Here is a 110,495-nt window from a genome sequence, read left to right on the forward strand (position 1 = left end):
CCATAGATAAAAACAAAAAAGCGGAGCAGTAAATGAAGCTTTCTCCAATCACCGCAGCGGTGCTTAGCGTGCTTGCGGTAGGGTCAGTGCATGCCGAATTCAGCCTAACCAAGCTTGAAGAAGTGGTGGTGAGTGCCAATAAAGTAGAACAGCCGCTGTCAAAAGTCGCCGGCTCAATATCAGCGATTGACGGTGAAACCATTGAAAAACAAGGCGCGACAGAACTGTATGATGTATTGAGTCATGAACCCGGAATCAGTGTTACGGGTGGCGCTGGTCGGCCACAAAACATCACGATTCGAGGGATGACGGGCAACCGCATTGCGATCATTCAAGATGGCGTCGCCGCATCGGACGGCTATGGTGCCAATGACATTAACGATAAGGTAGGCCGCAATACTTTCGCCTTAGACAACATAAAAAGCATTGAGGTTGTGAAAGGGGCAGGGTCTACCATTCATGGTTCGGGCGCGATCGGCGGCGTTGTGGTTGTCACCACAAAATCGCCGGCGGATTATTTGCAAGGACGTGATTTCTATATTGATGCCTCTGGCTCCTACACAGGGATCAGCAATCAATATAAGAGCAGTAGCACGCTAGCGGTGCGCAATGGAAATGGTGAAAGCTTGGTGACCATTTCATATTGGCAAGGTGAAGAGACACGCAACTTTAACCAAGATCTCTATAACCGAGATATTGAAGGATTCAGTGCATCGTTAGTTCACGATCACATGGTCAATGATTCGCTGTTACTCAGTGCAAAATTTAACGCCTATAAAGATGAAAACATCCGCAAAGAAGGCATTGCTTCCATTCAACGCGATGACAAATGGGAAAGCAAAGAATTTTTTGAACAGGAACAGCACCAAACCTTATCGGCATCATTGGGGGTGCAATTAGATACCCTTTCTTTCTGGGCAGACCATGTGGACGCCAAGCTTTACTGGCGTGATAGTCAAAGTGATACTCAAACCAATCGCTTATTGACCAAAGAACATGCCTTTTTCGACACCCTTGAATTTCGTCGTGAGAGACGCGATGAAAGTTTTTCTGATCAGTTGATAGGGCTATCGGTTGATTTAGAAAAAGCAGCACGAGTCCACAACATCGAACACCAATTTATTTACGGTGCAGTGCTTAATACCAATCGTTATGAACGCCCTCGTCACGTGGATACCAAGGATTCCAATGGGGAAACCTACGAAAATATTATTCCGTTTGCACCGGCGAAGGCCTATGGTTTGGGCGTCTATTTGCAAGATAGATTCAGCCTTAACCAGTGGACATTTAGCGCTGGTTTACGTTTTGATTTGAATAACCTTACTCCTCAGTCAGAGCAACCTATTGCTGGTTTTGCTGTTAGTGAAATTCAAACCAGTGAATGGTCACCGAGCGCATCCGTAGCTTACCAGTGGACGCCATCATTCAACAGTTACCTCAGTTACAACCACGGCTACCGCGCTCCGACCTATGACAAAGCCTACGGTGCGGCAGACCACAGCTTTGTTCCACTGACGCCGTTTTTTATCGCGCCGAACATGAATTTACAGGCTGAAACCAGTGATAGTTTTGAGTTGGGTTCAAAATACGATAATGGCCAATCTCAAGCTTATGTCGCGGTTTTTTACTCTCTCTTTGACAATTTCATGAACACTAAAGACGTGGGATTTGATAGCGATAGAGGCGCTTGGATCAAGCAGTACCAAAATATTAATGGCGTCGAAACGTATGGCGTGGAGTTCACCTTCGCTCATCAACTGAATCAACAATGGTCAACCACGTTCAAAGCGGGTTATGTGGATGGCAAAGATGATCAAGATGAATACGTTCGTACCATCACGCCGTGGGAAGGAAATGGACAACTAAATTACCAGCAGCAAGATTGGGATGCCTACGCACGTTGGAACTGGGCGAGTTCGATGGACCGAGCACCAGCATGCTCTGATGATATAGGCCGTAAAGCGCAATGCGCGCAAACGTCGGCATGGTCTACGGTCGATCTTGGCGTGAGTTATCAAGTGATGCGTGACCTTGATGTGAGTCTCAACATCATGAACCTATTCGACCGTGAATACGTTCGTTACCAAGACGTCGCAGGTGTAAGTCAAAGTCAAACTCTCTATTCCACTGAGCCCGGGCGTTACTTTACCGCTACGGCTAAATACGTGTTTTAGGAGCTAGAGATGAAAAAAATTATCGTTCTGAGCACCTTGCTATGCTTGAGCCATTCCGCCCTTGCGGGGGAGTGGGACTATCCACTGGCGAAAACGACCATTGCAACGAAAGAGTCGGCTGAGCTGTATTTGAGCTCGCTTTATCCTGATGTTGGGACACTGAAGTTTCGTTATCAAACCGAGAGTTTACTGGGAAATCATTACAACTTTGATGTATGGCAGAACGGCCAATACCAACCGCAAAAAGCGTTAGTGCTCTCGACTGATCAGTCCGGCGTAGTGACGCGTGTGTTCAAAAGTTTGCACAATACGGTCGAGCGAGATGGCGTTGCATTAGTAGCGGCAGAGCTCGAATCGCCCCGCCGATTGGTGGCGAATGGACCGCCTTCGCTCTCATCGGGAGATGTGCAGAGCATCAATGTGCAACTTTTTGACCCCGATTTAAGAACCATGGATCAATTGCCTGCGCCAGATTCGGCGTGGAATGACCTTGCTGATTACCCAAACCAGCCGCACTACCAAAGTGTGAATGTCGAGATGTTGCAAAGTGCAGGTAAATATTACTTAGCCAATGAACGAGTACGACAAGTTGATGCCACCGCCATACAGCAACAAGATGATGCCAAGCAGTGGGTTGATAGCGGTGTTGGCTTACTTAGCGCTGAAGACGTGGCGCAATGGAACTCAGATGCTGAAATTCTCTCCATGGAGATGCTTGATGATCGCTTTGTACAGCTGATGGCTTTTTACCATCTTGATCAATCGATTGATTATACCAAACAGCTCGGTTTTTCCCTGTTTAGTGAGCCCGTGAGGTTTGATGCGAGAGGTTTATCTAGCAACAACTCTTCTTATTATGTTGGCCCGAAAGCGGTGTTGTTTGGTGTTGGGGGCTCGCCCGATGCATTAGATGCCGACGTGGTTACCCATGAACTTGGGCATGGAATTCATTATCAAATCGTTCCCGATTGGGCTTATGGACATTCGGGCGCGATTGGTGAAGGCTTTGGTGACTATTGGGCGGGTTCGCACAGTTTTCGCCGCCAGTATACACAAGGAAAAGCGTTCGAAATTGACACCGTGTTTAATTGGGATGGCTATTTTGGTTCTCGTATTTCGACACGCAGTTTGTGGAATCAGCGGGCAAAATATTTTGCATCCGCAGAGTATCGAGCGCATGAAAGTGTTGCAGGTGAGTTGGGTGATGAATTGTGGTCTACCCCTTTATTTCAAGCGCTGAAACAGGCCGTGAATGAGTACGGTCAAGAAGCGTTTTCTGAATTTGACCGTATTGTTCTTGAATCAATGTACGGCTTAGGTCGTGGTCTAAAAATGCATGATTTGAGTGAAAGCATGCTGTATACCGCCAAACAGCTGTACCCGCATCGCGCTTATGATGCGATGCTATTACAGCAATTTAAGCAACATAACTTAGTCCAAGAACCCTTCAAATTCCTGTTGGAACGTCGATTTGTGATGCCAACGGATCCGCTGAACGTGCACATTCAGGCCACGGATCGCCAAGCAAGTTTACAAACGGTAGCCACTTTGCAAGGTGAAACCGTTACTTTCGCTAGCGAAAAATTCCAGCAGCAGCAATGGAGCATCGCGCTGCCAACCACCTACACCTGCGGAGTCAAACAGACTCTACAACTTGAATCGAGTTATCAATATCAACCGTACCTTGCGATGCAATCTGACAAGCAAACTTTATCGTTTATCGTGGGTAAGCCACAGCTTGCAACGCCGCCAGTAGCGATACATTCAGTATTGAAAGACGCCAGTATTGACAGTACAGACACGGTTACGTCCGGATTTAAGAGCTATGGCTTGACGATCGATGTTGGCAACGCATTGATTGATGAAGATTTTGTGGTTCGCCTGCAGTTATCGCACCCAGAGCTACAAGAGCTGCGCGTTACCTTAATTTCACCCGCAGGGACACGCGTCGAATTACTCAACCAAGCACCATCGGCCATCAATGGTTTTGATGACTATTGGGTGCTGGCACATGATGCCATATTGGGCTCTTTACAAGGCGAAGCCTTAAGCGGCTACTGGCGTTTGGAAGTAGTTGACTACAACCCGGGAAATTCCGGCACCTTGATTGAATGGGGGGTAGGTCGCCTAGCGGGCTATCAATGCCCTCAACCTGTGACCAACGCACTTTCACCTGAAACAGGTGGCGGTTCGACTTCACTGCTCTTATTACTTCCTCTCGCGGCATTCGCCATAAGACGACGTAATTTGTTGGCTATTTTTTCACTTAAACTGAAGAACACATAACTATGCACTTAAGACTTTCAACACTTTCGCTGGCACTTTTACTGGCTGGTTGTGGTGGCGGTGGAAGTGGAGATGTAGCCAATACATCTTTACCCAGCCATAAAATTAGCGGGCAAATTCAAGCGCAAAACGTCGCACTTGATGCCACTGTCTGCATTGATTCTAACCAAAACTTTGCCTGTGATGTGGGCGAAATCAGCACGCAAGCCGATAGCCAAGGGCGCTACACCCTCACGAGTGACAGCACTCAAATCTACCGTTTTCCTATTGTGGCTGACGTTTCTACTGGCATTAGTGTCATGACGAGAAGTCGCCAAACCAGCCAATCATCGATCCTGATTGCGCCGGCGCTGGGCAAAAGCAGTGGCAATATCCTCAACGGTGTGAGTTCTATTTTTGCCGGCATTATGCTGGATGGAAATACGGAGAAAGAAGCGAATCGCTTGCTTGCCGAGCAGCTTTTGCAATTAGGCGTTGAAGTGAATGGTGATATTTCACAAAACTTTAGCCACACAGCATTGGCAATATTGGATGCCAATGCTGTCGTGTTGCTCCAAAAAGCGAAAGCAAGTGAACGAATTGATTTGCTGGCAACGCTTGGGCAAACCATGGCAAAAAATACACCACTGATTGCCTCTGAGATCGTTTCTGGCGAAAAGATGACCGAATATGCTAATACATTGATGGCGCAAGTATCGGAAGAGCGACCTCTGCAAGACACGGGCATTATTCAGTTCTATTCCGATCAAGGTGCACAAGCGCGGGCTGATGCTGATTATCCCGGTCAAGATGCTGAATATGGCCTAGATATTACCGCCAAAAATGGCGTGACGGGTAAGAGCTTTGCGTTCATCAAATTAGATGCGGCTGGCAATGAACTTGAGGCAGAAGCGAGCGATTGGTCATGCGTTAAAGATGTTTACAGTGGACTTATTTGGGAAGTGAAGTCAGAAGATGCCGCGTCTTTGAACTATAAAGAACGGTTGTTTGCATTAGAAATTGCCGACAAGTTTATCCCTTTTGCAAAAGATGTGACGGCTGCTTCCTGTCAGGTGGCAGGTGATACTATTTGCACTACGCAAGATTACATCAATCGTATCAATCAAGATAAATTGTGTGGGTTACAAACGTGGCGTTTACCGACCAACAGCGAGCAATACATGATGCTCGATTTAGGCGAATTGGGTGACGATGCGGTTGGTTTCAACCGGGACTATTTCCCGCATCAGCCGCAGAACACCGAATTTTTTGATGGGCATACGTGGACTTCTGGCATTGCTTATCTCAATACCTCTCAATTTCAAAGCGATGGTTCGATGCAATATCTTTACACGGCGCTGTCTGGTGCAACCAAAGGGGAACGTAGCCCAATTGAACTCTACTCCAGCAGTACGGCGGCGGACAATGACCCGTCTTATGTCTCGCCGATTCGAGTTGTTGCAACCAAGGAGAACAACCAATGAAATCTCATTTAATCGCGGCTTCTTGCTTGATCTTTTCTGCTGTCGGCGTCGCCCAAGAGTGTTCTCCTGATATGACGAAAAGCGCACCCAACACGCGCTATGTCTACAGCGAGCAGGGGACGATCAAAGATAAGCTCACTGGCTTAACGTGGATGCGTTGCCAAGTTGGTAAAACATGGAACGCCGCTACGGAGCAGTGTGATGGCGAAGCGACCGGGTTTCGTTGGCAAAGTGCTTTGCAAGAAGTGGCGGCTATCAACCATCCTCAAAGCCGACACGCATTGCACCAATTTGCCAGCCAAGCCGAATGGCGATTGCCGAATATTAAAGAGTTAGTGTCATTGACTGAAATGGCGTGTTTTGGCCCAGCGATGAATAGCAGAGCATTTGCCCAAGGCTTTAAGTATGAAACAGGCAATATCTTGTCGTATTTATGGAGCCAATCACCCCATCTAGCGAGTGGTCAGGTGTGGTCTTTTGATTCCGTCAATGGCGAAATTTACCACTACGCACCGAATTTTGAATTTGGTGTTTTGCTGGTGGCTGAAGAATAATTGTTATGAAATGACGCCACTTACGCTGTCAGGGAAACGATCAGTCATGTTGACATGACTGATCGGTGTTTTGTTTCACTTCAACAGCACCTAAGATTTGATCCATAGTTGTTGAGATAGGGCAGATGGAGAATTCAAACAGCTTCCAAATAAGGAAGCTGTTTGAATAAGTAAACAGGCTGTTTACTCGGTTAGTTCAAGAAAATAGCCAGCTGTGATAGCGCTCCAGCGCGAAGCACACCATCGGCCGCGTCTTGTGGTGCGAGAAAGGTTGTGTGTGTACCACTGTCCATTTTCACGAAGACCTTAGAGGTGTCAGTGATTACATCAGAGGGTACTGCGTTGGCTAATCCCAATAGTGTTGCCAGGGGTTCGGTACCTGCACGTGTATTTGTGACATTGTTAGGTACACTCTCGTCTCCCGCCACTTGCAATAAATAAGTAGGGATTGTCGCGGTTCCACCACTGATTAGGTAACTTGCGTTTGTGTATGGATCCATAGTATCGAGCAAGGTTTGAGTCGCGTAGGTAAATTGATCCAACTGACTTTGCAGTGCCGCTTTGTCTGAGGCAGAGGCTGTGTTTTCAAACGTGGTGTAGCAAACTTTCTCTGTTAACCCTGGACAGTATTGGTCGGCGAATGCTTTGTATTTGGGGCTCGCACTTAAGGCGAGATTATGTTTAATGAGTGGGCCATAGTTTGCTGAACCCATTAACAAGTTACCGATTTGACCACCTGAGTTTGCAATGGCCATTCCAGAGAATTTATACAGCGCATCACCACTAGCATCACCGATAGTGCGGTTCGCGTTCGCGACAGCGCTTAAGCCGACGATTCCTCCCAATGAGTGGCCTAGGAATTTTGGTGGTGTCATCGCGGTATTGGCTGCGGTTGCTAATTGAGAACCAACAAACAACCCTGCACTTTGTGAGTAAGTAATGGCCGCACGCAGCCCCATGATATCTAAGATACTCTGACGCGTGTTGTCACGAGCGACGGCCAAGTTGTTCAAATTGAGGTACGCTAGAATATCGGCATTAGCTGAGCGCTGTGCATCTAAACTGCGAGCACCATGCAGCGGTTGATCAATGGCAATCACGGCGATACCAGCATTGGCTAAATGTGCTGCTGTGAAGTACGCATCTTCTTTAACAGAAGTTATACCGTGTTGGTAAATCACGATCGGCCAGTTTGTTCCCGCGTTAGGAGTAAACAGTAAAAAATCAACATCTTCTAAGGATTTCACCTTAGGTACAGGGCTATAGCGTGTAATGATGCGCTGAGGATCGAGTGGGCTGCCATCAGACTTTGTGAGGGTCAAGCCCACCAGTTTAAGCTGTTCACTTGGGCTGGTTGCTAGTTGAGTCACGTCGATATTGTTAGCAATGAGCTGATTGGCGATGGTGGCTTTTTCATTGTCATCTGCCAAAGCATTTTTAATCAAGGCTAAACTTGGCATTGCTGATTCAAACGGCTGTGAGTTCCAGTTGCTTCCTTTCTCTAAATAATAAGGGAGCTTAACCGTTCCAGTCGTGACATTAACGTGATAACTGCTGGTTGTGTATTCATTTTCAATAAACGCTTTAGCGGTTGTTTTTTCTGCGCCAATGTAAGTTTGAAAATTTGCATCGTTATTAAGTGCGGTTACAAAATCGGTTGTAGCACCAAAGCTCATGGTATAAGCGGCGCTCAAATTAAGGTTATTTGGGTTTGCACCTTGCTTCCAAATATTACCAATATCTGTCGTTGCAAGGCCTGCTGCGGTAGCGCCTTTCACACTGTAAAGTGTCTGACCAACAGATTGAGTACTAAACCACGTTGAATAAATAATCTTGGTTTGATCCACCCCTGCCAAAGCGAAAATGCTTTCTACGCCTTGGGTCACTTTTTGTAGTGCCCCTAGCTTATCATCGGTATAGATTTTCACTTTGGACTTCAATGCGGCGTAGCTGCTGGATGTGCCTGCAATATTGCCATTTACATCCGTAATCTCATCTGTCACGGCTAAAATATATTCACTGGCAGGGTTGAGCGCTTTGTTTGGCACGATCGCAATTTTATCGCTGCTGGCACTGGCGATGGCAGCAAAGTCGGTGTTCAATGTCAGCACGTTTTTAACCGTTGGGCTGCCAATCATACTGTCGGTCAGTTCAATTAAATAAATACCGTTAGAGATAAGACCGTCAGCCAATCCTACGCCTTCAAAGTCTAAAAACAGTGGCATTGATGTTGACCAACCATCCATGGTACCCATAGCGGCGACTGGATTGGTTAAGGCGTCATCACCCTTGGTTGGAATTTCTAACGTGCCGTCTTTGGCATTCATGAGTGCAAAAGAGGGTAGTGGTACGTTTGCGTTTGCGCCGCTGAGCGTGAATTTTATGCTGGTGTCGCGTTTTAACGCGTCTTGAATGTAGGCTTCGTAAGTGGGTGTTGTGCTTGCTCCCGAACTGTTCGTTTCATCACCACAACCGATTAACCATAACGCAGAGCAGAGCAGCGATATTTTGAATGTTGTTTTAAGCATGACTTATCCCTGAGTTTAGTTGAATGTGTAGTTAAGTTGAATAGCGCTAAGGTAAGCAGTCCCTTGTGATTCAAACGTCAATGTTTCATTGAGTTTGTTGGTTTCGGTAAACGTGCCGCTTTTACTTTTCACCAGTGCAAAACCCGCATCAATGGATAGCGAGTCGCTGATCACGTAGCTCACGCCCGCTGAATACCAATAACGGTCGCTATCTGGAATACTCAATGTGGCTTCGCCAGCTTGTTCATCAAAAGCAAAACCGACGCGTAGTGTCCAAGTCGAGTTTAATTGATAAGTTGAACCCAATGACCAACGGCCACTGTCTTCATACTTTTCAGACTTATAAAAACACTCTCCGTTGGTACATTGTGATGACGTTGCCTTTAACTCTTTGAATGAACTCCAGTCGGTACGTTGGTACCCGTAATGCAACGCCATGCTATCCGTGAGTTGGTGAAATGCGGAAATTTCCCACATCGCAGGTAGCGTGATTTTTAAACGTCCTTCAACAACAGCGTTTGTTGCAACACCTGAGCTATAGCTTGAAAACTCACCATCATCAAAATCCAGATCAACAGCAGAGCGGTAAGCAAAACCGACACGGTGGTTTGGGTTGAATTCATATAAGCTGCCGATGTTCCAGCCCAAAGCCACGGTTTCTCCAGTCATTCCGACTAGGTTGTCAGAGGCAGAGCCACCAGTAAATACGGCTAAAGCACCTTTATGTCGTGTCAGTTTTGCTTCGGCATAGACGAGGTTAACACCCGCAGCGAGACTAAGCTGTTCGCTAACACGGTAGGCAATGTTCGGGTTTAAATTGACAGAAAGAAGAGAAGTATCGCCTGCAAGATCGCCTGCATAAATATCATTAGGGTAGTCTGTAGCGACGCCGTAAGTGGTGAATATTCCCATCCCCCAAGCCCATTTTTCATTGATTGGACTGACGTAGTAAGCCGCGGGAACGACTTGCAATGGTGCAACATCGTTCATTTTCTGTTGGTTTTTCACATCATATACATCAACCTCTGGGTCAACGATGGACAGTGCACCAGAAAACTGCGTCGTATCAAACCGTGTCATGGCTGCGGGGTTGTGTGCAATCACACTCGCGTTATCGGCCACCGCTCCTTCACCAGAGAAAGCACGTCCTAGCCCTGAGGCTGAATGCTCTGCCACTTGGAAGCCTGCAGAGTGAACATTAAACGCTGTCAATATTGATAGCGCGAGTAGCGTGCGGGGTTTGATGATCATTCTCGACCTCCTAAGGCCTTGTTATCGTAATGGCATTGCAATGCGAGATGTTAATTTTGTGTTGTTGATATGTCAAAGAAAATGATGTCTTTATTTCAATTAGCGGCGAATGATAGTGTGTAAGTATTTGTAAATCAAATGAAAAGTTGGTGGTTTTGGTATGACCAGTAGAGTTGTGCTTATTTGGCAGGGTAATTGGTTTAGCTTGTGCTAAAGTTGATTTTTATGCTTCAACACGTTCATAATATTGATGTTTTGGTGGGTGAGTTTAAATTATTTGACCAAAAAAATGGTGAAGAAACAGAGGCAGTCACTATGGTGTGTGCAACTACCTCTGTGGTGGGTTTAACGGCCAACAAAAGCAATAACGACACGGTCATTATTTAACGTTCTAGAGAACAGATAGGCATTTTGCTGTTCAATCTCATGATGAATACCTGCGCCAATGGCAGGGTGCGATTGACGAAATTGGCCTAGCGTTTGCCAATGCTTCAGTAGCGCTTGTCGCTCTTCATCCAGTGACCACACCATGTCAGAACGCGTGCCTTGGTGAAAATCATCGGCGTAAGGGCCAACTTGACGTGCGACTTCATCACCGTAGTAAATTTGCACCGCACCCGGTGCGAGAAGCAATGCATTGGCGGCATTACGCTGCATTTCAAAGGAGTTAAAACGGCTAAAAAACAGCTCGGTATCGTGAGAAGAGAGGTAGCTCACGGGGGTAAAATCTGGGTATTTCGCTAGCGTTTGCGCGTAGTCGCGGTACACCATCGCCATTTGGCTTAAGCAGGCTGCGCCTTTATCGACTCTTTTTTGCATATCAAAGTTGATCAGTGCATCAAAGCCATCATCAAAATAGGGGCTGCGGTAAGCTGAATGGCCCCATACTTCGCCCATCATCCAAAAGGGTTGCCCTTGCTGCCCGTTTTGCTCGCGCCAAGCTTCTAAACTGCGTGATGCCTCGCTTTTTAAGCGTCGCCATACCTCGCCTTCCACATGTTTTACGGTGTCGACGCGGTAACCATCAATACCAAAGCGTTTAACCCAATCGGTTTGCCACTCAATTAAGTAATCGGCAACGCTATACTGCTCGTGCGCTACCACGCGAGTGCCAGGGTTATTAAGTAGCCACTGCGGCGGCGTCACCGCTTGTGTTGATTCAGTGCGGAAATCCGGTAAGCCGGCCAGCGTCATCGTGATATCGCTAGATCCGGGTTTCTGGTAGCCGGGCAACCCAGCGCGAACCCAATCCTTGCCCCACCACTGCGACCAGTTGGCGCTTTGATAATCAATGGATTGATTGTAGCTGTGCCAGTTTTCTTCAGCTTTCGGCATCCAATCAACCCATTTTTGCGGTAAATTTTGGGGATTAACCACCTCAATCTGATCAAATTGCAGGTCAGCCAAGGTGGCGTAGCCGGAATGGTTGAGCACCGCATCGAGCAAGATTTTTATGCCTCGTTTATGCGCTTCAGTGACCAGCGTTTTGAGATCCTCCTCATCACCAAAATTTTGATCGATCTTGGTAAAATCACGCGTCCAGTAACCGTGATAGGCATAAAAAGGGAACGAGCCACTGTCACCACCGCCGACAAAACCGTGCACCTGCTCCACAATCGGCGAAAGCCAAATCGCGTCGGTGCCTAAGCTTTTGATGTAATCGAGTTTGGCAATCACACCTTTTAGGTCGCCACCGTGGAAAGTACCCACTTCTTCTTTGCCATCTTTTTTACGGCCATAGCTATTGTCGTTACTTGGGTCACCATTGTTGAATCTGTCCACCATCACAAAGTAAATAGTGGCATTGCGGTAGGTAAAGGGTTCGCTGGCGGCATCCGTTGTGGGGGCAAGCAGCACCAATCCACCACTGGTTGGTGACGGCATTAAGGTGACTTGGCTATTTTTCACGCTGAGGATTTGGCCGGTAAATGTCTCTTTTAGTCGTGTGCCATCGGGGAACGTATTGTCCAGTTGTAAGGTCACTTCGCCGCCTTGGTAGTGCTCGCACGAAACACTCGGTATCGGCCGTTTAAATTTGCTAGTAGTGGATTTTTTGGCTTGGCGGACAAAGGTTAAGGTCTGCTGCTCGCCGTCATAAGCGAAGGCGTAATCGCCAGTGAAACGTATCGTCAGCGGCAGTTCGGTTTCTTGTCCACAATTGAGGGCGATGGGCGCGTTGAATTTGATGCTCTGCTGAGCTGGCGCGCTGCACTGGCCCTCAATCCCTGACACTTTTATTGTGTAGCTTTCTTTGGCCAAGGGAATGACTAAAGGCGTTTTCGCATCCAGCGGAAAGTCGCGGCTAGTCGTGGTGGTCGAAATGGTCAGATTGGGCGCGGCAAACACAACAGGCGCGGCAGCGCAAAGTGCGAGTGTTAACGTTGAGAATTTCATGCTCTATCCTTGGCCTTCATGGGTTAGGGTGATTTGTTTTTGCATTATCGTCAGTCGCTGTAGGGCGAGATGCTTCATCGCTAACAATAAAAGCAGAGAGAGAAGTTGACATCATTCTTGTGCCTAAGCCTTAAGAATTTGGCGTTGATCACAAAGCATGGCTTGGGGGCGTAGAAGCGATGAATTTTCCAGCGATATAAATTGTCAACGTGTAGTGAATCTCACAACTTCGGCGCGTAATCTTAACTTATTCGGTAGATTCATTGAGCCGTCATCGAAACCTGCTTAGGATGACGGCAATTAAGTCAAAGGAGACAACCAATGGTTGCTAAAGTAACAATCGCGCCGCAAGGGCCAGATTTTTCAGAGCTAGTACAAGGTTACTGGCGTTTGGCAGATTGGGGCATGACGCCACAACAGCGTTTAACGTTTTTAAAACAGCACATTGAATTGGGCATTAGCACGGTTGACCATGCGGATATTTACGGTAACTACCAGTGCGAGAAACTGTTTGGTGAAGCCTTAGCGCTGGAGCCCGCGCTGCGCGAGCAGATCCAAATCGTCACTAAGTGCGACATCAATTTGTGTGGCGCAAAAACGCCGCAGCGTAAGATAAACCACTACGATACCAGTTCTGCGCATATCTATCAGTCGGTCAATAATTCACTGGAACGACTCGGTGTGAGCGAAATCGATCTGCTGCTGATCCACCGCCCAGATGCCTTGATGGATGCCGATGAAGTCGCCGAAGCGTTTTCTGAACTGCGCAAAGTGGGCAAAGTGAAGCACTTTGGTGTGTCGAACTTTAGCCCGCGCCAGTTTGAACTGCTGCAATCTCGCCTAGGTAAACCGTTAGTGACCAACCAAGTGGAGATGAACCCGCTCAATTTCGATGTGGTGCACGATGGCACTTTGGATCATTTGCAAACGCAGCGCATTCGCCCAATGGCTTGGTCTTGTTTAGCTGGTGGCGAGATTTTTAACGGCCAGACTGAACAAGCCCAACGCGTGCGCAGTGAGCTAGAAGCGATCGCCCAAGAAATCGGCGCAGACAGTATTGATCAGGTTATTTACGCTTGGGTACTGCGTCTGCCTTCTAAGCCGCTGCCGATTATTGGCTCTGGTAAAATTGACCGCGTCAAAGCGGCAATTGCTGCGCTTGATTTAGAGCTGACCCGCGAGCAGTGGTATCGGGTTTGGGTCGCCGCCAAAGGGCATGGCGTGCCATAGAGCGGATGTTTTTTGGAACAGGTGCTTTTTAGAACAGATGCTTTTGAAAACAGATGTTTTTGCCCCGCGATACGCTTTTCGTATTGCTATTATTTCAGTATTACGATTAGGTTTTAATCTCACTCTCCCAACCAGCCCTCAGTGGCTGGTTTTTTTGTCTACTTCCCATTCACGTCATCCAGCCTGCCATTAACGCTGCATAATCCCCCTTTATCGCAAAGTGGCGCATCTGGCCTATTTGCTGCGTAATCTGTCGTCATCAAGCAAATTTCATCACCAACGAATGAAAGGGACCATCATGATGACGACATTTTCTTATTCACGCTCACTTCGCAACCTGCTACTCAGTGTCGGGTTGCTGCTAAGCATCACGGCTGTTCAAGCTAATCCAAGCGACGCTTTAATTATGCAGTACAACCAAGCGGCCGAAGGCGACAGTGACAAAGTGGAGCTTGTGCTTCACCAACTAGAGCAGTTGATTAAACAGCAAGGGGCCAAACCGCTCAGCTTAGCTTATCTGGGCAGTGCACAAACCCTGCAAGCGCGTGATGCATTCATGCCTTGGAATAAGATGAGATACGTCGAAGAAGGCTTGGCCACCATAGACAAAGGCCTGACTTTACTCAGCAATCACCCGCAGCCGCTTGCTGAACAAGAGCGCGTCATGGGGCTGCCGGATAGCTATTTAACGCGCGCGGTTTCGGCCGCGACTTACACCTCACTGCCCGATATGTTCAACCATTTTGAGCGTGGTTATGATTTGTATCTCGACCTTCTTGTTGAACCCGAATTAACTGCACAACCTTTTGCCGCCACCGCATGGGTTTATCGATACGCCATTCAAGCCGCCCTTCGTGCCAACGACATTCCTCAAGCAGAGCAATGGCTTGCTCAGATGCAAACTCATCAGAAGCAAGGTAATCAAGTTGACAACCAGCCAGCGGAGCATCCGCAAATAATCCAAGCCAAGGCTTTGATTACAAATGCGTTGATTGAAAACGGATTGACTGAAAAAACGCATGAATTGAAAAGCGAATGAGGGAGGGCAACAAAATGCTACGATTTGAACAGATCAGTAAAACCTATCAATTAGGCATGCAGCCGCTGCTGGCGTTGAGCGCGGTGAATGGCGAAGTCAAACAAGGTGAAATGCTAGCGCTGTGCGGCCCGTCAGGTTCGGGAAAAAGCACTTTGCTCAATATCTTGGGTCTGCTTGATCAAGATTACCAGGGTGACATTGAACTGGCGGGTTACCCTTACCCAACCGAGCCAAGAGAGGCGGCGGCGCTGCGGCGCAAAAAATTAGGCTTCGTTTTCCAAAAATTCAACTTAGTTCCGGTGATGACAGCGGCGGAAAATATTGCTTACCCATTGATGCTAAATGGCTACAGCCTGCGCGATCAGCGTACTTTAACGCGCACTATGCTAGCCAAAGTGGGGTTAGAAACGCTGGCTCACCACCGGCCGGATCACCTTTCAGGCGGTCAGCAACAGCGCGTAGCCATTGCGCGCGCGCTGATCCATAACCCTGAAATGGTGATTGCCGACGAACCGACCGCCAGTTTAGACAGCCATACCGCCAATGTGGTGATCGACATCATGAAAAGTCTTGGACACGAAATGGGTACCACTTTTATTGTGGCTACGCACGACGCGCGCATGGCCAACCGCTGCGACCGAACCTTGCAGCTTGTGGATGGCAAAGTGATTCAGGAGGCGATGAAATGGGCAAGCTGATTTCTATGGAATGGCGTATGGCGGCGCTGAACTTACTGCGTAATCGCCGCCGCAGCCTGCTTTCGGTATTGATCATTGCCATTGCTGTTTTCGCATTGACCAGCGCCGGAGGATTTGGCCTTTACACTTACCAAGCACTGCGCGAATCCACTGCGCGCGACACCGGGCATTTAACGCTCAGCCAACCGGGCTTTTTTGAGCAAGATGAAGAGTCACCACTGGCTAATGGGATTGCCGACAGTGCGTTGATTGTTGAGCGATTAATCGACGATAAGCGGATACGAGGCATCCAGCAACGCATTGAGTTTAGCGGGTTGGTCTCTAACGGTAGCAAATCGACCATTTTTGTCGGTTCCGGCGTTAACCATAAAGAGTTTGATATGAAAGGGCCATTTTTGGACGTTCGCCAAGGCAAAACCTTGTCCAACATTGACTCCCCTCGATTTGATGCGAGTGAGCCGGAAGTGATGCTGGCGGTGGATCTCGCCAAAAACTTAAACGTGTCGATTGGCGACTGGGTTACGTTACTGACCAGTACCGCTGATGGCGCGCTCAACGCGGTTGATTTCAAAGTGCACGGCATCTATTCCACGGGTGTGCCTGAATTGGATAAACGCCAATTGTATCTGCACATTCAATCGGCCTCTGAGCTGTTAGCTTCGAATAAAGTGAGCACCTTATCGCTGTTTTTGTTTAGTACCGAACAGACAGAAACCATGCGGCATTGGGTTGAAAACAAACTGTCATTAATAAGCCTTCGCCAAGCGATTCAAGTGACGCCTTGGCAGCAGCGCGCGTTTTTTTATCAAAAAGTAAAAGATCTTTACGATCGCATCTTCGGCATCATGGGGTTGGTGATGGGGTTGGTGGTTTTCGTCGCGCTATTTAACACCTTAACCATGTCGGTCACGGAGAGAACCCGGGAAATCGGAACGCTGTCGGCGCTTGGCACTTACCCAAATGAAATCGTCGCCAGCTTCATACGCGAAGCCGTACTGCTAGCCATTTTAGGTACGCTGGTGGGTGCGGCGCTCAATGCCCTAACAAGCGTGTTATTGATGGTAGTCGATGTGCAAATGCCACCGCCACCGGGACGCACGGAAGGGTATCCTTTGCATATTTATTTTTCATGGGAATTGGTTCTGCTGAGTGCGTTTGGCGTACTGAGCATTTGTATTGCAGCGGCTTGGTTGTCGGCACGCAAAGGAGTCAACAAGCCAATCACGGAGGCACTGGCTTATGTATAAATGGATGATGTTATTACTGATCACGCTTAGCGGTGGCTACTCGGCCGCTGGCTGGGCGGCGCTGGATGCTGGGCAAATGACCAAAAACGCCGACCAATATCGCCTTGGTTACAGCGCGGCTAAAGTCGTCTCTTTGGTGTCGCTTTATGAACGTGGTGAGCTCGATAAAACGCGTCAATATCACGTGTATACCAAAGCCAATCGCGACTCGTTAGTGGTGTTCAAATCCTCCGTTGAAGCGGGGCAAAAAATGCTGATGCTCGATGAAAACTACTGGTTGTTGATGCCAAAAAGCCGCCGCCCTATTCGTATTACGCCAATGCAAAAACTGCTTGGTGAGGCTTCGGTGGGCGATATTTCAACACTGACGTGGAGCGAGGATTACCAAAGTCAATTGATGGGTGAAGAGCAGATAGAAACACCCAATGGTCAACCTTACCTGACGCATAAGTTGTCATTACTGGCTGTCACAGAAGGGGCGAACTACCAGCAAATTATCTTATGGTTGGATAAAGAGAACGATTTCCCAATCAAAGCTTCTTTGTATTTACGTTCTGGGAAACTGGCCAAGCAGGCTTGGTTTCGCGCTGGTGAAAAAGAGGGACGAATGCGCGTAACCAGTATGACGCTGCTTGATCAAATTCAACCGACCAAAAAAACGGTGGTTGAGTATCAACACATCGAGCCCATGGAGCTAGATGAAAAATATTACAACCCCGCCTATCTGACTCGTGACAGTCTATCGGAGTTATGAGATGAAGCGTGTTGCGTTCGCTTTTTTCACTAGCGTATTGAGCTTAGCTGCGCGGGCAGAAGCCCCCAGTTTTGATTGGGATTGGGTAATGAGCGCATCCACCATGGCGCATCGCGACAGCCTTTTTTTTCCTAGTAATCAAGCGCGCGATACGCAGCAGATTGAGGCGTTATTGGATGTAGAAATGAGGTGGCATGGCTGGTTGGGTCTAGTGGCTATCAAACAAAACGCCTTGTGGAGTAGCGATGCACAGCAGCACGCCGACAGCGAGTTCATTCTACAAGAACTGTTTTGGCAAGGCAGCCTAGTGCTGGCTGATGTGCCGTTTGAGCTGACACTAGGAAAAATGCGCTTGGATTGGGGAGTGGGCTACGGTTATCGTCCGCTTGATCTCTTTCAGCCTTATCGCCGCAATCCGGTCGGTATTCAGGTAGAAGAGGGGGCCGGAATGCTCTCTGCTTCTTATTATGATCAGCAAGGTGAATGGACGCTTTTTTATACAGATTCCTCTTGGACAGAGCAGCAAGGCAGCGAGTTACAACAAATGACCGAACAACAAGGGGCGGGCGTAAGGCGTTATCAGTTGATGGGCAATGCCGAATGGCAGGCGATTGCTTACTATGATGACGTTCGACGCGGCGTGCTGGGTAGCTCGTTTGTTACTGTGCTCACTGACGCATGGGAAGTGCATGCGTCAGCGCTCTATCAGCGTCATTATTTGGCGTACCAACAGCCCAGCGCGTTGGCTCAAGCAGTTTACTCTCAACAACAAGAGATTGAATCGCGCATGGCTCTTGAATCACGAACTCAAGGCTATCAGGCACTGGTAGGGTTCAACTGGTCGGGAAGTGATGGGCAAAGCGTCATTGCAGAATATTGGTTCGACAGTCGCAGTTGGGGAAAAGAGCAGTGGCAACAAGCGCAGACCAACGCGGATTCGGTTCGTTATCAGCATAATCAAGCGTTAGGTTGGTCTTACGCACAAGGCTATAACCACGTGAATCTCGTGCAGCATAATGTGATGTTGCATGCTTCGTTAGATAGCCAAGCTTGGCGTCATTGGCTGTGGAGTCAGAGTATTGAATGGTTGCAAGGCTTAGTGCCGACACTTGATGTGCTGATTGCACCGCAAGATGGCGGCGTGATCGCTACCCAATGGCTCAATTACTCAGTGTACGATTCGGGTACAGCCTCTATCGAAATCGAACTGGCCGCACGTTTTATGACTGGGCCTGCTGACTCTACATATGCAAACTTACCAGATAAGCATATGATTCTATTAAATATGAAAGGGAAATTCTAATGTGCGAGAAAGTTGAGATTCGAAATCTTGCCAAAAGCTTGTTATTTACTTCGCTGTTTTGTGTGGTGATCGCCTTTACCACTCAGGCCATTTGGCCCAGTGACATCACGTTGCACTTAGCAATAAGCTTTGGCTACGGTTACAGCGCTGTGGCTATTGCTCACTTATTGAGTCGCTTCGCACCGCAGTTGTCCGCACGCTTAGTGAACGTTTTTTCGCTCACGGGGTCGATGATTTTCGGTACGTTACACGCTTATTTATGGCTTAGTAAATACGCGCACTTTAGTCATTTTTCAGCAATGAAACCAGTGATTTTTCTCGGTTTCGTTTTTACTGGCGTTTGCTTTTTCTACTTCTACGCACATGAACAAAAGCTGGTTGCTGAAAAAGCGCTAGAAGCCTCCAAACGGCGTCAATCTGAACAAGAGAAAGCCTTGATTTTGAGCCAGTTGCAGCAGTTACAAAGTCAAATTGAACCCCATTTCTTATTTAATACGCTTGCCAATATCAGCGTGTTGATTGGCTCTGAGCCTTATAAAGCGCAAATGATGCTCGAAAAACTAACCGACTTATTGCGTGGGTCGCTGCGTAGTAACCGCAATCGCACCACAACGCTACGTGAAGAGTTACATTTAGTCGATGCGTATTTGGGTATTCAAAAAATTCGTTTAGGTGATCGGCTGGATTATGAGATTGCAATGCCTGGCGCAGCGGATGACATTCCTTTGCCGCCGATGCTGTTACAACCTTTGGTTGAGAATGCTGTTAGCCATGGTATTGAGCCTAAAGCCGCGGGGGGAAAAGTGACCATCAAAAGTGAAATTTATGACGAGTGGTTTGAAGTCAGTGTCTGTGACAGTGGCATTGGATTACAGCCGAGTGCTCTTTCAGCAGGACATGGTATTGCGTTGGATAATATTCGCCAGCGCTTAAGCGGCCTATTCGCTGATGATGCGTGTCTCACTATCGCCCAAAATCATGATGCTGGCGTGACGGCAACGATTAGAATAAAGCGGCTATTGTTGGACCAACTACAAGGAAGTGCCACATGAGTACTGTCTCTGCGACCGCTATTATTGCTGATGATGAACCGTTATTGCGGCATCATTTAAACCGTGCATTAGGAGAAGTGTGGCCAGAGCTCGATATTGTCGCGCAAGCCGAAAATGGACGTGTGGCATTGTCCATGATTGAGCAGCATCAGCCTGAGGTGGCCTTTATTGATATTCGAATGCCAGAAATGGATGGTATGTCGCTCGCTAGGCAATTGGCTGGTTTGGCAAAGCCACCACTGATTGTATTTATCACCGCCTATGATGAGTATGCCATTCAAGCTTTTGAAGCCAATGCGGTGGATTATTTATTGAAACCGCTTTCTGAAGCGCGTTTAGTGCAGTGCTGTACTAAGTTGCAGCTAAGATTAGCCGAGCATTCTTCTGAGCGACAATTACCTGATTTGCAAACCCTTTTACAGCAGATACAGCATATAAGCCAACAGGCATCGCCGTCGTTTTTAAGCTGGTTAAAAGTTCAAAAAGGTGAAGATATTCACCTGATTTCGGTGGCGGATATGTTGTACGCTAAAGCCGAAGACAAATATTTATCCATATACGTAAAGAGTGATTCTGGAGTGCAGGAGTTCTTACTGCGCAGTTCATTGAAAGAGTTGCTGCAACAGCTTGACCCGAATCAGTTTTGGCAAATCCACCGTTCAACGGCAGTGAATGTTGCCAAGATAGATAAAGTGAAAAAAGAGTTCACGGGTAAAATGTACGTCTTGATTGGTCATGATAAGTTACCCGTCAGCCGTGCGCTGCAAGCTCAATTTAAGTCGTAACTGAATTTAAACCGCCGTTCGATTGATCGCGTGATTAGCGGTGTGCGATCTGCTTGGCGGACAGGGTGAATCGGAAGAAAGCATCCACAGACATAGGTTCAGAATAATAAAAACCTTGGATGTAACGTACACCCAACAGCTCTAATTCTCTCACCTGATCTTGGTTCTCAACGCCCTCAGCAATCAGCCGCATGTTCAATTGCTTTGCTAGTTTAATCATCGACACTAACACCGAAGTAATGGCTGAATTTTGATGCAAGCTTTTAATAAACACTTGATCAATTTTGAGAGTATGGAAGTCATGTTGGTGGATAAAATTTAAGCCTGAGTAGCCGGTACCAAAATCGTCAATGGCGATTTTAAAGCCTAGCTGTTTCAGTCGCTGTAAGTTTTCCATGGCTAACTTCAACTCGTCCACGTTGAAATGGTTGTCCTCGGTGATCTCCAACAGAAGTCGTGGAACAATGGCTGGGTGTTTTGCCGCGTAGCGTTTCATGTAATCCATAAAGTAATTATCAATGATCAATAACCGGCTGACGTTGATGCTGATGTATTGATCGTGCAACGCATGTTTGTGCTGCTCCACACATTCTGTCACCAATTTCAACACACGGTAGGTGATTTGGTGAATCACGCCAATACGCTCTGACAACGGGATAAAAATGGTGGGTGAAATATAGCCTTGAGAGGGTTCATTCCAGCGCAGTAGCGCTTCGCTACCAACAATTCTATTCTCGGTAATGTCGACGATCGGTTGTAAATAGAGTTCCAACTGATGGTTTGATATTGCCTCTCTCAAAGAGACTTCTAAGGTATTTCGGCTGAGGTGATAGTTGTAATAAGCAAGATAAATCAAAGAGATAATACTTGCTGTAAGCAAGGCAAGCCATAAGTTATCGAGAAAATGGTAAGCATAAGATCCGTTATTTAAGTAGATCTGAATTGAGAGTGGGTAATGCTCGGATTTAAAGAGAAAGCTAGTATGAGCAGAATCGATCTCTTCCTGATCACTGCGAATACTTTGGCTTAACACATTGACCTGATAGCCGTAGTGCCATTTGGCAAGTTTAGGAGCGACTAGGTTCATAAACTGTTCTGGAGGCATCAGTGCATTGAGGCCGCTCATATCTGGCTGTGAAGAATAGACAAAAAATGTTTGCTCTTTACTGCGAGATTTGGTTAATGAAATGGTCGTATTCGTTGGAGATTGTTTAAGCCTGTCAAGAATATGTTTGTACAAATGAATGGTGGTATGGCCTTCATTACTGGTGCAAAAAATAGTCCCGTGAGCGTTGTACATGCCCACTTCTTTGACCATTTTCGAGCGAAATACATAGCTCCTCAGAGCAATGATGTCTTCTCTTTGGCAGTGCTTTGAAATGTTTTTACTTAACTGGTTCAGTTCATCCGACGTTTGATTGATGTGATGTTCCAGTTGTGTAATGGCTTGTTCACCGAAACGGGTTGCCAGCCGATTAGTGTCGTAAAAGTTTTTAATTATCGCCAAAGCGAACACAAAAAAGAAAATACCCAAAATAGGTGCGAATGTGCTTACCTTTGTCGACAGTATTCCTTTTGCTATGCTAAATGTGCTCGGTGAACTGTCATTATTGTGCATTACAGACAGTGCTCATAGGTTATTACCAGTAAAAATCAGTATTGCTTTGATGTTGATTACTATAAGTAATTAATCCCTAAACGTAACCTAAGTAACTGTCTCAAAAATGAGATGATGTGCAGTAATCTGCTTGTCAATCTCTTTGCTAAACGTCTCTAATTTCATATTTTTCTTAATATACAAGCCGATAGGTTTTCTTATGTGGCGTTTCGCTAGCCAGACTCTGTTTTGACGCTAGTGATGCTTTAACGCACAATTATGCTCAGTGATGTAATTTACATAAATATAAATTTGCATAATCAATTGCGACTAAAATAACAGTTGTCTATTGCTCGTTTTCTGAATCGATTTGCTAAAGAAGTATCTGGGGGCTCTATGGATTTACATGTGGTTGTTCAACCTGCGTTAGTACAAGAAGTGGTTGGTGATGTTATCGCAGCAGATGCCAAAGGTAATGCGCGTAAAGTAAGCGCGGGTGATCAATTAAATAAAGATGAAATCTTAATCACAGTGAATCATTCGTCGGTGACGATACTGTTTAATGGCCAAGCTACCGTAGTCGATCAGAATTGTATTACTTGTTTTAGCAATGCGTCACCAGATTCTGAGAGCTCAGTTGACTTAGTTCAATTTCCGATTGAAGGCGAGATCAACGCTGATCTGAGCTTATTAGACGAGGTGAGTTTTGACGCAGATAATATTGCCGCTATCCAACAAGCCATTTTAGATGGCCAAGACCCGACCCAAATACTTGAAGCAACCGCCGCCGGAGCCGGTGGTGAAGGCTCTGCAAATGCTGGGTTCATCACCATTGATTACAATTTTGCAGAAGTATTGGCGAGTACGTTTTTCGAAACTGCAGGGCGTGATGCTCAGCAATCATTGACTGAAACGAATTTGAGTCCGTTGCGTTTTACCGCTGGGGGTGAATCATTATCAGCGGCATTAGTTGAAGGTTCGCTCTCACTAAATTCGTATCCACAATCAGTGACGGCAAATGTTTTAATTGCGGCGGGAGATCTGCCACTGGATGCCGCCTCTTTTGTCCCTGAATCCCTTTCATTAGTTGCGCTATTGTCAGAGCTGAATAGCGATATTACTTCGGCTGGGCGATCAGTAAGCTTTCGTTACGATGCTACGGCTAACCATATTGTCGGTGAACTTGACGGCAGTGAAGTGCTACGGATTGATTTAGTGGCGACGTCTGTCGGTAAAGACATCAACTTAGAGATAGTGACGACCATTAGTCAACCGATTGACCATGTTCCCTCCGTGGGAGGTGGCTTAGTTTCTTTTGCTAATGATCAAATTGCGATTCAATTCGATGTAACCGGTTCTGATGTGGGTGGAAATCCTATTCGCTCGCCGATTTCTATCGCAATCAGTATTGGTGATGGTAATAACCCTGTTATATCCGATGAACCGTCGACGTCCGTTTATGAGGATAATTTGGTAAATATCGGTTCGGATGCCAGTGCTTCACAGACGATTACCGTTTCAGGACAGTTTGATACTCAATTGGGTTCTGATCAAATTGAAAGTTATCAGTTGGATTTAAGTGCTAATCCGTTGGCGGGGTTAACCTCGGCTGGTGTCGCGGTGCAATTGGCCTCTTCCTCGTCATTGAACGGGGTTTATACCTATCAGGCGAGCGCCAATGGCCAGCCTATTTTTGAGTTGATATTAAACCCAGACGGTCGTTACCAGTTTACGTTACAAGGCGCGCTGGATCATCCAGTCAATAGTGATGAGTTATTACTCAACCTTTCGGTATTGGCAACCGATTATGATGGTGATAGCTCTGAAAGTGTGCGTTTACCAATCAACATTATTGACGATAAACCTGAAATCATTGGTGTGGATGCGCTCAGCGTTGACGAAGACGATTTAGCGTCAGGCTCAGACAGTAGCAAAGAGCCGTTGTTCGCCGAAGGCTATTTCACCACCACTCAAGGGGCCGATACGGTAGTGAGTTATCAGCTTGATACCAGCATCAACCCCATCGCTGGGTTAACCTCGCAAGGTGAAAGTGTGGTATTAGGCGCGGCGACAGTTGACGCCAACGGTAACTACCTCTATCAAGCAAGTACTACCCCAAGCGGTCAGACGGTATTTAGCTTAGTGCTTAACGCAGATGGCAGTTATCGTTTTACCTTACAAGGGCCAATTGACCATGCGCAGGGGAGCGATGAGCTACTGGTGAATTTCAAGGTGGTTGCAACTGACTATGATGGCGACAGCGCCAACATTCTGCTGCCTGTCACCATTCATGATGATCAGCCAATCATCGCGAGCGTGCAAGCGCTCAGCGTTGACGAAGACGATTTAGCGTCAGGCTCAGACAGCAGCAAAGAGCCGTTGTTTGCAGAGGGAGTTTTTACTACTCAAAGCGCGGATAAGGTGGTGAGCTATCAGTTGGATACCAGCAGTAACCCGCTTGCAGGCCTAACTTCGCAAGGTGAAGCGGTGAGTTTGGGCGCGGCGACAATCGATGCCGACGGCAACTACCACTACCAAGCTAGCGCTGCACCGAGCGGCAATGCGGTGTTTAGTTTGGTGCTCAATGCGGATGGTAGCTATCGTTTTACCCTGCAAGGTCCGATTGACCATTCGCAGGGGAGCGATGAGCTGTTGGTAAATTTCAAGGTAGTGACAACCGATTATGATGGCGACAGCGCCAACATTCTGCTGCCCGTCACCATCCATGATGATCAGCCAATCATCAGCGGCGTGCAAGCGCTCAGCGTTGACGAAGACGATTTAACGTCAGGCTCAGACAGTAGCAAAGAGCCGCTGTTCGCTGAGGGAATGTTTACCACTCAAAGCGCCGATAAGGTGGTGAGCTATCAGTTGGATACTAGCAGTAACCCGCTTGCGGGCTTAACCTCGCAAGGCGAAGCGGTGATCTTGGGCGCGGCGACAATCGATGCCAATGGTAACTACCACTACCAAGCTAGCACCACACCCAGTGGCAATGCGGTGTTTAGCTTAGTGCTCAATGCGGATGGCAGTTACCGTTTTACTTTGCAAGGTCCGATTGATCACGCCGCAGGCAGCGATGAGCGACTGGTGAATTTCAAAGTGGTGGCGACGGACTATGATGGCGACGCCTCTGACATTCTACTGCCTGTCACTATTGTGGATGACAAGCCAACGATTGTCGGCATTCGCACTGGTAGCGAACAGAGCGTGGATGAAGATGACTTAGCCACGATCGGTTCTGATCGTTCAGACAGCACCGTTATTGCTGGGCACTTTGATGTGATTGACGGGGCCGATGGTATTGTCAGTTATCAAGTGTCTGATCTCACCACGCCTGTCGAGAATTTAACGTCTGGTGGTCAAGAGATAGAGATCATCCAAATTTCAAGCAGTAATGGTGTCACTGTTTATGAGGCGGTGATTAAGAATACGATGGACGTGGTTTTTCGTCTCACGTTAAATGGCTCGGCCGATAGTTACCAATTTGAACTGCTTAAAGCCATCGACCACCCTACTGCTGCTGGCGAAAATCTCTTTATTTTAGATCTTCCGATTACTGCAACTGATAGAGATGGCGATGTTTCAGCCTCAGTGAGTTTGCCAATATCGATTGTTGATGATATTCCAACTTTGCATGATAAAAGCATCACTAGTGTTGAAAATACGGCGATAAAAACAGTCAATTTATTTAGCCAAGACAACAATACCTCACCGGATACTCAAGGGGCTGATCACGCCGTTATCACTAAATTTGTGGCCGTTGATGAAGCGGGTCGTGATATTCAATTTAGGGATGGCAATGGTGCAAGCTTAGCTAATGAAATTGAACTTAACGGCGTCACAAAAACGGTCACGGTTGTCGAAATAAAAAATGGTGTTGAGCGTGATTTAGGCACACTGACGATTACGCCTAACGGTAACGCGACATTTAAACCAGTTGCTAGCCTTGAACATGGTGATGATCCGACCATTTCATTTACTGTCGATGTCACTGCGCAAGACTTTGATGGCGATGTCTCAACCGAACAGTTGAACATCAATATTCTTGATAGAAATGCCACTATCACAGTTGCTAATGTTATTGGCGCTGAAGACGCTGGACGCGATGGTGTCACTATTTTGTTTAACGACCCCAATCAAATCACTAATAGCCAAGATAACCAATCCGGCTTAAATACTTCACCGCTTAAAGTGGATTTGCAGATCAATCTTTATGATTTGGATCGCAATGAATCGATTGGTGATGTAAAAATCACGGCCAGCAACGCGCATGGCGATTTTTACTATCTCAATAGTTCGGATGTTTATGTCAAATTAGAGCTAGTCAGTGGACGATTTGTTTTGCCCGCAGATGCGGTGGAGCAAAGCTTAACAGGCAGTGTTGCTAAGATTGAAAACTTGTATTTTGTGCCTGACCGTCACTATGCCAGCGCTAACGGTGGCTTCCAACTCAATATTACTGTGCAGGTTTTGAATAATGGCCTGCATGATCATAATGTGAACGGGAAATTGCGCATTGAGGTGGAAAGTGTTGCCGATATTGCGACTTGGAACTCAAGCAGCCAATTTCATTATGATGCAGTAGAGGATAGTGACAATATTACTCTCGATGTTTTAGCGCAGACACAAGATAACAGCACCCCCGAAACAATCCTGTATGAGATCCGTTTTACTCAAGGTGAAGGTGAGGCGCAGCTAGTTTATGCCGATGGTACGCCGGTTGTAATGAGCTCGGATGCTTCAGGTCACTATTATCTTGTTAGCGCGAGTAACATTAACCAAGTACAAGTTGACCCCAATGATAATTTCAGTGGTCAGATCAAACTTGATATTACAGCGATCACGACCGAGCAAAATAACGCTCACGTTGGTAAAGAGAGCGCCCGATCAGAAACGAAAGAAATCGTGATAGATGTTAGCCCTGTTGCCGATATGGGTAGCTTCTCTGTCAATCGAATCAATGTTTTTGAAGATAATGCCGCTACGCAAAATACCGTTGACCCCACCACAGATCACGATCCCTTGTTATTAAGTGAAGTCATTACGATGGCGGGATCCGTTGATTCTGATGGTTCAGAAACACTCTATGTGCGTCTTTCTGATTTTTCAGAAACAGGTGTCACACTGATTTGGTTGGGAGCCGGAGCCAGCGAAATATCACAAATAACCGATGCCAATGGTCATACTTATTATGAAGTTCCTGAACAATATCTTGACCAAGTTGAAGTGCTACCCCCGTTGCATAGTAACGCTGATTTTACCTTCTCTGTTGAAGGGATTATTAAAGATGTGGTCAATCTTTCTACGGGTGCGGTGGCAGATGAAATATCGTTAGGTGTTAAGACGGTTAATGTTTCAGTTAAGGGCGTAGCAGATATTCCAACCATTGATTTTCACTCAAACAGTACTAACACTTGGAATGAATTTAGTGAAAATGGTCTGCAAGTGATTGAAACGACGATTGATGAAAATCAATCCGTTGGCTTTGGCTTTAGTGTGTTATCCGGTGAGCTTGCGGATAATCCAGCGGACAGCTCTGAGTCGATCACCGTTTTGCTGTCGAACATTCCAGATGGTGTCAAACTGTATGATAGTGTTGGTAGCGTGATTAACTTGGTATTTGTTGGTTACGATACTGCGCAACAACCTATTTATCAGGCGAATCTAACTTCAGCGCAGGTTGATTCAGGTATTCGAGTTGAGCCATCTCATTCATCGACCGAAAACATCAACATCAAAATGACCACCATCGTTACTGAAAATGATGGACATACGCGTCAAATTGAGTCGGAAATTCGCATTAAAGTGGTACCGGTGATTGATGTTGTTGACAACTATCAATCACACTCGCTTGGTAACGAGGACAGCCGCATTAATATTCATTGGCAGCCAGAAGAGGAACAACATCTTGATGCTGATGAATATTTTGCCTCTGTTACACTTTCTGGCTTCCCTGCTGGTAGTACTATTTACGTCGATGGTGTTGTCACGGCCTTAGACAGCGACGGCAAGCTCATTTTGACCCCCGCACTGGGACAGAGCGATCAAGATTTCTCAGCGCAAGTGCTGACAACTGGTTACGTTCAAGTTCAGCCACCAGAACACTCCAGTACTGATTTTACCTTGAGCACTGAGATTGTGGTTAAAGAGCAAGACAACGAATACGTCGATGCAATCAATTCTGGTGAAGGTATTGCTTCGAAAGTCATTCACGGCTCTGTTGATATCACGGTAAGGCCGATAGTTGAGGCTGATGGACAACTGCGTGTTGAAGAAAACGGCGTAGTCACAAATAAAGCTGTCGCAGATGCCTCTGGTGCGATCTATTTTACTATTAATGATGCGGCCGGCGGCGAGCCTGATGCGAACGTTATACGCTTTGATAATGCAGACACTCAATCGACAGAAGGTTACCAATCATTAGAAGTGGTCGACCAACTGGTGGTGCGTTTTAGCAATATTACGCCACAGGTACTTGATCAACTACTGATTACTGGTGCAATTAATAATGGGGATGGTTCATGGACCATTGTTGATGAGCAGAATTTCAGTGTAAAAGCACCGAATGGCCTGACATTGAGTAGTGGTAACGATCCTGATGGTGATGGTTATAACGACATCACTGTGACCATTTTTGCCCAAGTGTATGACCAAGGGGAAGATAGCTCTGAAGCCAAAGTGGTTCGACAAGTGCAATCAGAGATCACCTTGCAATTTCCGCTCACTGCGACGGGCAACAACACGGTAGCGGCTGACATTACTTTAGCTGGCAATGCGGATGATATTGTATTAGGCATCGAAGATAACGCCATTAATTTAGGTCAGCAAATCCAAGATAAATTGATGGTGAGTGCCTCAGGTTTTGATGGTGTAGAAGATGAGCTCAGTATTGTCATCGCGCAAAGTGTATTGCCAGTTGGCGCAAGTTTATCTGGTGGTCATTTTGATTTCGTTGATGGCTTATATGTGTACAAAGGTACCGTGAATACCGATGGCTCGATTTCAGGGTTAGAAAATCTGCATCTGCATCTGCCCGAAGATTACGCTGGCGACTTTAATTTGCCGATCACTTTTGTGACGACAGACACGGCTTCTGGTGACGAAAAAACCCTCAGTACGCAAATCCCGGTGGCAGTTTCTCCGGTGGCCGATGTTCCCGGAACGCATCAACCGCAAGATGATAACATTAACCCTAAAGCGACATTGACTGTGGAAGGTTCGCTTGGGTTAGATGCAAATCATCAGCCGACTTCAAGCTCGTCCGACGTTCCGACCAATGACGGCATAGGGTATGAAGATGGTATTATTCATCTTTCGCTCGACATTGACCTTGCTGATATTCGCAATAGCGCCACGGAAGGGCAAGAGGTGCTGAGCGAAGTCACCTTAACCCTGCAAGGAACCAATATCGGAACCTTTGTTGATGCGCAAGGCCATGATCTCGGTACCAGTATCACTTTTAGTCAGTCTCAGCTACCTGCGGCATTAGACAATGTTTATTTCAAACCCGCACCCAATTATCCGACTGGCGATGATGATAATACCGTCAACATTACTGTGGCGGGGAAAGTGACCGATATCACGCAATTTGATGATACCAATGCCAATGCGTTGGGTGTGGCTAATACTGATGCTGATAAGCCATTTACCACACAAGTAAGTTTTGATGTGACGCCAGTGGTAGACGACGTCATTATTTCCAGTGGTGGCAGCAGTGATATTGAAGTGCATGGATTGGAAGATGAGTGGATTGTCCTTTCTAAACCGGGTTCTGAATTTACCGTTGATCTGACCGATACAGATGGCTCTGAGGTATTTGTGTCGATCAAGCTTACTGGGGTGCCGACGGATTTTGTCGTGAGTTCTCTCTCTTCTGACTATACCGTGAAAAATAATGGTGGTGGTGAGTGGAGCATTCAGATTAACAATCCAGCACAAACCTCGATCAATTTATCCGATATTGCGATGAAACCGGCGAAGAACTTTAGTGGCGAAGTGGAAATCGGCATCAAGGTCTTTACCCAAGAATCCTTGCTTGGTGTGCCTGTAGAGCATAACGGCAGCTTTAGATTGGATATTACGCCCGTTGGGGATGTGGTGGATGCTGAACCAGTGACTAACGGCGCTGGCGATGAAGGCGTTGACATTGAAATTGATATCAACGCGCAAATTATCGATAAAGCCGATTCGATTGCAGCCGGTGCTAACCATAGTGAAAACTCGCCAGAAACGTTGCGAATTGAAGTTTCCGGGGTGCCAGATGGAGCAAGTATTGCATTGCCTGATGGCACGCTGGGGACTTACATCGGTGGTGGCGTATGGCTGTTGAATGCCGATGCGCAAAGCTTAGATAAACTGATTTTTAATTCTGGTGATTGGCATAAGGACACTTGGGCGGGAGATCTGACGATTAAAGTACAGTCGGTTGATACAGGGCTGGACGGTACTGAACATTTGGGACCTGCGCGTGAGTTTACTGTTTCAGTTGATGTTCAGGCGGTCAATGATGCGCCCACCATTGATACTGCTACGGTCACCACAACGATTGATGAAGAGGCGGGGCAAAAAGTTACCGGCTTGAGTGTGAGTGATGTTGATTACGCTGGATCACATACCAACGACATCATGACGGTAACTTTGAGCGTGAGCGAAGGTTTGCTCAGTGCCGTGATTCCCGCGTTAAGTTCTGTCACGCAGAGCACCAATTTGGCTGGAGAACTTGTCCTACAAGGCACGTTATCGGATATCAACGCACTACTCAATAGCAGCGATCCCGCCAGTGGTGTTTTTGTTGATGCCACCGCGATTGGCAGTGACCATATTGATCTGACAATTAAGGCCAATGATGGTGGTGTTTATGCCGACAATGTTTCTGGTATGGCGTTAGAAGAGACAGAAACCGTCAGTATTGCGGTGACGCCCAAAGCCAATACGCCGATATTAACCCTTGATCCGAGCTTTAATTATATGAAGCAGACGTATGTTAGCCAAAGTATCAGCGCTCAAGGTATTGCATTGCTGGGGTTAATCGCGGCATTAACGGATAGCCATGAAGTGTTGTCATTGGAGATCGACAGTCTGCCAAGTGGCGCAACGCTTTCCAGTAGCTCGGGCAGCGTGACTGAGCAAAACGGAGTGTGGATTGTTTCCGCTGATGCTATCGACGGATTACAGGTTAGCGGGCTCGATTTAGGGCAACACACTCTGTCGGTAGCGGCTATCTCAACAGAAACGGATGGTAGCCGTGCAGCCTCTGCATCAATTGATATTGCGATTGAAGTATTGCCTGACGGTAGCACGATTGATCAATCAACGAACGGGGATGATGCGCAATTGCTCGCCGGTAATGTTGGAGCGCAGTTGCTAGGAGGCAGTGGTCATGATCACCTTGAAGGTGGCGATGGTGATGACTCCTTAGTGGGTGGTGGCGGAAATGATACCTTGATTGGCGGGCTTGGTGTCGACATCTTAACCGGGGGAAGTGGCGCTGACATATTTAAATGGACGCCCGATACTGTTGATGAGCAAACCGACACTATCACTGATTTCAACGCTGGTGAAGGTGATGTGATAGATCTCACTGATGTTGTGGCCGATTTACATTTGCCCATGGATCAACTGCTCGCTTCATTACAGGCTTCTAACCAGATAGAAGCGAAAGTAATAGCCAACACGACGGATGTGGAATTGGATATCATAACAGACAATAACGTACATCAAACCATTGTGGTGCAAGATCTTGCCAGCCAATTCAATTTTGATGGCATGGCGTCGATTGACATTGTTGGTTTCTTATTGGACAACAACATTATCAAGCATGACGTTTAAATAAAGAAAAGGGCAGTTAAATAAAGAAAAAGTGCACCCAACGGCTTCAGGCTCAGTTGGGTGCACTTTTATTTAGCAGCAAACACATATTTAGCAGTAAACACACCCCCGCACTGATCAGTCTGGGGTGTGTTTTATAGTGGGTTAACCAATGACGATTTGGCTCAGCACATAACCTAAACAGCACGCACTTACGACGCCAATTAAACCGACGGACATGAACGAGTGGTTGAAGTAGTACTTACCGATTTTGGTGGTGCCTGTGGTATCAAAGTTGACCGTCGCAATGTCTGACGGATAGTTCGGAATAAAAAAGTAGCCGTACAATGCAGGCATTAAGCCCACCAGTAGCGCAGGTTCTAAACCTAGCCCGAGGCCTACAGGTAACATCATCACCGCTACTGCGGCTTGTGAGTTCACCACAACAGAAACAATGAATAGTGCAAGCGCGAAGGTCCAGTGATGGTCGGTAACCATTTCAACAATGCCTGATTTAAACTGCGGCATCGCATATTGGAAATAGGTATCCGACATCCAAGCAATACCGAAGATCGCAATCGCCGCCACCATACCCGATTTGAATACCACGCCGTTTGGTACATCACGTGGGTCGGTTTTGGTTGCCAGTAAAATGATACCGCCAAAGCAGAGCATCATCATCTGGATAACCACCGCCATACTGATCGGTTTACTGCCTTCAACAATAGTGCGTGTTTCTGGCACCATCGCTAGCACGACTATGGTTAATATCGCACCAATGAAAATCAACACAGAATTACGCGCTGCCGCGGGTAACGTTTCATTCAGCGTTGTCGCGGTTGTGTTTAGGATTTTCTCTTTCCACACCGGATCTTGCAGACGTTCTTGATACTCAGGATCATCATCTAGTTCTTTCCCGCGGCGCAAGCTGTACAAAGACATCAACAGCGTACCGAATAAGGTCGCAGGTACAGTGACCAGCAAAATAGAGAGCAAGGTGATCTCGTGTTGAATATTCGACAATTGAGCAAGGTAGTAGACAACGGCCGCTGAGATTGGGGAAGCGGTAATCGCGATTTGCGAAGCAACAGAAGACGCAGCCATTGGACGTTCAGGACGGATCCCATTTTTCAATGCCACATCGCCAATGATCGGCATGATGGAATACACCGCATGGCCAGTACCCAGCATAAACGTCATTGCGTAAGTGACGAACGGTGCAATTAAAGTGACATTTTTCGGGTTCTTACGCAGTAAACGTTCTGCCACTTGCAGCATGTATTTCAATCCGCCAGCCGCTTCGAGTATTGAAGCACAGGTGACAACGGCAAGAATGATCAACATGACGGTGATCGGTGGTGATGTGGGTGGCATTTTGAAGACAAAAACTTCAATGACCAAGCCAATACCAGAAACCACACCAAGGCCAATACCACCGTAGCGTGAGCCTATATAGAGCATTAATAGCAGGAATAAAAATTCCAAATACAACATATCTGTTTCCTATCCAAAGGTGTTAATGAAAATATTGTCTAACGTAACGTTAAAAAAAGATGAAACCTTGTTCACACAACCATTTAGCCTATAAATGAAACGACATTAATCAGAGGTTGCTCACGTATTTTATTCAATAAGTAATCAATATGAATAAACAAATGTAACTATTTTGTTGTGCTACAGGGGGGCTGGCGTTAATGATGAAGCTTATTTTCTCGCCGCGTAGGCTATTTGCCGATCGCCAACCCTAATTTAAGATAGCACAAAGGGTACTTAGCTATTGGCCTTTGGGGGTTGGAATGAAATGCATATGAGAAAACTCATCGTCCATTTGGTAGTGCGTAAACCCAAATCGCTGATACAAAGCACCGACGGGGCTACCTTGCAAATAACAGAGCTTACATGGGTATTGAGTCAGATTAGCTTGGTTGACGACCAGTTGTAACACTTGGCTACCCACCCCTCTATTTTGAAAATCTGGCAGAATAAAAAAGCGCGAGAAATAGAGATTTTCATGCTTGCTCTGCAGTAAATAAGTGCCTATTGGTTGGCCATCGGCGCAGATGATGGTTGGTAGACCAGAGTGCCATTCTTGGCGATGCAGTACTTGTTGCAACTCTTCATCCCAGCCAAATATCGCCGTAATACCATCCATTTCTGCGACTTTTTTTAGATCAAAAGCAAATTGATAATCGCTGTCACTTGCGGGGCGAAAGGTTACCTTCATACGCTTATCTTTTTGTTTAATAATACGTTGCTTACCAAGATATCAATCGTCGGCGTATTCATGTGCAATTGAGATAAAACGTTCTTCTATCGCCAAGAAAGCATCAATGACTTCTGGGTCAAAGTGGCGTCCTTTTCCTTCTAAAAGAATGGTTTTTGCATTGTCATGAGGCATTGCTTCTTTATAGATACGCCGGCAAATCAGTGCATCATATACATCAGCAACAGCCATTAAGCGTGCACTGAGAGGGATAGCATCACCTCGTAAGCCCTGAGGATAGCCAGAACCATCCCATTTCTCATGGTGTCCATAGGCGATCTCTTTCGCCATATCGATAAGGTCATTTTTCGCGCCTGACATCTTTTCCGCTTTTTCTAGCGCACGTAGACCTAAGCTGGCATGGCCTTTCATGATCTCAAACTCATCACTGTCCAGTTTTCCTGGTTTTAATAGTATGTTGTCGGCGATGCCCACTTTACCAATATCGTGTAAAGGGGCAGCTTTAAAGTAGGTATTAATAACATTCGGCGTTAGCTTTTGTTGATATTTTGGCAGCTTAGCCAGTTGCTCGGCTAACGCTTTGACGTAATGTTGTGTTCGCAGGATATGGTTACCAGTATCTGGGTCTCTGGTTTCAGCGAGACTGGCGAGAGCATACACGACCGCGTCTTGCATTTTATCCAATTCATTTGAACGTTTGATCACCTCTTTTTCCAAGTAGCCATTTTGGTTCTTCAGTATGTCTTTTGAGATCTTGTTTTGCAGGTGAGTATCTACTCTGGCTCTTAGCAACGGTACGCTTACGGGTTTGTATACATAGTCAACCGCACCTAACTCAAAGCCTAGTTTTTGATCTTCAGGGTTATCTTTTGCGGTCAGAAAAATCACAGGGATGTCTTGGGTGTTAGGGTTTGCCATGATCTTTTGTATGACTTCAAAACCTGACATTTCCGGCATAACAATATCGAGCAACACTAGGTCAATAGAAAACTTGTCTAAGATACTGAGCGCCATCGGGCCTGATTTAGCGGCCTTGACATGATATCGGTTAGCCAACCCCTGTGACATAAATGCAAGGTTATCTGGCGAATCATCGACGATTAACACGGTACAATTGTCCAAGTTTTCGATGGGCATGAGTCTTTCCTAATAAAAAATAGCAATTGAGCGGCGAAGGTTGGGTTTAAGTCTAAACTTATCAATAACTATAGCTAATCTCAGCGTTAGTAGAGTGAGAAAATTATTAAGAAGGCGCTTCACATGCGATCCATCCGAACTTTATTCACCGTCTTATTTATTGCTATGGGATTATGTTCCATTGCGATGTTTAGTATCACAGACAAAGTAGCCGCTCTGAGAACGGAGAGCCGACAACTGAACGACGAACTTTACCGTTTCTATCGTCTGTCACAAGAGTTGAAGCAGAGCTCAGATCACTTAACCAAATTTGCCCGGGCCTACGCTTCGACGGGCGATGAAAAGTGGCTCAACCTTTTTAATTATGTACTGAGCGTCAGAAATGGTTCGGTGCCTTTACCGAAAGGGAATGAGTACGAATTTTGGGATGTCGTTGCACAAAACAAACTACTTGCCCGTTCACTGGGTGGCGCACCAGACAACCCTTCGTTACTCGATAGAATGCGTCTTTCGGGCATTGAATCGGTGGAGTTTTTGGAGCTCAAAAATGCGCTTACTTTGTCTGATTCACTGGTGTCACTCGAAAGAGAAGCCTTCATGGCCATCAAAGGATGGAAAAAGAATAGCCAAGGCGAATTTGTCGACACAGGTGAGCCGGATTTGGAATTGGCTCGGGCTATTCTCTATGGTGACCAATACTTCGCGGAAAAGGCGAAAATTATGCAGGCGATTGGTTCTGCGCATCAATCGATCATGCAACGCATGGAGCAAAACATTCAACGTGCCGATAGCGAAGCGCTGCGTTATGAATGGATAAACTTGGCGTTAGTATTAACCTTACTCAGCGTGATCATCGCCTCCTTTGTTCTGCTGTGGCGTCTTTACATCAATCCGTTAAGTCAGCTACTCAAAACGGTTGTGACTCAAGTCAAACGGGAAGATTACGCTTTTACGATCACTCAAACCGCCTATGCAGAGCTGCAACATTTTATCGACAGTTTGAATGTGGTGTTTCATCATATCGCTGAGCAGCTTAGCCAAAATACTTTACTTAAAGATTTCAATATCATCCTGCGCAAAAACGATTCTACGGACCGTTTGTGTAATGAAGTTACGCAATTCTTACTGCATCAATTTCCTTTGGAAATGGTTGGCATGTACATCTATCAAGAGGGCGTATTAAAACGAGTGGCTGGGGTGGGTTATGGTGAGCATTCGGCCAGAGAATACACCGATCCATCATCGACGCAGCTTAGCGTCTTGCTCAGCGGTCAGCCCTATGCGATGAAAGCACTCGATGGCAACTGTCACATTGAATTTAACGGTGGCAAGTTAGTCATTAACGAAGTGTATTATTTGCCGCTGCACGTCAATCAGCATCCTGTCGCTTTACTAGAGCTGGGTACTATCGGGTCGTTGTCGAGTTTGCAATTTCAGTGGTTATCGCAAATGTTGGATGACTTATCGGTCAGTATTCAATTGAGCCAAAACATTGAAATTCAGCGACGAGCCGAGCAGAAAGTACTCGAACAATCTCAACTGAATCAAGAGATCCTCGATGCGACGCCGAACCCCATGTATTGCTTGTCGGCCTCGGGTACGTATCTCACCATTAACGCTAAGTTTATGGATTTAGTTGGCCTGTCGGCCGAGCAAATTATCGGTAAATCGCCGCAAGATATCTTTCAAAATGAAACGGCGACCATTTTTGCCCAAGTACATAAAAGGCTTGGAGAGGAGCAGTCTTCGCAAGATTACGAATTGTCTCTCTATGACGCTTCGCACCACAAAAGAGAGATGTTGGTATACGAAGCTTCTTTCCAAAATAATCGTGGTGAAGTTTCTGGAATTGTCGGAATTTTGCTTGATTTAACCGATCGCAAGCAGATGGAAGAGCAATTAAGAGAAGCTAAAGAGACCGCGGATGCCATGAGCCAAGCCAAAGGCGATTTCCTCGCGAACATGAGCCACGAGATCCGTACACCAATGAATGCCATTTTGGGCATGGCCCATCTAGCGCTCAATACCGAGCTCAATCCTACGCAACAAAAATACATTTCACGGATTAATGAATCGGCGAAAAACTTACTTGGCATCATTAACGACATTTTGGATTTTTCCAAAATAGAGGCGGGCAAGCTGAATGTTGAGCACATTGATTTTAGCCTTGATGAGGTATTGGATAACCTCACCACCTTAATTTCGCTAAAAGCCCAAGAGAAAAACATCGAGTTTTTATTAGATATCGACCCACATATTCCAGTGGGCTTGGTGGGCGACCCGCTGCGTTTGGGGCAAGTTCTCGTTAACTTATGTGGCAATGCGGTGAAATTTACCGAACAAGGGGAGATCATCGTTTCGGCGCGAGTCGTGGGGCAAAACGACGCCAACGTGACCTTGAAGTTTACCGTTTCTGATACAGGTATTGGCATTGCTGAATCTAATGTAGCCACTCTATTCTCTGCATTTTCTCAAGCTGATAATAGCATTACTCGCCAATATGGAGGCACGGGCTTGGGGCTTAGTATCAGTAAACAGTTAGTCGGATTGATGGGTGGCGACATTCAAGTTCGCAGTGAAGAAGGGTCAGGATCCACCTTTGAATTCACGGTTGAGTGTGGGCTGCAAGAAGCCAAAATGCGCGATATCGCTAAGCCACTCAGCGCTCTAGCAGGCAAACGTGCGTTGGTAGTCGATGATAATGACTCGGCGCGCAATATTTTAATGACATTGCTCAATGCGATGCATTTTGAAGCGAAGTCAGTCAGTAACGGTTTTGAGGCGCTCGATGAAATTCGCAATACGCATTTTGATATGCTGTTTATTGATTGGAATATGCCGGGTATGAATGGCATAGAGTTGCTGCAGAGAATGAAACCATTGGGTGTTTTTGATAACACCAAACGATTCCTCGTCACGGCTTACGGCCGAGAAATCTCCTTGGTGGGAGAAAACAGTAAATTAGTCGATGCCTTGATTGTGAAACCTGTGAACCCATCAAATCTCCTTGACGCCATTATGGACAGCTACGGCATCGAGCAATTAAGGCAGAGCCATGAGTATCTTGATCATGATACAAGGCCAACATTTATTGGGCAAAAAGTGCTTTTGGTAGAAGATAACGAAGTGAACCAAGAGGTGGCTTTCGGCCTGTTAGAAAGTACTCAATTGAGCATTGTCCTTGCTAATAATGGACAAGAAGCTTTGACGAAATTGCAGCAAGAAGCTTTTGATTTAGTGCTGATGGATATGCAGATGCCCATTATGGATGGTATCAGTGCGACGAAAGAGATCCGCCAGCATGAGGAGTGGAAAACGCTACCAATTGTTGCAATGACCGCCAATGCGATGTCTTCAGATGTCGAGCATTGTTTAAATGCAGGTATGAATGATCATGTGGCGAAACCAATTGATGTACAGCGCTTGTACCACGTACTACGCAAATATTTAAAGGCGGATGAAACCACGCCAGTACCCTCAACGGTATTACCGAATCAAGTGAAACCGAGCACTGGCTACCCAGAATTGACGGGTATTGATGTGGAGCAAGCGATTTTCCGAATTGGTGGCAATGCGCAGCGATACTTTGAAATATTGGATCACTTCCTTGCCAGCCAGCAGCAAGAAATAGCCGCATTCCCCAAATTGATTGATAAGGGGCAGTGGGAAGAGGCAGAGCGAGTGATGCACACCCTAAAAGGTTCAGCGGCTAATCTAGGGATTGAGCCTATTGCGCAGCTAGCCAACGAGATGGAAGGGGTAGTGCAGCGACATACGAAACCCGCCATTCAAGATCTCAACACGGTATCAAAGTTGATGTCTACTTTGTTGGATGAGCTAAGGGATTGGGAGCAGACACAATTACATCCGCAGCAAGAGCACCGTGATATTGCGTTGCTCTACCAACAATTAGTGCAATGTGTTGAAAACTACGATGCTGATGCGATTCATATGATCCACCAAATTAAACAATGCAATTTATGGTCTGACGAGCAAAGGAAAAGTTTGATGCATGCGATTGAAGATTTTGATTTTGAAGCGGCTAAAGAGGTATTGGCTCAGTTGCCAGTACCGACTGAAAAATAAGTTGAAGCATGATAGTACTTAAAGTTGACGCAATAATTGTGGCGTAAAATTCGACATTTTGGCCATTCTCATCCTATGCTAAAAGCAATAATAATGAATAAACAGAAATAATTTCGTTGATAAATGAAGAAGGATACTTTTATGAATATCAACAACACCATGAAGCTCGTGTTTGCTGTCATCGGTATTGGTATTGTCATTAGTGTTGTGACGGTATTACAGCTCAATGGGCTGATGCAACAAGTTGATAATATGGCTCAAGTTCGTTATCAATCTTACCAAGCGGCCGATGAGCTTCGTCAAAGCTCTGATGATCTAACTCGGTTGGGCCGAACTTATGTGGTCAGTGGCGATGAAAAGTATGAAAAAATGTACATGGATATTCTTGATATTCGTAATGGTAAGAAACCTCGCCCGCAGAACTACCACACGATATATTGGGACCTTGTGCTGCAATATGGACAAAAACCTAAAGCAGACGGTAAAAATATCTCTCTCAACCAAATGATGACGGATCTTGGTTTTACTCCGCAAGAGTTTAGTTTGCTCAAAGAAGCTCAAGCTAATTCCGATGGCTTAGTGAACATGGAAGTCAAAGCGATGAATGCTGTTAAGGGGCTTTACCCTGATAGCAATGGCAACTACACCGTTAGAAAAGAGCCAGACCGTAATATGGCGATTTCTCTCTTACACAGTAATGAATACCATCAAGAGAAAGCCAAAATCATGGCTCCGATCGATAAGTTCTTTATTGAATTAGAAAATCGAACCAATAAACAATTCATGGATGCGGCGCAGAAAGTAAAAAGTACGGTATTGATTGGTAATATCTCCTTAATTAGCGTTTTTGTTATTGCCATTATTGGGTATGCCATTGTTAACCGAAAAGTAGTGAAGCCGATTGATACCATGGCTAAATTGCTACAACAAGTAGACAAAAATTCTGATTTGACTTTGCGAGTTGACGATAACAGTCACAACGAACTGAGTATAATCGGCGGCACCATTAATAAGGTGCTTGGTAGTTATGCCACAACCATTAGCAAAATAAACCAGGTAAACCACACCATTTCGGCCATCTCTGAAACGATAAGCGATGTCACCAAACAAAACGTCAAAGTGGCGAATCAGCAAAATCAAGAACTTGAAATGGCGGCGACGGCGATGGAAGAGATGACATCGGCGCTCTCTAGCGTGGCGGAAAGCACCACCATGGCAGAAGAGTATGCGGGCAGCGCGGAAAAAGAAGCCAGTACCAGTAAACAGGTCTTTGATAAAACGACCCATGAATTCGGTGAATTAGAGGGTGAATTTACCAAAACATCCGAGATCATCCAGCAACTTGCGAATGAGTCTAATAACGTTGGTAATGTGCTTGATGTGATTAAAGCGATTGCTGAACAAACCAACCTACTGGCGTTGAACGCGGCGATAGAGGCTGCTCGTGCGGGTGAGCAAGGTCGCGGTTTTGCGGTGGTAGCGGATGAAGTACGCTCACTTGCCCAACGAACTCAACAATCGACGGGTGAGATCGAGAGCATGATTTCGATGCTGCAAGAGAAAGCAGAACAATCGACCAAAACGATCCGGGTGAGTGCTGATAAAATGCAGTCAACGCGCTCTAATATGTCGGTGGCGAACGAAGCGCTTGGTACCATCCAAGGATCGGCGATTGAGATCCATAAATTGAATACGTCGATATCGGCTGCGACAGAAGAGCAATTGGCTGTGAGCGACGAAATTTCCAGCAATCTCAGTAACATTAAAGCCCTTTCGGGTGATATGAACGTTGCCATCAATCAACTCGGGCCTGTCGTTGTTGATTTGCAACGTAATGTCGATGAGTTAAATAGCGCGATTAAGCACATCCGCACTTAAATTTAATATCCTCTCCTTGCTATTTTTTAGGCTCTCTATACTGAGAGCCTTTTATTTCGGCAAAATTTTTTATTTGCAGAATGATGCCCACTTAAGTGGGCACGGCAATACCGCAAGGTAAGCGATAAGTTAAAGCTCTTGCTTCGGCTGACTTTTTCTTGCCAAACGTTGCCAAGGTAAAGAGAGCAAAATGAAGATAGTCAGAGCATACAGCATTGACCAGCCTAAGCAGATAAATACCGCAGTGCAGAGGATCAACGAAATCGCCGCCAACAGTTTGTTGATGCCACTGAGCAATTTATAAGCGGCGAACATCGCTAACAGATAAACTAAGACAAAGATTCCATTCGCAAGTTTTAGGAAAAATTCCAGATTAAGACCAGACCATTCACCAAGCAGGCAAGAAGCCATTAATACAACTCCAACAGCAATGGTTGCATTGGCTGGGACGCCGCGGATTGAAATTCTGGCGATTGCGCTTTCTGGTCGATATTGCCTTGCTTGTGCCCACACCATGCGAGATAAGCTTTGCGTGTATAAATTGATGCTCGCAAAGCATGCAAAAAAGCCGATAAGGCTTATCACCGTTGCCAAACTGCTACCAAAAATTTGTTCGCTAAGCCAAGGAATGGAGGTGCTATCAAATTCTGCGCTGCCATACGCACCAAATTTAAGGATGACCACCGAGCATGCCCAATAGGTGATTCCAGCCACAAAGCAGCCGACAATGATCGCGATTGGAAAATCGCGCTGTGGGTTTTTAAACTCTTCTCCCATATGAGCGAACGCTTCAATCCCGACGAAACACCAGAACATCACTCCGAGTGCGGCGCCAATCGGCCAAATACTGTCCGTGCTGAGTGCGGGCATGGTTAAATCTGCAGCACCAACATTGCCTATCCAGAAAAAAGCACCAACTAATACGAAAATGCTCAGCGCAATAACGGTTTGTAACTGCCCGGAAGATTTGGTGCCCGCCAAATTGACCGCAATCAGCAACAGTACGGTTAATACTTGCGCCATCATCGCCGAGTTCAGTGGCGCAGGGAGGAGTTGTTGAGCAAAGCCTGCCGCCAATGCGACAGCGGCCGGAACGCCGACAGGGATCACGCTGACAAAAAGCCAAGCAACCGAGTGTTCCAACTTAGCGTTAAAAGCTTGGCGGACAAAGTAGGCGGTTCCGCCGGCGTTAGGGTAACGCTTACCCAGAGCGGCAAACGTCAGTGCAACCGGGCAAATCGCCACAAACAGCAGTAGCCATGCCCACAGTGAGAGCTCACCTGCAATACCAGCGGCAATCGCTGGGATCATAAATAACCCTGTTCCCATTAAAGTGGTGGAAAGTTGTCCAATACCAGACAGCAAGGTGATCTCTTGTTTTAACTTATTCACGGCTTCCGTTACCAAATATCGTTCTGGCGGTTAGCATACGCTGAAGCGAAATAATATGCATCTATCTCAGTTTGCCTATGCCCATTGGGTGCAACGGCTAACCTGCAAGATCAGGCCGTTTGGGCAGCGCCACATTCAGGTAGCGTTATGCGAGTCATTTCGTTATCGTCATTACCTTAAATCACCGAAACAACAGCGAGAAATCCATGACATTCACCGTTTGGTTATCACTATTTACCATTTGTATTTTAGGCGCGATGTCGCCAGGGCCAAGCCTAGCTATGGTGGCCAAACACAGCCTCGCTGGTGGGCGTAAAAATGGGTTTGCAACGGCGTGGGCGCACGCATTTGGTATTGGTGTCTATGCCTTCATTACCTTAATTGGCTTAGCGGTTGTACTGCATCAATCCCCCTTACTGTTTAAGACAGTAGGCTATGCAGGCGCGTTGTATTTGGCCTATTTGGGTATCAATGCATTACGTTCCAAAGGGGGCGTGGCGGCTAAATTAGAATCGGGTGAGACGGTCAGTGTGTGGCAGTCGGCTAAAGAGGGATTATTGATTTCTCTGCTTAGTCCTAAAATTGCGTTATTTTTCATCGCGTTATTCAGTCAATTTGTCGCCATCGGCAACGAACTGAGCAGCAAAGCCATTATTGTGTTAACACCATTTTTAGTGGACGGGCTTTGGTATACGTTCATCACCTTAATTCTTTCTAGCCCAATATTACTCGATAAACTGCGCGCGCGTGCCGTATTGATTGACCGTTTGTCGGGCGTAGTACTGATTGCGCTTGCCATCCGCGTCGTCATGACTCTTTAGCTAATACCAAAAAAGTGGGAGGAAATGCCTCCCGCTTCTAATGAGTTTTGCCGTGCCAATGAAAGAGCGCGAATAGAGTTGTTCATCGATAGTGTGCTTGAGTTTTTTCTTCATATTCACCTTCAATAACGTAGCCGCTTTTTGGTGTAAAGGTGTGGCGCTTGAGCTGCTTTTCTATACGTTTGCCAGTGATGATCGCCGCAATAGCGAGAGGGATTGCGAGCAGCAAACTCAGCATCAACGCGAAAAACCCTACAACCAGCGCAAATGTAGTCACAATAAATCTATTCATAATCTGTACCTCTTTCTGAATTGAAGCTAGGTTAACGCAGCCAAGATGAATCCAACATGAATGTTGCGTCTCCATTTTTTTGGAGTTGCATGGACCTTCCACAATATTGGGACGCTGGCAGACAGTTCAAACTTGAGTCATTTTGACATTTTGGTGTCTTTGTTCGTTATCTTTTTGGTAGTCAAATTGACATTATCGTTGTGTGGTTTTTTATTTATTCTTTTTAAAAACAAGTGGTTATATGTTGGCATGTATTATGCCCTAAAGGCTTCGGATAATAAGCGTGATCGACACGCCTCAAATAACTGGAGCTAAAATAATGTTCTGTATTCAATGTGAACAAACCATTCAAACCCCTGTGGCAAAAGGTTGTGCCTACTCTCAAGGCATGTGCGGTAAAACGGCTGAAGTTTCAGACTTACAAGATGTACTAGTGTATTCATTACAGGGCGTCTCTTTTTGGGCCAATTTAGGTCGAGCGTGTGGTGTGATCGATCAAGAAATTGACCAATGGGCTCCCAGAGCCTTCTTTGCCACGTTAACCAATGTCAATTTCGATCCTGAACGTATCCTTGAACTCGTTCAAGATTCCACGCAGTACCGCCAGCGTTTGGAAGAGAACGTGAGAGCTGCTGCGGTATTAGTCGGATTTGAATTGCCTGAGCTCTCTGCTGCTGCCAAATTTGAATTACCACAGACCAAAGAGGCGCTGTTGGCCTTTGCACCGATAGCAGCCGTTAACCGTGGGCGTGAAAGCTTGCATGAAGATTTGATTGGCTTGCGTTTGCTTTGTTTATATGGGTTAAAGGGTGCGGCGGCTTACTTAGAACACGCTCGCGTTTTAGGCCAAAGTGATCAAGCCGTGTACGCTGAATACCACCAAATTATGGCTTGGCTTGGCACTGATCCAACTGACCTACAAGCGTTACTCGATACGGCAATGCAAATTGGTATGGTCAATTACCGCATTATGGAGATGTTAGATATGGGTGAAACCGAAACCTTTGGTCACCCTGAACCTACGAGCGTCAATGTGAAAACGGTAGCGGGTAAGTGCATCTTGGTTTCAGGCCATGACTTGCATGATCTGGAAAAAATTCTGCAACAGACTCAGGGCAAAGGCATTAATGTCTATACCAATGGTGAGATGTTGCCTGCTCACGCTTACCCGCAGCTAAAGAAATATCCGCACCTTGTGGGCAACTATGGTAGTGCTTGGCAAAATCAGCAAAAAGAATTTGCTAACTTCCCCGGTGCAATCGTGATGACATCAAACTGCTTGCTCAACCCGAATGTGGGGCAGTATGCCGACCGCCTATTTACCCGCAGTACTGTCGGCTGGCCGGGTGTGGCACACGTTGAAGGTGACGATTTCAGTGAAGTGATCGAGTGCGCGTTAGCCCAGCCCGGTTTTAAACACGATGAAATAGAGCAACATATTACGGTTGGTTTTGGTCGTAATGCATTGATGGCGGCCGCGCCAGCCGTGATTGAACAAGTCAAACAAGGCCACATCAAACACTTCTTCCTTGTGGGAGGTTGTGATAGTGATAAATCTGAACGCAGTTACTACACTGATTTCACGGCGCAAGTGCCGGAAGATAGCCTCATTTTAACGTTGGCGTGTGGCAAATTCCGCTTCAATAAAAATCAGTTTGGTGACATCAATGGCATACCGCGTCTATTAGATGTTGGCCAATGTAACGATGCGTATTCAGCGATTCAACTGGCACTCGCACTGGCCAGTGAGTTTGATTGCGGTGTGAATGATCTCCCACTGACATTGGTTCTTTCTTGGTTTGAACAAAAGGCGATCGTTATCCTACTGACGCTACTCGCATTGGGTGTGAAAGGAATTTATACCGGCCCAACCGCACCAGCATTCCTCACCGAAAACTTGATGAAGATTTTGCAACAAGAGTTCGATCTGCGTGGGATTACTACTGCTGAGAATGATTTAAAAACAATTTTGGCTGCGTAATCGTCAGCATTAGGCTCTGCGTGTTCAGAGCCTAATGCCGCTTAAGATGTTTGAATAAAGCATGATTTGAAAAAAGTATTATATTATATGAGGGATGGGTATGTCAGCTTGGGCTTACCAAGATGTGCTTGAACTAACTTGCCGCCGAAAATGGGCAGAAACTGAGGAAAGCGTCAGTTTTGAACTGGCCTCGAAAGAAGAGAACGCCTTTCATTTTAAACCGGGTCAATTTGCAACTTTAGGCTTTGAATTACCAGAAGGCGTGGCGTTTCGTGCTTACTCCATCAGTTCAATACCACAGCAAAACTTTCTGCGCTTTACGGTTAAACGAGTAGTAGGCGGAAAGGTTTCAAACCATATTGTCGATGCATTGAGTGTTGGCGATACGGTCTCGGTGCTACAACCGCAGGGTGCATTTAACAGTGTAGATTGCGCGCCGAAACGAAAAGTGACACTGATCAGTGCGGGTTGTGGTGTTACCCCTGTGATGGCTATGGCGCAACAATGGCTGCGACAAGGCGACATTGAGATCGATTTTATTCATGTCGCCAAAAGTGTTTCCGACACCATTTATTACGCAGAGCTGCAACAACTGGCACAATGTTATCCGCAGTTTCATTTAAAACTTCTGCTCAAAGAGGCGACGGGCAGCTCGCATCAACAAGGGCGGTTGACTCAGGCTTGGTTAGTCCGATTGTGCCCTGATATTGCCGAGCGCAGTGTGTATCTGTGCGGTCCCGTTGGTTTTATGCAAGATGTTAAAAGCTACCTACAACGGCTGAATTTTGATATGGCACACTTCTTTGAAGAGAGTTTTACGCCATCAGTGTATGAAAGCGAAGTGAGCCACCACAAACAAGAGAGCTCAGATCAAGACGAGATTGAGCCTCAGGAGGTGACAGTCAGCACGCCAGCGTTTGCATCATCCGTGACCGTGAAAAAGGGCAGTTTACTGCTCGATGCGTTAGAGAAAGGTAATGTACCAGTGATTGCGGCTTGCCGAAGTGGGATATGCGGATCGTGCAAATGCAAAGTGAAGGTGGGTATAGTCGAGCGTTTGAGCACCGAAACATTAAGCGCACAAGAGATTGAACAAGGCTATGCCTTAGCGTGTTCAAGCACATTAGTTTCGGACGTTGAAATCTCATTGAACTGATCACTTCATAAAAAAGCCGCCTTATATCAAAAGGCGGCAAGCAGGGGGGGGGGTGAGATAAACACTCACTATTATTATGTTGTGGAGATAAAAACAATATTAATCCGTTTACTGGGCGGTAGTTGGGAAAGTTCGGTAACGAACGCCCATCATCTGCTCCATACAATGTACAACTTGGCCGCTGTAGCCAAATTCATTGTCATACCAAATGTAGAGCACGCAGCGGTTGTCTTGAGCGATCGTCGCTGCGCCATCAACCACACCAGCATGGCGAGAGCCAACCAAATCACTGGAGACAATTTCTGTTGAGTCGGTGTAATCAATCTGCGCTGAAAGTGGCGAGCTAAGCGCCATTTCACGTAGATATGCGTTGAGATCTTGCTTATTCACTGCATTGGCTAAGTTGAGGTTAGCTACGGCCATCGACACGTTTGGCGTGGGGACACGAATTGCATTACCGGTTAACTTACCAGCGAGTTCAGGTAACGCTTTGGCAACTGCCTTGGCTGCACCCGTTGAGGTTAACACCATGTTGAGCGATGCGCTGCGGCCACGTCGTTCACCTGAATGGAAATTGTCGATAAGGTTTTGGTCATTGGTAAAAGAGTGCACCGTTTCGATATGACCAGAAAGTACACCATATTGATCATGAATCGCTTTCAATACCGGTGTGATAGCGTTGGTGGTGCAACTGGCGGCTGAGATAATGGTGTCTTCGGGCTGAATATCAGCGTGGTTTACGCCGAACACGATATTTTTAATCTCACCTTTGCCGGGTGCTGTCAGCAGCACCTTGCTTGCCCCTTGACAATTCAAGTGTTGACTAAGCCCTTCGCTATCACGCCAAACACCGGTATTGTCGACCACTAACGCGTTATGAATACCATAGTGTGAATAATCAACCTCTTGTGGCTTATTGGCGTAGATGATTTGGATATAATTGCCGTTGGCAATAATGGCCTTGCGAGCCTCATCGATGATGATGCTGCCGTTAAACTGGCCATGAACTGAGTCACGGCGTAGCAAGCTTGCCCGTTTTTCTAAATCTCCTGCTTTACCCCCACGAACGACAATCGCTCGCAAGCGCAGTGGATAGCCCGGGCCACTTTTTTCTATCAAAAGACGAGTCAGCAAGCGACCAATACGACCAAAACCGTACAGCACCACATCCTTAGGCTCACTGAGTGTTTCACCATTCAACGCACCATTAAGCGCCGTTAGCAGGTAATCCTCAAAGCCATGTTCATCATCATGTTGTTGCCAAAATTGATGAGCAAGTTGGCCAATGTCGATACGACATGGCGACAGAGCAAGCGTGGTCAGTTTTTGTAAAATCGGCATCGTTTGCTGGGTTGAAAGCGCCTCACCTGTGTAGCGACGAACAACACGATGTGCCTTGATGATATCAATGGTGGTGGCGTTGATGAGTGTTTTTCCAAACAAAACCACTTCAACACCTTGTTGGCGATAAAGCTGACCGATGAGGGGAGACATAGATTCAGCAATCGTTTGGCTGGCTTGCCAGTCTGAGAGATGTTTCTCTGGGCTCATATTGACTTGGGACCTTTCACGTTATGTTAAGCAGTAATGTTCACAGTGTAGGGCTGGTGAACGCGTATCTTGCACGGTCATCTGTGCTGAGATACAAGTCGATGTTTATTGTTGTTTTTATGTGGCCGGATTGTAAATGTGGAATGGTTATTCTGCTAGCAAAAATAATGACGACATTTTTTACTAAAAACTAGGTAAAAATCAGCGTATTGAGTGGTTTTTGGCGGTGGTTAGAGATGTTGACAAATTCTAAAGTCGCGACTTATTTTGTGATGATAATGGTCTACTTCAAATATTTGATGTGGAATGGTTTTTCTTTTTCATAAAAATGAGATTAGATTCAAATTGTTATCTTAAAATGTGGTGAGTTTTCGGTTAATTCACCATCACGCTTATTGGATGAATCGTGACGCGGAATGCTTTCGTTACTGCGCTGGTTTTATCTTAATAAGAGCGCAGACGCATAAAATAACGTCTACTATTTAACCATTGGCTAGGATGTATTACTTCCAAGGATGATAACAATGGTAATACTTACCCACTTCTCAATTAAGGCACGCTTGTTCTTACTCTGCCTCATTCCAACACTGGTTATTCTGGCTGTGGCATGGCGTCTATTCCTCCCATTTGAAAGCCGTTTAGACACATACCATGTGTTGAACCAAAAGATTGGAGCAATCAATCAGGTCACCACCAGTTCAGCCCTTTTTTATACCTTGCTCAGTGCGAAGTTGCGCAGCGAAAATAGCGAAGACTCTCGGCCGCAGCTCAAGCAGGAGCTAGCTGAATCGCTGGATAAAATTGTGCTGGATACAGGTTCTACAAATAGTCATTTTGGGAGTAAAAGCAACCGTACATTGATAGAAAACCGTGTGCTTGACCTTCACCATTTGTTGGATGAGTTGCCGTCGGCCTCACAAAGCGAGACCCTAGAATTAGGCCGCCAAGTATTTAATCTTTTGTATGAAGTGATGGCCGAGCTGCAAAAAACCAACAGTTTTCTTGCGCCTGTTGATATTCATACCTTGGATCTGGTGTATAGCGACCTGCATTGGTTTGCATTTTGGGTGCAAAAAGAGGCGTGGTTAATCAAAGAATTAACCATGGATCAAGAGGTGTTTCAATCTCGACAAACAGAATACTTTCAAGCTGTTGAGCGCCAGCAACAATACTTCGAACGTATCATTGATAACGGTGCTCAACTCGAACAACTGATGCTGTCGTTTACGCAACCTGAATTTCTCCAAGCCGCTTTGATTCGCGAAAAAATCGTTAGTAATGAAGCCGATCCTCAAGCATTAGCTTCTTATGTCAAAAATGTGGAAGAGCGTTACTTGGCGATAGATAAACTGGTGCAAAGTGTCAACCAACACTTATCGGCTCAACTGAATGTGCGTCTCCAGCAAGAAAAAATGGGTATGTTAAGTATATCGGCATCGCTGTTAGCCGTGTTGGCGCTGCTGTTTGTGCTAGGAGCAAGTACCTCATCTCGCATCTCGTCAAAGCTCAAGCGGATTATCAATACCATGAGTCGATTGCGTGAAAAGCAGAACGGCATTGAACAGATCCCGATTGATGGCAAAGATGAGTTTTCCCGCTTTACGATCAATCTCAATCATATTATTGAGAAACAGCAACAGTACGAGAGTGCTTTGGTGGAAACAAAGGAAGCGGCAATTGCCGCTAATCGAGCCAAAAGCGCGTTCTTAGCCAATATGTCGCATGAGATCCGAACGCCTCTTAATGGCATTATCGGTATGACTGAAATATTGTCACGCAGCGAGTTTACGGGGAATGAGCGTGAAATCCTGGCCGATATTGATACCTCTTCGCAAGCGTTGCTGATCTTGATTAACGATATTCTCGATTTATCTAAAATTGAATCAGGCAACTTGGAGCTTGCTCCGCATCGCTTTGAACTCGCTGAATTGGTATACGACACGGTGAACTTGGTGAACGCGAAAGCGTTGAGCCAGCATATCGAGCTTAATATTTATCTCGACCCTGCATTACCTCGTTTTATCATCGCGGATGAATATCGTCTGAAGCAGGTCTTGATGAACTTGTTGTCCAATGCGGTGAAATTTACCAAAGATGGTTATGTCAACACGGGTTTAACCTTAGAAACGGGCGATATAACCTCGATACGTTTTGCTGTATCCGATACGGGAAGTGGTATCGATAAAGAGATGTTGAACACGATTTTTGATCCATTTATTCAAGAAGATAGCAGTATTACCCGTCGTTTTGGTGGGACTGGGTTAGGGTTGGCTATCTGCCGTCAATTAGTCGATCTGATGCAGGGTGACATTCATGTACAGTCCACTAAAGGCTTAGGTAGCTGCTTTGAATTTGTCGTCCCGATTGAGGTTGCCGAAGACCAGCCGCAAGTTGAGCCTCTTGCCATGCAGGCGTTGTTAATTACCAATATGTCTAACTACTCATCCGCTATTCGGCGTGAATGCGTTCAATGGGGAATTCAACTCAATGAAGCGCGTGATGTTGAACAAGCAGTCAAGAGTGGGCTTAGCGCCGTATGTATTTTATATTGCCAAAGCTTAAGCCACAGCGTGCAATCTGATCTCATTGCGCTACGTGAGCATTTTTCCAGTGCAAAAATAGTGGTTCTGCAGCATCACTTGTTCGTCAACAAAGACGCAATTCATCTTGCGCAGGCAAGTATCACGTTGCCTTTTTTAGGGGCGCGTTTTGAACGTGCCCTCAAAGCATTAGTGGCCGATACAGAAACGCTTTTAACGCCAGTCGAGGAGAGTCAGTTAGACTACTTAGAGTGCAATCATAAGCGTATTTTGATCGTTGAAGACAATTTGATGAACCAAAAAATCGCCAGCTTCTTCCTTGAAAAAGCAGGGATTGGTTATGTGGTGGCCAACAACGGGCAAGAAGCGGTAGATGCCATCACCCAAGGGGGACATTTTGCTGCGGTGTTAATGGACTGCATGATGCCAGTGATGGATGGCTTAACCGCGACGAAGAAAATCCGCGAATGGGAAAAAGAGCAAGGCGTTGAAAAATTACCCATTATCGCCTTAACCGCCAGCGTTTTGGAGGAGGATATTAAAAGCTGCTTTGACGCGGGCATGGATGCGTATTTGCCCAAACCTTATAAATCCAAGCAACTTTTTGATATTTTTAGCGATCTGCAAGTGGCGAACTCTTGAGAAGATAGCCTAATCGCTATTTTTATCGATTTTCGAAATTTAAATTAATTGACCTTACCCCTAGGGCAAGCTTTAGTCTGTGAGAGTTTTCAGTCAGATAGTGATATTGGATATGCAACTTTCGCTGCATACAATTTGGGTTTCCATGTTGGTGATGATGACGCTGCTTGCTTCAAGCTTAGTGTCTAGCGCACCTTTAATGGCGATCACAATGTCACCGACTTCGGCTGTATCCCATTCAGTGACTGACGATGCAAACCCGCCGCAACACTGCTCAAATATGAACGCTGCGCACCATGATTCCGATGCAAGTGACATGACTTCATCAGCGATGAGTAACGATTGTATCGATCACAGCGACCAAGGTGTTGATTCCTGTTGTAGCGTCATGTGCATGACCACGTTAGCTTTCTTTATCACTGAACACCAACCCTTCACACCTCACGCGGTTTTATTGTTGATCAATGCAGAAGCAACGCGTGGCATTGTGATGGTCGCCCGCTCACTTTACCGTCCCCCTATCGTTTAATTTCCTTTTCATTACGCCTATGGCGTGTTTGTGCGGCCTTTAACTAGGTTAGTGACTCTCTGTTGCATCTCAACCTTTTGCGATGCATGAAAGATGGAATTTTATTGTGAACCTTAAACTCTCTGTGATCGCTTGGTCGATCAGTATAGTGGGCGTTTTGTCATTCCCCTTGATGGTGAATGCAGCCCCACAAGCCGCGATGGCTCAGCCAGATTCGCATGCAAAACAATTAGCTCAGCTGATTGACGCTGCATTAGCGAATGATGCCGTCCGCAAGCAATATTTTGCTCAATCTCAAGCAATACAAGAAACTGGAATGGCCAGTTCAACCCTGATGGATCCTAAGATCAAAGTTGGCTTTGGTGGTTTGCCCATTGATAGTTTTAAGTTTGATGAAGATCCTATGACTAACATTTCTGTGGGCTTAATGCAGCAGTTTGAACGGGGTTCAAGCTTGGCATTACAAGCGAAAAAAGCAAAGCAACAAGCCACTGGCGTTGCGCTTCAGGTTAATTTACGTGAGTTGGAAGTGGCAAACAGCATGACTCAATTATGGTTAGAGTTAGGCTACCAACAACGCGCTGAACGTATCGTGCGGGCAAACCAAACCTTAATGCGTGAGCTGGCTGGTTTTATTGAAACGAACTATTCATTAGGTAAAAGCGAAGCGCAAGATCTGCTGCAAGCGCAGTTACAAGTTTCCAAGTTGGACGAAAAATTACAAGCCAATCAACAAATGCAGCAACGCATTGTGTCGCAATTATCCGAATGGTTAGGTAGCGCTTGGTTGGTTGAACAGCCTATGTTAGCCGCTGAAGAGTCAGTGAACTGGTCCCGTTTAGATGCGCAATTGGTTACGGTTAACGACAGTACCACTCACTACGCTTTGTTGGTCACTCACCCGATGGTCGGCATGGCAGAAGCGGCAATTCACACCAACCAAACGCAAGTCGAAATAGCACAAACGGCCTATCAACCTCAGTTTGGTTTGGAAGTGATGTACGCCTATCGCCAAGCAAACAGCATGCAAGGCGGACCCGCAGCCGATATGGTCAGTGCTTATCTCACCATGGATATCCCGCTGTTTACGGGGAACCGCCAAGATAGAAACCACGCTGCGGCGCAATATCAAGTGGGCGCGGCTAAATCACAGCGTGATGTTCTATTGGCGCAGATGAACGCCAAAGTGAATGCCTTATTGGTTGATAAAATGAACCTCGAACAGCGTTTATCGCGCTATCAAACCACCTTATTAACGCAAGCGAAAGCCCGCACTCAAGCGGTTGAGAGAGGCTATGAAAACAATACTTCCCAGTTTAATGATGTCGTCAGTGCCGCCAGCGATGAACTAGCGCTGCAATTAGAGCAAGTACGCCTAATGACCGATTTAAATCTAACCAAAAGTAACCTCGCTTATCTATTAAATGGGTTCGATTTTCAAGTTATTGCCCCTTCGCTTACGTCTGTAGAAAAGTAGGAGAACTCAATGAAATCATTAAACATAGCCGTACTTTCCTTAGCGATAGGTGGATTACTGGGGTTTAGCATCAATCAATACCTGTCTGGTCATTATATGGAGACAATGAACTCAACCAATGCGATGTCTGAACCGCTGTACTGGGTTGCGCCGATGGACCCAAACTATAAACGTGATAAACCGGGTAAGTCACCGATGGGGATGGACCTCATCCCTGTGTACACCGAATCGCCGACGCAAGCACAAGAGAAGAGTGGCACGGTGACCATCAGTGCTGCGGTCGAAAATAACTTGGGTGTGAAAACGGAACCCGTGGTGTTTACGCAGTTATCTCCACGTATTGAGACAGTGGGCTACATTGCATTTGATGACAGTTTATTGTGGCAAACGAACGTTCGCGTTGCCGGTTGGGTTGAAAAACTGAACATTAATGCGGTTGGAGAGCAGGTTCGTAAAGGCGATGTCTTATTTACGCTCTACTCACCGGAGCTGGTTAAAGCGCAGGAGGAGCTGTTAAATGCTCATCGAGCCAGCCGTGAAAGTTTACTGAAAGGCGCAACCGAGCGTTTGGTTTCACTGGGGGTTGATCGTGCACAGATCAGACAGATTATCGCTCGAGGCAAAGCCACTCAATCGATAGAGGTCAAAGCCATTGCTGATGGGGTGATTGCGAGTTTGAATATTCGCGAAGGGGGTTACTTATCGCCAGCGCAAGCGGTGATAAGCGCAGGTCCTTTAAACGAAGTGTGGGTTGATGCTGAGGTATTCGAGCGCCAAGCACATTGGATTACGTCGGGTAGTTTAGCGTCAATGACACTGGATGCTATTCCCGGCAAGGAGTGGCAAGGGAAGATAGATTACGTCTATCCCATTTTGGATCCGAAAACCCGAACGCTGCGTATGCGTTTGAAATTTCTCAATCCGAAGGGGGAGTTGAAGCCTAACATGTTCGCCAACATCGCTTTGCAGCCCGTATCGCAACAAGCGGTGCTCACCATTCCTAAATCAGCAGTCATTCATTCGGGCGGCATGACGCGAGTCGTACTTGCTGAAGGAAATGGCAAATACCGTTCAGCAAGGGTTGAAGTTGGCCGCGAAGCAGGCGAGCGCCTTGAAGTTTTACAAGGGTTAACGGAGCAAGACACGGTCGTCACGTCGGCACATTTTCTGTTGGATTCAGAGTCGAGTCAAAGTGCTGATTTATCACGTATTAATGGAGTGAAAGCTGCCAATGAAGCTTGGTTAACGGGAGACATCAGTACGCTTATGGCTGATTTCGGGATGCTCACACTTAACTATAAACCGGTAAGCAAATGGGGCTGGCAAGCGGGGCAGATGAACTTCACGGTTGAGGAGGAGTTTGATCTCAGCTTATTTGCTGAAGGGCAAAGGGTTCGATTTCTAGTGGCAAAGCAGGGTGACGAATATGTACTAAAAGCACTGGAAGCGAGTGAGCAGGCAAGTAGTGAGACGAACATTACCGCCGCAGAAACGTTAGGAGGTCAACAATGATTGGTGCGATTATTCGTTGGTCGATCAATAACCGTTTTTTGGTGTTGGTGGCGGCTCTGTTTCTCACTTTGGGCGGACTTTACAGTGTAAAGAACACACCTGTTGATGCTTTACCGGATCTCTCAGATGTGCAAGTGATCATCAAAACCAGCTATCCCGGCCAAGCGCCGCAGGTAGTGGAAGATCAGGTCACTTACCCGCTCACAACGGCGATGCTTGCCGTTCCGGGGGCAGAAACGGTCCGTGGCTATTCATTCTTCGGTGATTCCTACGTCTACATCATCTTTGATGATAAAACCGATATGTATTGGGCTCGCTCGCGGGTATTGGAATATCTAAGTCAAGTGACGCCAAAACTGCCACCCAATGCCAAACCAACCTTGGGGCCGGATGCGACAGGGGTTGGCTGGATCTACAGTTATGTACTGCAAGATAAAACCGGCCAACACGATCTTGCGCAGCTACGCAGTTTGCAAGATTGGTTTTTGAAGTACGAGCTGCAAACGGTGAATGGTGTCTCCGAAGTGGCTACCGTTGGCGGCATGGTTAAGCAGTATCAAGTGCAAATTGATCCGGCAAAGCTACGCGCTTATAACCTGACTTTGCAACAAATCAATGCGGCGATCCAAAATGGTAACCAGGAGTCGGGAGCGTCAGTGATTGAGGTTGCGGAAGCCGAACACATGGTACGCACCAGCGGCTATCTGACTAGCATTGATGACATTAAAGCGCTACCACTGAAAGTGACCGATAAAGGAACGCCATTATTGTTGGGTGATGTGGCGGATATTAACCTTGGCCCACAAATGCGTCGTGGTATTTCTGAATTTAACGGTGAAGGAGAAGCGGTTGGAGGTGTGATCGTGATGCGTTTTGGCGAAAATGCTAGCCAAGTGATTGATGACGTCAAATCGAAATTGACTGATCTTCAACGCAGTTTACCGGAAGGTGTCGAAATTGTTGCCACTTATGATCGTTCAACCTTGATCAATCAAGCCGTTGAAAACCTTTGGCATAAGCTAGCAGAAGAGTTCATTGTCGTTGCGGTCGTGTGTGCGCTGTTTTTATTCCATATCCGCTCATCACTAGTGATTGCTTTGAGTTTGCCCGTGGGCATTCTATCGGCGTTTATTGTGATGCACTGGCAAGGTATCAATGCCAACATCATGTCACTTGGGGGGATCGCCATTGCTATCGGTGCTATGGTCGACGGGGCGATTGTGATGATCGAAAATGTGCATAAACATATTGAACGCACCCCACTGACCGACAAAAATCGCTGGCAGGTGATTGGTAAAGCCGCTGAAGAAGTCGGTGCGCCACTATTTTTCTCACTACTTATCATTACGTTAAGTTTTGTGCCCGTCTTCGCACTCGAAGGCCAAGAAGGCAAGATGTTCTCGCCATTGGCGTTCACTAAAACCTATGCCATGGCCGCTGCGGCAGGTTTAGCGATCACGCTCGTCCCTGTTCTTATGGGCTATTTTGTGCGTGGCAATATTATTTCCGAGCACAAAAATCCTATCAATAAAGGGCTTGTAGCACTTTATCGTCCACTACTCAACCTGAGTTTGCGTTATCCCAAAAGCATGATTGTATTGGCTTTGGCATTAATGGCTTCCGCTTATTACCCAATGAGCAAATTAGGCAGTGAGTTTATTCCGCCATTAGATGAAGGCGATCTCATGTACATGCCGACAACCTATCCGGGGATCTCGATTGGTAAGGCGCGTGAGCTATTGCAGCAAACCAATAAACTCATCAAAACCGTACCAGAGGTCAAAACCGTGTGGGGCAAAATGGGGCGTGCAGAAACCGCAACCGATCCCGCGCCCTTAACCATGATTGAAACGGTGATCCAACTTAAACCTCGCGATCAATGGCGTGAAGGCGTAACCACAGAATCGCTACGTAAGGAATTTGACAGCTTAGTGCAATTTCCGGGGTTAACCAACGCGTGGGTGATGCCAATCAAAACACGCATCGATATGTTAGCTACAGGGATCAAAACGCCGATTGGTATCAAGATAGCGGGTCCCGATCTCAAACAGATTGAAACCATCGGTGCGCAACTTGAACCTATCCTTAACCGCGTTCAAGGCACGGCATCGGTTTATGCTGAACGTGTGGCTGGTGGACGTTATGTAACGATAGACATCAATCGGTTACAAGCGGCGCGCTATGGGCTAAGCATTAAAGATGTGCAACAAGTGGTTTCAACCGCAGTGGGGGGCATGAATGTAGGGGAAACCATTGAGGGGTTAGAGCGTTACCCGATCAATGTACGTTACCCGCAAGATTACCGTGATTCGGTAGTGAAGCTGCAAAACTTACCTTTGGTGACTCAAAACGGTGCACGTTTGGCCTTGGCCGATGTGGCTGATATTCGCTACGAAGACGGCCCGCCGATGATCAAAACCGAAAACGCACGGCCAAATGGCTGGGTCTTTGTCGATATTGATGGACGCGATCTCGGTTCATATGTGGCAGAGGCGCAACAAGCGGTAGCGGAGCAATTACAGCTGCCAGCGGGATATTCTCTCGTATGGTCTGGTCAATATGAATACATGGAGCGAGCAAAAGCACGCTTAAGTGTTGTCGCACCGATCACGATCGCAATCATTATGTTGCTACTCTATTTCAGTTTCCGGCGAATCGGAGAAGTGTTGATCATTATGGCGACATTACCGCTGGCGATGGTGGGTGGCGTGTGGTTGATGCACTACCTTGGCTACAACTTTTCAATCGCCGTGGGGGTGGGCTTTATTGCACTTTCAGGTGTTGCGGTAGAAATTGGTGTGATCATGCTGGTTTATTTAAACCAAGCTTGGCACTACAAAAAAATTGATGCGCAAGAAAATGGTGCGGTCATTGACAGCCAAGATCTCATCAATGCTATTGGCGAAGGAGCAGGGCAGCGCGTGCGCCCAGTCATGATGACGGTACTGACAGTTATTATTGGCCTGATCCCGATTATGTATGGCACGGGAACTGGTTCGGAGGTAATGCAGCGCATTGCCGCCCCCATGATTGGAGGCATGGCTTCAGCACTATTGCTCACATTATTGGTTCTACCTGCGGTATTCAAGTTATGGAAAAACCGTGAAATCGCAACACTCAAATAGCGTGCAGCTGGCAAAGTAAAAGCTAAGCACTAATCGGAAAATAAAGAGTAACTGAATGAATTTAAGGAAAATCAAAATGAAAAAAACACTAATCACACTTTCACTGGCGTTGTTCACTTCTTCTGTCATGGCTGAAATGGATCATAGCAAAATGGATCATGGCAGCATGGTGATGAAGCAAACAGACACGATGAACATGGCGATGGATGACATGTCAGAAGTCGGCATGCCTGCTAAAGGAGCAAAACCCGATAAAGTGGTGCATGTTTTACTCTCGGATGACATGAAAATCACCTTCAAAAAAGAGGTCAACATCGAACCGAATGACGTGGTGCAATTTGTTGTCATGAACACGGGCAAAATTGACCACGAATTTTCGATTGGTTCAGCCGCCGAGCAGCTAAAACACCGAGAAATGATGCGCCAAATGGGCAATCATAAACACGATGGCGGCAGTACCGTCACCGTGGCACCGGGTAAAGCGAAACAACTGTTATGGCACTTCCATGGTGATAATAATGTTGAGTTCGCCTGCAATATACCCGGCCATGCTGAAGCTGGGATGATTAAGAAAATTCAGCTGTAAGCCTGTAAGCCACCTTGTTGATTGCGACAAGGTGATCACGGACAAACAGTACTAGCTCGTTTTTGTAACTGGAAGCCAACGTTTGTTGATTCCAGTTCAAGTGTTTGTTCTTTGATTTGTTTTAATAAGCGCTCAGCGGCCAAAAGACCAAGCTGTTCATAATTGACATGAGCGGCACTAATGGCTGGAAAAGCATACTGACAAAGAGATGATCCATCCAAACAGATGATGGCCATTTCCGTAGGAACTTTAATCAGCCTACGCTGACACTCGAATAATACTCCCAGAGCTATTTCTTCGTGGCTACATACCACAGCATCAAGCGTTGGGTCCCTTAATAACAATTTAGAAATTCCTTCCTTACCTAAGTGTGCAGAGGGAGCTTCATGAGTTGTTAGAAAGTGATCAGGTGCTTGGTAGTTATCAATTAATGCGCTTTGCCAACCCCGCAGTTCATTTCTTAGAACGGAGTGGTGGCTACGTGCTCCAATAAACCCTATATTTTGATATCTATTTTCAATGAGATGTTGAGTACATTGTTTGCCAACCTTGTAGTAATCAACGCCGACATTCAGATACGTTGATGATTCATTCAACTCAGCAATTTCAATGACGGGAATGTTAGCGCGTTGAAGAAGTTGGTGACTTTTTGAACTGTGCTCACTCCCGAATAGCACAACAGCTGCTGGTTGACTTTCCAAGAAAGTGGCTAATAGTTTCTCTTCATTATCAATGGAATAATCACTATAACCGAGCAATAACTGGTATCCCTGACGGTTAAGCGAATGTTGGAAATTGGGTAAAAACACAGCGCAAGATTTTTCAATTAGCGATGGGATGATTAATGCTATTGAATAGTTTTCGCCAGATGCTAAAGCGCCAGCTGCTTTATTTGGGATATAACCTAGTTCTTCAACAACAAATTCTATTTTTTCTCTTAGTTTGCTAGAAACAAGCTCAGGTGTTCTTAATGCTCTTGATACCGTCATTGTGCCAACACCCGCCTTAGCTGCGACATCGGCAATGGTAACCTTTCCCGTGCTTCTACGTTTTCGCGATTCGCTCATATTTATCTTCATGTTATTAATAAGTTAGCGATGTGATTTTAACACACACACTCGGGCGTGTTGATATTACCGTATAACTATTGTTGCACCGATACATGAAATACTATGATTTCAATAAATGATAGCGCTATCACAAATCAAACCAACACATAAAGATAGCGCTACCATTTGTGATTTCGATCTGGTTTTCTATTTGGATAGACAGATAAATTGATGCTACCTATTCATATCAAGAACCTAAAAAATGTTACGTGAACTATTAACCGAAGACGTTATTCGAGTGCATAAATCGGCTGACGACTGGCAAGATGCAATTCGCAAAGCATGTCAACCATTGATTGAAAATAAGGCCATTAATCCAAGTTATGTTGAAGCTATATTTCGGTCACATAGGGAGCTCGGTCCTTATTATGTTGTTGGACCTGGAATGGCGATGCCTCATGCTCGACCTGAAGATGGGGTTAATCGTTTAGCATTTGGCCTAACGGTAATTCAAGATGGAGTTAACTTTAATTCGGATGGCAATGATCCTGTAAAAATGCTGGTTACTTTGGCTGCGACAGATAGTAATAGTCACGTAGATGCAATATCTAAATTGGCCGAATTATTTATGAATGAAGAAGACGTAGAATATATCTGCTCAGCCAAATCTGTTGAAGATATTCTGCGTGTTATCCAAGACTATTAATAGTAAAAACACGATAAATAATAGTAAAAATACAATAAAGCAGAGGGTGAATATAATGAAAATTATGGTAGTTTGCGGCCACGGCCTAGGTACAAGTTTGATGATGGAAATAAGCATCAAAAATATAGTGAAAGATCTAAATGTTGACGCTGAAATCGACCACATAGATTTAGGTTCCGCAAAGGGGACCGTTTGCGACATCTTTATTGGTACAAATGATATAACAGACCAACTAAAATCACTGGGTGTTGAGCCTAAGATTGTGAGTTTGGATAATATGGTCGATAAAAAAGCAATGAAAGAACGTTTGTCAGCGGCTCTTCAAGAACTTGGTGTGTTGTAGGAGGCACTATGGAATTCTTTAATTTTTTAATGAATGACGTGCTTTCTGAGCCAGCAATGTTAGTTGGCTTGATCGCATTAATAGGTTTGATCGCACAGAAAAAACCATTGACGGAATGCATTAAAGGTACCGTGAAAACTATTTTGGGCTTCATTATTCTTGGAGCTGGTGCGGGGCTAGTTGTTGGTTCGCTAGGAGATTTTGCGACCATATTTCAGCATGCTTTTGGCATTACTGGTGTCGTTCCAAATAATGAAGCCATCGTGTCTATTGCTCAAAAGTCATTTGGTAAAGAAATGGCGATGATCATGTTTTTCGCGATGCTGGTAAATATATTGATTGCACGCCTTACACCATGGAAATTTATATTCTTAACAGGGCACCACACTTTATTTATGTCGATGATGGTGGCTGCAATTTTGTCATCAAGCGGTATGTCCGGTATTCCATTGATTGCCCTAGGTTCCATTGTCGTTGGTAGTGTTATGGTGTTTTTCCCAGCAATTGCACATCGATATATGCGTCAAGTTACAGGTTCTGACGATGTTGCTATTGGTCACTTCTCTACACTTTCTTATGTATTAGCTGGTTTTATTGGTAGTAAATTTGGTAATAAAGAACATTCTACGGAAGATATGAATGTTCCTAAAAGTTTACTATTTTTACGTGATACACCCGTTGCGATCTCATTTACTATGGGCATCATCTTTATGGTGACCTGTCTATTTGCTGGTGGGGAATTTGTGCGTGAAGTGAGCGGTGGAAAACATTGGTTTATGTTTGCGCTGATGCAATCTATTACGTTTGCGGGGGGTGTGTATGTCATCTTACAAGGTGTACGTATGGTTATTGCTGAAATTGTTCCTGCGTTTAAAGGTATTTCAGACAAACTAGTTCCTAATGCTAAACCAGCATTAGATTGTCCTGTGGTATTCCCCTATGCCCCAAATGCTGTCTTGGTCGGCTTTCTATCTAGTTTTCTTGCTGGCTTATTAGGTATGTTCTTACTCTACATTATGGGTTTGACAGTGATTATTCCTGGGGTTGTTCCACACTTCTTTGTTGGTGCTGCCGCAGGGGTATTTGGTAATGCCACAGGTGGGCGTCGTGGTGCTATTTTGGGCGCATTTGCGCAAGGTTTATTGATCACGTTCTTACCTGTATTTTTAATGCCAGTGCTTGGAAACCTAGGTTTTGCTAACACAACGTTTAGTGATGCTGATTTTGGCGCAGTTGGTATTTTACTCGGCCTGATTGTTCGTTAATACTCCCAAACAAAAACCGCCCTTCCAATTTGGCAGGGCGGTTTTTTTGATCATTGATTAATTATTTCAAATCACTGAGCGGTAGCCAGTTTACTTTAACACCCGCTTGTAAAAACATATCTTGGCTGACTTTGATCTTATCACCCCAACGGGATAAAAAGTCTTCTGTTTGCTCTGGGCAGTGTACTGCGGAAATCCCAGTTTGAATGATTTTTGCTGCACAGTTTGGGCAAGGAAAATGTGTCACATAAATTTCGCAACCATCCAAATCACGCTTGGCGAATAGGATGGCATTTTCCTCAGCATGCAGTGTTTTGAGGTATTTCATATCACGATCATCGGTGCCTGCACTGTCTGAAATACCATGCGGGTAACCGTTAAATCCAACCGAAACGATGCGATTTTGCTTAGTGATCACTGCGCCGACTTGCGTGGAGGGATCTTTACTCCAAGAGCCAACAAGTTCTGCCATTTGGTAAAAGCGCTGTGCCCATTTCGAAATCATGTGTTGTTCCTCTGACGATTTTCTTGCATTTCCTCAGTAGCGAGGGAGATATGTGATTAAGATCGACATTAATATCCTAGTTTTCTCACACTTAGTCTAGAGCAATTCTCATTTCTAAACAGAATTCAGCCGTGCCAATCAGTATTAGAGTGAGAGCTCTATCTCATTTCGTGCGGGTATCTTAGCTGCGGTGATAGGCAATTATAGGATTAAGTTTGTGAGAGATCTCTCACACGTATCGTGAGACTTTAACGTTTCGCTATGCAATAAAAAGAGATTGAATTTCTGTAATTATTTGAATTTAAATGATAATTTTCATTCGGTGTCTTTCTGGTAGAGAAAAAACAACAGGTGGGGGATTGCTGAAAAAAGTGAAATCCGTAATCTGAAGTTGTCAGCAGGAAGCGGACACGGAACAGGAAAGACCCAAGGATAGGTCATCTTCAGGACGAAGATTCGATAATTCAGGAAGAATGATCGGCAAGGATAGCGAAGGACATTAGCTGGATGCTGAATAACTAGGATGGTTATCAAGGAAAGTTAATGGACGGTGCAAAGGAAAAGTGCACACATCTGTCGGGACGACGGAGTTAAGGACACCGCTAGGAAGGCGATGAAAGGGAATGTGCTGAGGGAATCAGCAGACTATCAAGGAATTGATGCAGGGAGCACTTATCAGTAGCTGGATTGCTGCGAGTAAGAACTGGAACCCCACTAAGCGAGAGCTTAGTGGGGTTTTCTTTATTTTGGTTACCTGAAAATAATGGCCACCTGAAAATAATAAGTGGTGAGGTTAACATTGCTTCCTGCGGAGTAACTCCAGATAATAGGTGAAAATAATGAAAGGATATGATGATGATTCGCTTAGCTGTTATTGGAACCAACTGGATTACTGACCAATTTATTGAAGGGGCATTAAAAACGGGGGAATTTCAGCTAGTAGCGGTTTATTCCCGTTCGCTGGACAGGGCGAAACAATTTGCCGAAAAATACGATGCTCCTGCTTTGTTTACTGACCTTAAGAGCCTAGGTGAGAGTGACAATGTGGATGCCGTGTACATCGCCAGCCCGAATGTACTGCATGGTCCACAGTCGATTCAAATGATGCAAGCGGGCAAACATGTTATCTGTGAGAAGCCGCTGGCTTCTGATTTCTCATTAGCACAGCAGATGTATCAAGTTGCCAAACAGCATGGCGTAGTATTATTCGAGGCCTTTATAACCCCACATTTGCCCAATTTTTCCGTTCTCAAACAAGAGCTATCGCAGATTGGCGCTATCCGTAAAGTGGTGCTCAGCTACTGCCAGTATTCCTCTCGTTACCCTAAATATCTTAAGGGTGAGATGCCCAATACCTTTTTGCCCGAGTTCTCCAATGGTTCGATCATGGATATTGGTTATTACTGTTTGGGCTCAGCCATTGAACTGTTTGGTGAGCCTAAATCGGTACAAGCCCAAGCGCATTTACTGGAGACGGGGGTTGATGGTAACGGCAGTGTGATCTTAGGATATGACGGTTTTGATGTGCTATTAATGCATTCAAAAACCAGTGACTCCTATTTGCCGAGCGAAATTCAAGGTGAAGAGGCCGCACTGCACGTTGAGATGATCTCTACCTGCAACCGCATCACGAGAATTAACCGTGGTGGTCAAACCCAAGATCTGAGTATTGAGCAACACGCCAACCGCATGTTCTACGAAGCACACAAATTTGCAGATCAGATACAGAACAAGAGAATAGATGAGCAATGCAAATTACGCTCACTCACCGTTTCCAAATTATTGACAGAAATACGCCGCCAAACGGGCGTGATTTTTCCAACCGATAACCTGTAGTTTCATCGCACAGAGAAGAGAGCAAAAATAATGCAAGCTGAAGTAAAGTGGGTCGAAAATTTCAAGTTCTTGGGCCAATCCCAATCTGGTCATTCGGTGGTGATGGATGGCAGTGGTGGTGCAACCGCGCCTAGCCCGATGGAGATGGTTCTTATGGCCGCGGGAGGTTGTAGCTCTGTGGATGTGGTTGATGGCTTAAAATCGGCCAATCAACAGGTCACTGCATGTAACGCCAAATTGACGGCTGAGCGCCGTGAAACCGCACCGCGGATTTTTACGCTAGTCAATATCCATTTCGACGTATCAGGCGTTGATCTTGACCCTAGTGTCGTTGAAAAAGTGACGACCGATTCATTAGAAAAGTACTGTTCTGTCTGCTTAATGTTAGGCAATGGTGTCACAATGACTCACAGTTGGGCGATTGTTTAAGCCAGTCAATCAATAAAACTAGGAAAAAGCAATATGCTCTGATCTTGCCTTTTCCTGTGCGTTACAGGTTGGTTGAAATTAAAGAGGAAAGTGAAACAGTGAGCTTTTCTCTTTTTTCTTTTGTTTATCCAAGTAGTCTAAATAAACTAGATGCATAAGGAGGAACGGCTCATGACCGAAATGGAAAAAATGATGAATGGTATGGTGTTTGACGGTGCAGACCCAGAAATGGAAGCCATTCGTAGCAAAGCAGGACATTTACTGTTGCAGATCAACCAATGCGCCGATGCTACAGCCCGCCATCAATTGCAAACTCAGCTATATCGTCAAATTGGCCAACAAAGTGTGGTGCAGCCTCCTTTCTATTGTGAATTCGGTGAAACAATTTCCATTGGTGATGAAACCTTTATCAACATGAATGTCACTATGCTTGATGGCGCTAAAATCACGATTGGTAATCATGTTTTGATTGGCCCTAACACCCAGTTTTATACACCAGCGCATGCTTTGGATTATCGCAGCCGCCGCTTGTGGGAAACATTTTGTAAGCCGATTACGGTTGAAGATGACGTATGGATTGGTGGCAACGTTGTTATTAATCAAGGAGTCACGATTGGTGCCCGTTCGGTTGTCGCGGCAAATTCAGTGGTCAATCAGGATGTGCCAGCTGATAGCCTAGTCGGAGGCACACCAGCGAGAGTGCTCCGTTCATTAAAAGAAATGAATGGAACATCTGACCTGCATAGTTCAGTTAAGGAAGGGCATCATTGAAGCAGCATAAATATACACTATTTGGTGTTGCGGCTATCTTGCTGTGGAGCTGTCTCATGGGGCTAATCAGAACGGTCACCGAGCAATTTAGCCCAATTGGTGGGGCGGCGCTGATTTACACTGTGAGCTCAGTATTTCTGATGCTTGTCATGGGTGTGCCTAAATTCAAACACTTTTCTCTGCGTTATGTTCTGATCGGTGGCGCGCTTTTTGTGAGCTACGAAATCTGCTTAGCATTAGCGTTAGGTATGGCCAATGATCGCCATCAAGCGCTCGAGATGGCGGTGATTAACTATTTGTGGCCAGCCTTGACGGTGTTGTTTGCGGTATTTCTCAGCCGTAAACCCGTCCATATTCTTGTGTATCCAAGCGTTGCGCTCGCATTTGTCGGGGTTGCTTGGACCATTACTGGTGATAGTGGGTTTTCGGTGATGCAAATATCAGCCAATATTGCGACTAATCCCTTAACCTATAGCATGGCGTTTGGCGGGGCGATTATTTGGGCTGTTTATTGCAATATCACCAAACAATTAGCCAATGGACAAAATGCCATTATCCTGTTCTTTATGGCTACTGCTATCGCCCTCTGGATTAAGTATTTTCTTAGCAGCGAAAGCACTTTAGTGTTTACCGTTCCAGCAACCTTGAATTTAGCGTTAACGGGTGTGGTGATGGGCAGCGGTTATGCACTTTGGAATGTGGCAATCTTGCGTGGCAATATGGTTCTATTGGCGACTCTTTCTTATTTCACGCCAGTGATTTCAACCTTGCTTTCATCGCTAATCTTAGGTGTAGCGCTTGGGCTAAGCTTTTGGCAAGGTGTGATTATGGTAACGATGGGTTCTTTAATTTGTTGGTGGGCGACCAGAGAACGTCAATCGACGGTGCAAGAGAAAATGCCAATAGCCTGACCTGACATCGCAACAGCTTTGCTATGTATAAAAAAAGCCCTCTCGGGAACGAGAGGGCTTTTTCCGTTTAATTGAGACTGATTAACGAGCTACGTTCATGGTTAATTGCAGTACGAATGGCAGCTTTGATAAACGCTTATGTAGCGAGCGACGAGTACTTTCGATATCTTCAAGTGCAATCATTTCATTCTCATCAGGACGAATGTCGACATTGACCCACAGCTCATGACCGACTTTAGTCACCGCAGTTAACTCAATATCTTGCTCTGATTCTTCACCTACGGCAATGACACCTTGATCCACGGTTTTACAAATCTCTTTGCTTGGTGACATCATCAACAATTCACGTGTTGCCGATTTAAGCATGTCATAAGGCACTTTGATAAAGTAAAACGACATTAATAGCATCATGATTGGGTCTGCATAGACGGCATATTTTGCCCAAGGAGATAAGGTCATCAACCAAGCGGCAATGAAACCGACCGTTACCGCGACGCTTAATAGCGTGTCCATTTGCCACTGTTTTACTTCAGCGTCAATCAAACCAGAAGAGTAACGTTTACTCTTGTTGACCATGAACCACCACGCAATCGCACAACCAATCACGTTCACTGTGCCAAAAACAGTTGCGATAGAAGCATCCACTTCTCGACCACCGCTAAACAATGCCATGACAGCCGAGTACAACGAATAACTCACGACTAACAAAATAACGCTGGCTTTGATAGCAATAACCGCAGGTTCTAGCACCGCGCGTCCAAAGGGAAAAGTCGAGTCAGAAGGTTTACGAATGTAGCGTGACGCCACCAGCGACAATAATGTTAACAGCAAACTAACCAGTGAATACACACCGTCAAACACGATAACCAGTGAACCGACAAGCATACCAACCACAAGTCCGCCACCAGCAAAGCCAGAAGCTAAAAGGGCCGAAATCGTCAAAATGCGATTTTCATTATTTCTTGTTCGAGCACACATAAAAGACTACCTGTTGAAAACATGCTGTTATTTTGGCTTAAAGCACGGTTTTGACAATCTCTAAGTGCATTGGTCGTTGGCTTGAATATTGGGGGTTAAGTTTATTTTTAATTAAAACAACTAGTTATGTTGTTATTTGTCTGTCAGGATAATTGACGCTGACTGTCTTCGCTTTAGATTGTTTGAAATGTGGGCATCTTGAAAGCTAAACAACGGAAATTAAAAATCAAACAAATAGTCACGCAACTTATCGGCTAACCAGTTCATGCCAGGGTGTTCGGCCATGCCCGTGGCCGTAAACATGCAGTAATCTTCTTGAGTGAGACCGTAGGTGTGCTTAATCACCGTTAGTTTTTGTTCACGTAGGAAGTGGCGAATTAAAGGTTCTGGCAATACGCCCCATGCATTCTCAGTCAAGATGGTATTGAGCATGTAATCGAAACTGGAGAAGCCAATGTAGCGACGAGAGAAAGGTTGTAATTCGGGGTTATCTTTTTCGTTTAAATAGACCATCACGGCTTGCATTGCTCTGCGCAGTTCTTCGTCGGTGACTCGCGAAATTTTAGTTAGCGGGTGGTCACTTTTGCACACCGACATCATCCGGATTTTACCCAAAGGTTGATAAGTGATCCGCGGGTCATTGATCCTTTCGTAATCGACGCCAAAAGCAAAATCGACTTGATGGGTGGCAATCAAGTTGGCTAAGTCGCCGCTTGAAGCCAATACAAGGTTAAACGAGGTCGCGGGAAAACGATTATTCAGCTGGTGTGCAAAATCTTGCCACAAGGCATCAGGAAGAGAATCATCACGGGCAATCCACATCTCGGCGTTGAAGCCCCGTGATATTTGCGTACAGGTGTGTTTTATTCGCGCAATGGTCACCAAAACACTTTCACAATCTTTATAAATTGCTTTCCCCGCTTCAGATAAAGTCAGGTTGTTGCCGGTGCGCACAAAAAGAGCGGTATCGAGCTCTTTCTCCAACGCTTTAATCGCCATACTGAGTTTGGTTCGGTTACATTCTAATTGTCGCGCCGCTTCGGAGACTGAGCCCGTGTCCGCGACAGAGAAAAATGCTTCAATTTGAGAAAGGTTCATAACGTTCTCTAAGGCACAATAATGGGTTGATCATAAACAATTTTAGTACCACTGCCTATCTGATGTTCTTCTACCAACTGACGGTTTTCTCGCCAATCAAAGCCAGTTCATCATTTCTTAGTCAAGATTGAGCTGTAACTCTATGAACGTAACACAGTTTTGGTTTATTCTTGGGAAAATTTCCCCAATACAAGAAGTAACACGGAGGCCATGATGGCGAACGAATGGGATGAGTGTGCGGCTCAGTGGGAGCAGGACGAATCCACAACGCTTTTTGCTCAAAATGTGTTTCAGCAATTGCAGAAACGGGTCACTCTCGAAGGTAAACATGTTCTTGATTTCGGGTGTGGTACGGGTTTGCTGAGCCAAATGATGTCTCGCCATGCCAGAGATATTGTCGCGCTCGATGGCTCTGAGGCCATGATTGAAGAGTTGGATAAAAAAGAGTTGGTCAACGTTGAACCCGTGGTGGATTTTCTGACCCGTGGTCTAGTCGCGCAACATCCGGCCTTTCGCAAACAATTCGATCTTGTTGTGGCGTCATCTGTGTGCGCGTTTGTGCCGAATCTTAATGAAGTATTTACCATCATTCATTCTCTATTAGATGAGCATGGCGTTTTTATTCATTGGGACTGGTTGGTTGAAGAAGATGATCCTGACTATGGTCTTAGCCAAAACCAAATTGAGACACAACTGAAAAGCGCAGGTTTTAGCCAAGTGGAAACCGCAGTTGCGTTCGAGATTAAAAATTCAAAAGGTCTAGCGCCAGTAGTGATGGGCATTGGTAGGAAATAACATCATAAAGTCGATGGTTTTCCAGATTGAGAATGGCTTATTTACATTATTTCACTGTTCCATAATGATCAACTTGCGTAAGCTCTAGCTTGTTGATAAGTGTCATGATAGTCACTCCACAGAAGACTATAAGGCATTGATCACGAATAATTCTGTTTGTTGACTGATAACTCATGGCTAGGGTTAAGCAAAAATAAAAGCACATCAGAAGATAAATAAAGAAGGCCAGCGCAAAATAGTGCTGGCCTTCTTTATTTTAAGCATTGAGCTAAATTTTCAATGTTGATTCACAAACATCAGTGTGGTTTTTTGAGCTGATCACACAACCATTTCAAAGCTTGGTCGTTCATACTGGGCTTGTTCCACACTAAGCTGTAAGCCACTTTCCCATAATTGAAAGGTAACGGTTTGATGAGCAACTCCCTAGCTTGCATCGCTTGTTCCGCCCAGCGTTTGGAGCAAGTAAAGAGTGAGTCAGTATGCTTGCATAAGATGGCGGCCGCACCAAAGTCAGCAACAACAACCGGAACATGACGAGCTCGATGAGATTGAGCCAAACTCTGTTCAAAAAAAGGTTCAGCCAGCTCTTTATCCATAATGCCGATATGCGATTGAGCAAGGTAGTGATCGATAGTGAGTACTTCATTGGCTAAAGCATGATCACTACGCATTAAGCAGACCATTTCATCGTGAGCAATCACTTCCCACACGAGTTCTTTATCTCGCGTTGGGGGTTGGCTGATATCGTGTGGCAAAATGACGAAATCAATCAGCCCGCTTTGCAGGGCGTCGAAGCCATAGTGATCTTTCGAGTAGATAGTAAAGGAAGCTTGCGGTGCATGATTTTTTATTACGTTTGTCAAAATAGGAGCAAACAACTCAAAGGCACTTTCTCGCATCGCAAGGCGGTATTTCCCCTGATAATGTTGAGGTTCGAAATTTGAGTGATGCAGCAATCCATTCATGCTAGAGAGGATTGAATGGACAGTGGGGCCCATTTGTAGCGCGAAAGGGGTAGGTATCAAATGTGTACCGTCACGATAAAATAGTTCATCTTCCAAGAGAATGCGCAATTGCGACAAGTTTTTACTGATGCTTGAAGGGCTAATGCAGAGCTGGGCCGCTGTTTGCGTGACGCTGCGGGTACTGAGCATGACGTGTAGCGCTGTTAGGTGTTTTAAACTGATTCTTGAAAGGTGAATATAATCCATAAATAAAGGCGGTTCCTCCAAACTTTTTCAAAAGCATATCACTGACATACTGACAAATTACACGAAAAGATGCGGGTTATTTGACAAGCTGCCGAAATATTTACCGCTGTGCCTACATCAACTTCCATCGCCTTTATTTCAAGAATAATGTTTATGTAAACAGCGCGTGGATTTCTTCTAATACATGAGGATTGGCAATTGCACCTAAGTTTTTGACTGTCTCGCCATGCAGTACTTGCTTCACCGCGAGTTCTACTAGTTTTCCTGATTTGGTGCGCGGGACATCACTGATGGAATGGATCTGCGCAGGAACATGACGAGGGGAGCAGTTTTCTCTTAGGCGCTGTTTGATGGTGTTCACCAGTAGGGTGTTGAGTTCGCAATGTGGAGCCAGTTGTACAAAAAGGATGATCTGCTCATCATTATCGATTTTCTGACCCACTGCGACCGAATCTTGTATTTCAGGCAAGCTATTCACTTGCTGATAAATTTCCGCCGTGCCGATACGCACGCCTCCGGGATTTAAGGTGGTGTCACTGCGCCCATAAAAACGTATTCCCCCATTGTCGGTCCACTCAACTTCATCACCGTGGTGCCATACACCAGAGAACTTGCTCCAATACGCATTGTGATAACGTTGGCCATCGTCATGCCAAAACCCGATGGGTTGATTAGGGAAACTGTTGCAGCAGACTAACTCTCCCCGTTGTTGTATCACGGGTTGGCCAAGGTCGTTAAATACGGCGACATCAAGTCCTAAGCCTGCGCCTTGGCATTCTCCTCGATACACCGGCGATATGGGGTTGCCAAGCACGAAGCAGCCACAAATATCGGTTCCACCCGAGATAGAGGCGAGGTGTAAGTCCGCTTTTATGTTGGCGTATACATAATCAAACTGTTTTGGGTACAAAACCGAACCTGTTGAACATAATGTTTTCAGTGAGGAGAGAGGGTAGTAATCGCTCGGTGAATACGCGGTTTTTTGCAGTGCCTCTAAATATTTGGCCGATGTACCGAACAAAGTGATGTTGGCTTCTTCTGCCAAATCCCACAATACACCCGGTTGCGGATACATTGGGCTACCATCATAAATAACTAACGTAGCACCGCTAGCGAGCGCCGAAACATGCCAGTTCCACATCATCCACCCACAAGTGGTGTAATAAAACACACGATCGCCCGGTTGAATATCACAGTGTAATTGATGCTCTTTGAGATGATTTAAAATCGTACCGCCAACCGAATGGGCGATGCATTTGGGTTTACCTGTCGTACCTGATGAGTACAAGATAAACAGTGGGTCATTGAAGCCAATGCGTTCATAGCGTAGCCCACGTGGAAGGTAACTTGCGAGAATCGCATTCCAATCAGAAAAAGCGTCGTTAAAATCAGCCGTGAGTGAGCGTTGCTGTAAATATTCGATCTGACAAATGTTGTGTAGGCTCGAAATAGCATCGGCAATCTGACCATTTTTTTCTTCCATGAGATGGGTTTTGCCATTAAACGTATACCCATTGCAGCAGAATAAAATTTTGGGTTGTACTTGGCCGAAACGTTCTACTACGCTGTCGACACCGAAATCAGGAGAGGTTGATGTCCAAACGGCTCCTAAGCTAGTAGTCGCTAACATAGCCACTAAAGTTTCGGTCATATAGGGTAAGTAACCGGCGACAACATCACCTTTTTCAACTCCATTTTGTTTTAACCACTGCTGGATAATAGAAACCTGATCACTGAGTTGCTGCCATGTTAGCTTCTTGTTTTGCCCATTTTCATTTTTAAACCAAACGGCAATGCCTTCCGGTTGTTGAAACGCATAAGAGAGCAGATTTTCCGCGTAGTTCAATTGTGCTTGGGGAAACCAAATTGTGTCTCTGGCGGCGGTGAAGTCGTCCCATCTCGCAATCCCCTCACCGTAAATGCAGTTACCACGAAAGCCGATCACATCGCAAAATTGCCACACTTCTAACCAAAATTGTTTTCTCTCGGCAACGGACCAGAGATGCAGTTGTGAGTAGCTTTCTATCGCCTCACCTTGCATATTAATGTGCTCAATAAACTGGTTTAAATTGGACGCTTTGATGCGGTCTTGGCTAGGGACCCAAAGCGGTGTGTGCGGCGTCAAATTTTCTTCAAACATAATCGCGTTCCCTACAACCACTACAAGTGGGTATATATCCGTTTATTTTCTGATCTGTTGGCACTGTTTAGTGTTGTCGGCGAACGCCGTAAAGTCAAACGGGTTGGCCATAATCATATCCATGATATCTAAGTAAAAAAACCATAAATGTAAAATATTTGTTACGCGTGAGCGTCGTCAGATGTCGAGCCTAAGATTGGCAGACTTTTCACGAGGCGATAGGCTTAATGTAATCGGTTTGTTAAAAGGTTGTGGTATGACGCAGTATCATTCTAAGCCATTAAATAGCAAAGGTTTCATTGACTGGAGTAACGAAGAGGATCGGATTTGGTATGATCTGATCGCACGTCAAGAGACCGTCGTTGAGCAGCGAGCATGCCAAGCCTATTTGGATGGGTTAGCGATGCTGCAACTCTCTAAAGATCAGGTTCCTCAGTTGCCCGATATCAACCGTATTTTGCAACGTGAAACCGGATGGCAAGTCGAGCCGGTGCCCGCTTTAATTAATTTCGATCGATTTTTCGCCTTATTGGCAGAGAAAAAATTTCCAGTTGCCACGTTTTTGCGTAGCCGTGAAGAGTTTGACTATTTGCAAGAACCGGATTTTTTTCATGAGATTTTTGGTCATTGCGCGATGCTTACTCATCCTGATTTTGCATCATTTACTCAGGTTTACGGCAAGCTTGGGGCTAACGCGAGCCCAAAACAGAGAGCTTATTTGGCGCGGCTCTATTGGTTTACGGTCGAATTTGGTTTAGTGCAAGAAAGTGACGGTGTAAAAATCTATGGCGGAGGTATTTTATCCTCTCCCGCTGAAACCGTGTATAGCCTTGATAATCAAACGGCCATACGTGAAAAATTTGACATCCAACAAGTGCTGAGAACGCCATATCGTATTGATATCATGCAACCCATTTACTATGTGTTGGATGATCTACGAGATCTGTACCATTTGAGCCAAGAAAATCTTGTACAGCAGGTAGAAAGTGCCATGCAGGCAGGCTTGTTGGCCCCCTTATTTCAACCCAAGGAAGAGACCCATGCTTGAAGAATTACGTTGTGAAGCTTGTAGCCTTGATGCGCTAGCATTATCGATCCCCGAGCAGCAGCAACTACTCACTGAACTTGAGGGGTGGTCTATTGTTGTACGTGATGGCATCCCCCAGTTGGAAAAAGTGTATGTGTTCAAAAACTTCAAGTTGGCGTGGGCATTTTCTAACCAAGTTGCTCAATTAGCTGAAGCGGAATTCCACCACCCCAGTTTGTTATTAGAGTGGGGCAAAGTGACCGTGACTTGGTGGAGCCATTCCATCAAAGGATTGCACAAAAACGATTTTATCTGCGCCGCAAAATGTGATGGATTAATCGATTAAAACCAATACTATCAATGTGTTAGTTTTAGATCTCGACCTGGTGGTTATTTTCCCTTCGTTGTGCACTTGAAGCTGCAGCAGTGCTGGCTACGTTTGCTCAACCCAGCATAGAGTTTACTTGTGCTCATGGGGATGAGCTCACTTACCGCCTACCTGCAACTTCAACAAGTTGTTTGGATGTATCCGGTCGTTTTTCTACGCAAAAGCCAAACCGTGACCTACACTTTGAAAAGCTCATAATACAAATTTCATATAAACCCAGTGGCTGGGGGCGACGATGGCTTTACAAAAAGTTGTTCATTTCTATGCGTAGGGTTTGACTATGAAAATATCAACGAAAATCATTGCGGCATGTACTATCTTGTGTTCAGTTGGCGTGGTAATCAGCGGTGGTTTTGTTGGGTGGCGAGCATCAGAGCTCTCAAGCCAAGCACTTTATGACCGAGCCGCAAATCAACTTACCTCCGTACGCGAAATCAAAAAGAGTGAAATAACTAACTATTTCAAACAGATCCGTCTGCAAATTGAGACCTTGTCTTCCGAGGTATCGACTCAAGAAGCAATGGATTCTTTTACTCGTTCGTTCTCTCGTTATCCTGCCCACCGTATAACGCCCCAAGATATGGATGCGCTAGAACGGTATTATCGTGATCAGTTTGGTCGTACTTACCGTCAGGAAAACAATGGCAGTCAGCCAAATGAACTTGGTGCATTTGCACAGCTTTCAGAGCAGGGAAAAGCACTGCAGGCTCGCTACATCGGCGTAAACCCTAACGAGCTTGGATCCAAACATCACTTGGATTTTGATTCATTGGGCAGCAGCTATGATGAAGCTCACCGGCGTTATCACGCCTCATTTAGGCGATTTTTAGAAGCGTTTGGCTATTACGATATTTTCCTTGTCGATTTGTCAGGCAACGTGGTTTATACCGTGTTTAAAGAACTGGATTTTGCGACCAATTTATCAACTGGCGCATATCAAAATTCGGGGCTAGGCCATGCATTTGCTAAGGCAAAAAACTTGCAAGAGGGGCAATCCTACCTCGAAGATTTTGCACCTTATTATCCTTCCTATGAGGCAGCGGCTTCGTTTATTTCGGCCCCAATTTTCAAAGAACAGCAGCGGGTAGGCACGCTGATCTTTCAGATGCCGATCGATGTGATCAACAACATCATGACATTTGGCGGTAGCTGGGCTGATGCGGGGCTCGGTAAAAGTGGAGAAACTTACCTTGTGGGGCAAGATGGTTTATTGCGCAGTCAATCACGGTTTTTATTAGAAGATCCTGAGCAATACTTTCAAACCTTAACTGATATTGGTGTTGAGCCAGCCACCATTGATCAAATCAAAACCAAGGGTTCGGCCATTGGGCGTCAACGCATCAAGACCGATGCGGTACGACAGGCATTGGCGGGTGGACAAGGCCTAGAAACCATCAAAGACTATCGTAATGTTGAAGTACTTTCGGCTTACGCACCTCTGGATGTTTTAGGACAAAAATGGGCTATATTAACTGAAATCGATCAATCTGAGGCGTTGCAAGATGTCTCGACTTTAGAGCGTTCAGTATTGCAGACGGTGTTTATTAGTATTGCTGTTCTTGTGGTGCTTTCACTCTTTATTTCTTACATCGTGGGAAGTGGTATATCCAAACCTATCCGCAGTGCGTCGTTAGAGCTGCATCGGATTAATCAGGAGAATGATTTAACCGCGCGTTTAAGTGAAAAGGGTAAAGATGAAATGGCGGAAGTTGCGGTTGCCTTTAACCAGCTATTTAGCAGCTTACAGAAAACCATTGAGCAGTTTGCGCGGGCGACGGAGTCACTCAACGGCAGCACTCATCGTATGTCTTCCAATATGGAGAGCACGCGAGGCGCTGTTGCCGAGCAGAGTATGAGAACAGAATCGGTCGCGGCGGCGGTAAATCAAATGAGTGCTTCAATTGGCGAGGTAGCGCAGTTTGCTAGCCGAGCTGCCGATTATGTGAAATCAGCTAATGATACAGGGTCACAAAGTGTCGACGTCGGGGAAGCGTTGGGAAATGAAATCAGTTTGTTGAGCGATGAGATGAAGATGGCGGTGGAAGCTATTGAGCGGCTCCATAGTGAAAGTAATTCTATTGCTGAAGTGCTTGATGTTATCCAAGGTATCGCCGAGCAGACCAACTTACTGGCCCTTAATGCGGCGATTGAAGCAGCACGTGCTGGCGAGCAGGGTCGTGGTTTTGCGGTCGTTGCCGATGAAGTGCGATCATTAGCAGGGCGCACGCAGACTTCTACTGAAGAGATCCGTAAAAAAATCGATTCGCTACAACATGAAATAAACAGTGTGTCGCAGGGAATTGAAAAGGCCAATAAAACCGTGGTGAAAGGGGTTGAAACCTGCCATTTGAATACGGATATGCTTGCTCAAATCATGTCAATGTTAACCGAACTGAATGACATGAATGTGCAAATTGCTGCCGCGACAGAAGAGCAAAAATCAGTAACGGATGAAATCAGCAGTAGCATTACTTCGATTGCCGATGCTTCACTGTCGGTTTCTGGACAAGTGAATGATGTTGATGGAGTGCTTACCGACCTTTCTGGGCAAGCAGAGACACTAAATAGTGAGATTGCTCAGTTCAAATATAAGGCGTAACACTAAGACATTTCCTACTTAATCAGCAACTGTGTTGGTTACATTCGCTCCAAGCATAGAGTTATACTCGGTTTAACTATGCTTGGAGCGTTGAAGGCTCTGTCTCGTTGACCAAGTTATTGATCCAACGTTTGGAATAGATCCGTTGTGTTGTAAGGATAATTTTGACGGCCTCTTCAAGCATAATAACCATCATAACCCAATGCAAAGGCCAGCCAAGAACCAACCCTGTGTAATAAGCCAACGGAATGCCAATCGCCCATTGGCCAAATAAGTCAATGAAAATACTGTAGTTAATATCGCCGCCACTTTTTAACACGCCACCGATACCGACCATATTAAATACCCGTAGTACCATCCCAAACGCCATTACTAAGCAAACATTCACGGCCATTTGTGTATCATGCAGTGGACTTTTTTCGATCAAAGCGTAAATCCAAGGTTCAGCCAAAAAGCAGAACAATGCCAGCAGCAACGCCAGCCCGCAGCTAGTAAGTACATACCACCAAGAAGTCTGCGCGGCACGTTCGTAACGCTGTGCACCAATTTCATGTCCAAGCAAGATAGAGGCGGCCACGGCAAATCCAAGAAAGGCGGAAATGAGTACACTTTCAATGGGGGAAAGCAGTGAGATAATCGCAAGTTCAGAAACGCCCAACTGGCCGACAATAACGTTGTAAATCAAAATGCCAGCCGCCCATGCTGAATCGTGAATAATCATTGGCCTTGCGACTTTAAAATAGCGCTGTCTATGGTGTTTCATTTTTGCTTGCTGCCAGTTTTCGCGATTGGGCAATAGATGAGCGTAATGTCGCTTTACTTGCCAAAAAAGAAGCATGGTTTGACAGCCGCGTGAGATGCTTGTGCCAATCGCTGCACCCACAACCCCCAATTCTGGAAAGCCGAACAGGCCAAAGATGAGTAAAGCGTTTAAGACAGCGTTAATAATGATGGCCAGAATACTTACTTGAGTTGGCAACTTTGCCACGCCGACAGAACGTAGTGCGCTCTCTAGTGGCACTACTAATGCGGTACAAAATAAGCTAAGTGCTGTGATCCATAAATAATCCGTGGCTAGTGTGACGTATTGAGCATCATTGGCCACTAAAGAAACAACAGACTGAGGTATCCACAAATAGAGCAGCATAAAGGGGAGTGTAAACAGCAGAGCCACTATCCAAGATTGAGCCAATGTCCGTTTTATGCCCTCGATGTTACCTGCACCAAAATATTGCGAAGCTAACACGCTTACTGCACCGCTAGCACCAACAATAACGATGAGATTAAAGAAAAATATTCGGTTGCCAACACCAACGGCCGCCGTAGCGGATTCACCTAATTGGCTGACCATAAAAATATCTACTACACCTAACAGTGAAAACAGCATTGACTGGAGGGATACTGGTACACCAATATCGATCAATTTGCGCCAAAATTGACGGTCTAGCTGATGAAAGGGAGTCATAAACATGGTGCATTACCTCATTTTGATATGCGGCAAGTGTAAATCGAATCGTAATTTTTGTATTCTCTCAATACCTCTATAACTTTTGCCAAACTCTCATATGTCAGACAAGCAAGAACGGTATTCCATCTCAGATAAAACACATCAAGAATTTATTGACCAAAGTCGCGTCTTAGCATTGGAGCAAAGCGGCATTGTGCAATGCGGAATTGCAACCTGCCGCGAAATGTTTTCTGTTTATCGGAAAAATCAGAGCGTGCATATGCTGTTATACACGGTGAAGGGAAAAGGTTGGCTAACGAGTGGAACTGACCGTTACTTACTGGAACCGAGCTCATTAATTGTGGTACCAGCGGGTGTCGAAAATGGTTTTGGAATTGAAGAAGAAGAGTGGCAAGTGGTGTGGATCTTTCTTGCACCACAGCGTCATTGGAAAAACACCGTAAAAGAAGAAATACATTACACATTAACGCCTATCGCTGCGGTCATGTATGCGAGTATTCAAGCGCTACTGCGAACCTTAATATTGCCTGCTGAGCTTGGTGAGCAGGTCGGGCAACGCATTGTTGAACAGATAGAAATCATTCTCCGAGCACCGATTGAACTACCGCTCTCGCGTACTTCGTTGCGTTTAAATCGCGTCTTTCAGCGAGTCCAGAGCCAGCTGCATAAAGATTGGACAATAGAAAATCTCGCCGCATTATTTCCTTGCTCGCAAGCTCATTTACATCGTTTATGTCAGCAGCACTTTGGCCACAGTCCTAAAGCCCACTTAACGCGAATGCGTATGGAGTACGCCGCTCGTTTGCTTGTTTCTACCGACTGGCCAATCCAACATGTCGGTGACATTGTCGGCTATCCTAACCCAGCAAACTTTAGTACTCGTTTTAAGGTATGGAGCCATTGCACACCACGAGAATTTCGTAAAAAACGAAATGATTAATTCCACGGCATTGGTAAATGGCACTCTTCATTCATAAACTTTTTTATCTACTAAACGCGATGAAATTATTGCACCTCGAGCACGGCTTATGAAGGTGATTGAAATATCAATATCATTGAGTATATGGCTTGTAAAAATCAATTTATTCATCACATTAATTAGATTCTAACCACCAACAAAACGGTTATGTGCTAAACCTATAAGAGTAGGAATATTGTCAATATAGAGAGATAAGCGATGGATCTGTTTGCGGATTTTCGACAAGAGGCTCAACCAAAGAGCCAGGAGAGTCATGAACTTAGTGTTGAAAATAAACCATGGCGAGTACTGCTAGTCGATGATGATGAGCAGATGCACCAGATCACTCGTTTAGCGCTAAGAGGGTTTTCATTTCAAGGACGGCCACTAGAGCTACTGTCTGCTATGTCTGGTCTTGAAGCCAGAGAAGTGCTGAATACTCAGCCCGATATAGCTTTAGCGCTCGTTGATGTAGTTATGGAGACGGAACACGCGGGGTTAGATTTAGTTAGGCATATCCGTGAAGAGTGTAAGAATAGAATTATTCGTTTGGTATTACGTACCGGGCAAGCAGGGCAAGCCCCCGAAGATACGGTCATCCAAGAGTATGAAATTGATGACTATAAAGAGAAAACAGAACTTACCACACAAAAACTCAGAACCCTGCTCTATTCGATGTTGCGATCTTATCGGGATCTTTGTTTGATAGAAGAGCAAAAAGAGGGGCTTAAACGCGTGATTGAAGCCTCAGCGAAGGTACAAAATACCACAACCTTACAAACCTATGCTGAATCGGTACTGAGCCAGCTCACTTCTTTACTTAAACTCCATGCATCGGCATTTTATTGTATCGTTCAGCCTAAATCTGAAGGCGAAGGTTCGTGTGCTTTAACGTTGGCGGCTATTGGAGGATTTGTCGATTTTTATTCTGACTGTGATTTTTCGCGCTTACCTTCGGAAGTGGCTAAGCGCTGCCAGCTTGCACTGCAAAGCAAAATGTCTCATAGCTACGATGATGCCTCTGTACTTTATATGACAGACAGTCGTGGTGTAGAAAATTTACTCTATATTAATTTGCTTGAGCGCTTATCTGAAAATGACGAACGTTTGCTTGAAATCTATATGTATAACATAGGGTTAACTTTTGAAAACTTAAATTTACAGCTTGATTTACGCGAAACATCGAGGGAGCTTGTTTATAACTTAGCCAATGCCGTCGAAGCCAGAAGCAAAGAAACAGGGGCTCACGTACAGCGGGTTTCTCTGATCTGTGAAAAATTAGCCACATTAATGACCTTACCTGAGCAGGATATTTATATGATTAAAAATGCGTCACCCCTACATGATGTAGGTAAAGTGGCGATCCCTGACAGTATTCTTCATAAACCAGGGAAATTGGACGCTCAAGAATGGGCGATCATGCAAAAACACGTTGAATACGGTGTTGATATCTTAAGTCGTTCAAAACGCAGTTTAATTATCAAAGCGAAAGAGATTGCCGGTTCTCACCATGAAAAATGGGATGGAAGCGGTTACCCAAACCAATTAGCCGGTGAAGGCATTCCTATCAGTGGCAGAATCACAGCATTAGCTGATGTGTTTGATGCTCTTGGTTCTAAACGCAGTTATAAAGATGCTTGGCCGGAAGAGACAATCAAACAAGAAATTGTCGCGCAAAAAGGAAAACATTTTGATCCGATGTTGGTCGATCTGATGCTGGCGCATTGGGATGATTTCATCACTATTCGTGAACAGTATCCTGATTAAGTTTATTTACTTATTAACTATAGGTGTTGTTATGAGTGTTTTAATGGATTGCAATCGATTTTTTATATATGCATCATTTATTTTCTTTCCTATTTTATTTTCTATTAATGCAGAAGAAAAAGAACAATCTAGGAATGAAATTATTGCCCATTTGGGTGAAATTCCTGGGTTGATTAATGCTGATGGTACTGGGCCTTTTGTTGATTTAGTACGACGTATTGATGTAATTGATCCTAATGTAAATATTATTATTCATGTTTATCCACTCCATCGTGCTATCTATGGTGTTGTGAATGGTCAAGCTGATTTTGCTTTGCCAGCGGTTAGAGTGGATGATCAGGATGACAAACTGGCTTACCGGTTTAGTAGTCGTTCTTTTGGTTTAGTCGCCTCTGTTCTTTACACTAATAAGGATAAACCATTTAGCGTCGATCAGCTTTGGACGAACCCTAATCATTATATAATCGAAGCATTTCCTGATGATATGCCTTTTCCAGTGATGCGTTCTAATAGTATCAATACATCATTACTTAAACTATCTTCTGGTCGTATTGATGGATTTGTTTGGGCACAAGAAGAAGCCGACATTGCTCTAAGAAGTCTAAACCTGACAAATATTTATCGCCAGTATTTTTATGACCATGAGGATGTGTTTATCATTCCCAAAGGGCCTAAAGGTGATTGGATTGATGATTATTTAACAAGAATGATTGATAAACTTAAAGAGAGTGGTGAGTTGCAAATACTCTATGATTCTATTCACCTTCCTTACGATGATTGGCAACCTTGACCCTTTTACTTTCTATCCATTATTACTGCACATTTATTGCAGCATCATTATTAACAAGTTCAAGGGCCTTAGGCAGGGTAAAAACGTAATGAACACCTTGGCCAACATTAGAATTAAAATCTAGTTTTCCTTGTAGTTTTTGAGTCGCTAGATTAAAGACAAGATTCAAACCAAGCCCTGATCCGCCACGGCCTCTTTTGCTGGTAAAAAAGGGTTCAAAGATTTTATGGTGCAGTTTTGGTTCGACGCCACAGCCATTATCTTTATATTCTAAGAGAATATTCTGCCCTTCTTGTCGGAATGTAATGATTATTATCGGATTTTTCTCCTCACTGAAAGCGTGGTTAACGCTATTCATGACTAAGTTCGAGACAATTTGAGTGAGGACGCCAGGTAAGCTATTCATTGTGAGCCCGACATCTCCCTCTAGTTGTGGGATGACTGGAATTTTCCTAGTTTCCGGATGTAGGCTAGCAATCAACGCGCTTAATACTTGGTGGACCGAGAATTGACTGCGACTCTCAGATACCTGATCGACCGCTGTTTGTTTAAAGTCTCGGATCAGTTTGGCAGCACGATTTAAGTTGCTCTCAAGCATAGTGTTGGTTTCATTCATTCTCTGCATCAATTCAGAAAACTGCTGGCTTGTAAGCGTTTGATTGGCGAAGGCGGTATTTAGCTCTTGTGTGACCTCAATGATTACCGAACTTGCGGTCACCGCGATGCCTAATGGCGTATTGACTTCATGCGCGACCCCCGCGACTAAACCACCTAAAGCCGCTAATTTCTCAGATTCAATCAACTGTGTTTGCGTGGCTTTTAATTCTTCTATGCTATTTTCCAAATCACGAGTTCGCTCTGTGACTTGACGCTCTAAGTTTTGGTTGAGTTTTTGTAGTTCAAGCTGAACCAGTTTTAGCTCGGTGATATTAATGGCTGTGCCCCGTAACCCGAGAAACATATCCTCCTCATACCGTGCTACCGCTTGAAACATCAAATAATGCTTACAATCATTGATGATAATCGTCTCTTCACACATTGAAAACGAGCAGTGTTTAGTAATGGATTGGAGTAATTTCTTCATATCTCTCAGTGAGTCAATCTCTGAAAGTAGTGGCTTGCTATTTTCACTGATCTCTAAAGCTTGACGCATGGGTTCGGAAGTGTAAATCAACCTATCAGAACTATCCGTCTCCCATAACCAGTCGGATGAGACGTCCGTAAAATCGGCTAATCGTTCTTGTTCAAGTTTTATATTACTGTACAACGTAGTTACATTTCCGGTAATTTTATTAGTCTCATCGGCCAGCCAAGTGAGTTCATCGTTATGCCCCATAATCCATTTCTTATGGGGAAGTTTTAGTGGTTTTGGTGGATGGCGAGGGTTGTATTTGCGTAAGTATTGAGCAATGGCGAAGACTCGTCGGTTTACGCTCTCATGGAAAATCATCAAAATAGCGTAACAAATAAAGGCAGTCTTAATCGAGTTCACAACCAATATCAGTAGAAACTGCTTGATTAAGTAGTTGTAGATTTCTTGGGCATTAGACTCAACGTAGAGCTCACCAATCTGCTCTTTGGCTTGCGTTTTTGGGTTGATATAAAGCATGGGATAACGGTGTGCGACTAATTGCCCCGTCACTTTTTCTCCGGCACTGAATTGATAACCGCCAGACGTGATTTCCAAATAATCAATTTTAGGCAAATTGACTAAGCTATCTAAGCGCTGTTGAAGTGCTACCAGATCATAATTCCATAAAGAAGCGGCAAGCAGTTCGGCATGAACGAATTCTATTTCGTGATGACGTTGAGCCACATCATCGAACTCTCTGTCATAGTCGAAATACGTTTGTGCTAACGTTGTCATCAGGGTGACAGCGCCACTCAAGATGATGAGGAAAAAAATGATCCTGCGACCAATACGACTCGATAGTGGGTTATCAATGCTTTCATTAAATGTTCGGCTTTTGTTCATCCTGCTTCTCATTTTTTTGAGTGATAATTTGAGTATAGATGCCACATGGGAAGTGTGAATGACATCTTATTGACTACACTTAAAAAATAGTCGAGTCATTGGCGGCAGTTCATGCGTTGGGTATGGATATGGATATGGATATTGTGTGTGATAAGTGCGCCCGTGATGGCGGGAAACGTACTTTTAATAGAGAGCTACGAGCAAGGTTATGAATGGGACGCTAGCTATGTATCCGCCCTTAAGCAGTCGTTAACGCCTGTGCATGAACTGCATACCTTTGAGATGGACACCAAACGTGTACCAGCGAGCCGTTATTCACAAATCGCCGAACAAGCCTTTAGCCAATATCAGCAACTGAAACCACAGGTGGTGGTTTTAGGTGACGACAATGCGTTGGTTTATATGCTGCCGAAACTCTACAACGAGCCAATCTCAATCGTGTTTCTGGGGATTAATTCAAACCCATGAAAATTCATGGCTCAATACCAAGGGCAAGCCAAAGTGACCGGTATTTTAGAGCGCCCTCTCTATGTGAAAACCATGGGAGAAATTGGCCGGATGCTCGATAAAGATAAGCGTAAAGTACTGGTGTTATTTGACTCGGGTAGTACGGCGAGTATTGCGTTGGAATTTATGCAAACCCAAGCGAGTATGATTGAAAAGAATTTAGGCATTGCGACAGAGATAGCTTCAGTGGCGACAGAGAAAGAATGGCAGACAAGAATAAGCACAGCTAAAGAGCAAGGATTTGGCGCCATAGTCGTGGGGCTTTACCAAACCTTGGTCGATGAGAGCGAAAAAAATGTGCCAGCGGATACTGTATTAACGTGGACAAACCAACATACAGAGGTTCCTTTATTTGGTTTTTGGGATTTTTCGATCGGTGCGGGCAAAGCGGCTGGGGGTGTTGTGTTAGCGGGTCGTGATCAAGGCGAAATGGCGGGCAAAACGGTGTTACGCATTTTAAATAATAATGAAGACGCAAGCCGCATTCCTATCCAAATCGGCCAACAAGGGCGTGCTATTTACCATCAGGGAGAAATGTCCCGTTGGGGGTTAAGCGTGCCGGAAGGATGGATGAAGATTGACTGACTTTGATGGGACTGTATTGAATTGTCGAATTCAGCATTACGTCTAAAATAAAAAAGCAGAGAGGCGGTGACCTGTCTGCTTTTTCTTCATTACAGTTTATTAAACAGCCAATGGCATTTCATTTGATGGATCATGTTTACTGTAAACACGAATCAAACCAACCACAGCAAACACAGACATCAACAGCATCAATGCGCCAAGTGGCATCTGGTCATGAGCTGGAATAGCCGACGCTAAAAGGGTAGCTAAACCAGCCCCAAGGTTTTGCATACCGCCTAACACAGCACCTCCTGTTCCTGCATGGTAAGGCAGTGGTGTTAACGCTCCAGTGGTCGCTGCGGGAAAGAGAATGCCTGCACCGAGAAAATAGACAGTGGCACCACCAATTAGGGTCAATGCGCTGGTTTGCCCCAACACTCCAGGAACAAACACCACCAATGAACCTAATGCTATCGCTACCAAGCCCACATACAAGGCGCTTTTTTCGTTGAAGTTCAACGCAATAACACTCGATAGCGTCGCACCAACTAAATAACCAGGGATCGGTAAGACAAACAATAAGCTGACGGTGGTGGCAGGCAGTTGCAAAACGCCACCAAGTAATACACCTGCAGCGGCTTCAAACACCGCGACGCCAGAGAAAGTCGCCACGAGACAAATTAAATACCCTTGGAAACGTTTGTCACTCAGCACATAGCGATAGCTGTTTGCAACCGATTCGTGTCTGCGAGCCGCTTTAGGCAATGTTTCTACCATACTCGTCATCATAGTGATCACCACGGCAATCGCGAATAGGGATAAAAATAAGTAACTAGAGCGCCAGCCAAAACTTTCTGTTAAGTACCCACCAAGAACAGGAGCAATGAGTGGCGAAAAAATAACGCACATGCTGATAAGGCTATTGGCCTTATGCAATTCTGCTCCTGAGAAACAGTCTCGAGTAAGGGTTCGAGACATTGCGCCACCACACCCAATGCCAAGCCCTTGAATAAAACTACCGACCAAAAACCAATCGTATTGGTGAGCAAATAATGCGAGTAGCGATCCTGCAATATAAATCAGCAACCCAGCGATAATAATCGGTTTGCGTCCTAGACGGTCTGACAATGGACCATAGACAAATTGTGATAGTCCATAAGGGATTAAATAACATGCCATGACCGCCTGCAGTGATGCAGGAGAAACTAAAAATTCTCCCGCCATATGGCCAATGGAAGGGACGTACATCGTTTGTGTCATTTGGCCGACAGCGGTCAAAATCGCAATTAAAAATGTGAGTTTCACTAACGGAAACGATGCGGACATGGTCTATCTCCTGCACAATGGTGCAACTACGAAATATAATTAATATGAATAATGAAACTAATGGCCAGCGTTAAAAGTATCGCTCTTTCAGCGCGAGATATTAGTGAGGCTAGGCGCTTTTATCAATCTAAAAGTGTGAAGTTGAGCAAGATAAAAATCTATGATTTGAATTAGAAAAACTAATCATTATTCGGGTGGTTAAAGAGAAATGAAAGACGGTTCCAATGCCTGTGTTGAGTATGGCTCTTGGTGCCTGATAATGTACTTAGTTTTTCTATTGCTTTTGCGCTGAACAGTGACTAATATTTGATGTAAATGAGAATTAATATCATAAAGGTGTGATTAATGATGTTACCTTTACTTGCTGCATTATTATTTATAGTGGGACTTGGCAAAAAGTTGTCGGTTCCAAATTCGTGGCTCTTCTACTATGCACTTTCTGTTGTATTGTTAAGCTGGCTATTCAGTATGAACCCCATTTTTGTCCTGATCCCGTTGTTTATCTTGTCACCTTGTCTTATCCACTATCGACATATCAAGGCGATTAAAATGGCTTATGTGGGCTGTCTGCTGCTGTCTTTTTTCGTCTCTTGGCTTGTGTAAACCAATCCATGTCTTTTCTCGCCAGACATTCCAAGTAGTTTGGGGATAGTATTTGTGAAAATCATAAGGTAGGATCGCCGGCCTTTTTCTGATGCTAGGAGGTAGCGATGTTTATTGGTTTTGACTATGGAACGGCGAACTGTTCTGTCGCGATGATGCAAGATGGGCAGCCAACATTGTTACCCATAGAAGGTAAAAGCCACTACATTCCTTCGACAATATGCGCCCCGACGCGAGAGTCCATTTCTGAGCATCTGTTCCGTCATCACAATATTACGCCAAGCGATAAAATTGGTGAGCAAGTACTTCGCCGCGCGATCAATGTGAATAGAGAAGAGAGTATTGAACTTGCCGCGCAAGACATTGCCTTTGGCCAAGCGGCGCTCGATCTCTATCTGCAGGATCCGCGCGATATTTATTACGTTAAATCCCCTAAATCATTTCTAGGCGCGGCAGGTTTACGTGATGTGCAGGTCAGTTTTTTCGAAGACTTGGTGTGCGCCATGATGGTCAATATTAAGCATAATGCAGAGCAGCACCTTCAGCGCACCATCCAAGATACTGTGATTGGTCGTCCTATTAACTTTCATGGCCGAGGTGGTGAAGAGGCCAATCGACAAGCGGAATCTATTTTACAACGTGCGGCGAAACGCGCCGGTTTTCAGCACATCAGTTTTCAGTTTGAACCCGTTGCGGCGGGTTTAGAATATGAAGCGACTCTGGTGCAAGATCAAACCGTACTGGTGGTTGATATCGGTGGTGGAACCACCGACTGTTCATTGCTAAAAATGGGGCCGAGTTGGCGAGGGCGTGACGACCGCACCGCGAGTTTGCTTGCGCATAGTGGCCAACGGGTCGGAGGCAATGATCTTGATATCTATATTGCTTTCAAACAGTTGATGTCTTCTTTTGGATTAGGAAGTAAAGCCATTTCTGGCATTGATATGCCGATCACGCAGTTTTGGAACCCGATTGCAATTAACAACGTGGAAGCGCAACGTGACTTCTATGCTCAGCAAAACTTGGCAGCATTGAAATTGCTACACAAAGAGGCGCAGCAACCAGAAAAGTTGGCGCGTTTGCTGAAAGTCTATTTTGAAACGCTCGGCTATCAAATTGTACGCCGTGCAGAAGAGGCAAAAATTGCTCTATCTGATCTTACGCAATGTCAGGTGGTGCTCGATCTTCTTTCTGAGCAGATCGAAGTGCAAATTGAGCGTGAGCAAATGATCGACGCCATTGAATCCCCTAAAGCGAAAATGGTGGAATTGGTCAAAGAAGCGGTTGAACAAGGTGGCGTAAAGCCGGATGTTATCTTTATGACGGGCGGATCTGCTCGTTCTCCAATATTACGCCAAGCGGTAGAGCAGCAACTTCCCCACGTACCCGTTGTCAGCGGTAACTACTTTGGTTCAGTGACTGCTGGTTTGGCTCGTTGGGCAGAGATTTGCTATCGCTGATATGAGCGCTTAGCGCTTCGTTTTTGATGCGTAGGGGGCCGGTAATATTGCGAATGATCGTGTTTCATTAAAACATTACTGGCAACCAAGCTACCTAAGCTTATCAACCCTAATCCGATCCAAGTCAAAGGCGTTGGCATCTCACCAAAAACGGGAATCGCCAACAAGGTTGCCACGACTGGTGTTGCAGAGCCAAAGGCCGCGGAGCGTTCTGCGCCGAGTGTTGAAACTGCATATAAATAGGTAAATGCTGCAATGAGCCCCGCCCCGACACCTTGCAGCAGTGTGTGTCCCGCCAGTTCTTTCCACGGCCAGTGTGCAAAAGAGTGTGTGGCTAAGTAGCTATCGACGATGCCTAAAGCGATTAGAACGGCCAATAAAATAGTAGAAAGTAAAGCAACCCATCCCGCGCTGACGAGCGCATGCAAATTTGCTACCCGCGCACAAATTGTAAACATCGCCCACATCAGGCTGCCGGTTAAAAACATCAAATGCCCGGTCAAACGGTTTGACTCAAAATCAGTGGCACTTGAATAGAGGAAAATACCAACCCCTGCCACCACTAAAGTCAGCCCAGCTATTCGATGGCGACTTAACGGCTGTTTAAACAGCAACACCGCGATACCCGAGACAAACAGCGGCAGCACGCCCGGAACAAGCGCGCTACCATCAGAAACCGGAACGTAGTGCATCGCATGGCTTGTCATTAGTAAATAGGGCAATCCACAGCCAATAAATAGACCAATTAAGTAACGTATAGGTACATTTTGCAATTGATGTCGAGTTCTCCAAACCAATGGAGAGAGCAACAAAGCGGGCAGTAAAAAGCGCGTTAATGCAATATCCGCAGGGGTTAATAGGCCGCTCGCCCCTGCCTTTAAAGAGAGGAAAAAGCCGGACCATAATAACAGTGTGGTGCCTATCGCGAGGTAGCCATAAATCATAATTTCATTCACATCAATGGATGGTTTCTCACCATTATCTATGGTTCGGCTTACTTTTATCCGGCAAGTTCACCCTTATTGCTAGATGGTTTAGCACTTATCCGCTATAAATTAGCAAAATGTTAGTGGATTTCATCAAGGATCGAGTAATGGATAGAATAGACCGCCGCATGTTGACCTTATTACAAACAGAGGGACGCTTAAGCACCGCAGAGCTTGCAGAAAAGGTTGGATTATCACCTTCTCCCTGCGCAAGACGCTTGAAACGATTAGAGGAGAGCGGGATCATTGATGGCTATCAAGCTCGCTTAAGCCGGCAAGCTGTCGGAGTTGGTATGACGGTTTTTGTTGAAGTTAGCCTGAATAATCATCAAGCCGCTTCCATTGATAGTTTTGAAGAGGCAATCAAAGAGATGGAGGAGGTGATCAGCTGCCATGTGGTTTCAGGTGCGTATGATTACTTGCTGGAAGTCGTTAGTGCCAATTTATCAGGGTACGAAGCATTTACGCGTCAGTTACAGCGGCTCAACAATGTAAAAGATATGCATACCCACCTCGCCATGCGTCAAGTGAAAGCCGCTACCGCGATGCCTATTTGGGTTTAGAGACAGCACTTGCGTGCTGTCTTCAGGGTCAGACGTGCTTATTCAAATTGAAATGACGCGAGAGAGTTTTTACTGATTTCGTTGGCAATCAATTGATGGATGGCCGTGGTAGGGTGCGTGACGCCCCAAAATACGTATTTGTCAGAGCTATGGTAAGCGCAATCATTGGTTAAGCTATGACGGTATAAGTAATCTAAAGCTGAATTGCGATTGATGTTGAGGCATGCATCGGTCGCATTTTCAAAGCCGTATTGCTGTGGATTGGCTGTGAGGTTTTCAAACAAGCTATGGGCATCAAACAGGATGATATTTACCCCTTGCATCTGATAATACAGTGCTTGTTGCTGAATAAACGCATTGAAGGTGGTGATCTTAGCGCTGACTTTCGCTATCTCTTCTGCTGTTGAATATTTAAATTGCGGGGCTTTGGTTGCATCGGGTAGGGTGAGTAGAATAATATTTTTGGCCCCTGAATCCACAAGACGAATCATCGCGCTGCTAAAATCTGCTTTGACTTCATATACTTCACGGTTGTAATTCATAAAGTCATTCAAGCCAAATTCAAGGGTAAAGAGCGTATTTTCTGGCTGGTAGTTTTTGGCCATTGTCATGTAATTTAGATAAGAGCGGACTTGATCATTCACACCCGTCAGCGCGATATATTGATTACGCCCTGCGGCACCGCCAATCGCCCAGTTATATACAGGCAAATTGTGCATTTTTGCTAAATACTCTGTCCACACCAAACCATTGGAAAAGTGTCCTAAAAACCAAGAGTTAGGATTGGGAAATTTCCATTGTGACGCATTGAATATATTTCCTGTATCCGAAAGGCTGTCACCTATGGTCACCATTTTATTAATGACGGGTTTGGCATTTTGTTTATCGTTAGTCCAGATCGAATGATTGTATGAGAACCTATTGTCTGCTGCGAAATAAGTAATATCTGCAGAATCGTGACTGACGCCGAGCGTCTCTTCACAACGCTGTTTTATTTCATATTGTGAGGTGTCGGTATAAAACATATTTTTAAAGCGCACAGACGACCACCAGTAACCACTAATGGTGTAGTCATTTCCTTGTTCATCCAATGCCCACTCCCAATCTGTTGCTGGGTCATCATGATTGCCAGCGGGCCGATACCAACAGCGTACATAAGTGTAGGTTTGCTTATTTTGCGTATTCATTACGCCATAAGCGGTAACTGGTTCTGAGGTGGTATCCGTATTTTCTGCAATCGCCATGGAGAGTGGCAATATTGCGGTCATCAATAACGTCATTAGTTTCATATTTTTTTCTTATTGGTTTAGGCACGTATCTAATAAAGAATAAGTGCAAAAGTGAAATTAACAAACTGGTCAGACCTATTTTGGATTTATGGTGTTAAGCGTCAATCAATAAACGACTATGTTGAACATTATTTGGTATTAAGATCAAACAATGAACTGTCAGTGAAGAAAATACGAAGGGGTTTTTATAAATCCTAATTTAGATAAATAACAATAAGGTTTTACTTTATTAATTTATCCTAATGTTAAATCTTAGTGACTTAATAAAAATATCAATAAAATTAGAGCCAGTCAATGTGTGTAAAAATCAAACAGTTTTATTGTGATTTTAAGCCACATTAAAAATCATTTCTCTTTGTGTTTGTTATTTTAAGATCTATTAATAATTCGCCACAAAGGTTCCAAAAAACCAATACCCTTTTATTTTGTGGCCTGAAAAAATAAAAATGGGTATTTATTTTCTTTTAAATACCGTGATAACAATAAAATGCTTACGAGGTTTATATGTTAATAAACAGAAGAAAAGCACTTAGCGCTATTGCCATTATGTCAGGTTTGGTATGGAACACCGCTCAAGCTGACGTGAATCAGCCGCAAGGTTTGGCCATTGAAATGTTCAGTGAGCTTCAGGATGACAGCCAAATCAATTACTTCAATGCGAGCTATTGGTTACAAGGAGAGGTTGAGCCCCCGACACTAATGCAGATGCGTGACGATGTACTGAACCAACATATGCGCTATTTTGTCGATTTCAGTACGATTGAAGGTGAGTCGCAAAAGACAGAGGCGAAAGCATTGCTCAGGAAAAAACTGGGCTTAGCGTTTGCCAGTGACTTTTTGATCATCAGTGAACACAAAGGAGAATTGTTGTTCACACCGTTAGATGACGAGAATGATGCCAACATTCGTCTACTGGAAGCCGCCCCAATTGCCCATTCTCGTCAGCGCCGTAGTACGGCCAGTATGGTGTCAAATAGTGGTTCGGAAACGAACTCTTTGCCACACGTCGCGTTTTATTTGAATGTCAATCGGCCTATTACTGATAATGAATGTACGTTTAATAACTCACATCTTTGGGATCGAGGTACGCGAGTGTTTTGCGATAACCCGAATATCTCTTTGATCTATAGAGTTAATTTAGAGCGTTCATTACAATATGGCACCATTGGCTCTGCGACACCGGACGCGAAAATTGTTCGCATCAGCTTAGATGATGATACAACGGGTGCGGGGATCCATCTCAATGACCGTCTTGATTATCGTCAATCAGGTGCTGATTACGTGACATTAGATGCTTATTTCCGAGACTGGTCGACTGATGCCATCGCTCAAGACTACCAATTTGTATTTAACTCTTCGAACAACAAAGCGCAGATCTTAAAAACGTTCCCGAGAGAAAACCTCAATGCGGAGTATGAAGTCAAAGAGGTATCCGGCTTCCAGCTAGGAGTGAGTGGTGGTGTAGAGGTTAGTGCTGATGGACCTAAAGGCAAGCTAGAAGCCAATGCCAGCTACAACCAAAGCCGTTGGTTAACCTTTAAAACGCACGATTATCGTGTTGAACGTAGCACCAATAATGCACAAAACGTCAGCTTTAAATGGAATCGTAGCCAATACGCGACTGCCGAATCGATGATGAATCGCTCTACGGATGCGCTGTGGGTCAATACTTATCCTGTGGATACCAACCGCATTAACCCGATTGGTTACGCGAGCTTCGTACCCAAAATGGATGTGATCTATAAAGCCGCTCCTAATGCAACAGGGACAACGGAATTTACCATTGATTCTTCGGTCAATATTCGTCCCATTTATAACGGTGCTTATAAGCATTATTATGTTGTAGGTGCGCATCAGTCCTACCATGGTTTTGAAAATACGACGCGCCGCAGAGTGAGCAAAAGTGCTAGCTTTACTGTCGATTGGGAGCACCCAGTATTCACGGGCGGTCGTCCAGTGAATTTGCAATTGGGCAGCTTTAATAATCGTTGCGTTGATGTGGCTGATAATGGCGCGCTCTCTGCCTCAAGCTGTGATGAAACCAAAAACTCACAATCTTTTATTTATGATCAGTTAGGTCGCTATGTGAGTGCAAACGACATCCATCAATGTTTGGATGGACAATCACTGGGTCAATTACAAACCTGTAGTTCGAGTTTAAGTCAGCGTTGGGAATGGATAGAAAACAGCGATAAGCTGAGTAATGTTTTCTCTCATGAGTTACTTGGTCATGATAAAACCAGCGGTGAGTTAGGTTTGTATGCTGATGGCAATGATCAGGTAAGTGTGCGCACCATTACCGCTTACACCAACGTATTTCATTCAGATAGTGAATCGGCCGTATTTGGGTTTACATCGGGTTCATTGGCCTTACAAGATGTTGGTCAATCGGGGACACTGTATATTCGCCATGGTGCTGCGATTGATGCAATTGGTACGCAAGCCAATGCGATGCAAGGCGGTGAAAGTGGTAGTTTGACTGAAATTGATCTGAAACGCGTTACGCAAATAACCGTTACTTCCGGTGAGTTCAAGTACGGTGGCAGCCATTTACTCCGTATGACTTTTAAGCTTGATGATGGTTCAACCAAAGTAGTGGGGTCAAAAGACTACGCAATCAGTACCCACGATGAAGTGTTTGAGCTGCCAGCCGGATCGGCAATTCGGCAAGTCAAGGTTTGGTCTGAAGGTTGGTTAGCCGATGGTATTCAATTTATTATAAAATAGCGCAATCAGTTCATGATTGAGTAGTAAAGAGCGCTCATGCTTTTGGCTTAATTAGCTAAAACGTGAGTGCTCTTTTTGTTAATGCGATGTTAATTTTATCTGTTGTTTTTTTTAGTTCATTCACGAAGCTGGTAAGCCGACATGAAATAAAGTGCTTTTCTTCTAAAGTTAGGGTGCTCCTCAGAGGTCTAATCTCTGGTGTGGTAACGGTAGGCTAGATGTATGCCGTGCCTAAACCAGACACTACAATAAAAAGGAATTTACTTTGAAAAGAACGATTATTATTGCTGTTTTTTGTCTGCTGAGTACCACGGCGCTGGCGGCAACCAGCACGGTGGCGTTAAGTAAGACAGGCTATACCCAAACCCAGTACCCTATTGTGTTAGTTCATGGCTTATTTGGTTTTGATACGCTGGCCGGAGTCGATTATTTCTACGGCATTCCGCAATCACTGACGAAAGATGGTGCAGAGGTCTACGTGGCTCAAGTCTCTGCAACCAACAGCTCTGAGCTAAGAGGTGAACAACTATTGCAACAAGTGGAGTCGCTTTTAGCTGCCACGGGCGCTCAAAAAGTTAACTTGATTGGCCATAGTCATGGCGGACCAACGGCTCGCTATGTTGCATCAGTTCGGCCCGATCTTGTGGCGTCTGTGACTAGCATTGGTGGCGTGAATAAAGGCTCAATCGTGGCAGATTTAGTGCGTGGGCACATCAAAGAGGGCTCCATTTCTGAAGCGATTGCCGTCAAAATGGCGCAAGGATTGGCGGGTTTGGTTGGCCTTCTTTCTGGGGGAAGTAACCTGGATCAAGATCCTTTAGCCTCCTTAGAAGCTTTAACTACCCAAGGTTCGCTAGCGTTTAATCAACACTACCCAGAAGGCGTTCCAAGCAGTGAATGTGGTGATGGTGAATTACTGGCTGACAATGGTGTTTATTACTATTCGTGGACAGGATCTTCGACCTTTACCAACCTCCTTGACCCAACTGATGCTGCGATGATGTTGACTGGGCTTGTCTTTAATGGCCCTAATGATGGTTTAGTCGGCGTATGCAGTACTCACTTGGGTAAGGTGATCCGCGATGATTACCAAATGAACCACTTAGATGAAATCAACGGCTTGCTTGGGATACACCACCTTTTTGAAACTGACCCCGTTACCTTGTATCGCCAGCACGCTAATCGATTGAAGCTTCAAGGTTTATAACCTCGAGGTCTATAGTTTCGAGGTTTATAACTTCAAGTTTTGTAACATCAAACTTTATAAGGATTGGCTATGAAAAAGCCCGCACTATTTGGTTTTATCGTGATCATCTTGGGGAGCATCGGTGCGGTGCTTTTTCTGCAAAAGCCAGTATCACCACAGAGCGCGTTACAAACGTCATCTCAACAAGATACGGAGATAGACAGCGCATCGAGTCTTGATTTAATTCACTATTTTATCTCTACATTAGGAGAGAGTTCATTACCTGAGGTTGAGCTGCGCATTGCCCAGCATGCTGAGCAGGATGAGGGCGTGGTGATCGATCCAATGCTTTTTGAACAGTTTATCCAATACAAACAAGCATTAGCTGAGTTAGAGGCTAATGCTTCCATCGCCAATCTCGATCTTGCTACCTTAGCTGAGATCAATCAGCAGTTACTGAAAATACAAAGTCAATTTTTTAACGTTGATCAGCAAAGTATGCTGTTTGCTGAAGAGAATGCGTTGCGAAATTTAGCATTAGAAAAGCTGCGCATTAAAGCTCAAGCAGTCGATTCATATGATGAGCAGTTGCAGTGGCAAACGTTATTAGCGCAGCAGCCAGAATACATTCAGCGCAGTGAACGCAATGTACAACTACTGCCAGCACTCAACGCGAGTCGCCATTTGTCCACGCAAGAGCAATACTTAGCTTGGAACGAGTTGGTTGGCGAACAAGGAGCACAGCGGTTAACGCAGCTTAGTGAACAACGAGAGCAGTTTTCTCAGCATCTCGAAAACTATCTACAACAGCGTTCGGCGGTGCTTGAAAATACGCGTTTGAGCCAAGATGAAAAAAATCAGCAAATTACGCAACTGCGTACCCAAACGTTTGAGGTCAAACAACTCAAACGCGTCGAGGCGTTGGAAAGGTTACGTGATCAATCGCTTTAATTCTGTTTATCCAATAAAGAAGAGCGCGACCGAAGTCGCGCTCAAGTTCTCTAAGAGAAAATAGAATAGGTGGTTACAAATTCACCACAATGGTGTTAGTCACTGTTGCACCTTTGTCATCCATCACTTTAATTTTCACTTCATGTTTTCCAGAGCTTGGGAAAATGGCGGTGAAGAGTTTGCCACGTTTTATTTTTCCATTCGGCAGGGTCCATTCCGTATCGACAATACGCCCATCGCTATCGCTGCTGGTTGACCACATCGTTACCCAGCGTCCAAGGTGGATGTACTTAGCACTGGCTTGCGGTAATGCGTTAGGCACTTCAACCTGTGTTGTACGCGTAGTGGTGTTGGTTGCGCCTTTATCATCCGTTACGGTTAGGCTTACTGTGTATTGCCCTGCTTTGGTGTAGCTCCAGCTTGGCGCCATTTCGCTGCTCATTTGGCCGTTACCAAAATCCCATGCGTAACTGACTAGCTCGCCATCTTCATCATGGCTGTAGTTGAGAGCACTGACAGATAAACCGTCGGTTTTAAGCTCAAAGTTGGCGACAGGAGCTTGGTTTTGTTCGCTGACTTTTGATAAGCGAATTACGCCGTACTCATTGTCTTGGCCTTGGTTGAGGATGTCGATCATCAAGCCAAATTCCGTTAACTTACGCCCAGCATCTGGTACTAATGGTGAGCTGTAATCCGCGCCATCAGAGAAATTACCATTACCGATTAAGCTTGTGTCTTCGAGCACATCACCATCGGCAGCGACTAAACGTAGAGGTGTTTGATCTTGCAATGAGAAGGTTGCATCTCGCACTTGGAAGCGCGTTTGTGCGGCCTCACCGGTTTTTGACCAAACCAATGCGTTTTGATCCGCATCGACGACACCTAACCAACCTTCACCTGGGTGGTTACCTACCCAGTTATCCGTGTAAGATTCATCCACATACCAAACCAGTAGGCCGGGTTCGAAAGTCATCAACTGGCCCATGCGTTTGATATTGGCTAAGCCTTGGTCGACGTCATTGTGGCTACGCCATTGCAGTAAATAATAGTGTGGCGCTTCATGGAAGCCATTGTTGGTGGTGTAACCTTTAAAGGCGAAGGTGGATGTTCCTTCGGCATCATCAATAAGGGTTTGCTGCCCGTCGACCTCTAACTGTAGGTTATCAAGGTAAAGACCTTCCATGGCTAAGCCGCCATCAGTGACATAGTCAAAGCTGAGTGTCACTTCTTGGCCTGCCCACTGGGAGACGTCAAATATCGCATCAACCCAGCCATCCGACTGACCAGCAATAGCAGGTACAAGCCCTGTATTGTACGGGTCATCCATGGTGGTGATGTTACCTGCAATCGCTTTACCATTGATCAGTACGCGTGCAAAGTCGTAGTCTTTTTCAATCTGATACCATGCTTTAAAATTCAGCGTAGCTTGTTCACCTGTAGGGATAGAAAGCTTACGAGACATGCTATTTTTCAGATCATCGCCTCGGTTTGAATAAAAAGCGGACGAACCTTGATAAGGCTTCACTCCATCAACACGTTTCAGTGGTAAATCAATCTTCACCATATTTGGTCGAGCATTGTCAGTGGTTTGGAATAGGGTAAATACGCGAGGATTTTTCTCTAACTCTGCAATCGAAATTTGATCGTCATTGATCCAACGACCACCGACTGCTTTTTGTAAGAACTGTTTAGACCAAGAGCTGAATGCCGTCGGTTGTGTTCCGCCAATTTTTCCGGCCCAACTGCCAGAAGACATGATGGACCAATAAGAAACTGGCTCACCTTTACCTGTGTATTGGGTATCGTATTCGTCAGGCAAACCTAAATCGTGGCCATACTCGTGTGCGCAAACCCCAGCGGCCGCATCAATCGGTTGCATGGTGTAATCAAAGGCGGCATATTGGCCGTTAAAGCGATCTGGAAGCGTACTTTTTGTGCCTTGAAGGACATAAGGTTGGCCGAGATTATAACGGTGGGACCATATGGCGTCAGGTCCAAGCACACCGCCGCCGGCTTCTTCACCAACGGATGCATGGAACACCATCAAGTGATCGATTACGCCGTCCGGTTCGCGGAAGTTGCCATTACCATTGTAATCGTAACGATCTTCAATATCGTAATCGGCCAGATTAATACTAGGGTCTTGCGCCAGTTGGTTCAGTGCTTCGCGCACCAACTCTTGCGCATTCATATCTTTGTCTGTTGTTGCAGAGTTGCCCCCGTAAAACGCGGCGTTTTTAGACGCGCGATACCAACCTGCGGCTTGCCCGGCCACACTGTAGCTTTGCCCAGACTCGCTTTCATAATACTGACGCATCGAGATGAAATTTTCTCCATTAGGGCCTGCATAGCCCGCATCGGAAAAAAGCAGATCTTGATAGTGAGGTGGATTGTAGCTGGCATAGAGCATTTCAGTATGCTCTTTGGTCAGGCGGTTATCGTTCCAAGGTAAATCGGGAAAATCAATTAAAAGCGCTAATACCTTATCGGTGCGTTTGGTGCTGATATCGAGAGCAAAAACGCTGGCTTTTTGGTGGCCTTTTTGTTTTTCAATGGTCTTTAATACCCGTGCGCGTTGCTCAAGAGCTTGCTTACCAAATTGCGCATCACCGTGGAAGCCCGATTTGATTTTTTGCTCTAAATAACGATCCAAGGCATCGCGCTTGATTGCATCGGTAGCATTGCCATCCACAACACCGTTACGCACTAACATTTCAATGAGTTTATCTTCATTGACTACCCCTAAATCAATCGGGGTGTGCGCATAAGCACTGACGTTAAATAGTGTTACCATTGCTGACGCAAGCAAGGTTTTCCTTATGTGTTTCATCTGCTTTCCTTATTTTTCTTTCTGTATTTATGGTATTAACAATTTCACTGAACTGATTTCCATATGACTGAGCGCTATAGAGAATAAATGGCTTTCATCGCCATAAAATAGAATTCATGGACGCAATGAGTGGCTGGTATATTCTTATCTAGGCAAGTTTTCTGAGTGTTATTCAGTGAAGATTGAACGGGTGATTTAGTCGCTCTTCGGCGGAGAAATACACGCTTCTTCTTGATGAGTTGTCGAATTTAGAGACTTTTCTTTGTGGTGTTTTCTTTGTAGATAAAGGGCAAGTGCTTGTTGTTGCTGTTCTGATGTCAGCCCTTCACATATCACACCTCGTTCGATTAATGAGGCGAGCAACCGTTCATCATCAACTGAAGATTGAGCAAGGCTAATTGATGAGTAACTAATTAATAAAAAATAAATTAAATGTTTCACAGTATATCCATATAATGTGTGAATTATTCGTAACAATCTATATATCAGTCATACGCATAGCAAGTGTAAATAATTGTTGTTTTGAAATAACATCATATTTTAAACATAACTAGTTAACATTTGGTTTGTTTTTAATTGATAAATATGTCGGTTCTTTATTCTTAAATTTAGAATTAATAATTGATGGATTTGTATTTTATTCTTAGTGATGAAGATGAAATTCTTTAGATAAATAAAGTGATAGGTTAGAATTCAATCGAAAGTAAATGTTGGGTCAAAACCAACAATGACTAATAATAGGTTTAGTATTTTTAATAATATGAACTTTGCTAAAAGATGATCTTAGTTCAATAAATAATTCATCATTTAAGCCTGCATTTAAGAGTCATTAACTTGTGGCGTTGATGAGCCAAGTGGCAAAGGTATCGTTGCCTGGACACCTTGCAGCCATTGAGCAAACGTGCTTTATTGAAATCAGTGACTGATTATTTTGGAATGTTTGCATTATGTGCCGCTGGCTCGCCTACCAAGGAACTCCTATCTACCTCGATCAACTGGTTTATCAACCGGAACACTCTCTCGTGCACCAAAGTTTAGAAGCGCGTAAAGCGGTCACCCGTGTCAACGCTGATGGGTTTGGGCTGGGTTGGTATACCGAACGCACTACACCCGGGCAGTTTCATGAAGTCTTACCCGCTTGGGGAGATGAAAACCTGCGATCCTTAACGCATCACATTCGTTCTCACCGTTTTATGGCACATGTGCGTTCGTCCACCGGAACGCAGGTTTCCCGTTCTAACTGTCATCCGTTTATTTTGGATCACTGGATGTTTTTACATAACGGGCAAATTGGTGAGTTTGAAAAAGTGAAATTCGCCTTAGAACGGCAGCTACCGGAATCGCTATACGTCAAGCGTGTTGGGACAACGGATAGTGAATTGATTTTTTTATTGATGATGAGTAATGGGTTACGCAGTCAGCCAGTACAAGCCATTACGATCACGATTGGTCAAATTGCGCAGGCTTTGGCGGAGAAACAGATAGTCACACCTTTTAAAGCTTCGATTTGTATCTCTGATGGGCAAGATTTTTGGTTAGTGCGTTATAGCTCTGATGGTAATCCGCCGACCGTGTTTAGTAAAAGCGAAGGCGATAATATAGTGGTTGCGTCAGAACCCCTTGACAGTGAAAGTGGTTGGCAAATGATTGAGCCGCAAACCATTACTCATGTGATTGGCGCTCAATGTACTGTGTATCCGATCACTTAGTTAGTGGTGGAAAACAATTAGTAATGTATTGATATATAAGTTCTATTGGTTAATCGATTGCTCTCTCATGAGAGCAATTCTTTTTTGAAGTAAGATCCTGGTTTCTGTGCATCAAGTTTCATTTTGTTGATGTGATTCTGATATAAATCGCGACTCATTCATTTCTATGATCTATAGAGAGTCGTTATTATGCTTATTGCTCCTGTTCCATCTATTCATTCCCCTCGTCCCAAACCTAATGCTTTGCTATTGGCATTATCGTTAGCAGGATTACCGTCTTTTTCTTATGCATTAGATGCCTGCCAGTTTAATGATATCACCCAAGCACAAGAGCCAATTTTAGCGATTAAAAATGCACAACCAGCCTGTTATAACTCGTGGTTTTATACCGATAGTAAAGCCATCTTGGGTCTATACAGTGAAAATAGTATAGACAGCATTAACCGAGCGCTGGCGTTAGAGGTTTCGCAATATCAAGGAACGGAAGCGCAAGCCAAATCTATTGCTAATTTGGGGGAGTTTATCCGTGCCGCTTATTATGTGCGCTATGGTGTAAAGCAAGAGTTTGGTGATTATTCGGACCAATTGAGTAATGCGATTGCGGATACGATTAACCAGTTTATGTTATCGCCTTACAGTTTGAGCTTAGGTCGTGAACAAGTGGCGGCCATGTCGAGCTTAACGTTAATGGTCGATAACGTGAAACGCCTACCTTCAACGATGGCGAATTTCATCGTGCTATTGGACGCCTTTAACCCACAAACGGCGCAAGATGTACAGTTTGTTGATGGTTTAAATAACTTATTTCGATCCATGAGCGGCCATGCTTCGCGTGATGATTTTTATCAAGACATTGAAGCCCATCCAGAATATTTGGAGACACTGTATCGTTTTGCCACTGAGCATGATTGGGCGTTAGGAACCGATGCCGATTTCATTTTGTACAATGCGGTGCGTGAAACGGGGCGCTTACTGGTTAGCCCTTACCCAAACACCAAAACTCGAGTCATTGCGATTTTAGAAAAAGTATTGGAACGTTACCCGCTGGGTGGACGTAGCGATAAACTCTGGATTGCTGCGGTTGAAATGCTTTCTTACTACGCGCCAGAGACATTGGAAGCGCTTAATTTAACGCAAGCTAAGCAGCAACTTGAACAGCGTATCATGCCAAATCGCCATCAATGTGATGGGCCTGCTATTATCCGCTCGCAAGGCTTAACACCTCAGCAAGCAGAGCAAGCGTGTGGCATTTTGAATGAGAAAGAAGCCGACTTCCATACCGTCGTGAATACCGGTTTCACGCCCGTGGCCGATGATCTTAATCAACAAGTGGAAGTGGTGGTATTTGATAGCAACGAAAGTTATGTCAGTTATTCCAACTTCTTGTTTGGCAATACTACCAACAACGGCGGGCAATACCTTGAAGGCAACCCGGCTGATGCCAACAACACAGCGCGCTTTGTCGCTTACCGATATGCGCAGGATGAGGCGTTGTCTATTCTCAATTTAGAGCATGAATATGTGCATTATTTGGACGGACGCTACAATCAATACGGTTCGTTTTCTCTCAATTTAAGTGAAGGCCATATCGTGTGGTGGTTGGAAGGCTTCGCTGAATACATGCACTATAAAAAAGGCTACCAAGCGGCGGTAGACTTAATTGCTGAGAAAAAACTGAGCCTCACGCAAGTGCTAGCCACTACTTATCAAAATGACACCAATCAAATTTATCGCTGGGGCTATTTAGCGGTTCGTTTTATGCTGGAAAACCATCCCAATGAAGTGGATCAACTGCTAGCGCTATCACGTAGTGGCGATTTCAAAGCATGGGCTGAGCAAGTGAAACGGATCGGAAAAAGCCTAGACAGCGAATTTTCAACTTGGTTAGACACTTTGACAACGGACAGTGGTAATCCAGAAGATCCGACTGTGCCGCCAATTCAACCAGAAGACACGATGAATCATTTAGCGTTAGGGCAGAGTGTTACCTTGTCGGGTGAGCAGTACAGTGAACAACTCTATTATATTGATGTTCCAGATAATATCAGTGAATTGTCGATTAATATTAGCGGTGATGGTGACGCCGATCTTTATTTAAGTTATGAAAAAATTGCGCATTATTATGATTATCAAATAACAAATTTTGAACTGCATAGTAATGAAACAATTGCACTAGAAAAACAAGCCAATGGTACCGTTTTACCGGGTCGCTATTATTTTAGTATTACGGGTAGAGAAGCTTACCAGCGTGTTGAATTAAATACGAAAGTAAGTTACGCCATTACCGATAATACGCAAAAGCCTAGTGATGATTTAGCACCTGTTGTTCTCGAAAATCGTCAGCCAATGACGTTGGGTATTCATCAAACTCGCTATGCAGCGATTTATGTACCAGAGGGAATGAGCACTGTCAAAGTTTGGCTCCAGCCTATTGATAAGATGGCAGCCCACAATGTTGATCTTTATGCAGAAAGCGAGCACTGGCCTACATTGACTCATTTTGACCAAGCGTCTAAACGCGCTGATAGCTATGAGTATATTGAATTGCCAGTAACACAAGCGGGCTATGTCCATTTCATGCTTAATGCACAGCAAGCCAATAGCCAAGTCGAGCTCTATGCAACTTATGAATAATTAATGAATAAAAAGAAGTGTAAAAGCACTTCTTTTTATTAAAATCATATAATTAGCCAGAAAAGTAATAGCTATATTAACATTATGTAATTTAATCTTTACTTAATAATAATTTGATCTTGTGGGAAGAATATAAATTAACACTCTATTTATTTCTTGAAAGAATAGCATTCGGTGATATTGTGTTTTTATGTAGAGTTATTACTCTATGTTGTAATTAAAAATATTAAGGGTTCATTATGAGATATATAACACCCGTTTCATTACTGCTTGTGGCCACTATTATGGGGTGCAACTCAGAAGAAGCGACAACCAGTAGCACCAGCCAATCTAATGCTGATGCGATTGCACAGCAAAAAAGAGCGTTAGCACTGCAACTGAGTGAAAGTTACGCCGAGCTTGAAACCACACTTAAAACTGAAATCAGCGCGCAAAACCTATCCATTTCTGTTTCCACTTTGTTTGAAGAGCAGCCTGATTCTGATTTTAGTCAACAGATGGTTGTAGCAGACGCGCAAATTCGTTCAATGAAAGGCATTGAGGATTTTACTGAGCAGTTGCTGCAACTGCGTATTGCCGATGCGTCGATGATTAAAGAGTGGCAAGAAGGACAAAGCCCGTTGTTTGCTTTTGAGCCCAAAGGTAATGATGCGTCTTGGCAATATATTGAAGCGTTTGATGTGTACGGACAGGTGCATCAACTGGACGTATATCAAATGCCAGATGTACCCGTTTTCGTGGTTGATAGTAATAGCGAAGTGGAATTGCGCGCAGGCTTACAAGCAATGCGTGCACAGATGAACGCATTGGGTCAATCGACCACATTGACCACAGTAGAAAGTGGTAGCGTCGCCGCGCAAGCGATGGCCCGCAGCAGCGATAATAGCGCTGAGCCTATTTCCACCACAGTACTGAAAAAAATTCGTTTAGCGGATGACAAAGAACCGTGGATCTCTGGAGCGGCTGAAATTTATGCGATTGTTACAGGCATCAATCCAAGCCGAGATGAGCCGACCATTGACTTAGTTGAAATGCCTTATTTGGATTACGACAAGCAAGATTACTTCCCAAATCAAGTGATGATCCAATGGTCTCGTTACCGTTGGGGCGCAGCCGATCTTATCTTGATGGAGCAAGATGATGGTACCGATTATAAGGAGCTGGCTAAATTACTCGTCAAAGTAGCGGAAGAAGTGCTGAAGCTTATCCCTGATCCAGAAGTGCAGGCGTATGCGATTATTCCGCAAATCACGGGCAAGATCATTGATGCGATTCCCGATGGTTTACTGGTCAACGACGACGATTATGTCGATGTCTTTTACACCTTGATGCAAGACACCAGCTATGTTGATCATCCTGGAGCGAGTGGTAACGCAGTGGCCACTTTTGAGCCTTTGACGATTAACCCGACACGTCCATAACATTTCTCTCCCCCTAGAAAGCGAGCGCGAATCTCTTATTAGCGCTCGCTTTTTCATCATTCTTGCTGCTTCTGATCATTATGGCTGATTTTGATGTGAATAGGGTTGCTTGAACGAAGATCAACGATTATATTACCCGAACTTAATGCGAATGCTTATCAAAATCTGTCGCAGTTATTTTGAATGGGAACCTATATGAAATCGTTGTTTAGTTTGGCAGCACTTGGCTTGCTTACCTCTTTTACTCTCAGTGCTAAAACCGTTTCTGTGGATCATCAACTCGGTACCACGACGATCGAGCAAAATCCGCAACGTGTAGTTGTCATTGGTTTAGGTGCGTTAGATACGTTAGATCGCTTTGGTATTGAACCTGTCGCGGTATCGAAAGTGACTGAACTGCCAAATTATTTAGCGAAGTACAACAGCGATACATACGCACCTGCCGGTTCTTTATTTGAGCCTGATTTCGAAACCATTTATATGCAAAAACCGGATGTGATTGTGATTGGGCCGCGCGCCGCAACCAGTTATGACGAGCTATCTAAAATTGCACCAACTATCGTTTTTGCAGCCGATGCAAGCCAAGGCTACTGGCAGAGTACACAACAGCAGTGGCGTAATCTAGGCAAAGTCTTTGCGATTGAAGATCAAGTGGAAGCCAAAATTGAAGATTTAGATAAGCAGTTTCAAGCACTTCGTAGCTTTAATCAGAACAACCAAATCGATGCGCTCACAGTGATGAGCTCTGGCGGTAACATTACCGCTTTCGGGCCTGAATCACGTTTCTCTGCGGTGTATAAAGATTTTGGATTCAAAACGACCGTCGATAGCATCAAAGCGACACGTCATGGCGATCTGATCTCTTATGAATTTATTCGCGAACATGATCCTAAAACCTTATTGATCATTGATCGTGATACGTTGGTCAACAAAGGGCAAAGCCACACTCGCCAAGAGTTTGAGAATGACCTGATCAAAGCGACTGCGGCCTACAAAAATAAAAGTATGGCGTTTTTAGACCTTAATGCTTGGTACCTATCCATTTCTGGTGTGACTGCCACAGAGCAGATGATCAGCGACGTTAGAAATGCTGTACACATTCACTAATTTGCCACAAACAAGCTGAGGTTAGCTTTGAAAAAGTTATTGCTTGCTTTGTTGGTAGTCAGCCTATCTTCACTGTTTGTGGGGGTAGGCAATCTATCACTAATGGCATTACTGCAAGGGGATGCCCATGCTTGGCAACTGCTCTTTACCAGTCGTTTGCCACGCTTGTTAGCGATTGTTTTAGCCGGGGCAGGGCTCAGTATCGCGGGTCTTATTATGCAGCAAATCAGCCAAAACCGATTTGCCGCGCCTTCTACCTCCGGTACCATTGAATGCGCCATGCTGGGCTATGTGTTGAGCTTAGTCTTTTTTGGTCACGGTGAAAGCTTGTGGCTTATTTTCTCGGTTTCGATTGCGGGCACTTTGCTGTTTGTCCAACTGATTCAGCGCGTGCAGTTTAAAAATGCCATTTTTGTCCCTTTGATCGGCATTATTTTTGGTAATGTGGTGGAATCCGCCGCCTCCTTCATCGCTTACAAATACGATGCGATACAAAACCTTTCTAGCTGGACGGTAGCCAATTTTGCCAATTTGCTGAAAGGAGATTTCGAACTGCTCTATATTGCGATTCCGGTTGCCCTCTTTAGCTATTTGTATGCGGCGCGAATTTCGGCGGTCGGCATGGGTAAAGATTTTGCTGTGAACTTAGGGCTTAACTATCAACAAGTGCTGGTGATTGGCGTTTGTTTGGTGTCGGTGATGTCTGCGACGGTTGTGATGATTGTCGGTCAACTGCCTTTTTTAGGGTTGATTGTGCCTAATTTAGTCAGCCACTATTACGGCGACAACTTACGCAAAAATATCCCTCGTACGGCCATTTTCGGTGCGTTATTGGTACTGCTATGCGATTTGGGCGGCCGTTTGATTATTTTCCCCTATGAAGTGCCGATTTCGATGATCATCAGTATTCTCGGTGGCAGTGTATTTATTGTGTTGCTGTTGCGAGGCCAACGCCATGGGTAAGTCTCTATGTGCGAGCATCACTTTGCGTGATCATACCAAACTGTGGTTACTGGTTTTGGCTTCTCTGCTTTTTGCTGGGTTATTTATTGGTGTTGGATTGAACGCCGGCAACTATCACTATTTTCTTTCTCGTCGTGTACCCAAAGTATTGGCGATGGTGTTAGCGGGTATTGCCATTGCGCAGTCCTCTCTAGCGTTTCAAACCATTACCCACAACCGAATTTTAACGCCCAGCATCATGGGGTTTGATTCACTCTACCTGTTTGTGCAGGTGTTAGTGGTGACTCTTTTTGGTGGCCTAAGTAGCTACGCGCTTAATGCTTATCTCAATTTTTCGTTGTCCGTTGCCGCCATGTTGCTGTTTTCTAGTTTGTTGTTCGCTTTTTATTTTCGTAAGCAGCAGAGCAACTTAATGGTGTTGTTGCTATTAGGAGTCATTCTGGGGCAACTGTTTTCCAGCATTTCCTCCTTTTTGATCATGCTGATGGATCCGAATGATTTTTCATCGGTACAGTCCAATATGTTTGCGAGCTTCAACAACGTGAAAGTGGAACTTGTGTATTGGGTAACACCATTACTACTGCTGGTTTGCTTTGGCCTGTTTCGCCTGCATCGCGTGTTGGATGTTTTATGGTTGGATAACGATAACGCGGTCAGTTTAGGGGTGGATGTACGCCGAGTGACGCACCATGTGTTGATGCTTAGTGCGGTATTAATTGCTATTTCTACAGCTTTAGTTGGGCCCGTGATGTTCTTTGGCTTATTGGTCACCAACTTAACGCGTGAGTGGTTTCGTTCATACCAACACCGAACCTTATTGATTGGTTGTTCCGCGATGGCGGTGTGTGCATTGCTTTCTGGTCAATGGGTGGTTGAAAAAGTATTCCAGTTTGAAACAACGCTGAGTGTGGTGATCAATTTCATCGGAGGCCTCTATTTTCTCTCCCTCCTTTTACGTAATAAAATGGTTTAATTTCATATGATTCAGCTAGATAAACTGACTAAAGTGTTTGGCCAACAAGCCGTTGTGGATAAGGCCTGTGCGCAGTTTGAAAAAGGCAAGGTCACTTCAATTATTGGCCCTAATGGCGCAGGGAAAAGTACCTTACTGTCGATGGCCAGCCGTTTGGTTAGCCGTGATAGCGGTAAAGTTTGGATTGAAAGCAAAGAGCTGGTTGAGTGGGATACTAAAGCGTTGGCTAAAAAGCTATCAGTTCTGCGTCAAGCCAATACTCTGACCATGCGTTTTACCGTGAAAGAGCTGGTGGCTTTTGGCCGTTTTCCTTATTCGCAAGGTAAATTAACGGCCAACGATCATGCGATGATTGAGCAATCGATCGAATATCTTGATCTTAAAGCGATAGAAGATAAATACCTCGACGAACTGAGTGGCGGCCAACGCCAGCTGGCCTTTATTGCCATGGTGATCGCCCAAGATACCGATTACATCTTTCTCGATGAACCATTGAACAACCTCGATATCAAACACTCATTGCAGATCATGGCCACTATTCAGCGTTTAGCACATGAGTTGAATAAAGCGGTGGTCGTGGTGATTCACGACATCAATTTTGCATCCTGTTACTCCGATTCCATCATTGCGCTGAAACGAGGCCAAGTAGTAGCAACTGGCACAGTACAAGAGGTGATTCAATCGTCGGTTTTGAGCGATATCTATGAAACGCCGTTCAACGTATTAGAAATAGAAAGCAAGCGTATTTGTATGTATTACACCCATTGATGCGGTTTAACTGCCGGTGTGCGTAACGTTACGAGTACTGAACAGAACGCTTTCGATTCACCGTAAGCCCCCTTTTTACTGCCTAATGTTGCCAACGCAAAATGGTGGAAGCGCAGACGTTTACTGCGCGCTACAGGATGGACTTAAATATTGATATATTTCTCACTTCAAAAGAAATAATAACTTGCCTCAGATCAAGAAAAAATCGTTTGGCATGATGCTGAAACTAAAACAAAGTTGAAAGATTAAAAAATTATTGAATAATGAGGGTCACGTAAACCAAGAAGTTGTATACTTCAACACTTAGTCTAAAACAGGAAACTTACCCCATGTCGAACTCGTTTGTTTTGGTTATTAACTCTGGCAGCTCATCACTGAAGTTTGCGGTGATTGATTCAAATACGGGGGATGCCGTACTGAGTGGTCTAGGTGAATGCTTTGGGCTTGATGATGCCCGTATGAGCTGGAAGTTTAACGGAGAAAAAGCCAATTGTGCGATTCAAGGTGAAGCGAATCACCACCTGTTGGCGGTTGCAAAACTGGTTGAGCTTGTGAAAAGCTACGGCTTGATTGATGACGTCGTTGCGATTGGGCACCGCGTAGTACATGGTGGCGAGAAGTTTACTAAGACCGTTAAGTTAGACGAAAAAATTGTCAACGAAGTTGAAGCGCTTAGTGATTTAGCACCGTTACATAATAAAGCACACGCGATTGGTATGCGCGCGGCAATGCTAGCGTTTCCTGAGTTACCGCAGTTTGCTGTTTTTGATACCGCTTTCCACCAAACCATGCCAGCAAAAGCCTTCACAGGTGCGATTGCAAAAGAGCTATACACTGAGTTTGGTATTCGCCGCTATGGTTTCCACGGAACCAGCCATTATTTTGTGAGCCGTGAAGCGGCAAAAATGATCAACAAGCCAGTTGAAGAAAGCAGCTTTATTTCTGTTCACCTTGGTAATGGTGCGTCAGTGTGCGCAATTAAAGATGGCCAGAGTGTCGATACCAGTATGGGTTTTACACCGCTTTCCGGTTTGATGATGGGCACTCGCTGTGGTGACCTTGACCCCGGCATCATTGAATTTCTATTGAAGAAGGGGTGGACACAAGAACAAGTGTTTAATTCATTGAACAAAGCCTCTGGTTTCTTGGGTGTTTCTGGTTTAACCAGCGATGCACGTGGCATTCTAGAAGCCATGGAGCAAGGTCATGAAGGCGCTACATTGGCCTTCCAAGTCTTCACCTACCGTGTGGCGAAATACATCGCGTCATACCTTGCAGCGCTTGATTCGCTCGACGGTATTATTTTCACCGGTGGCATTGGCGAAAATGCATTGCCTATTCGTCGTGAAATTCTACGCAACCTGAAAATTCTTGGTTTTGTGGAAGATGAGCAAGGCAACGAGCAAGCTCGATTCGGTAATGCTGGCATTATCGCAAAATCAGACATGCTAAATGCAGTAGCGCTTGTGGTACCAACTAACGAAGAATTCGTGATCGCTCAACAGTCGGTTGAGTTGCTATAATTACATTTAAAATCAAATAGATAAAAGCGAGTTTGGTGCTCGCTTTTTTTGTACTCATATGTTGGATAGACCATCGCTAAGGATGTGCATGGCGACACACCCATTACTAGCTCTATTGACTTCTACAATTCATTTTTTTGCATCTAAGTTAGCGAGGTTAGTACTGGGTTGTTGATGTCGAGTAGACGACACCTGTTACCAAGTGTCGCCCCTCTAAGAACCCAGCGTGCAACTTTCACCGCACTAGGCTCAAGCCTTCACGAAGGCACCAGTTGGCACCCAGCAACTTACAAAGCAGTGAG

76 protein-coding genes and 1 pseudogene (1 of these 77 only partly in view) are annotated in these 110,495 nt (G+C 45.1%); 54 read left to right on the forward strand and 23 right to left on the reverse strand.

All coding sequences use genetic code 11. The features are described from left to right. The 5 genes in view from AACV20_RS12450 to AACV20_RS12470 are tightly spaced (at most 9 nt apart) and all read left to right on the forward strand, a layout consistent with a single transcriptional unit that may run on beyond the window. A protein-coding gene (locus tag AACV20_RS12450) for a prolyl oligopeptidase family serine peptidase (protein WP_170907376.1) crosses the window boundary here: on the forward strand, positions 1–32 show its 3' portion. The gene continues 1,981 nt to the left of window position 1, outside the view; 32 of the gene's 2,013 nt are visible here — the last part of the coding sequence; the start codon falls outside the window, past its left edge; it ends in the stop codon at positions 30–32. Next, positions 33–2,174, forward strand: coding sequence for a TonB-dependent hemoglobin/transferrin/lactoferrin family receptor (locus AACV20_RS12455; protein WP_170907377.1), 2,142 nt, complete (start codon positions 33–35; stop codon positions 2,172–2,174). 9 nt (positions 2,175–2,183) lie between these two features. Further along, positions 2,184–4,460: a proprotein convertase P-domain-containing protein gene (locus AACV20_RS12460; protein WP_170907378.1), complete on the forward strand. Its 2,277-nt coding sequence runs from the start codon at positions 2,184–2,186 to the stop codon at positions 4,458–4,460. 2 nt (positions 4,461–4,462) lie between these two features. Then, positions 4,463–5,923 (forward strand): Lcl domain-containing protein, encoded by a 1,461-nt coding sequence (locus AACV20_RS12465; protein ID WP_094123391.1) that lies wholly within the window; start codon positions 4,463–4,465, stop codon positions 5,921–5,923. Beyond that, the gene (locus tag AACV20_RS12470) at positions 5,920–6,477 is read left to right on the forward strand and encodes an Lcl C-terminal domain-containing protein (RefSeq protein ID WP_017042172.1); all 558 of its coding nucleotides are present in this window, start codon (positions 5,920–5,922) and stop codon (positions 6,475–6,477) included. Before AACV20_RS12465 ends, AACV20_RS12470 begins: the two co-directional genes overlap by 4 nt. 191 nt (positions 6,478–6,668) lie before the next feature. Here the strand turns inward: AACV20_RS12470 and AACV20_RS12475 are convergent, their stop codons facing one another. From AACV20_RS12475 to AACV20_RS12485, 3 genes are all read right to left on the reverse strand, one after another. Continuing rightward, positions 6,669–9,005, reverse strand: a complete 2,337-nt coding sequence (locus AACV20_RS12475; RefSeq protein WP_170907379.1) for a VolA/Pla-1 family phospholipase — start codon at positions 9,003–9,005, stop codon at positions 6,669–6,671. Between the two features lie 15 nt (positions 9,006–9,020). Beyond that, positions 9,021–10,256: an outer membrane protein transport protein gene (locus AACV20_RS12480; RefSeq protein WP_170907380.1), complete on the reverse strand. Its 1,236-nt coding sequence runs from the start codon at positions 10,254–10,256 to the stop codon at positions 9,021–9,023. Between the two features lie 345 nt (positions 10,257–10,601). Continuing rightward, positions 10,602–12,650 carry an alpha-amylase gene (locus AACV20_RS12485; protein ID WP_170907381.1) on the reverse strand — a complete coding sequence of 683 codons (2,049 nt, stop codon included), beginning with the start codon at positions 12,648–12,650 and terminating at the stop codon, positions 10,602–10,604. A gap of 321 nt (positions 12,651–12,971) precedes the next feature. Here AACV20_RS12485 and AACV20_RS12490 point away from each other — a divergent pair, with 321 nt between their 5' ends. The 8 genes from AACV20_RS12490 (at position 12,972) to AACV20_RS12525 (ending at position 20,758) form a co-directional block, all read left to right on the forward strand. After that, complete coding sequence (locus AACV20_RS12490) at positions 12,972–13,880, forward strand: aldo/keto reductase (protein ID WP_017048162.1); 909 nt, start codon at positions 12,972–12,974, stop codon at positions 13,878–13,880. A gap of 220 nt (positions 13,881–14,100) precedes the next feature. Continuing rightward, on the forward strand, positions 14,101–14,919 hold the full coding sequence (locus AACV20_RS12495) for a hypothetical protein (protein WP_170907382.1): 819 nt from the start codon (positions 14,101–14,103) through the stop codon (positions 14,917–14,919). Positions 14,920–14,933: 14 nt separating this feature from the next. Then, on the forward strand, positions 14,934–15,617 hold the full coding sequence (locus AACV20_RS12500) for an ABC transporter ATP-binding protein (protein WP_020477132.1): 684 nt from the start codon (positions 14,934–14,936) through the stop codon (positions 15,615–15,617). Next, entirely contained in the window at positions 15,605–16,864 is a 1,260-nt protein-coding gene (locus AACV20_RS12505) for an ABC transporter permease (protein ID WP_170907383.1), read from the forward strand. Before AACV20_RS12500 ends, AACV20_RS12505 begins: the two co-directional genes overlap by 13 nt. Then, a complete protein-coding gene (locus AACV20_RS12510) occupies positions 16,857–17,618 on the forward strand; it encodes an outer membrane lipoprotein-sorting protein (RefSeq protein WP_170907384.1) in 762 nt (253 codons plus the stop codon). Before AACV20_RS12505 ends, AACV20_RS12510 begins: the two co-directional genes overlap by 8 nt. Position 17,619: 1 nt before the next feature. Beyond that, positions 17,620–18,921: a hypothetical protein gene (locus tag AACV20_RS12515; RefSeq protein WP_170907385.1), complete on the forward strand. Its 1,302-nt coding sequence runs from the start codon at positions 17,620–17,622 to the stop codon at positions 18,919–18,921. Continuing rightward, positions 18,921–19,973 (forward strand): sensor histidine kinase, encoded by a 1,053-nt coding sequence (locus tag AACV20_RS12520; RefSeq protein WP_170907386.1) that lies wholly within the window; start codon positions 18,921–18,923, stop codon positions 19,971–19,973. The genes AACV20_RS12515 and AACV20_RS12520 overlap by 1 nt, the downstream gene beginning before the upstream one ends. Further along, positions 19,970–20,758, forward strand: a complete 789-nt coding sequence (locus tag AACV20_RS12525; protein ID WP_017049237.1) for a LytR/AlgR family response regulator transcription factor — start codon at positions 19,970–19,972, stop codon at positions 20,756–20,758. The genes AACV20_RS12520 and AACV20_RS12525 overlap by 4 nt, the downstream gene beginning before the upstream one ends. A gap of 34 nt (positions 20,759–20,792) precedes the next feature. On the opposite strand, the gene AACV20_RS12530 is transcribed toward AACV20_RS12525, so the two are convergent. After that, a complete protein-coding gene (locus AACV20_RS12530; RefSeq protein WP_228209307.1) occupies positions 20,793–22,274 on the reverse strand; it encodes an EAL domain-containing protein in 1,482 nt (493 codons plus the stop codon). 477 nt (positions 22,275–22,751) lie between these two features. Between AACV20_RS12530 and AACV20_RS12535 the strand changes: the two genes are divergently transcribed. Beyond that, entirely contained in the window at positions 22,752–32,186 is a 9,435-nt protein-coding gene (locus tag AACV20_RS12535; protein WP_170907387.1) for a retention module-containing protein, read from the forward strand. A 144-nt stretch (positions 32,187–32,330) separates the two neighbouring features. Here AACV20_RS12535 and AACV20_RS12540 read toward each other — a convergent pair whose 3' ends face one another. The 3 genes from AACV20_RS12540 to AACV20_RS12550 form a co-directional block, all read right to left on the reverse strand. Then, complete coding sequence (locus AACV20_RS12540) at positions 32,331–33,659, reverse strand: anaerobic C4-dicarboxylate transporter (RefSeq protein WP_019282634.1); 1,329 nt, start codon at positions 33,657–33,659, stop codon at positions 32,331–32,333. Between the two features lie 280 nt (positions 33,660–33,939). Further along, positions 33,940–34,389 (reverse strand): GNAT family N-acetyltransferase, encoded by a 450-nt coding sequence (locus AACV20_RS12545; RefSeq protein ID WP_010318425.1) that lies wholly within the window; start codon positions 34,387–34,389, stop codon positions 33,940–33,942. Between the two features lie 42 nt (positions 34,390–34,431). Further along, positions 34,432–35,526, reverse strand: a complete 1,095-nt coding sequence (locus AACV20_RS12550; protein ID WP_017045068.1) for a response regulator — start codon at positions 35,524–35,526, stop codon at positions 34,432–34,434. Between the two features lie 123 nt (positions 35,527–35,649). On the opposite strand from AACV20_RS12550, the gene AACV20_RS12555 reads away from it, so the two are divergent. Together AACV20_RS12555 and AACV20_RS12560 are read left to right on the forward strand one after the other, a co-directional pair. After that, on the forward strand, positions 35,650–39,612 hold the full coding sequence (locus AACV20_RS12555) for a hybrid sensor histidine kinase/response regulator (RefSeq protein WP_170907388.1): 3,963 nt from the start codon (positions 35,650–35,652) through the stop codon (positions 39,610–39,612). A 141-nt stretch (positions 39,613–39,753) separates the two neighbouring features. Next, positions 39,754–41,490 (forward strand): methyl-accepting chemotaxis protein, encoded by a 1,737-nt coding sequence (locus tag AACV20_RS12560; protein WP_170907389.1) that lies wholly within the window; start codon positions 39,754–39,756, stop codon positions 41,488–41,490. A gap of 129 nt (positions 41,491–41,619) precedes the next feature. Here AACV20_RS12560 and yjeH read toward each other — a convergent pair whose 3' ends face one another. After that, positions 41,620–42,897, reverse strand: coding sequence for an L-methionine/branched-chain amino acid transporter (gene yjeH, locus AACV20_RS12565; RefSeq protein ID WP_170907390.1), 1,278 nt, complete (start codon positions 42,895–42,897; stop codon positions 41,620–41,622). 191 nt (positions 42,898–43,088) lie between these two features. On the opposite strand from yjeH, the gene AACV20_RS12570 reads away from it, so the two are divergent. After that, positions 43,089–43,703, forward strand: coding sequence for a LysE family translocator (locus tag AACV20_RS12570; RefSeq protein ID WP_013868407.1), 615 nt, complete (start codon positions 43,089–43,091; stop codon positions 43,701–43,703). Between the two features lie 82 nt (positions 43,704–43,785). Here AACV20_RS12570 and AACV20_RS12575 read toward each other — a convergent pair whose 3' ends face one another. After that, complete coding sequence (locus AACV20_RS12575) at positions 43,786–43,995, reverse strand: hypothetical protein (RefSeq protein ID WP_094124503.1); 210 nt, start codon at positions 43,993–43,995, stop codon at positions 43,786–43,788. A gap of 319 nt (positions 43,996–44,314) precedes the next feature. Between AACV20_RS12575 and hcp the strand changes: the two genes are divergently transcribed. Together hcp and AACV20_RS12585 are read left to right on the forward strand one after the other, a co-directional pair. Further along, entirely contained in the window at positions 44,315–45,976 is a 1,662-nt protein-coding gene (hcp, locus tag AACV20_RS12580; RefSeq protein WP_170907391.1) for a hydroxylamine reductase, read from the forward strand. A gap of 100 nt (positions 45,977–46,076) precedes the next feature. Beyond that, complete coding sequence (locus tag AACV20_RS12585; protein WP_170907392.1) at positions 46,077–47,132, forward strand: hybrid-cluster NAD(P)-dependent oxidoreductase; 1,056 nt, start codon at positions 46,077–46,079, stop codon at positions 47,130–47,132. Positions 47,133–47,240: 108 nt separating this feature from the next. Here AACV20_RS12585 and AACV20_RS12590 read toward each other — a convergent pair whose 3' ends face one another. Continuing rightward, positions 47,241–48,683, reverse strand: a complete 1,443-nt coding sequence (locus AACV20_RS12590; RefSeq protein WP_170907393.1) for a glyceraldehyde-3-phosphate dehydrogenase — start codon at positions 48,681–48,683, stop codon at positions 47,241–47,243. A gap of 515 nt (positions 48,684–49,198) precedes the next feature. Here AACV20_RS12590 and AACV20_RS12595 point away from each other — a divergent pair. From AACV20_RS12595 to copI, 6 genes are all read left to right on the forward strand, one after another. Continuing rightward, the gene (locus AACV20_RS12595) at positions 49,199–51,865 is read left to right on the forward strand and encodes an ATP-binding protein (protein WP_170907394.1); all 2,667 of its coding nucleotides are present in this window, start codon (positions 49,199–49,201) and stop codon (positions 51,863–51,865) included. 112 nt (positions 51,866–51,977) lie between these two features. Beyond that, positions 51,978–52,394, forward strand: coding sequence for a hypothetical protein (locus tag AACV20_RS12600; protein WP_094125608.1), 417 nt, complete (start codon positions 51,978–51,980; stop codon positions 52,392–52,394). Positions 52,395–52,476: 82 nt separating this feature from the next. Then, positions 52,477–53,871: a TolC family protein gene (locus AACV20_RS12605; protein WP_170907395.1), complete on the forward strand. Its 1,395-nt coding sequence runs from the start codon at positions 52,477–52,479 to the stop codon at positions 53,869–53,871. 9 nt (positions 53,872–53,880) lie between these two features. Beyond that, entirely contained in the window at positions 53,881–55,383 is a 1,503-nt protein-coding gene (locus tag AACV20_RS12610; RefSeq protein ID WP_170907396.1) for an efflux RND transporter periplasmic adaptor subunit, read from the forward strand. Beyond that, complete coding sequence (locus AACV20_RS12615) at positions 55,380–58,508, forward strand: efflux RND transporter permease subunit (RefSeq protein WP_170907397.1); 3,129 nt, start codon at positions 55,380–55,382, stop codon at positions 58,506–58,508. The genes AACV20_RS12610 and AACV20_RS12615 overlap by 4 nt, the downstream gene beginning before the upstream one ends. A 76-nt stretch (positions 58,509–58,584) precedes the next feature. Further along, on the forward strand, positions 58,585–59,094 hold the full coding sequence (copI, locus tag AACV20_RS12620; RefSeq protein WP_306685475.1) for a copper-resistant cuproprotein CopI: 510 nt from the start codon (positions 58,585–58,587) through the stop codon (positions 59,092–59,094). A 35-nt stretch (positions 59,095–59,129) separates the two neighbouring features. On the opposite strand, the gene AACV20_RS12625 is transcribed toward copI, so the two are convergent. After that, a complete protein-coding gene (locus AACV20_RS12625; protein WP_170907399.1) occupies positions 59,130–60,161 on the reverse strand; it encodes a LacI family DNA-binding transcriptional regulator in 1,032 nt (343 codons plus the stop codon). Positions 60,162–60,405: 244 nt separating this feature from the next. Between AACV20_RS12625 and AACV20_RS12630 the strand changes: the two genes are divergently transcribed. Genes AACV20_RS12630 through AACV20_RS12640 form a run of 3 tightly spaced genes read left to right on the forward strand, consistent with a single transcriptional unit; the run spans position 60,406 to position 62,457 of the window. Then, positions 60,406–60,849, forward strand: coding sequence for a PTS sugar transporter subunit IIA (locus tag AACV20_RS12630; protein ID WP_017048182.1), 444 nt, complete (start codon positions 60,406–60,408; stop codon positions 60,847–60,849). A 55-nt stretch (positions 60,850–60,904) separates the two neighbouring features. Continuing rightward, a complete protein-coding gene (locus AACV20_RS12635; RefSeq protein WP_088733162.1) occupies positions 60,905–61,192 on the forward strand; it encodes a PTS sugar transporter subunit IIB in 288 nt (95 codons plus the stop codon). A gap of 8 nt (positions 61,193–61,200) precedes the next feature. Then, entirely contained in the window at positions 61,201–62,457 is a 1,257-nt protein-coding gene (locus AACV20_RS12640; protein WP_170907400.1) for a PTS ascorbate transporter subunit IIC, read from the forward strand. A 61-nt stretch (positions 62,458–62,518) separates the two neighbouring features. Here AACV20_RS12640 and AACV20_RS12645 read toward each other — a convergent pair whose 3' ends face one another. After that, positions 62,519–62,962, reverse strand: coding sequence for a dCMP deaminase family protein (locus tag AACV20_RS12645; RefSeq protein WP_010319355.1), 444 nt, complete (start codon positions 62,960–62,962; stop codon positions 62,519–62,521). Positions 62,963–63,811: 849 nt separating this feature from the next. On the opposite strand from AACV20_RS12645, the gene AACV20_RS12650 reads away from it, so the two are divergent. The 4 genes from AACV20_RS12650 (at position 63,812) to yddG (ending at position 66,909) form a co-directional block, all read left to right on the forward strand. Further along, complete coding sequence (locus AACV20_RS12650; protein WP_170907401.1) at positions 63,812–64,798, forward strand: Gfo/Idh/MocA family protein; 987 nt, start codon at positions 63,812–63,814, stop codon at positions 64,796–64,798. A gap of 30 nt (positions 64,799–64,828) precedes the next feature. Then, on the forward strand, positions 64,829–65,227 hold the full coding sequence (locus AACV20_RS12655; protein WP_047688690.1) for an OsmC family protein: 399 nt from the start codon (positions 64,829–64,831) through the stop codon (positions 65,225–65,227). Between the two features lie 171 nt (positions 65,228–65,398). Beyond that, complete coding sequence (locus tag AACV20_RS12660; RefSeq protein WP_026028176.1) at positions 65,399–65,998, forward strand: sugar O-acetyltransferase; 600 nt, start codon at positions 65,399–65,401, stop codon at positions 65,996–65,998. Beyond that, a complete protein-coding gene (gene yddG / locus AACV20_RS12665) occupies positions 65,995–66,909 on the forward strand; it encodes an aromatic amino acid DMT transporter YddG (RefSeq protein ID WP_170907402.1) in 915 nt (304 codons plus the stop codon). Before AACV20_RS12660 ends, yddG begins: the two co-directional genes overlap by 4 nt. Before the next feature lie 81 nt (positions 66,910–66,990). Here the strand turns inward: yddG and AACV20_RS12670 are convergent, their stop codons facing one another. Further along, positions 66,991–67,887 carry a cation diffusion facilitator family transporter gene (locus AACV20_RS12670; protein WP_017043151.1) on the reverse strand — a complete coding sequence of 299 codons (897 nt, stop codon included), beginning with the start codon at positions 67,885–67,887 and terminating at the stop codon, positions 66,991–66,993. A gap of 219 nt (positions 67,888–68,106) precedes the next feature. Beyond that, positions 68,107–68,985: a LysR family transcriptional regulator gene (locus AACV20_RS12675; protein ID WP_010319645.1), complete on the reverse strand. Its 879-nt coding sequence runs from the start codon at positions 68,983–68,985 to the stop codon at positions 68,107–68,109. A 213-nt stretch (positions 68,986–69,198) separates the two neighbouring features. Between AACV20_RS12675 and AACV20_RS12680 the strand changes: the two genes are divergently transcribed. Continuing rightward, positions 69,199–69,780, forward strand: coding sequence for a class I SAM-dependent DNA methyltransferase (locus tag AACV20_RS12680; RefSeq protein WP_049785471.1), 582 nt, complete (start codon positions 69,199–69,201; stop codon positions 69,778–69,780). 296 nt (positions 69,781–70,076) lie between these two features. Here the strand turns inward: AACV20_RS12680 and AACV20_RS12685 are convergent, their stop codons facing one another. Then, the gene (locus AACV20_RS12685) at positions 70,077–70,991 is read right to left on the reverse strand and encodes a LysR family transcriptional regulator (RefSeq protein ID WP_026028597.1); all 915 of its coding nucleotides are present in this window, start codon (positions 70,989–70,991) and stop codon (positions 70,077–70,079) included. Positions 70,992–71,142: 151 nt separating this feature from the next. Beyond that, on the reverse strand, positions 71,143–73,116 hold the full coding sequence (locus tag AACV20_RS12690; RefSeq protein WP_026028902.1) for an acetoacetate--CoA ligase: 1,974 nt from the start codon (positions 73,114–73,116) through the stop codon (positions 71,143–71,145). 271 nt (positions 73,117–73,387) lie between these two features. On the opposite strand from AACV20_RS12690, the gene phhA reads away from it, so the two are divergent. The 3 genes from phhA (at position 73,388) to AACV20_RS12705 (ending at position 77,145) form a co-directional block, all read left to right on the forward strand. After that, a complete protein-coding gene (gene phhA, locus AACV20_RS12695; RefSeq protein ID WP_017045087.1) occupies positions 73,388–74,179 on the forward strand; it encodes a phenylalanine 4-monooxygenase in 792 nt (263 codons plus the stop codon). Next, positions 74,172–74,504, forward strand: coding sequence for a 4a-hydroxytetrahydrobiopterin dehydratase (locus AACV20_RS12700; RefSeq protein WP_017049984.1), 333 nt, complete (start codon positions 74,172–74,174; stop codon positions 74,502–74,504). The genes phhA and AACV20_RS12700 overlap by 8 nt, the downstream gene beginning before the upstream one ends. 316 nt (positions 74,505–74,820) lie before the next feature. After that, the gene (locus AACV20_RS12705; protein ID WP_170907403.1) at positions 74,821–77,145 is read left to right on the forward strand and encodes a methyl-accepting chemotaxis protein; all 2,325 of its coding nucleotides are present in this window, start codon (positions 74,821–74,823) and stop codon (positions 77,143–77,145) included. 76 nt (positions 77,146–77,221) lie between these two features. On the opposite strand, the gene AACV20_RS12710 is transcribed toward AACV20_RS12705, so the two are convergent. Continuing rightward, positions 77,222–78,616, reverse strand: a complete 1,395-nt coding sequence (locus AACV20_RS12710; protein WP_064626635.1) for an MATE family efflux transporter — start codon at positions 78,614–78,616, stop codon at positions 77,222–77,224. Between the two features lie 94 nt (positions 78,617–78,710). Here AACV20_RS12710 and AACV20_RS12715 point away from each other — a divergent pair, with 94 nt between their 5' ends. The 3 genes from AACV20_RS12715 (at position 78,711) to AACV20_RS12725 (ending at position 82,128) form a co-directional block, all read left to right on the forward strand. After that, positions 78,711–79,553: an AraC family transcriptional regulator gene (locus AACV20_RS12715; RefSeq protein ID WP_170907404.1), complete on the forward strand. Its 843-nt coding sequence runs from the start codon at positions 78,711–78,713 to the stop codon at positions 79,551–79,553. Positions 79,554–79,790: 237 nt separating this feature from the next. Next, a complete protein-coding gene (locus AACV20_RS12720; protein ID WP_170907405.1) occupies positions 79,791–81,338 on the forward strand; it encodes a DUF3369 domain-containing protein in 1,548 nt (515 codons plus the stop codon). Positions 81,339–81,369: 31 nt separating this feature from the next. Beyond that, on the forward strand, positions 81,370–82,128 hold the full coding sequence (locus AACV20_RS12725; protein ID WP_212752595.1) for an ABC transporter substrate-binding protein: 759 nt from the start codon (positions 81,370–81,372) through the stop codon (positions 82,126–82,128). Positions 82,129–82,150: 22 nt separating this feature from the next. On the opposite strand, the gene AACV20_RS12730 is transcribed toward AACV20_RS12725, so the two are convergent. Further along, entirely contained in the window at positions 82,151–84,103 is a 1,953-nt protein-coding gene (locus AACV20_RS12730; RefSeq protein WP_170907407.1) for a sensor histidine kinase, read from the reverse strand. Between the two features lie 111 nt (positions 84,104–84,214). Between AACV20_RS12730 and AACV20_RS12735 the strand changes: the two are divergent. Further along, positions 84,215–85,195 (forward strand): annotated as a pseudogene (locus AACV20_RS12735) (ABC transporter substrate-binding protein). Between the two features lie 99 nt (positions 85,196–85,294). Here AACV20_RS12735 and emrD read toward each other — a convergent pair. Further along, the gene (gene emrD, locus AACV20_RS12740; protein WP_170907408.1) at positions 85,295–86,500 is read right to left on the reverse strand and encodes a multidrug efflux MFS transporter EmrD; all 1,206 of its coding nucleotides are present in this window, start codon (positions 86,498–86,500) and stop codon (positions 85,295–85,297) included. Between the two features lie 345 nt (positions 86,501–86,845). On the opposite strand from emrD, the gene AACV20_RS12745 reads away from it, so the two are divergent. After that, positions 86,846–87,103: a hypothetical protein gene (locus AACV20_RS12745; RefSeq protein WP_010317931.1), complete on the forward strand. Its 258-nt coding sequence runs from the start codon at positions 86,846–86,848 to the stop codon at positions 87,101–87,103. Positions 87,104–87,210: 107 nt separating this feature from the next. Then, a complete protein-coding gene (gene yegD / locus AACV20_RS12750) occupies positions 87,211–88,563 on the forward strand; it encodes a molecular chaperone (RefSeq protein ID WP_017045097.1) in 1,353 nt (450 codons plus the stop codon). On the opposite strand, the gene AACV20_RS12755 is transcribed toward yegD, so the two are convergent. Then, entirely contained in the window at positions 88,554–89,507 is a 954-nt protein-coding gene (locus tag AACV20_RS12755; RefSeq protein ID WP_026028600.1) for a DMT family transporter, read from the reverse strand. The genes yegD and AACV20_RS12755 overlap by 10 nt on opposite strands. A gap of 149 nt (positions 89,508–89,656) precedes the next feature. Here AACV20_RS12755 and AACV20_RS12760 point away from each other — a divergent pair, with 149 nt between their 5' ends. Beyond that, complete coding sequence (locus tag AACV20_RS12760; protein WP_026027548.1) at positions 89,657–90,112, forward strand: Lrp/AsnC family transcriptional regulator; 456 nt, start codon at positions 89,657–89,659, stop codon at positions 90,110–90,112. 38 nt (positions 90,113–90,150) lie between these two features. Here the strand turns inward: AACV20_RS12760 and AACV20_RS12765 are convergent, their stop codons facing one another. After that, a complete protein-coding gene (locus tag AACV20_RS12765; RefSeq protein WP_019282665.1) occupies positions 90,151–91,401 on the reverse strand; it encodes an SGNH/GDSL hydrolase family protein in 1,251 nt (416 codons plus the stop codon). Positions 91,402–91,905: 504 nt separating this feature from the next. Between AACV20_RS12765 and AACV20_RS12770 the strand changes: the two genes are divergently transcribed. The 3 genes from AACV20_RS12770 (at position 91,906) to AACV20_RS12780 (ending at position 96,265) form a co-directional block, all read left to right on the forward strand. Then, positions 91,906–94,128, forward strand: coding sequence for a leukocidin family pore-forming toxin (locus AACV20_RS12770; RefSeq protein ID WP_017045101.1), 2,223 nt, complete (start codon positions 91,906–91,908; stop codon positions 94,126–94,128). 265 nt (positions 94,129–94,393) lie between these two features. After that, a complete protein-coding gene (locus AACV20_RS12775; RefSeq protein WP_017049996.1) occupies positions 94,394–95,335 on the forward strand; it encodes a lipase family alpha/beta hydrolase in 942 nt (313 codons plus the stop codon). A gap of 69 nt (positions 95,336–95,404) precedes the next feature. Continuing rightward, on the forward strand, positions 95,405–96,265 hold the full coding sequence (locus tag AACV20_RS12780) for a lipase secretion chaperone (protein ID WP_170907409.1): 861 nt from the start codon (positions 95,405–95,407) through the stop codon (positions 96,263–96,265). A 73-nt stretch (positions 96,266–96,338) separates the two neighbouring features. Here AACV20_RS12780 and AACV20_RS12785 read toward each other — a convergent pair whose 3' ends face one another. Together AACV20_RS12785 and AACV20_RS12790 are read right to left on the reverse strand one after the other, a co-directional pair. Next, entirely contained in the window at positions 96,339–99,095 is a 2,757-nt protein-coding gene (locus AACV20_RS12785) for an immune inhibitor A domain-containing protein (protein WP_170907410.1), read from the reverse strand. A gap of 195 nt (positions 99,096–99,290) precedes the next feature. After that, positions 99,291–99,536, reverse strand: a complete 246-nt coding sequence (locus tag AACV20_RS12790) for a hypothetical protein (RefSeq protein ID WP_017043657.1) — start codon at positions 99,534–99,536, stop codon at positions 99,291–99,293. A 506-nt stretch (positions 99,537–100,042) separates the two neighbouring features. On the opposite strand from AACV20_RS12790, the gene AACV20_RS12795 reads away from it, so the two are divergent. From AACV20_RS12795 to AACV20_RS12830, 8 genes are all read left to right on the forward strand, one after another. Beyond that, complete coding sequence (locus tag AACV20_RS12795) at positions 100,043–100,804, forward strand: class II glutamine amidotransferase (protein ID WP_170907411.1); 762 nt, start codon at positions 100,043–100,045, stop codon at positions 100,802–100,804. Between the two features lie 189 nt (positions 100,805–100,993). Further along, on the forward strand, positions 100,994–103,438 hold the full coding sequence (locus tag AACV20_RS12800) for a M9 family metallopeptidase (protein WP_170907412.1): 2,445 nt from the start codon (positions 100,994–100,996) through the stop codon (positions 103,436–103,438). Between the two features lie 239 nt (positions 103,439–103,677). After that, on the forward strand, positions 103,678–104,859 hold the full coding sequence (locus tag AACV20_RS12805; protein WP_017045107.1) for a DUF3103 domain-containing protein: 1,182 nt from the start codon (positions 103,678–103,680) through the stop codon (positions 104,857–104,859). Positions 104,860–105,054: 195 nt separating this feature from the next. Continuing rightward, positions 105,055–105,966: a siderophore ABC transporter substrate-binding protein gene (locus AACV20_RS12810; RefSeq protein ID WP_202599578.1), complete on the forward strand. Its 912-nt coding sequence runs from the start codon at positions 105,055–105,057 to the stop codon at positions 105,964–105,966. A gap of 27 nt (positions 105,967–105,993) precedes the next feature. Then, positions 105,994–106,929, forward strand: a complete 936-nt coding sequence (vctD, locus tag AACV20_RS12815) for an iron chelate uptake ABC transporter permease subunit VctD (protein WP_026027432.1) — start codon at positions 105,994–105,996, stop codon at positions 106,927–106,929. A 22-nt stretch (positions 106,930–106,951) separates the two neighbouring features. Further along, positions 106,952–107,902: an iron chelate uptake ABC transporter permease subunit VctG gene (gene vctG, locus AACV20_RS12820; protein WP_026028906.1), complete on the forward strand. Its 951-nt coding sequence runs from the start codon at positions 106,952–106,954 to the stop codon at positions 107,900–107,902. A 6-nt stretch (positions 107,903–107,908) separates the two neighbouring features. After that, entirely contained in the window at positions 107,909–108,670 is a 762-nt protein-coding gene (gene vctC, locus AACV20_RS12825; protein ID WP_013868453.1) for an iron chelate ABC transporter ATP-binding protein VctC, read from the forward strand. Positions 108,671–108,999: 329 nt separating this feature from the next. Beyond that, complete coding sequence (locus AACV20_RS12830) at positions 109,000–110,193, forward strand: acetate/propionate family kinase (RefSeq protein ID WP_026028907.1); 1,194 nt, start codon at positions 109,000–109,002, stop codon at positions 110,191–110,193. The last annotated feature ends 302 nt before the right edge of the window (positions 110,194–110,495 follow it).

This window comes from Vibrio sp. B4-6, from assembly GCF_963888245.1.
In the GTDB taxonomy this organism is placed as follows: Bacteria; Pseudomonadota; Gammaproteobacteria; order Enterobacterales; family Vibrionaceae; genus Vibrio; species Vibrio anguillarum.

Coding starts and splice junctions, on each gene's coding strand:
- AACV20_RS12655 (WP_047688690.1), top strand. CDS start 64,829: ATGCAAGCTGAAGTAAAGTGGGTCGAAAATTTCAAGTTCTTGGGCCAA.
- AACV20_RS12555 (WP_170907388.1), top strand. CDS start 35,650: ATGCGATCCATCCGAACTTTATTCACCGTCTTATTTATTGCTATGGGA.
- AACV20_RS12470 (WP_017042172.1), top strand. CDS start 5,920: ATGAAATCTCATTTAATCGCGGCTTCTTGCTTGATCTTTTCTGCTGTC.
- AACV20_RS12725 (WP_212752595.1), top strand. CDS start 81,370: ATGAGTGTTTTAATGGATTGCAATCGATTTTTTATATATGCATCATTT.
- AACV20_RS12635 (WP_088733162.1), top strand. CDS start 60,905: ATGAAAATTATGGTAGTTTGCGGCCACGGCCTAGGTACAAGTTTGATG.
- AACV20_RS12670 (WP_017043151.1), bottom strand. CDS start 67,887: ATGTGTGCTCGAACAAGAAATAATGAAAATCGCATTTTGACGATTTCG.
- AACV20_RS12480 (WP_170907380.1), bottom strand. CDS start 10,256: ATGATCATCAAACCCCGCACGCTACTCGCGCTATCAATATTGACAGCG.
- AACV20_RS12475 (WP_170907379.1), bottom strand. CDS start 9,005: ATGCTTAAAACAACATTCAAAATATCGCTGCTCTGCTCTGCGTTATGG.
- AACV20_RS12570 (WP_013868407.1), top strand. CDS start 43,089: ATGACATTCACCGTTTGGTTATCACTATTTACCATTTGTATTTTAGGC.
- AACV20_RS12745 (WP_010317931.1), top strand. CDS start 86,846: ATGATGTTACCTTTACTTGCTGCATTATTATTTATAGTGGGACTTGGC.
- AACV20_RS12685 (WP_026028597.1), bottom strand. CDS start 70,991: ATGGATTATATTCACCTTTCAAGAATCAGTTTAAAACACCTAACAGCG.
- AACV20_RS12780 (WP_170907409.1), top strand. CDS start 95,405: ATGAAAAAGCCCGCACTATTTGGTTTTATCGTGATCATCTTGGGGAGC.
- AACV20_RS12595 (WP_170907394.1), top strand. CDS start 49,199: ATGATAACAATGGTAATACTTACCCACTTCTCAATTAAGGCACGCTTG.
- AACV20_RS12805 (WP_017045107.1), top strand. CDS start 103,678: ATGAGATATATAACACCCGTTTCATTACTGCTTGTGGCCACTATTATG.
- AACV20_RS12710 (WP_064626635.1), bottom strand. CDS start 78,616: ATGTTTATGACTCCCTTTCATCAGCTAGACCGTCAATTTTGGCGCAAA.
- AACV20_RS12605 (WP_170907395.1), top strand. CDS start 52,477: ATGCATGAAAGATGGAATTTTATTGTGAACCTTAAACTCTCTGTGATC.
- AACV20_RS12660 (WP_026028176.1), top strand. CDS start 65,399: ATGACCGAAATGGAAAAAATGATGAATGGTATGGTGTTTGACGGTGCA.
- AACV20_RS12625 (WP_170907399.1), bottom strand. CDS start 60,161: ATGAGCGAATCGCGAAAACGTAGAAGCACGGGAAAGGTTACCATTGCC.
- AACV20_RS12515 (WP_170907385.1), top strand. CDS start 17,620: ATGAAGCGTGTTGCGTTCGCTTTTTTCACTAGCGTATTGAGCTTAGCT.
- AACV20_RS12630 (WP_017048182.1), top strand. CDS start 60,406: ATGTTACGTGAACTATTAACCGAAGACGTTATTCGAGTGCATAAATCG.
- AACV20_RS12730 (WP_170907407.1), bottom strand. CDS start 84,103: ATGAACAAAAGCCGAACATTTAATGAAAGCATTGATAACCCACTATCG.
- AACV20_RS12465 (WP_094123391.1), top strand. CDS start 4,463: ATGCACTTAAGACTTTCAACACTTTCGCTGGCACTTTTACTGGCTGGT.
- AACV20_RS12765 (WP_019282665.1), bottom strand. CDS start 91,401: ATGAAACTAATGACGTTATTGATGACCGCAATATTGCCACTCTCCATG.
- AACV20_RS12455 (WP_170907377.1), top strand. CDS start 33: ATGAAGCTTTCTCCAATCACCGCAGCGGTGCTTAGCGTGCTTGCGGTA.
- AACV20_RS12575 (WP_094124503.1), bottom strand. CDS start 43,995: ATGAATAGATTTATTGTGACTACATTTGCGCTGGTTGTAGGGTTTTTC.
- AACV20_RS12490 (WP_017048162.1), top strand. CDS start 12,972: ATGGTTGCTAAAGTAACAATCGCGCCGCAAGGGCCAGATTTTTCAGAG.
- AACV20_RS12520 (WP_170907386.1), top strand. CDS start 18,921: ATGTGCGAGAAAGTTGAGATTCGAAATCTTGCCAAAAGCTTGTTATTT.
- AACV20_RS12720 (WP_170907405.1), top strand. CDS start 79,791: ATGGATCTGTTTGCGGATTTTCGACAAGAGGCTCAACCAAAGAGCCAG.
- AACV20_RS12810 (WP_202599578.1), top strand. CDS start 105,055: ATGAAATCGTTGTTTAGTTTGGCAGCACTTGGCTTGCTTACCTCTTTT.
- AACV20_RS12590 (WP_170907393.1), bottom strand. CDS start 48,683: ATGAGCCCAGAGAAACATCTCTCAGACTGGCAAGCCAGCCAAACGATT.
- copI (WP_306685475.1), top strand. CDS start 58,585: ATGAAAAAAACACTAATCACACTTTCACTGGCGTTGTTCACTTCTTCT.
- AACV20_RS12755 (WP_026028600.1), bottom strand. CDS start 89,507: ATGATTTATGGCTACCTCGCGATAGGCACCACACTGTTATTATGGTCC.
- yegD (WP_017045097.1), top strand. CDS start 87,211: ATGTTTATTGGTTTTGACTATGGAACGGCGAACTGTTCTGTCGCGATG.
- AACV20_RS12585 (WP_170907392.1), top strand. CDS start 46,077: ATGTCAGCTTGGGCTTACCAAGATGTGCTTGAACTAACTTGCCGCCGA.
- AACV20_RS12535 (WP_170907387.1), top strand. CDS start 22,752: ATGGATTTACATGTGGTTGTTCAACCTGCGTTAGTACAAGAAGTGGTT.
- AACV20_RS12800 (WP_170907412.1), top strand. CDS start 100,994: ATGCTTATTGCTCCTGTTCCATCTATTCATTCCCCTCGTCCCAAACCT.
- AACV20_RS12615 (WP_170907397.1), top strand. CDS start 55,380: ATGATTGGTGCGATTATTCGTTGGTCGATCAATAACCGTTTTTTGGTG.
- emrD (WP_170907408.1), bottom strand. CDS start 86,500: ATGTCCGCATCGTTTCCGTTAGTGAAACTCACATTTTTAATTGCGATT.
- AACV20_RS12770 (WP_017045101.1), top strand. CDS start 91,906: ATGTTAATAAACAGAAGAAAAGCACTTAGCGCTATTGCCATTATGTCA.
- AACV20_RS12485 (WP_170907381.1), bottom strand. CDS start 12,650: ATGAAATTCTCAACGTTAACACTCGCACTTTGCGCTGCCGCGCCTGTT.
- AACV20_RS12830 (WP_026028907.1), top strand. CDS start 109,000: ATGTCGAACTCGTTTGTTTTGGTTATTAACTCTGGCAGCTCATCACTG.
- AACV20_RS12500 (WP_020477132.1), top strand. CDS start 14,934: ATGCTACGATTTGAACAGATCAGTAAAACCTATCAATTAGGCATGCAG.
- AACV20_RS12560 (WP_170907389.1), top strand. CDS start 39,754: ATGAATATCAACAACACCATGAAGCTCGTGTTTGCTGTCATCGGTATT.
- AACV20_RS12460 (WP_170907378.1), top strand. CDS start 2,184: ATGAAAAAAATTATCGTTCTGAGCACCTTGCTATGCTTGAGCCATTCC.
- AACV20_RS12550 (WP_017045068.1), bottom strand. CDS start 35,526: ATGCCCATCGAAAACTTGGACAATTGTACCGTGTTAATCGTCGATGAT.
- AACV20_RS12505 (WP_170907383.1), top strand. CDS start 15,605: ATGGGCAAGCTGATTTCTATGGAATGGCGTATGGCGGCGCTGAACTTA.
- AACV20_RS12525 (WP_017049237.1), top strand. CDS start 19,970: ATGAGTACTGTCTCTGCGACCGCTATTATTGCTGATGATGAACCGTTA.
- AACV20_RS12540 (WP_019282634.1), bottom strand. CDS start 33,659: ATGTTGTATTTGGAATTTTTATTCCTGCTATTAATGCTCTATATAGGC.
- AACV20_RS12675 (WP_010319645.1), bottom strand. CDS start 68,985: ATGAACCTTTCTCAAATTGAAGCATTTTTCTCTGTCGCGGACACGGGC.
- hcp (WP_170907391.1), top strand. CDS start 44,315: ATGTTCTGTATTCAATGTGAACAAACCATTCAAACCCCTGTGGCAAAA.
- vctC (WP_013868453.1), top strand. CDS start 107,909: ATGATTCAGCTAGATAAACTGACTAAAGTGTTTGGCCAACAAGCCGTT.
- AACV20_RS12715 (WP_170907404.1), top strand. CDS start 78,711: ATGTCAGACAAGCAAGAACGGTATTCCATCTCAGATAAAACACATCAA.
- AACV20_RS12700 (WP_017049984.1), top strand. CDS start 74,172: ATGCTTGAAGAATTACGTTGTGAAGCTTGTAGCCTTGATGCGCTAGCA.
- phhA (WP_017045087.1), top strand. CDS start 73,388: ATGACGCAGTATCATTCTAAGCCATTAAATAGCAAAGGTTTCATTGAC.
- AACV20_RS12510 (WP_170907384.1), top strand. CDS start 16,857: ATGTATAAATGGATGATGTTATTACTGATCACGCTTAGCGGTGGCTAC.
- AACV20_RS12650 (WP_170907401.1), top strand. CDS start 63,812: ATGATGATGATTCGCTTAGCTGTTATTGGAACCAACTGGATTACTGAC.
- AACV20_RS12795 (WP_170907411.1), top strand. CDS start 100,043: ATGTGCCGCTGGCTCGCCTACCAAGGAACTCCTATCTACCTCGATCAA.
- AACV20_RS12680 (WP_049785471.1), top strand. CDS start 69,199: ATGGCGAACGAATGGGATGAGTGTGCGGCTCAGTGGGAGCAGGACGAA.
- AACV20_RS12785 (WP_170907410.1), bottom strand. CDS start 99,095: ATGAAACACATAAGGAAAACCTTGCTTGCGTCAGCAATGGTAACACTA.
- AACV20_RS12640 (WP_170907400.1), top strand. CDS start 61,201: ATGGAATTCTTTAATTTTTTAATGAATGACGTGCTTTCTGAGCCAGCA.
- AACV20_RS12600 (WP_094125608.1), top strand. CDS start 51,978: ATGCAACTTTCGCTGCATACAATTTGGGTTTCCATGTTGGTGATGATG.
- AACV20_RS12545 (WP_010318425.1), bottom strand. CDS start 34,389: ATGAAGGTAACCTTTCGCCCCGCAAGTGACAGCGATTATCAATTTGCT.
- AACV20_RS12645 (WP_010319355.1), bottom strand. CDS start 62,962: ATGATTTCGAAATGGGCACAGCGCTTTTACCAAATGGCAGAACTTGTT.
- AACV20_RS12610 (WP_170907396.1), top strand. CDS start 53,881: ATGAAATCATTAAACATAGCCGTACTTTCCTTAGCGATAGGTGGATTA.
- AACV20_RS12760 (WP_026027548.1), top strand. CDS start 89,657: ATGGATAGAATAGACCGCCGCATGTTGACCTTATTACAAACAGAGGGA.